Origin of the sequence: Pseudomonas sp. JQ170C, assembly GCF_035581345.1 — a bacterium.
In the GTDB taxonomy this organism is placed as follows: domain Bacteria; phylum Pseudomonadota; class Gammaproteobacteria; order Pseudomonadales; family Pseudomonadaceae; genus Aquipseudomonas.
In genome coordinates, this window is the sequence record NZ_CP141608.1 from 1952501 (window position 1) to 2066941 (window position 114441).

Consider the following 114441-nt stretch of genomic DNA (forward strand, 5'->3'; position numbering starts at 1 on the left):
GTCACACCATGGGAGTGGGTTGCACCAGAAGTAGCTAGTCTAACCTTCGGGAGGACGGTTACCACGGTGTGATTCATGACTGGGGTGAAGTCGTAACAAGGTAGCCGTAGGGGAACCTGCGGCTGGATCACCTCCTTAATCGACAGACATCAGCTGTCTTATAAGCTCCCACACGAATTGCTTGATTCATTGAAGAAGACGATATCGGTAACAGCTCTTAACTGGGTCTGTAGCTCAGTTGGTTAGAGCGCACCCCTGATAAGGGTGAGGTCGGCAGTTCGAATCTGCCCAGACCCACCAGTTTCTTGTTGGGGCCATAGCTCAGCTGGGAGAGCGCCTGCCTTGCACGCAGGAGGTCAGCGGTTCGATCCCGCTTGGCTCCACCACCCCTTGCTACCGTGTCAAAGCTTAGAAATGAATATTCGCCTCGAATATTGATTTCTGAACTTTTTCAGAATCGTTCTTTAAAAATTTGGGTATGTGATAGAAAGATAGACTGAATAGCACTTTCACTGGTGTTGTTCAGGCTAAGGTAAAATTTGTGAGTTTAATCGCGAATTTTCGGCGAATGTCGTCTTCACAGTATAACCAGATTGCTTGGGGTTATATGGTCAAGTGAAGAAGCGCATACGGTGGATGCCTTGGCAGTCAGAGGCGATGAAAGACGTGGTAGCCTGCGATAAGCTTCGGGGAGTCGGCAAACAGACTTTGATCCGGAGATCTCTGAATGGGGGAACCCACTCAGCATAAGCTGAGTATCTTGTACTGAATACATAGGTGCAAGAGGCGAACCAGGGGAACTGAAACATCTAAGTACCCTGAGGAAAAGAAATCAACCGAGATTCCCTTAGTAGTGGCGAGCGAACGGGGACTAGCCCTTAAGTGGCTTTGAGATTAGCGGAACGCTCTGGAAAGTGCGGCCATAGTGGGTGATAGCCCTGTACGCGAAAATCTCTTAGTCATGAAATCGAGTAGGACGGAGCACGAGAAACTTTGTCTGAATATGGGGGGACCATCCTCCAAGGCTAAATACTACTGACTGACCGATAGTGAACCAGTACCGTGAGGGAAAGGCGAAAAGAACCCCGGAGAGGGGAGTGAAATAGAACCTGAAACCGTATGCGTACAAGCAGTGGGAGCCTACTTGTTAGGTGACTGCGTACCTTTTGTATAATGGGTCAGCGACTTATATTCAGTGGCGAGCTTAACCGAATAGGGGAGGCGTAGCGAAAGCGAGTCTTAATAGGGCGCTTAGTCGCTGGGTATAGACCCGAAACCGGGCGATCTATCCATGGGCAGGTTGAAGGTTAGGTAACACTGACTGGAGGACCGAACCGACTACCGTTGAAAAGTTAGCGGATGACCTGTGGATCGGAGTGAAAGGCTAATCAAGCTCGGAGATAGCTGGTTCTCCTCGAAAGCTATTTAGGTAGCGCCTCATGTATCACTGTAGGGGGTAGAGCACTGTTTCGGCTAGGGGGTCATCCCGACTTACCAAACCGATGCAAACTCCGAATACCTACAAGTGCCGAGCATGGGAGACACACGGCGGGTGCTAACGTCCGTCGTGAAAAGGGAAACAACCCAGACCGTCAGCTAAGGTCCCAAAGTCATGGTTAAGTGGGAAACGATGTGGGAAGGCTTAGACAGCTAGGAGGTTGGCTTAGAAGCAGCCACCCTTTAAAGAAAGCGTAATAGCTCACTAGTCGAGTCGGCCTGCGCGGAAGATGTAACGGGGCTCAAACCATGCACCGAAGCTACGGGTATCACTTAGGTGATGCGGTAGAGGAGCGTTCTGTAAGCCTGTGAAGGTGAGTTGAGAAGCTTGCTGGAGGTATCAGAAGTGCGAATGCTGACATGAGTAACGACAATGGGAGTGAAAAACTCCCACGCCGAAAGACCAAGGTTTCCTGCGCAACGTTAATCGACGCAGGGTTAGTCGGTCCCTAAGGCGAGGCTGAAAAGCGTAGTCGATGGAAAACAGGTTAATATTCCTGTACTTCTAGTTATTGCGATGGAGGGACGGAGAAGGCTAGGCCAGCTTGGCGTTGGTTGTCCAAGTTTAAGGTGGTAGGCTGAGATCTTAGGTAAATCCGGGATCTTAAGGCCGAGAGCTGATGACGAGTTGCCTTTAGGCGACGAAGTGGTTGATGCCATGCTTCCAAGAAAAGCTTCTAAGCTTCAGATAACTAGGAACCGTACCCCAAACCGACACAGGTGGTTGGGTAGAGAATACCAAGGCGCTTGAGAGAACTCGGGTGAAGGAACTAGGCAAAATGGCACCGTAACTTCGGGAGAAGGTGCGCCGGTGAGGGTGAAGGACTTGCTCCGTAAGCTCATGCCGGTCGAAGATACCAGGCCGCTGCGACTGTTTATTAAAAACACAGCACTCTGCAAACACGAAAGTGGACGTATAGGGTGTGACGCCTGCCCGGTGCCGGAAGGTTAATTGATGGGGTTAGCTAACGCGAAGCTCTTGATCGAAGCCCCGGTAAACGGCGGCCGTAACTATAACGGTCCTAAGGTAGCGAAATTCCTTGTCGGGTAAGTTCCGACCTGCACGAATGGCGTAACGATGGCGGCGCTGTCTCCACCCGAGACTCAGTGAAATTGAAATCGCTGTGAAGATGCAGTGTATCCGCGGCTAGACGGAAAGACCCCGTGAACCTTTACTATAGCTTTGCACTGGACTTTGAATTTGCTTGTGTAGGATAGGTGGGAGGCTTTGAAGCGTGGACGCCAGTTCGCGTGGAGCCATCCTTGAAATACCACCCTGGCAACTTTGAGGTTCTAACTCAGGTCCGTTATCCGGATCGAGGACAGTGTATGGTGGGTAGTTTGACTGGGGCGGTCTCCTCCTAAAGAGTAACGGAGGAGTACGAAGGTGCGCTCAGACCGGTCGGAAATCGGTCGTAGAGTATAAAGGCAAAAGCGCGCTTGACTGCGAGACAGACACGTCGAGCAGGTACGAAAGTAGGTCTTAGTGATCCGGTGGTTCTGTATGGAAGGGCCATCGCTCAACGGATAAAAGGTACTCCGGGGATAACAGGCTGATACCGCCCAAGAGTTCATATCGACGGCGGTGTTTGGCACCTCGATGTCGGCTCATCACATCCTGGGGCTGAAGCCGGTCCCAAGGGTATGGCTGTTCGCCATTTAAAGTGGTACGCGAGCTGGGTTTAGAACGTCGTGAGACAGTTCGGTCCCTATCTGCCGTGGACGTTTGAGATTTGAGAGGGGCTGCTCCTAGTACGAGAGGACCGGAGTGGACGAACCTCTGGTGTTCCGGTTGTCACGCCAGTGGCATTGCCGGGTAGCTATGTTCGGAAGAGATAACCGCTGAAAGCATCTAAGCGGGAAACTTGCCTCAAGATGAGATCTCACTGGAGCCTTGAGCTCCCTGAAGGGCCGTCGAAGACTACGACGTTGATAGGTTGGGTGTGTAAGCGCTGTGAGGCGTTGAGCTAACCAATACTAATTGCCCGTGAGGCTTGACCATATAACACCCAAGCAATTTGCGTCGAATGACCAGATTGCGGTGTTGTGAAGACGAAACGAACCGAAAGTTTGCGACTCACAAAACATCACATACCCGATTTGCTGGAGCGTCGAACGACGGTCCGGTACACAGAATTTCTTGACGACCATAGAGCATTGGAACCACCTGATCCCATCCCGAACTCAGTAGTGAAACGATGCATCGCCGATGGTAGTGTGGGGTTTCCCCATGTGAGAGTAGGTCATCGTCAAGATTAAATTCCGAAACCCCTATCTGCACACGCAGGTAGGGGTTTTGTCTTTTCTGGCCGAGCAAAAGCCAACAGAATCCAGGCCAAAAAAAACCACCCCGCAGGGTGGTTCTTCACATCCAGCCAATCAGTCGCCGTAGTACTCGCAACCGCTGGTGCAGGTCTCATGGATACGCACCTTCGACAGCTCTGGCAGCAACGGCTTGACCTGATCCCAAATCCACTTGGCAATGACTTCACTGGTCGGATTCTCCAGGCCAGGAATGTCATTCAGGTAGTTGTGGTCCAGCTGCTCGTACAGAGGCTTGAAGATCGCCTTGATCTCGGAGAAGTCACGAATCCAGCCAGTGTGCGGGTCCAGTGGGCCAGTCAGGTGGAGTGCGACTTTGAACGAGTGTCCGTGCAGGCGGCCACATTTGTGCCCTTCAGGAACGTGCGGCAGGCGGTGCGCCGACTCGAAGGTGAACTCTTTGAAAATTTCCACGATCTCTCAACTCTGAAAACCAATGCTGTCGAGCAGTTTACCAGCATGGTCACTGCAGTGGTTGCAGATGCGCGTGCAGCCCGCCGGTTTCTAGCAGCTCGAGTAGCTCGTCGCCCAGGCGCTGGCTTTCGGCCATCGCTTTTTTCCAGTAGCGCTGACGGCCGCCAGCATCGCCCATGAAGCGTTTGAAGTCGCTACGGTCTGGTAGCTTGCCGAAGGGCAGGCTGGCCAGGTACTGAGGCGAAGGCGCCAGCAGCAGGACGTTGCGCAAGCGCTGTGCATCTCCCCGGCGCCACGGCAATGCCTTGTCAAACCAGCCAGGAATGACCCTGTCGGTGAAGTGCGGGTAAAGCACGATGTCGTCACCCAGGTACGGAAGGTCCAGGTGGTAGTCGAGCAAGCCGCCATCGCGATAGGTGCCTTTACCGACGCCTGGTATATCCCGCACACCCTCCATGACCATCGGAATCGAACCGGAGGCCAGCAGCGCATGGCGCAGGTTGGCCACATCCAGCGGCAGGCAGCGTGAAGGAAAGTCCTTCAGCGGATGCAATGGAGGGCCGTTACGGGCGTCGTGCAGGATGATCCGCTCGAAATGCCGGGCCAGTCGCGGACGGCCGATCAGGTTGTCGGCGATCACCGAGGACAACCCCATTCCCAGGCGCGCGCGATGGTCATGGGCAAGCAGCCCGTGGCTTTTCACCACCATGATATTGAGGCGGTAATCGGGGCTTTCGAGGATCTGCGCGTCGCGGCCCTGCAGCAGCTCGTCGAGCATGCGCTGGCAGCTACGGCTGACTTCGGCCTGAGTCACGCCTTTGGCAAAGTCCTGCTCGGTGTACAACTGCCCCAGGCGCTGCAAGGCTTCAGCGGGATTGGGCAAACAGGCACTTGCGAAGCGCCAGGAGCCGATCGACGCACCAATGAGCGCCCGTACACGGGGTGCACTGGGCAACCACTGGCCGAACAATGCCAGATCCAGCCCCTGGATGCCGAGAGCCTTCGGCCCCCCGGCAGCGCCCGGTAGTACGCCGACATCGGCTGCCTGCAACCCGCGTTCACGGATGCGCTGCAAGGCGCTATTGCCTGCCTTCAAGGTCAGGGCCGGATACTTGATATGGATTGCGCTCATACGGGCCTCACTCACGGGAGCCGGCAATTATAAAGAACAGCGGTCCGGTTGTGGGGCGGGGGTGCGCTATCATGTCGCCAGTTATTTTCAGTTTCAATTAAGTTCAGTTGGTTAATCTAGGCCCCGTAGAAACATTTCTGATCTCAACGGAGAGACACCATGAAAACTTTGACTGCCCTGTTCGCCACTGCTGCCCTTGCCCTGAGCGCCAACGTTGCCATGGCCAAGGACGTACAACCTGATGAAGTCGTGAAGCTGGTTCAAGCCAAGACCATCCTGTCGCTGGACGATTTGAAGGCCAAGGCTGTCGCCAAACACCCAGGCGCCACCGTGACCGACTCCGAGCTTGAAGACGAGTACGGCCGCTACATCTACAAGGTCGAGCTGCGCGATGCCCAGAACGTCGAGTGGGATGTCGACATGGATGCCAAGACCGGCGAAATCCTCAAGGACGCCCGGGATAACTAATGACGGTTCGATTGCGAACAGTGCAGGTGGCACTCGCTGCGCTGTTAGCCCTCTGCTCGCTGGCCTCGGCCCGCGACCTTGATCAGGACGAAGCCCTGCGGTTGCGCCAGCAGGGCATCATCCTGCCGCTGGAGCAACTGCTCAATGACGCCCTGGGTCGCTATCCCGGGGCGACGTTGTTGGAGGCGGAGCTGGAAGAAAAGCACGACCGCTATGAGTACGAAGTCGAGCTCTTGACCCCCGAGGGTGTGGTGCGCGAGATCAAACTCGACGCCAGCAATGGAGCCCTGCTCAAAGACGAGGAAGATGACTGATGCGCCTGTTACTGGTCGAGGACAATGTCCCGCTGGCAGATGAACTGATCCAGGGCCTGCAGCGCCAGGGCTACGCAGTCGATTGGCTGGCAGACGGTCGCGACGCTGTCCACCAGGGCAGCAGCGAACCCTATGACTTGATCATTCTCGACCTGGGCTTGCCCGGGTTGTCCGGACTGGAAGTGCTGGCCCAATGGCGTGCATCCGGCCTTGTCACGCCTGTGCTGATCCTCACCGCCCGCAGCTCCTGGGCCGAGCGTATCGAGGGCCTGAAGGCCGGGGCCGATGACTACCTGAGCAAACCCTTCCACCCCGAAGAGCTGCAGTTGCGGGTCCAGTCATTGCTGCGCCGTGCGCGTGGGCTTGCCAATCAGACAACGCTGGAAGCCGCAGGCCTGCAACTGGATGAAGGACGTCAATGCGTGATGCGCGACGGCGTCGACATCCAGCTCACGGCGGCTGAATTTCGCTTGCTGCGCTATTTCATGCTGCACCCGCAACAGATCCTCTCCAAGAGCCATCTCGCCGAACACCTTTATGACGGCGAGACCGAGCGCGACTCCAATGTGCTGGAAGTCCACGTCAACCACTTGCGTCGCAAGCTTGGCCGCAGCGTGATCGAGACCCGTCGTGGTCAGGGTTATCGCTACGCCGGGAGCAGCGAGTGAAGTCGATCCAGGCACGCTTGAGCCTGGGCCTGATCGCGGTGCTGGTGCTGGTGGGGTTGGCCCTTGCCCAGTTGAGCCTGTGGTTGTTCGAGGTCGGTCTGCAACGCTACCTGGAAACCGGCCTGCGCAAGGAAAGCGAGAACCTGCTGGTCGCCCTGGTACGTGGGCAGACCGGCCTTGAGCTGGATGAGCGACGGATCTCCTCGGCCTACAAACGCCCGTTCTCCGGGTATTACTTTCGCATCGACTTCGATGGCGGCAATTGGCGTTCGCGTTCGCTGTGGGACCTGGAGATGCCGACACCGGCCACGACCGGCCTGCATACGGACCTCAAGCTGGGGCCTGAAGATCAACAGCTACTCGTGCTGCGCAGTGACTACCGGCGTTTTGGCCAGTCGATCTCGATCAGCGTCGCCCAGGACTACACCCCGGTGCGCGAGCAGTTCCGGCGCATGCAGCAGATCGGTCTGGGCCTGGGCCTGGTGGCCCTGATATTGGTACTGGTGCTGCAGCGCATTACCGTTACACGCTCATTGCGTCCCCTTGAGCGCGCACGTGAGCAGATTGCCCAGCTGCAGCAGGGCAAACGCTCGCAGCTCGATACCCAGGTGCCCATCGAGCTGGAGCCGTTGGTCGCGCAAATCAACCATCTGCTGGCCCACACGGAAGACAGCCTTCGCCGCTCGCGCAATGCCTTGGGCAACCTGGGCCATGCCTTGAAAACGCCCCTGGCGGTGTTACTCAGCCTGGCCTCCAGCGAGCGCCTGAAAGATTTGCCAGAGGTACGAGCGCAACTGCGTGAACAGCTGGAACAGATTCAGCAGCGATTGAGCCGTGAACTCAATCGCGCCCGTCTGGCCGGCGATGCCTTGCCGGGCGCGCAGTTCGACTGTGATGCCGAGTTGCCCGGGTTGCTCTCCACCTTGGGGATGATCCATGGCGAAGGGCTGGAGTTGAGCCAGCAGGTACCACCCGGGCTGTTACTCCCCTGGGACCGTGAAGACCTGCTCGAACTGCTCGGCAACTTGCTGGACAACGCCTGCAAATGGGCCGACAGCCAGGTGCAACTGAGCATCGAAGAATTGCCGGAGCATTACCGGCTGCTGATTGACGACGACGGCCCCGGTATTCCCGAAGCGGCGCGTGCGCAGGTGTTGGAGCGGGGTACCCGGCTCGATGAGCAGGTCACCGGCCACGGCCTGGGGCTTGGGATCGTTCGCGACATCGTCGAGGCCTGGGGCGGGCGCATGACCCTTGAGCAGAGCCCGCTGGAGGGGCTGCGGGTGTGCATCGAGTTGCCGCGCCGGGCAGGGCGCTGATCCGGGCCCTGCCCACCGCCGGGTCGGTCAGAAGTCCACAGTGCCCGAGAACTTCACCAGGCGTGGCTCGCCCTGGGTCAGATAACCGCCGTTGGCCGAAGCCCAATAGTTCTTGTCGCTGATGTTCTCGACGTTCATGCGCAAGGTGATGTCCTTCTCCTGAACCTTGAAGCGGTAACGAGCACCGGCATCGAAGCGGTTCCAGGTCGGCAGGCTCAGGTTGTTGGCCTGGTCGGCATATTGCCCCCCGGTGCGCAGCATCCGTGCATTGAGCGCCACGCCCTCCAGCCCAGGTACGTCCCAGTCGACACTGGCGTTGAGCTGGAAGGTCGGCACGCCAATGGCGTGGTTGCCGTCGTTGCTGCCGTTCTGGGTTTTCTTCAGCTCCGAGTCCAGGCGCGTACCGCCGGCCAGCAGGCGCAGGCCCGGCAGCGGCTCACCGAAGATGCTCAGTTCGATACCGCGGTTCACCTGCTCGCCATCACGCAGATAGAACCCGGTATTGCTGTCCAGGTAGCCGTCGCTGGGTTTCTCGATGCGGAACACCGCAAGGTTGGCGCCGAAGGTGCCCTGGTCATACTTGACGCCCGCTTCGATCTGCTTGGTGCGTCCCGGCGGGAACGCCTCGCCGCGGTTGATGGCGTTGGCCGAGGCCGTCGGGCCCTTGGACAGGCCTTCGATGCGGTTGGCATACAGCGATACCGATTCGGTCGGCTTGTAGACGATGCCGTACACCGGTGTGGTGATGCCTTTGTCATACAGGGCGCTGCGGCTGCCGTCGTTGGCCGGGTTGGCCACGCCACCGGAGGTGGTGCCGTCGTACAGGTAGTTCTCCACCCGCAACTGTTGGCGGCGCAGCCCAGCGGTCACTAACAGGGTGTCATCGAAAAAGCCCAGGGTGTCGGAGAAAGCAATGCTGCGGTTGCGGGTCTTGCCGGTGACACCCGGATCACCCGGCTCGCCGCCCGTGATGGTCACTGCGGTCGGCTTGGGCAGCGGGGTGGTGTTGTAGATGTTGGTCGGTTGGCCACGATAGAAAACGTAGGCGTTTTCCTGCTGGGTCCAGATGGTCGAGGCCCCCAGGTTCAATTGGTGACTGACCGGCCCGGTTTGCAGCTTGCCATTGAGGCCGCCCATGAACGTGGTGTTGTCTTCATTGTGCGGAATGAATGAGCCGCCCATGGTCGCCGCACCGGTGGCGGCATTGGTCAGGGTCGGGGTGCCGTAGAACCCGGTCTCGCGGGTGTGTTTGACGCCGCCGGCAAGGTAGGCGCTCCAGTTGTCGTTCAGGTCCCAGTCGCCGCGCACCATGCCGAAGATGTCTTCGGTCTCGGTGAAGGTCCAGTCCTGGCCGTAGTTGTGACTGGCGTCGGGCGCGCGCGGAATGTCGGTGAGGCCGGCGCCGAGCTGCACCGAGTTGCGCAGGTGGTTGACGCGCTCTTTCTGGTAACCGAAGTCGGTGGACACGCTGAAGCGATCACCCTGGTAGTCCAGGCCTGCGACGAACAGCTTGCTGCGCTGATCCTGGTCTTCGACTGCAGTCTCGCCTTCGCGCTGGGACAGGTTCAGGCGCGCCCCGAAGCGGTTGTCGGCACCGAAACGCTGGCCGATATCCAGGTGCTCGCCGATGCGGCCATCGGTGGAAATGTCCTGGGTGTAGCGGCGGGTCGGAATGTCGCCGGCACGCTTGGGTTGCAGGTTGACGCTGCCGCCCAGGCCGCCGCCGGTCGGGCTGACACCGTTGATGAAGGCGTTGGGGCCCTTGAACACTTCAACCCGGTCCACCGCATCGGTGGAGATGATCTGGCGCGGCAACACGCCGTACAGGCCGTTGTAGGAAATATCATCGCCACTCAGGGGCAGGCCGCGAATCACGAAGACCTGAGACTGGTTGCCGAAGCCGACGGACTGGCGCACCGACGGGTCGTTGAGCAACACGTCACCCACGTCTTCGGCCTGCTGGTCCTCGATCAGCTTCGAGGTGTAGCTGGTCATGGTGAAGGGGACATCCATATTGTCCTGGTTCCCCAACACACCCATCTGCCCGCCACGGGCAACCTGGCCGCCGGCATACTCCTCGACCGGCGCATTGCGCAGGGGCTTGGTGGCCTGGGCATTGACAGCGGTAGCGTCGAGCTCCAGGGCAGTGTCGGCGCCGTGTGCGGCTACACTGGCGGCGCAGCAAACCGCGAGCAGGGTGGGGCGATAGGGAAATCGTAAAGCCATGGTGAAAGGCCCTGTTAAGTGTGTGGGGCGCCTTCCTGGCTATGCGAATGCTTCGTAGCCGCAAATATTAACAGGTGCATTTGTAAAGCGTTATCATTTAGATACAAAAAATTACCAAGCGCTTCACACCAGGGTCAGGCTCAGCATCACCGGCAAGGTCAATGCAGCAAGCAGGGTCTGCAAGGCAATGATGTTGGCCATCAGCGGGGCGTTACCGCCCATTTGCCGGGCCATGACATAGGAGGACGATGCCGTGGGCAGTGCCTGGAACAGGATGGCGATGATCGCCGCCTGGCCGCTCAGGCCAAGTGCCCGGCATACGCCGAACGTGGTCAAGGGCAGCACCACGAACTTGAACAGCGAGGCCGCCAGCAACGGCCGCTTGCCTAGGCCCTGGGCACTGCTGCCCAGCGCCGCGCCGACACACAGCAAGCCCAGGGGCAGCGCGGCCTGGCCGAGGGCCTTGATGGTCGGTTCAATGCCTGGCGGCAGCCCCAGGCCAGTAACGCGCAAGGCAATCCCGGCGGCGCAGCCAACGATCAGCGGGTTGGTGACGATGGCCTTTGCCACCGCGCTTGCCGAGCTGCGAGTGCCGCTGTATCGGGCGAACACCATCACGCACAGCACGTTCACGGTCGGCACGATGGCCGCATTGGCCACCGCCGCCAGGGCGATACCGCCGCTGCCATAGATGCCGGCGGCCAGGGTCGCACCAATGTAGTTGTTGAAGCGCACGCCGCCTTGAAACACCGAGGTGAAACTGGCGCCGTCCCCGGCCACTGCCCCCTTGCACAGCACCAGCAGCGTCGCGCCGATCACCGTCGAGAGCAACAGCACCGTCACCATGTCGAACACCGGCAGGCCCGCCAGGTCAGCCGTGGCCAGGCCGTGCATGAACAGCGCCGGCAGCAGCACGAAATAGCTCAGGCGTTCGGCCGCGGGCCAGAAGTGCTCACCCAGAAAACCCTGGGCCCGGAGCCAGCGGCCCAAGGCGATGAGCAAGGCAATGGGCACGATGGTGGCGAGGATCAGTTGCAGCATCAGACGGTATCCCTGGCAGTCGATGGTCCCAATCGGGCGTCGACATCAGGCTAGCCTGAAGCAATGAAAGAAAAAAACGCAGAATTCTCAACCAACCGATGAGAAAAACTTCACGGTTGGCCCAGTGCGGTCTTCAACACCGCCGTCAGGTGCCGACGGCGACTGCTGGCGTGTTCTATCAAGCCGACATGCCGTACCCGCTGCGGCTCGCCAAAGGGCAGCACGGTAACGTCCGGCAAGTTCAGCAGGTCTTCATCCGCCAGCGGCACAATGGCCACGCCCAGGCCCATCGAGGCCATGTGCGTGAGGGCTTGCTGGCTGTCCAGCTCCATTTGTTCGCTGACCGGCAATTGCAGCTTGCGCAGTTCCTGCTCGATGATCCGCCCGGCCCAGGCGCGTTTGTCGAAACGCAGGAACGGCTGGGTGGCAAGCAGCTCGCGCAAGCTGATGCCGGCAAACGCGGGGCCGGCAACAGCCCAGAAGCGGTTCTGGTAGAGCGGGGTGAAGTCCAGGTTGGCGGGGTAGGGCGCCACAGGTTCGGTGGTGATGGCTGCATCCAGCTCGCCATCTTCGACACGCCGCGCAAGCTCTGCGGACATCCCCGACAAGACGCTGATGTGCAAGTGCGGATGCTCGGCCTTTATCCGCACCAGCGCCGCCGGCAGACGCCCGGCCAGGGCCGTATGAATGGCGCCGATCTTCAGTCGCCCACTCAGGCCCGGGCCGCTGACCAGGGCGTCGGCCATGTCGTCATAGGCCGCCAGAATCCCTTCGGCTCGCTCCACCACCAGGTGCCCGGCGCCGGTCAGGCTGACCTGACGCCGACTGCGGTCGAACAACGTGACCTGCAGTTCCTCCTCCAGGCTGCGGATGTGCAGGCTGACGGCCGAGGGCGTGAGGCTGAGGATATCGGCGGCGCGGGCAAAGGTGCCGTGGCGGGCAATGGTCACCAGGGTGCGCAGGGCTTTGAGGGACACGCGTGGGCTCCGGTCGGGGGCGATTGAACGTGCATCATCGCGTCGATCAACGCTGATTGAAAGCACCCGCCTTCGGCTGCCCGTACGCCTGGGTGATCCGGTCGATCACCATCGCCAGCGCCACGATCGCCAACCCGGCTTCAACGCCCTTGCCGACATTCAACGTCTGGATCCCCGCCAGCACATCCTCACCCAGCCCCCGTGCGCCGATCATCGAGGCGACCACCACCATCGACAAGGCCATCATCACCGACTGATTGAGCCCGGCCATGATGCTCGGCATGGCCAGCGGCAGCATGACCCGACGCAGCCGCTGCCAGCGCCCGGCGCCGAGCCCCTGGGCGGCCTGGGTCAAGGACGGGTCGATCTGCGACAGACCCAGTTCGGTCAGGCGGATCAGCGGTGGCAGGGCGTAGATGAGGGTGGCGAAGATCGCCGGGACCTTGCCCAGGCCGAACAGCATCAGCACCGGGATCAAGTAGACGAAACTGGGCAGGGTCTGCATGACGTCGAGCACCGGCATCATCAGCCTGCGCGCCAGCGGCCGGCTGGCCAGCAGCACGCCGATGGGGACACCGATGAGGATGCACAGGCCGGTGCTGATCAGTACCAGGGCGCAGGTTTGCAGGAGCTTGTCCCACAGGCCAATCACGCCAATCAGAAACAGCAGGCCAGTCAGGATGAGGGCTCGCAGGATGCTGCGGCTGGCGTGCCAGGTGAGCAGGGCGACGATCAGCAGCAACAGCCACCAGGGCGTGGCGCGCAGGAGGTTTTCCAGGCCCACCAGCAGTTGCAGCAAGCCGTCGGAGACGCTGCGCAGTTGATCGCCGTAGGCCAGCACCAACCAATCCACGAAGCGGTTGACCTGGTCAGCGAAGGATATGTGCAACGATTGCGGAAAGCCTCCACTCACAGGCCCGCCTCGACTTTGCTGGCGACATCGGCAGGCAGCCAGGCTTTCCACACCTCGGGGTGGTCCTTCATGAAGGCAACGGCAGCGTCCTTCGGTGCCTGGCGCTGTTCGCTCATGTGGGCCAGCGCCTTGTTGAGCAGGCCGATGGGCAGGTCGACCTTGGTGAAGAACTCGACCAGGTCCGGGTACTGCTGCTTGAACGCGGCGGAGACACCAATGGACAATTTGGCCGGCAGTGACCGGCTGCCTTTCGGGGCGGGGTTGCTGGCGTCGGTCAGGGTCTTCCAGGCGTGCTCGTCGAAGGGGGGCTCCTCAAGCCGTACCAGCGAGAAGCGGCCCATCAGCGGTGTCGGCGACCAGTAATAGAACAGCACCGGCTTGCCCCGGCGGATCGACGAGGTGATCTCGGCGTCGAGGGCAGCACCGGAGCCGCTGCGAAAGTTCACGTACAGGTCATCGAGGCCATAGGCCTTGAGCTTCTGGCTGTTGACGGTCTCGGAAGTCCAGCCGCTGGGACTGTTGAGGAAGCGGCCTTTTGCCGGGGTTTCCGGGTCGCTGAAAACCTTGGCGTAGCGCTTGAGGTCGGCGACTGACGTGAGGTCCGGGGCCAGCGCCTGGATACCGCGCTTGGCATCGCCCTTGATCACGTATTCGGGGACATACCAGCCTTCATCGGCGTTCTTCACCGTGTCACCGAGGGCGAACACCTGGCCGGCCTGTTCGGCCTTGATCCAGGCCGGGCTGCGGCCGGCCCATTCTTCGCCGATGACCTGGATGTCGTTGCGGGCCAGGGCCACCTCCATGCTGACGGTGCTGCCGGGCAGGGTGTCGGTGGGGTAGTCGTAACCTTTCTCGACGATCAGGCGCAGGATCTGGGTGGTCAGGCTGCCGCTTTCCCAGGTGATGTCACCGAACAGGATGGGCTTGGCGGTGCTGGCGGCATGGCTTGGGCTGATCAGGCCCAGGGTCAGCAGTACGCTGCCCACCAGGGAGATAAGTCGATTCATCGTGCCTCGCTCACAGGGGATTGGAGTCTGGCAAGTGTAGTAGGTGTGTGTAGGAGCGGGCTTGCCCCGCGATGGCGTTCGACCTGACACACCGCCATCGCGGGGCAAGCCCGCTCCTACAGGCGTCAGACGCGGAACTGGTCCATCAGGCCCTGTTGCTGGTTGGCCAGGCTGTTGAGCGACTGGCTCACCCGCGCCGATTCATTGGCCTGCTCGGACAGCGATTCGGTCACATCGCGAATGGTCGCGACGTTGTTGTTGATCTCCTCGGCCACAGCACTTTGCTCCTCGGCGGCGCTGGCGATCTGCAGGTTCATGTCGTTGATCACAGTCACGGCGTCGCCGATCTGCTGCAGGGCGGTCACCGCCTGGCCCACTTGCTCGACACTGCCCTGGGCCTGGCGATGACTGCTGTCCATCGCGCCGACCACGTCGCGGGTGCCCGCTTGCAGTTCTTCGATCACCTGGCGGGTTTCTTCCACCGATTCCTGGGTACGACGGGCCAGGTTGCGTACTTCATCGGCGACCACGGCAAATCCGCGGCCCGCTTCACCGGCGCGAGCCGCTTCGATGGCGGCGTTGAGGGCCAGGAGGTTGGTCTGTTCGGCGATGGAGCGGATCACCTCCAGCACTGAGCCGATTTTTTCGCTGTTCTCGGCCAGGCCTTCGACCTGGCTCATGGCCGTGCTCATGTCGGCGGCCAGGGTGTCGATGCTGGTGGTGGTGCGGTCGATCACAGCCAGGCCCTGGCGGGTGGCCTGGTCAGCATCGCGGGCCGCCTGCGCCGCCTGGGCTGCGCTGCGGGCGACATCCTGGGCGGTGGCGCTCATCTCATGGGAGGCGGTGGCTACCTGGTCGACCTGGCGGTACTGCTGCTCCATGCCGGCGCTGGTCTGGCTGGCAATCGCCGAAGATTGGTCGGCGGTGTCGCGCGCGGCCTGCACCGAGCGTTTGACCTCGGCAATGGTCGGTTGCAGCTTGTCCAGGAAGCGGTTGAACCAGCCCGCCAGTTCGCCCAGTTCGTCGCGCTTGTCGTAGTGCAGGCGACGGGTCAGGTCGCCTTCACCGCTGGCAATGTCTTTGAGCATGGCCGCCACACCGAGGATCGGCCGGGTCACGCCACGGGCCATCAGCCAGATCAGCAGCAGGCCGACGACGGCCGCCAGTCCACCCAGGCCCAGTTCGATCAGCATGCCGCTGGTGTTGCTCTGGTCGAGTTCCTGCTTGAGTGCTTCGGCCGGGCCGGTCAGGGCACTTTCCGGTACATCGAGCAGCACGCCCCAGGCCTTGCCGCCGGGGATCGGCGCAAAGGAAGCCAGCACTTTCAGACGCTGGTCATGGTGGATGCTGTGCAGGGGCGTGCTGTCGGCCAGCAGGCGCACCAGCTCGGCGCCCTTGTCGCGGTCGACCTGGTCGAAGCGCTGGGCCAGTTTGCCGGCATCCGGGCTGTAACCCGCCAACAGGCCCGCCGGGCTCAGGATGCTGACCTGGGTCTGGCCCTGGTACAGGTTGCGGCTGGCCTGTTGGCTCATGGCCTGCAGGCTGTTGAGGTTGATGTCGATGGACAGGGTGGCGACCACCTTGTCGGCGACCATCAGCGGGAACACGATGCTGGTCATCAGCACCTGCTGGCCGTCGATCGCGTAGAAGTAGGGCTCGATCACGCAGGTCTTGCGCGTGGTGCGTGGGCACACCGACCAGAAGTTGGCAGGCTCGCCGCTGGGGCCGATACTGGTATCGGCAAGGTCCTTCTCGGGCAGGGCCATGGAGGTGAGCTGGCCCGGGGTCGGTTGCGACCAGTACAGGGCAAAGCGGCCCTTTTCGTTACTGCCCAGTGCTTCCTGGCCGGCGAACAGCTCGTCCTTGTTGTCCAGGGCATTGGGCTCGAACACCAGTGACAGGCCGAGCAGGTCGGGGTTGGCCTGCAAGGCTGCGCGTACCTGGCGGGTCAAGTCTTCGCGCAGGTCGAAGGCATCGAGAAAGCGCTTCTCGGCCTGTTCGCGCAAGAACAGCACCTGGCGGGAAAAGCCGGCACCGTACTGGTAGGCATCCATGAACTGGCGACGGATGTTCAGGGCCTGGACTTCACCCTGGGACTCGATGCGCCCCTGGGCCGCTTCGGTCAGCATCTGCATGCTGCTGGCCTTCACCAGTTCCGAGCTGTGCTCCATGCGGTACAGCGAAAGGCCCACCAGCAAGGTGACAATGCTGGCCAGGCACAAGCCCGCCAGCAGGGTGATCTTCCACTGAATGGAAAGTTGTCTGAAAGACATGGCGAAGTCCCTTGATCCTGAAAGTCTGAGGCTGCCGAGGTTATCGGCCGCAAATCGGGCTTCTTTATTCAAACGTTCAATTCAATTGCGTCGTTTTCGTTCAACCAGACGACACCTCTCCAGCGCTTGACTTTGACAAGCGCGAGGGGGTGCTTCAGAGTGTGCGCCCTCCATAAAAAATACCCGTCGTTCGGCCACTGCCCCGAGCAGTCTGTCGCCGAATCGGTCGCTTTTTGTCTGGTTTTTAGAGGTCACAGGAATGAATGCAGTAATTGCCGCGGTCGGCATCATGCTGATATTGAGTCTGTCCCGCGTGCATGTGGTGATCGCCCTGATCGTCGGCGCGCTGGCCGGTGGGCTGGTGGGTGGCCTGGGTATCGAAGGCACGCTCAAGGCGTTCAATGGCGGCCTGGGCGGCGGTGCTACGGTGGCGTTGTCCTATGCCTTGCTCGGTGCGTTTGCCGTAGCCATTGCCAAGTCGGGTATTGCTCATGCCCTGGCTGATCGCATTCTGACGATGGTCGACCGTCAGGGCCATGACGCGACCGGCAAGGTCAAATGGTTACTGATCGGCTTGCTGCTGGTGGTGGCGATTTCTTCGCAGAACATCCTGCCGATCCACATTGCCTTTATTCCGCTGTTGGTTCCGCCACTGCTTTATGTGCTGACCAAACTACAGCTGGACCGGCGCCTGATCGCCTGCGTCATGACCTTCGGCCTGATCACCCCGTACATGTTCCTGCCGGTGGGTTTTGGCAACATCTTCCTCAATGAAATCCTGCTGGCCAACGTCAGTCGCAGCGGTGTCGACGTCAGCGGCGTCAACGTTACCCATGCCATGGCGATCCCGGCGGCGGGCATGCTCTTCGGCCTGCTGGTGGCGGTGCTGTTCAGCTACCGGAAAAAGCGCGTCTATGACCTTGAGCGAATCGAGCAAGTCGAGCAGGTGTCGGTGCGTTACAACCCACTGACCTTGCTGGTGGCCGGTGTGGCCATTGCTGCGGCGTTCGTCATTCAGCTGTGGCTGGACTCGATGATCATCGGTGCCATGGCCGGCTTCCTGATTTTCTCGGTGTCGGGGATTGTGCGCTGGAAAGAAACCGATGACCTGTTCACCGAAGGCATGAAGATGATGGCCATGATCGGCTTCATCATGATTGCCGCCTCAGGCTTTGCCGAAGTGATGAAGGCTACCGGTGAGGTCAAGAGCCTGGTCGAGGCGTCGTCTGCGTGGATCAACCACAGCAAGGGCATTGGCGCACTGCTGATGCTGTTGGTGGGCTTGCTGGTGACCATGGGCATCGGCTCGTCGTTTTCCACCGTGCCGATCCTGGCCGCGATCTTCGTGCCGCTGTGCGTGCAGCTGGGTTTTGATCCGGTGGCGACCGTGTGCATCGTCGGTACCGCCGGTGCCCTGGGGGATGCCGGGTCGCCGGCGTCGGACTCGACCCTGGGCCCGACTTCGGGCCTGAACGTCGACGGCCAGCATCACCACATCTGGGACACCGTGGTACCGACCTTCATCCACTACAACTTGCCATTGCTGGCGTTCGGCTGGCTGGCGGCGATGATGCTCTAGGAGAAAAGCGGGGTTGAGCGCAAGGCTCAACCCCGTGATGGCGGTGGCGAGATGCGGTTCAGCACCATGTTGCCCTGCTTGTTACGGGTCAGATAGACCGGCAACACCTTGGGCAGGTTGCCCACCAGGCGGTTGATCTGGGTGGTGTCATAGACGCCGCTGATGCGAATGCTGCCGGTACTCTTGTCGGCCAGCAGCAACGGTTTTTCCAGGTAGCGATTGATCTGCACCAGGGCCTGGTCGAGGCTCAGGTTGTCGAGGATCAACTTGCCACTGCGCCAGGACAGACTGGTGTCCTGGGCGTAGGTCTGACTCACGTGCGGCTCGTAGTCGCCGGCCTGGTAGCTGGCCTGCATGCCTGGGTCCAGGCGGTAGCCGCCCTCGGTACCCTGGCGGTTGCTGTTGACCAGTACCGAGCCTTCCACCAGGGTCACCTTGACCTGATCCTCATACTTCCACACGTTGAACTGGGTGCCTGTTACGCGGGTCTGGCCGTTGGCCGCATGCACGATGAACGGGTGCTGGCTATCGTGCTGGACTTTGAAGAAGGCCTCGCCCTTGATCAGCGTGACCCGGCGTTCACCCTTGTAGTTGGTAAAGCGCAATTCGGTGCCCAGGTTCAGCTCGACCTCGCTGCCATCCTTGAGTACGGCATGGGTGATGGTGTTGGTGCTTTCCAGGTGCTGGTAGCTGTTGGGCAGCCAGCCTTGCTCCCAGCCGATCCAGGCGCCCGCGGGCAGGGCCATCAGGGCAATGGCGGCAGCCGAGGCATAGTGGCGCCAGTTGCTGCGCCGACGGCTGGGGAGGGTGATGACATTGCTTGCCACCGCAGGGCGCGGCAGATGATCGGCGGTGTGCCAGATCTCCAGCATTGCCTGGTATTCCTCGGCGTGCAGGGGGCTTGCGGCCAGCCATTGCTCAAAGGCCTGGTGTTCAGCGGCTGTGCAGTCTTCAGCCTGAAGGCGCAGACACCAATGCGCGGCGGCATCGGTGATGGCATCGTGATCGTCGGCGCTGAGGCGGGTGTGGTTCATCGAGGCTCCCGGTTTTGCCCATTCTAACCTTGCCGCGCAGGTGGCGAGAACCGAGATAATGGCGAATAACTATCACTCAAAGAAAGTAAATACGGAATAATCGCGCAAAAGCAGCGAACTTGTAGCTATATCGCCGTTGGTCGGTGCGATAGCAACGCTATCGCTCCCGACCAGCGGCGCTGATGTTGCTCAGAACTGCTCGGCTGCGTGGGCAAACAATGCCGTGCTGCCAGCCCGGATGCTGGCTTGCAGTGACAAGGTGCGCGGCAGCAGGCGGGCAAAGAAGAACGCCGCACTGGCCCGTTTGGCTTCATAGAACGCCCGGTCCTGCTCCAGATGCTCGCTGGCCACGGCCTCCATGCGCGCCCACATGTAGGCGTAAGCCACGTAGCCGCACACCTGCAGGTACTCCACCGATGCTGCGCCGACTGCGTTCGGGTCCTGGGCGGCCTGCTCGCACAACCACTGACTGAGGCTTTCCAGCTCGGTCACGGCCTTGAGCAAGGGTTCGCGATAGGGCGTCAGGCCTTCACAGAAACTGCGGATCTGGGCAGTGAACTCGGCCAGGGCCTGGCCGCCGTCAGCCACGACCTTGCGCCCCAGCAGGTCCAGGGCCTGGATGCCGTTGGTGCCTTCGTAGATCTGGGCGATACGCACATCGCGGACCAATTGTTCCTGGCCCCACTCGCGAATGTAGCCGTGCCCGCCGAACACCTGCTGGCCGAGCACACAGCTTTCCAGGCCGTTGTCGGTAAAGAAGGCCTTGGCCACCGGTGTCAGCAGCGCCACCTGGCGCTGCGCGGCCTCTCGTTCTTGCGCCGCTTCAGCGTACTTGGCGATATCCAGTTGCTGGCCGACGTAGGTGGCAAACGCGCGACCGCCTTCGGTCAGGGTGCGCATGGTCAGCAGCATGCGGCGCACATCGGCGTGGACGATGATCGGGTCAGCGATCTTCTCCCGTGCCTGCGGTCCGCTGGCGGCGCGGCTTTGCAAGCGGTCCTGGGCATAACGGGCGGCGTTCTGGTACGACGCCTCGGCGCAGCCGATGCCCTGGATGCCGATGGACAGGCGCTCGTAATTCATCATGGTGAACATGGCCGCCAGCCCGCGATTGGGCTCGCCGATCAAGTAGCCGGTGGCGCCATCGAAGTTCATCACGCAGGTGGCCGACGCCTTGATCCCCATCTTGTGTTCCAGCGAGCCACAGTGAGCCGGGTTGCGCTCGCCCAGGCTGCCGTCGGCATTGACCAGGAACTTGGGAGCCAGGAACAGCGAGATGCCCTTGGGCCCGGCCGGGGCGTCCGGCAGTTTGGCCAGCACCAGGTGGATGATGTTCTCGGTCAGGTCCTGCTCGCCGCCGGTGATGAAAATCTTGGTGCCAGTGATCCGGTAGCTGCCATCGGCGTGAGGCTCGGCCCTGGTGCGGATGATGCCCAGGTCGGTGCCGGCATGGGGTTCGGTCAGGCACATGGTGCCGGCCCACTGGCCGCTGTACAACGCTGGCAGGTAGGCGGCCTTGAGTTCATCGCTGGCGTGGGCGTCGAGGGCCAGGCAGGTGCCGGCGCTCAGGGCCGAGTACAGGCTGAAGCTGCAGTTGGCGGCATAGAGCATTTCCTCGAACTGCACCGCGAGCATCTTCGGCATGCCCAGGCCACCGTGGTCCGGATTGCCGGCAAGGCCGACCCAGCCGCCTTCACGGTAGGTCTGCCAGGCCTGGGCAAAGCCATCGGGGGTGCGCACCTGGCCTGCATCGAAGGACACGCCCTGTTCGTCACCGCTGCGGTTGAGCGGGGCGATCAGTTGGCCGGTGATTTTCGCCGCTTCTTCAAGGATGGCATCGGCGGTGTCGGCATCCACCCGTTCGGCCAGGGCCGGCAGGCGTGCCCACAGGGCCGGGCCCTGGAACACTTCGTGGAGCACAAAGCGCATGTCGCGCAGCGGAGCATTGAACTCAGGCATGGGAATCTCGCATCAAAAGGGGGTCAGAGCGCCTTGGCCCAGTCACGTAGCAGGTACTTCTGGATCTTGCCGGTGGAGGTTTTCGGCAACTCGCTGAAGATCACGGTCTTGGGCAACTTGAAGCCCGCCAGGTGCTCGCGGCAGAAGCTGATGATCTCGGTGTCGCGGGTCTGCTCGAAACCGGCCTTGAGGGTGATATAGGCGCAGGGTGTCTCGCCCCACTTTTCGTCCGGACGGGCCACCACGGCGGCCTCGAACACAGCCGGGTGCTTGTAGAGGGTGTCTTCCACCTCGATGGTGGAAATGTTCTCGCCACCGGAAATGATGATGTCCTTGAGCCGGTCCTTGATCTCGACATAACCGTCGGCATGCCACACCGCCAGGTCGCCGGTGTGGAACCAGCCGCCGCGGAAGGCTTCGGCCGTGGCTTCGGGGTTTTTCAGGTAACCCTTCATCACGGTGTTGCCGCGCATGAAGATCTCGCCCAGGGTGTTGCCGTCGCGCTGCACCGGCTCCAGGGTCTGTGGGTCGGCGACCATGAGGCCTTCAAGAGTGGGGTAGCGCACGCCCTGGCGGGATTTGATCCGGGCCCGCTCGGCCAATGGCTGCTCGTCCCACTCGGCGTGCCAGGCACAGACGGTCACCGGGCCATAGACCTCGGTCAGGCCGTACACGTGGGTGACCTTGATGCCCATCTCTTCCACCGCGCCAATCACTTTGGCGGGTGGTGCCGCGCCGGCCACCATGGCATTGACGGGATGGTCGATGGCCGCCTTGGCCGACTCGGGCATGTTGATCAGGGCATTGAGCACGATGGGCGCGCCGCACAGGTGGGTGACCTGGTGTTCGCGGATCAGGGTGAGGATCTTCTGGGGGTCGACCCGGCGCAGGAATACATGGGTGCCGGCCAGGGCGGTAACGGTCCAGGGGTAGCACCAGCCGTTGCAGTGGAACATCGGCAGGGTCCACAGGTACACCGGATGGTTGCCCATGGCCCAAGTCATCTGGTTGCCCAGCGCGTTGAGGTAGGCGCCGCGGTGATGGTAGACCACACCCTTGGGGTTGCCGGTGGTGCCGGAGGTGTAGTTCAGCGAGATGGCCTGCCACTCGTCCTCGGGCCAGTGCCAGGCGAAGTCAGGGTCGCCTTCGGCCAGGAAGGCCTCGTAGTCCAGGTCACTGACGGCCTGGCCCTCGCCGTATTCCGGATCGTCGACATCGACCACCAGCGGCGGGTATTCCATCAGCGCCAGGGCGCCTTCGATCACTTTGTGGAACTCGCGGTCGGTGATCAGCACCTTGGCCTCGCCATGCTCGAGCATGAAGGCAATGGCCTCGGCGTCCAGGCGCACGTTCAGGGCATTGAGCACCGCGCCGATCATCGGCACGCCGAAGTGCGCTTCAAGCATCGCCGGAATATTGGGCAGCATCACCGCGACGGTGTCGCCCTGGTCGATGCCGCGTCCGGCCAGGGCACTGGCCAGGCGACGGGAGCGTTCATAGGTCTGTTGCCAGTTGCGCCGGATGGCGCCGTGAATCACCGCCGGGTAGTGGCCATAGACCGCCGCCGTGCGTTCGATGAAACTCAAGGGGCTCAGGGCCTGGTGATTGACAGGGGCGGGCGCCAGGCCCTGGGAGAAGATCGACATGCAATGTTCCTGTGCAGGGAGTCGGCGCGTGGCGCAGTACAACTCCCGGTGGCTGATTGTTAGCTCTGATCAGGTGTCGTGAAGGGCGGGCCCTTCGCTGTCACGTTTTTTACGTGAAACGCTATGGTACTTGGAAGATAGACTATAGCAATATAGTAGAAGTACCATATACGGCTTCGAGGTTACCCTTTGACTGCTCCCATGACGCCCCCCTTGCTCACCTGCGACCCACAGCCCAGCTTGCTCCTGGACGCCTCTGCAGCCGTGCTGGCGGTCAACCCGGCGCTGCAGGCCATGCTCGGCCCCTGGCCCGAACGTTCGGTGGACTATTGGCTACCGAGCAATTTCCCGGCGCTGGTCACTGCCTGCCTGAGCCAGGCGCGGGCCATCAGTGATGTCGAAGCATCGGTGGCCGGGCGCATCCTGCTCTGGACTTTCATCCCCACCGGCACCGATCAGGTGCTGGCGCGCTGCCGTGATGCCACAGCCGAGCGCCTGGCTGAACGCGAGGCCAGCCAGGCGCGGCGCCTGTATCGGCTGATTACCGAGAACACCACCGACCTGATTTCTCGACACAGCCCCGATGGCTGTTTTCTGGATGCTTCGCCTGCCTCCTACCGTTTGCTCGGGTATTGGCCCGAGGAGCTGCGCGGGGTGCCGGTGCAGTCGCTGTTCCATCAGCAGGACCGCCAGCAATCGCTCGCGCAGGCCGCCCAGGCCCTGGAGCAGGACGGCTACCAGACCATGACCTGCCGGGTGCGTCATCGGGACGGTCGGTACCTGTGGTTCGAGATCGCCAGCCGCGCCATTCGCGAGACCTACACCGGTGCAGTGGTAGAGATCGTCAGCGTCTCGCGGGACATCAGCGTGCGGATCGAGGCCCAGGAAAACCGTCGACGGCTGGCCGAAGTGGTGGAGGCCAATACCGACCTTGTGCTGTTTACCGACCGTGACGGGCGCCTGAGTTACCTCAATGGTTCGGCGCGCCGGGCGCTGGGGTTGCAGGACGTCGATGCGCTGCCGTTGTTGCAGGCCCTGCTGGACCCGGCCCTGCAGCAACGGCTGGACCGCGAAGGCTGGCAATGCGCCGAGCAAGGCGGGGTCTGGCACGCCGAGACGCGGTTGATACCCTGGCAGGGCACTGCGGCGTTTCCCGTGTCGCTGGTGCTGCTGGCCCATCGCGGCACGGGCGGCGAGCGCTACTACTCGTTGGTGGCGCGCGACATGACCGAGCGTGAACTGCGCGAGAGCCAGCAACGGCGCCACCAGGACGAACTGGCCCACAGCGCGCGGTTGGTCACCTTGGGCGAACTGGCCTCGGGGATTGCCCATGAGATCAACCAGCCGTTGGCGGCGGTGGTCAACTATGCCGGTGCCAGCCAGCGTTACCTGCAGGCCCTGGACCGTGATCCGCAGGCCGCGCACCGGGTGTCCCAGGGGTTGCAACGCATCAGTGAGCAGGCCACCCACGCCGCCGAAGTGATCAAGCGCCTGCGTGCCTTTTTGCGCAAGGAGCCTCGGCGCCTGCAGGCCTTGCGCGTGGGCGATGTGGCCACAGAGGCGGTGCGGCTGTGCGACTGGGAGGCCAGCCGCGATCAGGTGAGCATCGTGCTGCAGATCGCCGATTCGCTGGCCTCGGTGTATGCCGATCGGGTGCTGCTCGAACAGGTGTTGCTTAACCTGCTGCGCAACGCCATCGATGCCAACCGCGAGCAGCACTCAGGGCAACCCTCGCGTATCGTGCTCAGCGCAGCACTGGTCGCAGGGCAGGTGCAGATCGACGTGAGTGACCAGGGCCCGGGTGTGGCACCCGACCGCCTGGATGGTATTTTCACCCCCTTCACCACCAGCAAGCCGGAAGGCCTGGGCCTTGGCTTGAGCATGAGCCGCAGTATCATCGAGGGCTTTGGCGGCACCTTGCAGGCGCAGCCGGGCGAGGCGGGCGGGTTGATTTTGAGTTGTCGGCTGTCGGCGGTGGCCGGTTCCGCGATTGAGGATGTGTAATGCAGCAACCGAAAGTCTATGTGGTCGACGACGACCAGGGCATGCTCGACTCCACGGTCTGGCTGCTGGAGTCGGTGGGTATCCAGGCGCTGCCCTTCACCAGCGGCCAGGCGTTTTTGAATGCCTGTGACGGGCACCTGCCCGCTTGCGTGCTGCTGGATGTGCGCATGCCGGGGATGGGCGGGCTGGGTGTTCAGGAAGCCTTGCGCGGGCGCGGCGTCGAGTTGCCGGTGATCTTTCTGAGCGGCCATGCCGATGTACCGATCGTGGTGCGGGCGTTCAAGGCGGGCGCCTGTGACTTCATTGAAAAACCCTACAACGACCAGCTGTTGCTGGATGCGGTCCAGTCTGCGCTCGATCAATCTTCCCAGACCCTTGCCGGCAGCGGGCCGCGTGACCAGGTGCAGGTGCGGATCGACAGCCTGACCCCGCGTGAGCGCGACGTGTTCGTGCCGCTGGTGCAGGGGTTCAGCAACCGGGAAATTGCCGAGCAGCTTGAAATCAGCGTGAAGACCGTCGACCTCTACCGGGCGCGGGTGATGAAACGCATGGAGGCAGAGACATTGCCTGCCTTGGTGGGAATGGCGATTGCCTGTGGAGTGGTGCAGGCATTGAGCTTGCGCTGACGGGAGTAGGAGCGGGCTTGCCCCGCGATCGGCCTTGAACCGTGTGCAGGATTGAAGGCCGATCGCGGGGCAAGCCCGCTCCTACCTCAGGGGCGACGTCCCAGCAGCAAGCCCACCACCAATCCGAATCCCGCCGAAATCGCGACGGTCTGCCACGGGTGACCACCGATGTAGTCCTGGGTGGCATCGACCACCGGCTGGGCCTTGTTGCGCACATTCCCGACCGATTCGCGCGCCTGCTTGAGCTTCAGGCCGATCTGGGCACGCAGCGTGTCGGCGTCTTCGCCCACCAGCTTGGCGCTGTCCTGGAGCAGTTTTTCCGATTCTTCGATCAACGCCTGCAGTTCGCTGAACGCCTGGTCCTTGATTTGCTCAGCTTCGGCTTGCACGGTGTTTTTCCTGGCCATGGACACTTCCTCGTCAGTTGATGGGCATTGAACAGTGGATGCCGCCGGGTGCGGAAAGTTGCAGCGGTTTGTAGGGCTGTGGCGGCTACAGTGTAAGATAGCGCCTATTTTTCAGCGGCAGGACACCCCCTCATGAGTTTCAATCTGGCCAACAAGAGTTTCGCCGAACGGGCGCAGATCGAGGACGAGAAAGCACGTCTGTTCGAGCTCTGGCAGACCAACCTGGGCAAGGCCAAGGGCGAGGCCGCCCGGCTGATTGCCGAAAAGCCCCGGCGCAAGGGCAAGTGGGCCGAATGGGTTCGCGCCGAACTGGACGGCATGTCGCCGCCCGAGTTCGCCAACATGGTGCGCAGTGAAGTCAACAAGCTGATGGCCGCGGCCAAGTAACCGTGCGTTGAGCCGTGGCGAGCCCGCCACGGCGATCTCCCAGGTCTTGCGTGGTGCATCAGGCGAGCGGGCCTGGGCACGGCTGGGCAGGTGGGCAAAGTGGTTTCAGTGGGGCAAATGCACGGCGACGTTGAAAGCCGTTGACGTTATGAACGATACTGTTTCTCATTAACGTCTGACTTCCGTTCCCAAGGCCCATCGAATTCCTCCATGTTGACGTCTCCCGTGTCCGGGCTGCTTGCCAGCTTCCAGGAACATTACGATGACCTGCTGCAGTTCCTGACCCGGCGCATGAGCGACCGTCAGCGTGCGGCCGACGTGGCGCAGGAAACCTACCTCAAACTGGTCAAGATCGAGCAACAGGACCTGCCTGTGCTGCACGCGCGCAGCTTCATTTTCCGCGTGGCCGGGAACCTGGCCATCGATACCCTGCGGCGCGAGCAGCGCCTGGCCGGCAACCTCGATGACAGCGAGGCGGCGCGCGAGGTGCCGTGCCCGGCGCCCGCCCCCGAGGCGGCCCTGCTGGCCCGCGAGCGTCTCGAACAACTGGATGAGGCGCTGCTGCAGTTATCGCCCAATGCCCGTCAGGCGCTGTTGCTCAACCGTGTCGAGGGCCTGACCCAGGCGCAAATCGCACAACAACTGGGCGTTTCCGAGAGCATGGTGGCAAAATACATCGGCCAGGCCCTGCGCCACTGCCGCGACTGGCTCAAACACAACCATGATTGATGCCCTCCCCATGCCTGCACCGCAGCCGATCAGCGATATCTCCGACGATGCCCTCGACTGGCAGGTGTTGCTGCATTCAGGCAACGCCACTGATGCCGACCGTGAGCGTTACCTGCGTTGGCGCACCCTCAGCCCCGGGCATACGCAGGCGGCGCTGGAAGCCGAAGCCTTGTGGGGCGATCTGGGCCAGACCCGGGCAGCCGCTGAGCTGACTGTGCCTGCGCCGCGTCGCCGTCGCTGGGGTTCGGCCCTGGCGGCATCGCTGGTGCTGGCGCTGGTGGGGTATGGCGGCTGGCAGCAGGCACCGGCCTTGCTCGCCGATTACCACACCGCGGTGGGTCAGCAGCAGCGTATTACCCTGGCCGATGGCTCGCATGTGCTGCTCAACAGCGCCAGTGCGTTATCGGTGGATTTCACCGATGGCCAGCGGCGGGTGATGCTCAAGGCGGGTGAGGCGTTGTTTGAGCCTGCCAGTGATCCGCGTCCGTTCGTGGTCGATGCCGGTGGTGAGCCGGTGCAGGGGAGCGGGGCGGTGTTCAGTGTGCGTCGCGACGGCAGCGGTAGCCGGGTTGTGATTGCCCAGGGTGAGGCGCAGGTGGGGGACCGGGTGTTGCAGGCCACCCCGGATGCGCGGGCGCTGACGGCCTGGCAGCGGGGCAAGCTGATTTTCAATGGCAAGCCGTTGCGTGAGGTGCTGGCTGAGCTTGAGCGTTATCAGCATGGGCGCATTGTGTTGTCGGATCAGCAGTTGGGGGCGATGCAGGTCAGTGGGGTGTTCGACCTGGATGATCCGCAAGGGTTGTTGCGTACGCTGGAGCAGCGGTATGCGCTCAAGGTCACCTATCTGCCCTGGCTGGCCGTGGTGTATTGACCGGCTTGTGTAGGAGCGGGCTTGCCCCGCGATGGCCCCTGAGTCGTGCACATCGGGTAGGACCATCACCGGCCTCGCGATGAGGTGTTGGTATGGGTGGTCTTATCCATTGGCCAAGGTGACGCTGATTCACCTTTGCGCCCTTACGGCGCCTTACTTTGGCAGTCGCCCCAAAGTAAGCAAAGGGCTTGCCCCACCAGGGGTTCTGCGCTGCGCTTCGAGTCCCCTCACTGGTTAACGGGGCAGGTGGATCAAAAGCCAGATCAAGATCAAGTGCACAATTCGCTGCGCTCTTGCTGGTCTGCGCTGTCTGTAGGAGCGGGCTTGCCCCGCGATGGCCCCCGAGTCGTGCACATCGGGTAGGACCATCACCGGCCTCGCGATGAGGTGTTGGTGTTGGTGGTCTTATCCATTGGCTAGGGTGACGCTGAATCACCTTTGCGCCCTTACGGCGCCTTACTTTGGCAAACGCCCCAAAGTAAGCAAAGGGCTTGCCCCACCAGGGGCTCTGCGCTTCGCTGCGAGTCCCCTCACTGCGGTGTCGCTACGGGGCATTGCGAGCTACGCGTTGCAAGCAACGCTACGCTTCGCATCTTCGGCATTCGCCGAAGGCGCTGCGCGCTAGCCCCTCCACGACACCTCCGTTCGGCCCTTCTGGTTAACGGGGCAGGTAGATCAAGATCAAAAGCACAATTCGCTGCGCTCTTGCTGGCCAGCGCTGTACTTTTGGGCTGCTGTAGGAGCGGGCTTGCCCCGCGATGGCCCTTGAATCTTGCCGATACGTGCATTCCAGGCAGGGACCCATCGCGGGGCAAGCCCGCTCCTACGGTTGGTTTGAAAATAATTTCACTTTCGTACTGCAAGTTCTTCTTCGCCAAATCGTCGTAGTGAGACTGATCAGTAATTCATTCTCATTTGTACCCTTTGCCTGGAAGAAAACAGTGAAGTCTATCGCCCCCTCCAGTGGCTATTTCAAACACGCGCTGCTGGCCTCCACTGCCGTTGCGGCGTTGCTCGGGCCGGTCTGGGTTCAGGCGGCCGAGGTTGCCAGTGCTGCGCAAAACAGCACCCAGCAAGACCGTGAAGTCACCCTGGAGCTGCCGGCCCAGAACCTCGATCAGGCCCTGACCGCGTTCGCCGATCAGGCCGGTCTGCACTTGTTGTACACCACCTCGGATGTCGCCGGCCTGCACAGCCAGGCCCTCAATGGTCGCTACAGCATCGCCCAGGCCCTGCAGAGTTTGCTGGCCGGCAGCGGCATGAGCTGGCAGTTCAGCGATGCGCGCACGGTGATTCTGCGCAAGGCCCAGGCAACGCCGGCCAGTGTCAGTCTCAAGCCGATCGAAGTCAGTGTCGCTTCGCGTACCAGCACCGCCATCAGCGAAATTCCCGGCACTGTCTGGGTGGTCGATCAGCAGCAGCTCAACGAGCAGATCAACAGTGGGGTGAGCCTCAAGGAAGCCATCGGCAAGCTGGTACCGGGCCTGGACCTGGCGCCGGAAGGGCGTACCAACTACGGCCAGAACATGCGCGGTCGCAATGTGCTGGTGATGATTGACGGGGTCAGCCAGAACAGTTCGCGCGGGCTGTCGCGCCAGTTCGACAGTATCTCGCCGTTCAACGTCGAGCGGGTCGAGGTGCTCTCCGGCGCCAGTGCCATCTACGGCGGCGGCGCCACCGGCGGCATTATCAATATCGTCACCAAAAAGGGCGAGGAAGGCCCGGCGCGCTTTGAAACCCAGCTGGGCGCCAGCAGCGGTTTCAACAACAGCGACGACCTTTCGACCCGTATCGCCCAGTCGGTCAGTGGCGGCAACGAGCGTGTGAATGCGCGCCTGGGTATCTCGGGCGAACAGAATGAAGCCTTCTACGATGGCGCCGGTGACCAGATTTTCATCGACAACACCCAGACCGACCTGCAATACAACCGCACCATCGACGTGCTCGGCAGCCTGGGCCTGAAGTTCAACGACGAGCAAAGCCTCGACTTGCTGGCCCAGTACTACGACTCGGGCAACCACGGCAGCACCGGGATCTATTTTCCCAACTTGAATTACAACGCCCCCTCGGACCTCGAAGATGCCGAGCTGCGCAGCGGCTACTCCACCGACCTGGAGCCGCGCACCAAGCGCCTGCTGCTCAATGCCAACTACCACCACAGCGATGTACTGGGCCAGGATTTCTACTTGCAGGCGTCCTATCGCAAGGAAGACGACAACTTCTACCCGTTCCCGTACTACAACCCCGGCAAACCGGCCGGTTCCAAGGGGGTGTACTTTGCCGCCTCGCAGCAGAACTTTGAAGTCAGCAGCCTCAAGGCCTTGTTCGCCAAGCAGTGGGACACCCTCAAGCTGACCTATGGCGTGGACCTGGACCGCGAGCGTTTCAATGCCGACCAGACCACCTTCGATGCGCTGACTTCATCCGAAAGCGGCGGCCTGGACCTGGACAAGGCCAGCGAGGCCCCGCGCTACCCCAGCTACCGGGTAGACGGCCTGTCGTACTACGCCCAGCTGGACTGGCACGCCACTGACAACCTGACCGTCTCCGGTGGCGCCCGGCGCCAGCAGATGGACGTGGATGTCGGTGATTTCAAGAGCGTGCCCGGCGGCACCAACGACTACCAGGTCAACCTGTTCAACCTGGGCGCCATCTATGACTTCAAGAACGGTCATCAGGTGTGGACCAACTACGGTGAAGGCTTCGACCTGCCAGACCCGGCCAAGTACTACGGCAAGCCCGGCCTGAGTGTCGAAGACAACCCGCTGGCGGGTATCAAGAGCCGTCAGGTCGAGATGGGCTGGCGCTATGCCGACCTGGGCTGGGACGCCCAGGCCGCCGTGTACTACATCTGGTCGGACAAGATCATCACCACCGACATGGCCACCCTGACCATCAACGTCGAGGACCAGAAGAGCCGGGACTTCGGTTTCGAAGGTGCGTTGACCCGTCACTTTGAAAGCGGCTGGGAAGCGGGCAGCACCCTGCACCTGGTGCGCTCCGAGGAAGAAGACCAGGACGGCGACTGGATCAAGCGTGACGCCCGTTACGCCTCGCTGTCCAAGTCCACCGCCTTTGTCGGCTGGAAGCAGGAGGGCCGCAGCGCGCGCCTGCAGGCCAACCATGCGTTCACCCTCGAAGACGATGCCGACCACGAGATCAGTGGCTACACCACCTTCGACCTGCTGGGCAGTCAGGACACCGGCTTCGGTACCTTCAGCGCCGGCATCCAGAACCTGCTCGACAAGCAGTACAGCACCGTCTGGGGCCAGCGCGCGACGCTGTTCTACTCGCCGACCTACGGCCCGGAGTACCTCTATGACTACCAGGGCCGTGGTCGCACCTACACCCTGACCTGGTCGATGGCGTACTGAGTCAGGTGAAGGCAGCCAGCAGGTCGTCACCAAAGGCCTGCTGGGCGTCGCTGGGCACCTGGGCACGGTGGCGGGCGAGTACGAAGGGCACCTGGAAGTCGAGCGCCGGGTCCAGCCCATGTAACAGCCCGCGTTCGACCCAGGGCGCAGCGAAGTGGCAGGGCAGGTAGCCGATATGACGCCCCGACAGGATAAATGCCAGGGCACCCTCGACCTGCTCGGAGCGCGCCGCCCCCCGACCGCCCGTGAGCGGGTCGGGGTTTTCCATGAAGCGGTAGGGGTGCTCGACCGGGTCGGCTTCACGCAATAGCTCAAGGCTTACGTGCGCCTGGCCGGCGAACGGGTGGTGGCTGGCGCAGTACAGGCGCTGGGTTTCCTCGAACAGCGGCGTGTAGTCGAAGGCCGACTGCTTGCCGGAGAAGTAGCCGATGGCCAGGTCCAGGCGCTGCTGCAACAACTGGCGCTCAAGGTCGGCCGGCATGGCGCTGACCAATTCCAGGCGCACGGATTCATCACGCTGACGAAAGCGCTCGATGGCCCGGGCCAGGCGCAGGGTCACGCTGCTGTCCTGGGCTTCGGAAATACCCACCCGGACCTCGCCCAGCAAACGCCCGGCCACGCCGTTGGCCTGGTGGCGGAAGGCTTCGATCTGCACCAGCAACTCCCGCGTGGCCTTGAGCAGCACCTCACCTTTGGCGGTCAGGCGAAAGCCGCCTTTGCCACGGCTGCACAGGCGATAACCCAGCCGCGTTTCCAGGCGGGCCATCTGCTGGCTGATGCTCGGCTGGCTCAGGCCCAGCACGCCCTGGGCGGCACTGAAGCCGCCGGCCTCGACTACAGTGACGAACAGCCGCAGCAGGTGCAGGTCGAGGTCGTGCAGTTGTCCAAGCATCAAGCATTGCTCCTGCTGAATGTCAGGTTAAGTAACTTGCCATTTTAGCAATGTAACCCGGCGTGCATGCTGGCGGCATCCACTGACAAAGGTGCCCGACATGCGTACGACCCTGTGGTTGCTCCCCCTGATACTGGCGCTGCCGGTGCAGGCCGAAGATAAAGTCCTCAACCTCTACAGCTGGGCCGACTACGTGGCGCCAGAGACCTTGCAGCGCTTTGAAAAGGAAACCGGCTACAAGGTGCGCTACGACACCTTCGACACCACCGAAGTGCTGGAAACCAAGCTGCTCACTGGCGGCAGCGGTTATGACGTGGTGGTGCCGTCTTCCAGCCTGCTGGCGCGGGCACTGGCGGCAGGGGCGCTGCAACCGTTGAAGGCACAGTCGATGCCCGGCTACGGCAACCTGGACAAGGACCTTCTGGCCAAGCTGGCCGAAGTGGACCCCGGCAACCAGTACGCTGTGCCGTACACCTGGGGCACCCTGGGCCTGGGCATGAATCTTGAGGCGGTACGCCAGCGGCTTGGCGATGCGCCGCTGGACAGCCTTGACCTGCTGTTCAAGCCCGAATACGCCAGCAAGCTCAAGGACTGCGGGATCGCCATGTCCGACTCGCCCCAGGAGGTGATCGGCGTGGCCCTGCACTACCTGGGCAAAGATCCCTACAGCCGCAACAAGGATGACCTGGCGGCCGCCCAGGCGCTGCTGCAGCAATTGCAGCCCTCGATCAGCTACGTGGCCAACGGCCGGCAGATCAACGACCTGGCCAACGGCAGTGTGTGCCTGGCGCTGACCTACAACGGTGACGCGGCCATGGCCGCCGACCAGGCCCGCCAGGCCGAAAAGCCCTATCAGGTGATCTACCGGATCCCCCGCGAAGGCACGATCATCTGGCAAGACAACCTGGTCATCCCCAAGGACGCGCCGCACCCGGAGGCGGCGCGGGCCTTTATCGCCTTCATGCTGCGCCCCGATTCAGTGGCGCCGCTGACCAACACGCTGTTTTTCGCCAACGCCAACAAGGCGGCCACCGTGCTGGTGGACGAGGCGGTGCGCAGCGACCCGGATATCTACCCCTCGGATGACGTGCGCGCGCGGCTGTTTGCCGACCGCAGCATGAGCCTGGCCGACATGCGCCAGCGCACCCGCCTGTGGACCACCTTCCGTAGCCGCCAATAACAACAGAACCAGGAGCCCGATGATGGATCTCGCCCCGAACAACGACCAGGCCATGACCCGTGACAGCCTGTATGGCACCGTTGCCGAAAACACCTTTGCCGGTATCACCAGTTTTTCCCGGCGCCGTTACAGCCGCGACCTGCGCGGTGTCGATGTGGTGGTCAGCGGCGTGCCGTTCGATACCGCCACCAGCAACCGGCCGGGGGCGCGTTTCGGCCCGCGGGCCATTCGCGCAGCCTCGGTGCAGCAGGCCTGGGCCCGGCATTGGCCGTGGGCGTTCGATCCGTTCGATCACCTGGCGGTGATCGACTATGGCGATTGCAACTTCGACTACGGCAGCCCCCAGACGATACCGGACAGCATCCAGGCCCATGCCGAACACATCCTTGAAGCAGGCTGCGCTCTGCTGACCCTGGGGGGCGACCACTTCATCAGCTATCCGCTGCTCAAGGCCCATGCCCGCAAGCACGGTCCGCTGTCGCTGATCCACTTCGACGCCCACAGCGACACCTGGCCCGACGAAGAAGGCGGTGGGCGGGTCGATCACGGCACCATGTTCTGGCACGCCGCCCGTGAAGGCCTGGTCGACCCTGCGCGTTCGGTACAGATCGGCCTGCGCACCACCAACGACGATACCCAGGGCTTTGCCGTGCTCGATGCACGCCAGGTACACCGGCAAGGTTGCCAGGCGATCATCGAGGCGATCCGCCAGCGGGTGGGCGACAACCCGGTGTACCTGACCTTCGATATCGACTGCCTGGACCCAGCCTATGCACCCGGCACCGGTACGCCGGTGTGCGGCGGGCTGACCACGGTGCAGGCGCTGGAGATTATCGGTGGCCTGCGCGGCATCAACCTGGTGGGCATGGACCTGGTGGAGGTCGCACCGGCCTACGACCACGCCGATATCACCGCCCTGGCGGGTGCGACGCTGGCGATGGAGATGCTGTGTCTGTACGCCGCGCGCCACAAAGTGGACGTGTGAGTCGGAAACAAAATGAATCACGTGTAGGAGAAATCACGGTTCCCTGACGAACCTGGCGCGCCTTAGGCTATCCAATGCTTGGGCGCGTCGATTCGCGCAGGAGGTGAACCCGTGAACAGATCACTGCCGGGCCTGACCGGCCTGTCCCTCAGCCTGTTGTTGCTTGCGCCGGTCCAGGCCGCGCAGGCACCGCTGCAGCTGGCTGCCTCGCCGAACAACCCTTACAACAGCCCGATCATGCGGGCCAACCCCAATAGCCGCCAGGGCAGTGTGCAACCCGCACCGCCGGTGCGTGGCCCGTCGACCCAACCCATTCCGCGCCAGCCGACCCTTGAGAACCGGGGCATCGGTAATGGCCAGGACATGCGCCGCGAGCAGTCCGCGCCGCGCCTGGAACCCACCCGACCGCCCCGCGAGTCGACTCGCACGCCGTGATGCGGCCCCCTCGAAAGGAAACGCTGATGTCTGCACGCACCTGGATACCCACATTGTTGACGGCGGCTCTGTTGCCGTTGTTGGCCCATGCTGCTCCCGAGCGCGATTTCAAGAGCGAGGAGGGCACCGTCAAGGTCAGCACCCTGGCCGAAGGCCTGCACAACCCCTGGGCCCTGGCGTTCCTGCCGGATGGCAAAGGCATGCTGGTGACTGAACGCCCGGGCAACTTGCGCATTGTCAGTGCCGAGGGCAAGGTCGGCGCGCCGCTGGGCGGTGTGCCGGTGGTCTGGGCCCAGGGCCAGGGTGGCTTGCTCGATGTCGTGTTGTCGCCAACGTTCAAGCAGGATCGCCTGGTGTACCTGAGTTTTGCCGAGGCGGGGGAGGACGGTAAGGCGGGCACGGCGGTCGGACGGGGGCGGTTGTCGACCGACATGGCCAAACTTGAAGACTTCAACGTGATCTTCCGCCAGCAACCCAAGCTGTCCACGGGCAACCATTTCGGTTCGCGCCTGGTGTTCGACCGCGACGGCTACCTGTTCATCGCCCTTGGCGAGAACAACCAGCGCCCGACGGCCCAGGACCTGGACAAGCTGCAGGGCAAGCTGGTGCGCATCCTGCCCGACGGCACGGTACCGAAAGACAACCCCTTTGTCGGGCAGAAAAACGTCAGGCCGGAAATCTGGTCGTTCGGCCATCGCAACCAGCAAGGTGCGGCGCTCAACCCCTGGACCGGCGAGTTGTGGACCCACGAGCACGGACCTCGTGGCGGGGATGAAATCAACATCCCCAAACCTGGCAAGAACTATGGTTGGCCCATCGCGACCCACGGCATCAACTACTCGCTGCTGCCCATTCCCGAGGCCAAGGGTGAGCATGTGGATGGCATGGTCGATCCCCATCATGTCTGGGAAAAGTCGCCGGCAATCAGCGGCATGGCCTTTTACGACAACCCCCGTTTCAAGCCCTGGGACCACAATCTGTTCATTGGTTCCCTGCTGAACCAGGAGCTGATCCGCCTGCAGCTTGATGGCGACAAAGTGGTCCACGAAGAGCGCCTGCTGGGTGAACTCGATGCACGCATCCGTGATGTGCGGGTAGGACCGGACGGTTACCTCTACCTGCTCACCGATGCCGAGGATGGCCAACTGCTCAAAGTGGGCCTGGACCTGTAGGAGCGGGCTTGCCCCGCGAGACGATGTGCCTGACCAACCGCAATCGCGGGGCAAGCCCCACTGCGATCAGTCCGGGAAACGCTCTACGTCCGCTGCGCGGCCGATCGCAGCCTCGTACCTCGGCAGCGGCTACATCGCCCGTAGCCGCTGCCGACAGGCTGCGATCGACTGCGTAGCAGTCGCCAATGCGGTGATGAATGGCAGGGTGAAGACAGTTGCTTCCACCAGGTGGTTGACTGTGCCTGCTATGAAAATGTTGGCCAAGACAGTTGCTCCTACCTGAATCAGGAGCTGCCTGCAGCTTGATGGCGACAAAGTGGATGTGCAGGTGAGGCCGGGCGGTTACCTCTACCTGCTCACCGATGCCGAGGATGGCTAACTGCTCAAAGTGGGCCTGGACCTGTAGGAGCGGGCTTGCCCCGCGAGACGATGTGCCTGACCAACCGCAATCGCGGGGCAAGCCCCACTGCGATCAGTCCGGGAAACGCTCTACGTCCGCTGCGCGGCCGATCGCAGCCTCGTACCTCGGCAGCGGCTACATCGCCCGTAGCCGCTGCCGACAGGCTGCGATCGACTGCGTAGCAGTCGCCAATGCGGTGATGAATGGCAGGGTGAAGACAGTTGCTTCCACCAGGTGGTTGACTGTGCCTGCTATGAAAATGTTGGCCAAGACAGTTGCTCCTACCTGAATCAGGAGCTGCCTGCAGCTTGATGGCGACAAAGTGGATGTGCAGGTGAGGCCAGGCGGTTACTTCTATCTGCTCACCGATGCCGAGGATGGCCAACTGCTCAAAGTGCGCCTGGACCTGTAGGAGCGGGCTTGCCCCGCGAGACGATGTGCCTGACCAACCGCAATCGCGGGGCAAGCCCGCTCCTACCTCCTGCGGCTTGCCCGCGATCCGCTTCAGCACCAGAATGGGCCTTTTTCCTACAGGCCCTTTCCATGCCCGGCTCCCCCCTGCGCCTCTACCAACAGGCCATCGACCAGGACGGCTTTGTCAGTGACCCGGCCCAGGCTCAGGCTGCCAGCGCCCTGGACGCGTGCTTCAAGGCCCTGCAGCGTGGTGAAACCCCGCAGGGCGTCTACCTCTGGGGCCCGGTAGGGCGGGGCAAGACCTGGCTGATGGATCAGTTCCATGCCTGCCTGCAGGTACCCGCCCGGCGTCAGCACTTTCACCATTTCATGCGTTGGGTGCACCAGCGCCTGTTCCAGCTCAACGGCACCGCCGACCCCTTGCAGGCGCTGGCCTTGTCCCTGGCCGAAGAGATCCGCGTGCTGTGCTTCGATGAACTGTTCGTCAACGACATCGGTGACGCGATCATTCTCGGGCGCTTGTTCCAGGTGCTGTTCGAGGCCGGTGTGGTGATTGTTGCCACCTCCAACCAACCGCCCGACCAGCTATATGCCGATGGCTTCAACCGCGAGCGTTTCCTGCCGGCCATTACCGCGATCGAGCAACACATGCAGGTGCAGCCGGTCATTGGTGACCAGGACCACCGCCTGCACCCCGGCGCTGCGCAACAGCGCTATTGGGTACGCGAGCCCGGGCAGCCCCAGGCGCTGGGCGATGTGTTCACCCTGCTGCGGGGCGAGCAAGGGTGCACCGATCAGCCTGTGCAGGTGGGTTCCCGGCAGATCCAGGTGGTGCAGCGCGGCGCCACGGTGATCTGGTGCCGCTACGCCGACCTGTGCGAGCAGCCGTTGGCCGCCATGGATTTCATGGCCTTGTGCGATACCTTCAAGGCGATCTTGCTCAGTGATGTGCCCGCCCTGGGCGCCCGCCAGCGTCCGGCGAAAATTGCCCGGGGTACCGAGGACGGCGCCGAGCGGGTGGTCGCTGGCGATCGTGAGTTGCCGCAGTTGTCGATTCACGATGACAGCGTGCGGCGTTTCATTGCGCTGGTCGATGAATGCTACGACCGTCGGGTCGCCCTGTACCTTGAAGCCGAAGTACCGCTCGAAGCGCTCTACACTCAAGGGTATCTGGAGTTCCCGTTCCGGCGAACGCTGAGCCGATTGCGGGAGATGCAACTGCAACGCTTCTGTTGAAGGAGTCGATCATGCAGCCGCTTTCGCTTTCGCATTATCTATTGACCATGGCCTACCAGAACGGCTGGGCAAACCACAGGCTCTACAAGGCCTGCCTGCAATTGAGCCAGGACGAGTTCGTGGCGCAACGCTGCAGTTTCTTCGGGTCGATCAAGGCGACCCTCAACCACATCCTCACGGTGGACTGGTTCTACCTCAACGCCCTGGAATCCGAGCAGCGCGGCGAGGCGCCGGAGCCCGACACCGAACGCTTCTTCGAGCCCCAGGAACCCTTTGCCACCTGTGAAGCCCTGTATGACGAGCAGGCGCAGGCCGACCACCGCCTGATTGCCTATTGCAGCCAGTTGCGCGACGACCAGCTACAGCGCTATGTGAGCATGGTGCGGCCTGATTGGGTCCAGCGCGAACAGCGGTTGCGCCTGCTCTCGCATCTGTTCGAGCACCAGATCCACCATCGCGGGCAGGTCCACGGCATGCTCAGCGACACGTCGGTCAGGCCGCCACAGCTCGACGAGTTCTTCTGCGAGGACGAAGCCCACCTGCGGGCCCAGGACTTCGCCGAGCTGGGCTGGACCGAAGCACAGATCTGGGGGCGCTAGCGCCCCAGCCAACCGAGCAGGGCCTGATGAAAGCGCTCCGGCGCCTCGATCTGCGGCGCATGCCCAAGGCCCGGGAACTCCACCAGCTCGCCTTGGGGTATGAGCTTGCTCACCTCCTTGCCCAAGGTCTTGTAGTGACCGAGCCGGGCCTTGACCTCGGGTGAGGCGATGTCGCTGCCGATGGCGGTGGTATCGGCATCGCCGATCAGCAGCAGGGTCGGCATCTGCAGATCCTTGAATTCATAGACCACCGGCTGGGTGAAGATCATGTCGTAGATCAGCGCCGAGTTCCACGCCACCGCCTTGTGCCCGGGCCCCTGGTTGAGCCCTACCAGCATTTGCACCCAATGCTCGTACTCGGGCTTCCAGCGCCCGGCGTAATAGGTGTTGCGCTCGTAGTTGCGCACCCCTTCGGCATTGAGCTTGAGCTCGCGTTCATGCCATTGATCGACGGTGCGATAGGGCACGCCCAGGGCTTTCCAGTCCTCGAGGCCGATGGGGTTCACCAGCGCCAGGCGTTCGATCTGCCGGGGGTAGAGCAAGGCATAACGGGTGGCGAGCATGCCGCCGGTGGAGTGGCCGAGCAGGCTGGCCTTGCTGACCCCCAATTGCTTGAGCAGGGCGTGGGTGTTGTCGGCCAGTTGCTGGAAGCTGTACTGGTAATGCGCCGGTTTGCTGGAGCTGCAAAAGCCGATCTGGTCCGGGGCGATAACCCGGTAGCCGGCGTCACTCAGGGCCTTGATAGTGGTTTCCCAGGTGGCGGCGCAGAAGTTCTTGCCGTGCATCAGTACCAGGGTCCGGCCGTTGGCCTTGCCGCTGGCGGCAACGTCCATGTAGCCCATCTGCAGGGGCTGGCCCTGGGACTGGAAGTCAAAGTGCTTGAGGGGGTAGGGGTAGCTGAAACCTTCGAGTTGCGCGCCATAGGTCGGGGGCTGGGCGGCGAAGGCGTGGCTGGCGAGCAGGCCGCTCAGGGCCAGGGCGGATAAGCGCAGCATGGGGGCACTCCGTGTTGAGCCGTGGGTTCAGGCTCAGACTGTACCCGCCCGCAAGGATTCAATGTTGCATCCAGCCCAGTGTCACCAGGGCCAGCACCAGGTAGCGACCGGCCTTGGCCACGGTCACCAGCAACAAAAAGCGCCAGAACGGTTCGCGCATGATCCCGGCGATCAGGGTCAACGGGTCACCGATCACCGGCATCCAGCTCAGCAGCAGCGACCACTGCCCATAGCGCTGGTATCGCTGCTGGGCTTTTTCCAGTTGGGCGGGCTTGAACGGAAACCAGCGCCGGTCACGCAGGTGCTCGATGCCGCGGCCCAGCAGCCAGTTGACGATCGAGCCCAGCACATTGCCGGCGGTGGCAATCAGCAGCAGGCTGACCACCGCCTGCGGGTCGCGCACCAACAGGCCCACCAGCACGGCTTCCGATTGCAGCGGCAACAGGGTGGCGGCGCCAAAGGCGCTGAGAAACAGCGCCCATTCACTCAACATTCAGGGCAGATCAGTAGTTGGCGACCACTTCGTCGCGGCCATCCTGGGTCAGGCCAATGACTTCGTAGGCGTCCTTGTGATCGCCCATTTCCATGCCCGGCGAGCCCATGGGCATACCCGGTACGGCCAGGCCCTTGAGGTCGGAGCGCTTGGCCAGCAGCTTGACCTGCTCGGCCGGTACATGGCCTTCGACGAACTTGCCGTCGATCACGCCGGTGTGGCACGAAGCCAGGCGTGGTGCCACGCCCAGGCGCTGCTTGACCGCGCTCATGTTCGGCTCGACATGGTCATTGACGGTAAAGCCGTTGTCGCGCAGGTGGGTGATCCACTCCTTGCAGCAACCGCAGTTGGGGTCGCGGTAGACGTCGATGGTCTGGCCGGCCTGGGCCAGGGTGCTCAGGGCCAGCAGGCCGAAAGCGGCGATTTTCTTGCTCAACATGGTCACTCTCCAAGACTAGAAACGCAGGCGGACACCAGCGACCAGGCGGGTCTGGCCGATGTCGCCATCGTCATCACGGATCTGTTCGGCGGCATTGCCGTAGCTCCGGTTGAAACTCACGCCCAGGTAAGGGGCAAATCCACGGGTGATCTCGTACCGCAGGCGCACGCCGATTTCACTGTCGGCAAGGCCGCTGCCCTGGTCGCGGCTGGCGTCGTTGCGGCCATAGAAATTGGCCTCCAGGGACGGCTCGAGTATCCAGCGATTGGTCAGCAGGATAGCGTAACTGCTCTCCAGACGCAGCGCGGTTTGTTGACGCTCACCCACATAGGCAGTGGCTTCCAGTTCCAGGCCATAGAGCGGCATGCCCTGAATGCCGAATGCCGCCCATGCCTGGCCGCTGGCCGGTTTGAAGTCCTGGCGCACGCCGCCCACCAGTTCCCACCAGGGGCTGATGGCATGTCCCCACAGTGCCTGCAGTTCGGCCTTGTGGGTGACGCCGTTTTCACGCTCGCCTTCGGTGCGCAGCCAGAGCCGGTCGATGTCGCCGCCGATCCAGGCATTGGCGTTCCAGTTCAGCACGTCGCGGCTGTCGTAGTTCTGGTACTCCAGTTGCTCGACGATCACCGCCCAGTTGACCTGCTTGTCATGCACGGTGTGACCGGGCAAGGGCGGGAAGGCGGCGCGACGGTCGGCGTCGGTGATGGGGCGCAGGGGCGTGCGCGGCGTGTCCGGGGCCTGAGCATGATCCATGGCGCCGTGGTCCATCGTGGCGTGGTTCATAGTGCCGTGGCCCATGCTGCCGTGCTCCATCGTGCCGTGGTTCATTGCAGCATGGTCCATCTGCTGGGCACGGCCGTCTTCGCTGGCCAGCAGGGCGAGTACGGCCAGGCTGCCCAGCCATGGGCGATTGAATGGCTTATTCATCGACGCGTACCTCGCGGAACATGCCCATCTCCATGTGGTAGAGCAGGTGGCAGTGATAGGCCCAGCGCCCCAGGGCATCGGCGCTGACCCGGTAACTGCGCCGGCTCCCCGGCGGGATGTCGAGGGTGTGCTTGCGCACCTGGAAGCGGCCGTGCTCGTCCTCAAGGTCACTCCACAAACCGTGCAAGTGGATGGGGTGGGCCATCATGGTGTCGTTGACCAGGGTGATGCGCAGGCGCTCGCCGTAGGTCAGGCGCAGCGGCTCGGCGTCGGAGAACTTGATGCCGTTGAACGACCAGGCGAAGCGTTCCATGTGGCCGGTCAGGTGCAGCTCGATTTCCCGGGACGGCTCGCGGCCGTCGGGGTCGGCAAAGGTGCTCTTGAGGTCGGCGTAGGTCAGTACCCGGCGACCGTTGTTGCGCAGGCCAATGCCCGGGTCGGCGAGGTTGGGCTTGGGACTCATGGTTTGCATGTCGACCAGCGGATTGCCGGTTTCGCTGGCCGGGTGGGCCTGCATGCCGGACATGGCGCCGTGGTCCATACCCTGCATGCCGGCCATCTTGCTGTGGTCCATGCCACCCATGCCTCCCATGCCTCCCATTGCGTCCATACCGCCGTGGCCCATGTCGGCCATGGTCAGGATCGGCCGCGGGTCGGGTGCCGGCACGGGTGCGCTCAATCCGGCGCTGCGGGCCAGGGTGCCGCGGGCATAGCCGGTGCGGTCCATGCTCTGGGCATAGAGGGTGTACGCGGGCAGGTCGCCGACCTGTACCAGCACATCGTAGGTTTCCGCCACGGCGATGCGCAGTTCATCCACCGTCACCGGGTGCACCGGCATGCCATCGGCGGCGATTACCGTCAGCTTCAGCCCCGGGATGCGGAAGTCGAAGTAGCTCATGGCCGAGCCGTTGATCAGGCGCAGGCGCACGGTTTCACCCGGCTGGAACAGGCAGGTGAAGTTGCCGTCCGGGGGCTGGCCATTGAGCAGGTAGGTGTAGGTGGCGGCGCTGATGTCGGCAAGGTCGGTGGGGCTCATGCGCATCTGCGCCCAGCCCTTGCGCTCGGCCACGGTCTTCGACCAGCCGTGCAGCGCCACGTCGTCGATGAAGTCGCCGACGGTGCGCTTGTGGTAGTTGAAGGCGTCGGACTGTTTTTTCAGCGTGGCCATCAGTTCATCGGGCGCCTGGTCGCTCCAGTCGCTGAGCAACAGCACATAGTCGCGCTGGTAGCGATGAGGCTCGGGTGCCTTGGGCTCGATGACGATCGCGCCGTACACCCCGGCCTGTTCCTGCAGGCCGGAATGGCTGTGGTACCAGTAGGTGCCGCTTTGCTGCAGGGTGAACTGGTAGAGGTAGTCGCCACCGGGCTCGATGCCGGCAAAGCTCAGGCCCGGCACGCCGTCCATGTTGGCCGGCAGGATGATGCCGTGCCAATGCAGCGAGGTCGGCTCGGCCAGGCGATTGCGCACGCGCAGGGTCACTGTGTCGCCTTCGCGCCATCGCAGCACCGGGCCTGGCAGGCTGTTGTTGATGGTCAGTGCAGTGCGCGGTCGGCCGGTGATGTTGACCGGCGTCTGGCCAATGAACAGGTCGAAGTCGCGGCCGGCGAGTTCATTGCCCAGCGGGGTGCTGGCGGCAAAGGCGGGCAGGCGCCAGAGGCCAAGGCCGGCCAGGGTACTGGCGGCGGCGAAGCCTTTGACGAAGGTACGGCGGGAGGGATGTCGGAGCATGTCATTGCCAATCCAGTAGCGATGGTGGCTCGACAGTAGTCAGTGGCGACTGTCAGAAAACTGAGACGCAGATTACAGATTTGTCAGTTGCCCTCGCGCGCCTGTAATGACGAAGGCTGTAGGGCGCAGCTTTTCGCCGGCCGCTTCCTGCGTTAGCCTTGAGGGCTCAGCACCATTGGGGGCAAGGAGTATCCATGGACAAGGTCATCGTGATCACCGGCGCCAGCCGCGGCATTGGCGCCGCAACGGCACGCCTGGCGGCCCGTGAGGGGTATCGCATCTGCATCAACTACCTGAGCGACGACGAGGCGGCCCAGCGTGTGCTGGCCGAGGTGCGTGAGCTGGGTGCCGAGGCCATCGTGGTCAAGGCCGACGTGAGTGTCGAAGACGAAATCATCCAGCTGTTCCACCGCGTCGATACCGAGCTGGGCCCTGTGACCGCGCTGGTCAATAACGCCGGGACCATCGGGCAGAAAAGCCGGGTCGAGGAGGTGTCGGAATTCCGCCTGCTCAAGTTGATGAAAACCAACGTGGTCGGGCCGATCCTGTGCGCCAAGCACGCCTTGCAGCGCATGTCGACGCGCCACGGCGGCCAGGGCGGCAGCATCGTCAACGTGTCATCGGTCGCCGCCCGCCTGGGGTCGCCCAACGAGTACGTCGACTACGCCGCCACCAAGGGCGCGCTGGATACCTTTACCGTGGGGCTGGCCAAGGAAGTGGCGGGAGAGGGCGTACGGGTCAATGCAGTGCGCCCAGGCTATATCTTCACCGACTTCCACGCCCTGAGCGGCGACCCGGACCGGGTCAGCAAGCTTGAGCCAGGCATCCCCATGGGCCGTGGCGGCCAGGCCGAGGAAGTGGCCGAGGCGATCATCTGGCTGCTGTCGGACAAGGCGTCCTATTCCACCGGCAGTTTCGTCGATCTGGGCGGCGGGCGCTGATCAGCCGCCCGGGTTCTCGTCCTGCTCAAGGCGCGGCAAGTACAGATGGATGCTGGTGCCCTGGCCCGGCGCGGACTGCACCCGCGCCTGGCCACCGGACTGGCGCACAAACCCATAGACCATCGACAGGCCCAGGCCGGTGCCCTGGCCCACGGGCTTGGTGGTGAAAAACGGATCGAATACCCGCCGCTGCACCTCGGGTGACATGCCCGTGCCGTCGTCGCTGACGCTCAAGCGCAGATAGTGCCCGGGTGTCAGGTCAAGCAGCGCCGCGTCCTGGGTATCGAGCAGCACGTTGCGGGTCTCGATGCTGATGTGCCCGTAGCCCGGCAGTGCATCGCGGGCGTTGAGGCACAGATTGAGCAACGCATTTTCCAGCTGTGGCGGATCAACGAAGGTCTGCCACGGCGGGGTGCTGGTGATGACGTTGATTTCGATCTGCGGGCCGACGCTGCGACGGATCAGCTCTTCCATGCCGACCACCAGCGCGTTTACATCGGTGGGGCGCGGCTCCAGCAACTGGCGTCGGGAAAAGGCCAGCAATCGCTGGATCAACGACGCCGCGCGGTTGGAGGCTTCCTCGGCGGTGCCGAGCAAGCGGTCAACGTCCTGGTGGCGACCTTTGGCCAGCAGGTTGCGCGAGATCTGCAGGGCGCCCAATACACCGGTGAGCAGGTTGTTGAAGTCATGGGCGATGCCGCCGGTGAGCTGGCCTACGGCTTCCATTTTCTGTGACTGGCGCAAGGCTTCTTCGGCCTTGTGCAGTTGATGCTGTTCTTGCTTGAGTTCAGCCACGGCCTGGGCTATCCGTTGCTCCAGGCCTTCATTGAGCCGCTTGAGCGCGCCTTGCGCCCGTATGCGCTCGGTGATGTCCTGGAACAGCACCGCCACTTGACCGCGGCTGGCCGGTTCCATGCGAAATGCACAGATACTCAGGAAGCGTCTGGTGGCGACCAGTTCCTGTTCAAAGCGCACCGGCTCGCCCGTCAGTAACACCGGACGGTAACGCTCGATCCAGTCATCGGCCTCGGCGCCCACCATGCCCCTGAGCGTTTGCCCGACCACATGCTCGATGCCCGCATGTTTGGCATAGGCTGCGTTGGCTTCGATATGGATGTAGTCGCTGAGTGGACCGTGGGGGCCATCGAAGAACTCGATGATGCAGAAGCCTTCGTCCATGGTGTCGAACAAAAACAGATAACGCTGCCGGGCTTCGGCCAGGGCCTGTTCGATCTGTGCCTGGACGCGCTCATGGGCGTTGCGCTGCGCCAACTGGGCCTTGAGTTGCGTGTTTTGCAACTGGAGGGCCTCCAGCTGTTCGCGCAGCGTGTCGAGTTCGCTTGATGGCATACGGGAGTTCCGGCCGGGAGACCTGAAACTGTAGCGCTCCAGGCGGCACTCAACAATGCTGTCGAGGCACGCCTGGCGGTTCAGAACGAACGCACGATCCTGCCCAGGGTCTCCATGGCCTTTTCCGACTGGTCGGTCCAGGGGCTGCCGTAGTTCAGGCGAATGCAATTGCGAAAGCGCTGGGTCGGCGAAAAGATCGGCCCGGGGGCGATGCTGATACCTTGGGCCAGGGCCATCTGGAACAGCTTGAGCGAATCCATCTGCTCGGGCAGTTCCAGCCAGAGGAAATACCCGCCGGCCGGGTGACTGACCCGGGTCTGGGCCGGAAAGTGCCGGGCTATGGCCGCCAGCATGGCGTTCTGCTGCTCCTCCAGGGCGTACCTGAGCCTGCGCAGGTGGCGGTCGTAGCCACCGTGTTGCAGGTAGTCGGCGATCGCGGCCTGGGCGGGCATGGAGGCACACAGCGAGGTCATCAGCTTGAGCCGTTCGATTTTCTGCGCGTAACGCCCGGCCGCCACCCAGCCGATGCGGTAACCCGGTGCCAGGCTCTTGGAGAATGAGCCGCAGTGCATCACCAGGCCGTCCGTGTCGAACGCCTTGGCCGGCTTGGGCGCCTGCTGGGCGTAGTAAAGCTCGGCATACACATCGTCTTCGATCAGCGGCACCTGGTGCTCACGCAGCAGTTCGACCAATTGCTGCTTCTTTTCCTCCGGCATGCTGGCGCCCACCGGGTTCTGGAAGTTGGTCATGCACCACACGGCCTTGACCGGGTGCTTGCTCAAGGTTTGCGCCAACACGCCCAGGTCGATGCCTTCGCGGGGGTGTACGGGAATCTCCACCGCCTTGAGCTTGAGGCGCTCCAGCACTTGCAGGCAGGCATAGAAGGCCGGTGCCTCGATCGCCACCAGGTCACCCGGTTCGGTCACCGCCTGCAGGCACAGGTTCAGCGCTTCCAGTGCACCGTTGGTGATCAGCAGCTCCTCCATGGGCAGCATCAGCCCGCCCACCATGTAGCGCAGGGCGATCTGCCGGCGTAGCTGGGGGTTGCCCGGTGACAGGTCGGTGACCACCATGCGCGGGTCCATCTCGCGGCTGGCACTGGCCATCGAGCGCGCCAGGCGCGGCAACGGGAACAGGTGCGGGCTGGGGAAGGCCGACCCGAAGGGCACGGTTTGCGGGTCCTTGATCGAGTCGAGGATCGAGAACACCAGTTCACTGACATCCACCTCGGTGGACTCGCTGGCCTGCTCGATGATCTGTGGCTCGTTGAACTGACGCGGGGCATGGGCGTTGACGAAGTAGCCTGAACGCGGTCGCGCCCGGATCAGCCCACGGCGCTCCAGCAGGTAATAGGCCTGGAACACCGTCGAGGGGCTGACCCCGTGGGTCTGGCTGGCGTAACGCACCGACGGCACCCGCTGGCCCGGGGCCAGGACCCCGGAGCGAATCAGTTCGGCAATGTCGTCGGCGAATTTCTCGTAGCGTTTCATCATGGCTCAGGACGTTTCAACTGCTGCGAAGTGTATGTGATCAGCGATTCAATGGCGCGACAAAACGGCTGTGGGCGGTGCTGGCAACGCCGGGCTCGTCGGTGTCGACCACTTCAAAACCGATTGTCTGGGAGCTGCTCTGGGCGCGCTCGGCCAGCATCGCTACCGAAACCGGCAACTCGCTCATTTCGCCGGCGTCGAGGGTGAACTCGGTCTTGCCGTGCAACTCGAAGCCCTCGGCATCCACCAGGCGCAGGCGGTAGCGCTGCGGCAGCTGGGTCTTGTTGATGACCTTGAGGGTGTAGATGTTCTCGATCTGGCCCAGGTTGTTCTCGCGGAACAGGCCACGGTCCTTGATGACATCCATCGACACCATCGGCCGTTGCTGCAGGGCAATGACCAGAGCGCCGATCATCACCACCAGGGCGGTGACGTAGCCCAGCAGGCGAGGGCGCAGCCAGTTGGTCTTGCCGCCTTGCAGATTGTGCTCGGACTTGTAGCCGATGAGCCCACGGGCATAGCCCATCTTGTCCATGATCGAGTCACAGGCGTCGATGCAGGCGGCGCAGCCGATGCATTCCATTTGCAGGCCGTCGCGGATGTCGATGCCGGTAGGGCAGACCTGCACGCACATCTGGCAGTCGATGCAGTCGCCCAGGCCCTTGGCCTTGTAGTTGCTGTCTTTCTTGCGCGGGCCACGGGATTCGCCGCGGGCCGGGTCGTAGGCGATGGCCAGGGTGTCTTTGTCGAACATCACACTCTGGAACCGGGCGTAGGGGCACATGTGCATGCACACCGCTTCGCGCAGCCAGCCCGCATTGATGTAGGTGGCGCCGGTGAAGAACAGCACCCAGAACAGGGCGACGCCGCCCAGTTGCAGGGTGAAGAGTTCTTCGGTCAATGGCCGGATCGGGGTGAAGTAGCCGACGAACGTCAGCCCGGTGATCAGGGCGATGGCCAGCCACATTGTGTGCTTGGCCGAGCGCCGGGCCAGTTTGTTCAGGCCCCATGGGGCGGCATCGAGCTTGATGCGCTGGTTACGGTCGCCTTCGGTAACCTTTTCGCACCACATGAACAGCCAGGTCCAGGAGCTTTGCGGGCAGGTGTAGCCGCACCACACACGCCCGGCCAGTACGGTGATGGCGAACAGGCCGAAGGCGCAGATGATCAGCAGCGCCGAGAGGAGGATGAAGTCTTGCGGCCAGAAGGTGGCGCCGAAGATGTGGAATTTGCTTTCCGCCAGGTCCCACAGCACCGCCTGGCGCCCGTTCCAGTTCAACCAGACGGTGCCGAAGAACAGCACATAGAGAAAACCCGCGCCCACCAGGCGCAGGTTACGAAACAAGCCGGTGAAGCTGCGGGTATGGATCTGTCTGTCGCTGCTGGCGGTCTTCTTCTTGGCGGCGGAAGGCTCGGCAATTTCAACGATCTGGACGGGAATTCTATCGCTCATGGTTCGTCGCTCATCAGGCCTCTATCAGGCCAGAGCACTATGGCGTCCCATCTGTTTGCATAACAGGCTCAGGTATTTCGATAAAAACCGTATCAGATTTACCGCCAGAACCCTGCAGGCCTCAGATTACCGAGCCTGGCTCGGTGGTCTTGAGGTGCCTGCGACCATCCACCGCACCCGCTACAGTGAGGGCGTCGGCTTCCGCTTCGGTGATGGGAATGCGCTCACCGGCAAGCTCGGCCACCGACATGCGCAGCTGTTCATCGGTCACCACGGTGACATCGGTGGCGGCACCCTGGATGTGCAGATCGTCGCCGATCAGGGTGCAGCGTTGGTTGGTTTCGTCGATTTCAATGGGCATGCTCGCGTCCTCCGCAGGTGGGGCTTACTTGCTGTGACCCTGGCGGTGGGCGGGTTGCTGTGGGTAACCGATCAGCGGTCGGAGTATTAGTGGCCGGGTTGAGGGTCCACCTTGAAACAGTCCTTTTGCGGAGCACGCCATGGACGCCTGGTGGCATCAAGTCTGGATAACGCTGGTGGCCGAGTTTGCCGACCTCAACGATGCCAAGCAGTTGACCCAGGTCACGGTGCGCATGCTGATGGCGGCGTTGCTCGGCGGCATCCTGGGATTTGAACGTGAGCTCAAGGGCAAGGCCGCCGGGGTGCGTACGCACATGCTGGTGGCGATGGGGGCCGCCTTGTTCGTGCTGGTGCCACGCATGGCCGGGGTCGACGATGCAGCGCTGAGCCGGGTGATTCAGGGGGTGGTCGCAGGCATCGGCTTCCTTGGGGCGGGCACCATTCTTAAAGGGCATCATCAGGCGCTCAGCCACGTCAAAGGGCTGACCACGGCGGCAGGCTTGTGGATGACAGCGGCCATCGGTGTGGCGGCGGGGCTGGGGCGTGAAGCGACAGCGGTCATCAGCACCCTGCTGGCACTGCTGGTGCTGGGCATGATGCCGTGGGTAGTGGACCGTTTCGAGAAGGATGACGAGGAAGACGAAAACGAGGAAGGCAGGAAGCACTGAGGGGAGCCGAAGCTCCCCTCAAAGATTGTTGCGTGCTCTTTTTTTGTTATTGGAGGGCGGTCTATTGTTGTTTTTGGCAACCGTTGCCTCTTGAAACGGGCGATCCCCATCCGGGATCAAGAGCAAACGTATTTTTTTGAGCGCTGATCTACTCTCATCATTGCTGATCCAACCGTGACCATCGCTACCTTGGGGTAGTTTTATTGTTTTGTGTCAGGTTGCGGGGCACGCCCCGGGAAAGCACATCCTCTCCAAAAAAATCTGTTAGCTGCGTCTCTGCCGTGTTGTTCTTGTTATGTCAGAGTCGTTACGTCTTATTTTTATTGGTGTGTCACAGTTTTTATTGTTCTTGTACCAAAGATATAGCAGGTGCCGTGCCAACTTTTTAAAACCTAATAAAATCAATGGTTTAGAGTTTTTGGCAGGAAAGGGGGGCGAGAGAATTTGTCGATTTGTTTCCGTGTTACCCGGTTTTTCGCTGAAAACTGCGGGGGCGGTAACACTCAGACCTCCTGCCTGCTGTTACCGCCGCCTTTCACACCGCGTTACGGGCGCGCGCCACACGCGAGCCGTTGGCCCGACCCAGCACGGTGCTGATGCGCTGGCCGGCGAGGATCAATTGCTCAAGGTCGATGCCGGTCTCTATGCCCAGGCCCTGGAGCATGTACAGCACGTCTTCACTGGCCACGTTGCCACTTGCGCCCTTGGCATAAGGGCAGCCGCCCAGGCCTGCCACCGAGCTGTCGAACACCTGGATACCTTCAAGCAGGCTGGCATAGACGTTGGCCAGGGCCTGGCCGTAGGTGTCGTGGAAGTGTCCGGCCAGTTGCGCGCGAGGCACGTGGGCGGCGACCACCTCGAACAGACGGCGGGTAGCACCCGGGGTACCGGTGCCGATGGTGTCGCCGAGGGACACTTCATAGCAGCCCATCTCGAACAGCTCGCGTGCCACCGGTGACACCTGTTCGGCACTCACCGCGCCTTCATAAGGGCAGCCCAGCACGCACGACACATAACCGCGCACCCGCACGCCGTGCTCGCGGGCGGCGTCCATGATCGGCACGAAGCGCTGCAGGCTTTCGCTGATCGAGCAGTTGATGTTGCGTTGGGAGAAGGCCTCGGAGGCCGCGGCGAACACGGCCACTTCCTTGACCCCGGCCGCCAGGGCATCTTCAAAGCCACGCAGGTTGGGGGCCAGGGCGGCGTAGGTGACGCCAGGCTTTTGCTGGATCTGGGCGAACACCTCGGCGGAGCCGCCCATTTGCGGAACCCACTTGGGAGAAACAAAACTGCCCACTTCTATATAGGAGAGGCCAGCTGCAGTCAGGTCATCGACCAGTCGGACCTTGTCCGCCACGCTGATGGGCTGGGCTTCGTTCTGCAGGCCGTCGCGGGGGCCCACTTCGACCAGGCGAACGTTTGAAGGCAATGACATGGCGCGGTTCCTCAGGGCTCAATGGCTGTTTTTCTGATTGTTCAAGGTGGCGGCCAGCGCTTGTTCGCAGCGCTCTTCGGCGGTGTCCAGTTCCAGCTGCATTTGCTGCACGTCCAGCAGTTGCTGTTCAAGCTGTGCGCGACGCTCGGCGATCTTGGCCAGCATGCTGTGCAGCTGTTTGAGGTTGCCGCTGGTGGGGTCGTAGAGTTCGATCAGCTCGCGGCACTCGGCCAGCGAGAAGCCGATGCGCTTGCCGCGCAGGATCAGTTTGAGGCTGACCTTGTCGCGCGCTGAATACACCCGTTCAAGCCCCCGGCGTTCCGGGCTGAGCAAGCCCTGTTCTTCGTAGAAGCGGATGGCACGGGTGGTGATGTCCAGCTCGCGGGACAGGTCGGAGATGCTGTAGGTCTGGCTGCTCATGGTCAGGCTCGGGAAAAGGGCATGAGCTAACCTAAAGGCAGGTTGACGTATACGTCAAGCAAGGAATCGCGGGGCAAGCCCGCTCCTACTGTTCCGGTAGGAGCGGGCTTGCCCCGCGGCAGCATCTACCCCTGCGCCTTGGCAGCGCGCTCATCCTGCGCCACCACCGCCTGGCACAGCTCGATGATCTGCTCGCGCATCCAGCGGTTGGCCGGGTCCTGGTCGGTGCTTTCGTGCCAGTACAGGTGGGTTTCCAGTGGCGGTACGTCATTGACCGGCAGGCTCAGGTAGTTGAGCTGGTGCCGGCGGGCAAAGCGCTCCGGGACGGTCATGACCATGTCGGTCTGCTGCAGCACCTGGGACGCCATCAAGTAATGCTGGGAACGCAGGGCAATCTTGCGCTGCACGCCCATCTTGCCGAGCGCCAGATCGACATAACCCAGGCCGTTGCGCCGGCTGGAAATGTGGATGTGGGTCAGTCCCAGGTAGTCGTCCAGGCTGAGCTTGTCCTTGGTCATCGGGTGGCCCGGGCGCAAGGCGCACACGTAGCGGTCCTGCATCAGCTTGACGTGACGCACCTGGGGGTCGGTGTTGAGCGGTGCATCGACGGCAAAATCCAGGCGGCCGGCAGCCAGCTCCTTGGTGGTTTCGCGGCGCTTGCACAGGAAGCTTTCAATGATCACCGCCGGTGCCAGGCGACGCAGGCGCTGGAACAGCGGCGGCAGGATCACCGCCTCGATGAGGTCGGTCATGCTGATGCGAAAGGTCTTGTTGGCTTGCAGGGGGTTGAAGATGCGGCTCTCTTGCACCGACACGCGCAGCAGCGAAAGGGCGTTGCGCACCGGGCCGATGATGTTCTGCGCCATGGGCGTAGGCACCATGCCTTGAGCGGTGCGCACGAACAGCGGGTCGTTGAAGGTCTCGCGCAGTCGCGCCAGGGCGTTGGACACCGCCGGCTGGGTGATGCCGACGATCTGTCCGGCGCGGGTCAGGTTGGCTTCGGTGTAAATGGCATCGAAGACGATGAACAGATTCAGGTCGACCTTGCTCAGGTTCATGGGCGCCGCTCTTGTGGGTGTTATGGCTCGATCATATATCGGTTATGAATGTTTATACACGCCGAGAATAGACTAGGTGGATTTTGATCGCTGATCTAGTCTCTTCATCAGATCCCCTTTCCACTGAAGGTACTGCCCCATGGATTTCGCCTATTCACCCAAGGTCCAGGCGTTGCGCGAACGTGTCACGGCGTTCATGGATGCTTATGTCTATCCCGCTGAAGCGGTGTTCGAGCGTCAGGTCGCCGAGGGTGACCGCTGGCAGCCGACCGCGATCATGGAGGAGCTCAAGAACAAGGCCAAGGCCGAAGGCCTGTGGAACCTGTTCTTGCCCGAATCGGCGCTGGGCGCGGGGCTGACCAACCTGGAATACGCCCCCCTGGCCGAGATCATGGGCCGTTCGCTGCTGGGCCCCGAGCCGTTCAACTGCTCGGCGCCCGACACCGGCAACATGGAAGTGCTGGTGCGCTATGGCAACGAGGAGCAGAAGCGGCAGTGGCTGGAGCCGCTGTTGCGTGGCGAGATCCGTTCGGCCTTTGCCATGACCGAGCCGGACGTGGCGTCGTCCGATGCCACCAACATGGCCGCCCGAGCGGTGCGCGATGGCGATGAGTGGGTCATCAATGGGCGCAAGTGGTGGACGTCCGGGGCCTGCGATCCGCGCTGCAAGATCATGATCTTCATGGGCTTGAGCAACCCGGATGGCCCGCGCCACCAGCAACATTCGATGATCCTGGTGCCCACCGATACGCCGGGGGTGAAAATCGTCCGGCCGCTGCCGGTGTTCGGCTACGACGATGCGCCCCATGGTCACGCTGAAGTGCTGTTTGAAAACGTGCGGGTGCCCTACGAGAACGTGTTGCTCGGCGAGGGCCGCGGCTTCGAGATCGCCCAGGGTCGCCTTGGCCCAGGCCGTATCCACCACTGCATGCGTTCGATCGGCATGGCCGAGCGGGCCCTGGAACTGATGTGCAAGCGCTCTGTGGAGCGCACGGCGTTCGGCCGGCCGCTGGCACGCCTGGGGGGTAACGTCGACAAGATCGCCGACTCGCGGATGGAGATCGACATGGCCCGCCTGCTGACCCTCAAGGCGGCGTACATGATGGACACGGTGGGCAACAAGGTGGCCCGCAGCGAGATCGCCCAGATCAAGGTCGTGGCTCCGAACGTGGCCCTGAAAGTGATCGACCGGGCCATCCAGATTCACGGTGGCGCCGGTGTCAGCGCAGATTTCCCGCTGGCCTACATGTATGCCATGCAGCGTACCCTGCGCCTCGCTGACGGCCCGGATGAAGTGCACCGGGCGGCCATCGGCAAGTTCGAGATCGGCAAGTACGTACCCAAGGAAATGCTGCGCAGCGCGCATTGATGGATGACGTAAAAAACTCAGGCCCGCCCATGCGGGCCTGAGTCATTTGTGGTTGCCGGAATTGGCAGGTTGCGCTGGGCGGTCACGGGTTTTGAACAGCGACAGCACTACGCCGCCCGTCAACAGACCGAGGGTCACGCCCAGTGACAGCAGCGCCGGGACCGCTCCGATCAGGCCGTGATAGAAAATCTTGCTGCCGATGAAGATCAGCACCAGGGCCAGGGCATATTTGAGATAGACAAAACGGTGTATCAGCGCCGCCAGGGCGAAATACAGGGCGCGCAAGCCAAGGATCGCGAAGATGTTCGAGGTGTAGACAATGAAGGGGTCCTGGGTGATGGCGAAGATCGCCGGCACGCTGTCGACGGCAAACACCAGGTCGGCCAACTCGATCAGCACCAAGGCCAGGAACAGCGGGGTGGCGAACAGCACGGCCTTGCTCTGCCCGGGAGCCTTGATCCGCACGAAAAAATGCGGGCCATGCACATCATCGGTGACGCGCAGGTGGCTGCGCACGAACTTGAGGACCGGGTTATTGGCCAGGTCCGGGTGGGTTTCTTCGCGGGTGAAGAGCATCTTCACCCCGGTGAACAGCAGAAAGGCCCCGAACACATAGAGGATCCAGGCGAACTCCTGAACCAGCGCACTGCCCACGCCGATCATGATCGCGCGCAGCACCACCACCCCGAGGATCCCCCAGAACAGCACCCGGTGCTGGTACAGGCGGGGGATGGAGAAGTAGCTGAAAATCATCGCCATGACGAAGACGTTGTCCATGGACAACGACTGTTCGACGAGAAAACCGGTGTAGAACTCCAGCGCACGCTGGGCGCCCAGCTCCAGCCAGACCCAGCCACCGAACAGCACCCCGACACTGAAGTAGCCGCTGTAGAGCAGCAGGCTTTCGCGCATCTCAATGGTGTGGGCCTTGCGGTGCAGTACCCCCAGGTCCAGCACCAGCAGCGTCAGGACGATGCCGATGAACGCCAGCCAGAACCAGGCGCTGGTGCCGAGGAAGTCGTTGTCGAGAAATGCCTGCAGAGTCGCCATGCGCCCCTCCTTGATTGTCGTCGCTGCCTTGAGGATTCAAGGCGGCAGTGACTCCGACATGGCGGCTTGGCAGCCGTCAGAGGGGCCCGGCGTCACAGTTAAAAGACTAGACCCGGTGATGGTTGCAGCCCACTCGAGGCTGTAACAAAAGGTTGCCTACACAATTTCAGGAAATTTAGTACACCCAGACTTCCACTCTCCGATTGCGGATTCGACCTTCTTCAACCGTGTTGGTGGCCACTGGCAATTCATCGCCCAGGCCGATGATGTCGCGCAGTTCGGCCCCGGCCTTGACCAGTTCCCGGCGCACCGCCATGGCGCGCAGGCGCGAAAGCAGATCGGCGCGCTGTGGGTCGCGCTTGGCATCGCCGAACCCCACCAGGACGACACGCTGGTTGAGCTTGCCGTGCTGGCGCAGAAACTCGACCACGCGCTGCACATCACGCAGTGCCTTGTTGTCCAGGCTGGCATTGCCCTCTTGAAAGCGGAAATTCACCGACAGGCGCTGGGCGTTGCGTGCCAAGTCCTGGTAGCGCGCAGGCATGCCGGCCGCTGGTGTTACCGGCAGGGCCTGCACCTGTTGGCCGACAAAGCCATTGCCGGTGACGATGGCCTGGCCCTGGGCGCTCTGGGCAAACTCCACCAGCGCCCGGGCCCAGGGGGCGGGGTTTTCTGGCGGCAGGTAGAAGTACAGGCGTCGCGACAGTGGGTAGTCTTCGCTGGCCACCAGCGCCGGGCTTGGCAGCATCGGCCGCGAGGCACCGTCGACAATGGCCAGCACTTTTGCACCATGCACCGACGCCAGGCTGCTGAAGCCGATGGCGTGGCGATCGGACTGCACGGCGTTGCTCAGTTGCTCGCTGGACTCAAAACGCTGGGCGGTGGCGGCCAATGCCTGGTCCCTGGCGTCGAGTACCAGGGCCTTGAAGGTTTCAAAGGTGCCCGAGCGGTCATCCCGGGCATACAGATGAATCGGCCCGTGACCCACGCCCAGGGCGTCCCAGGTGGTAATGCGCCCGGCAAAAATTCCGGCCAGTTGCTCGGTGGTCAGCTGGGGCAATGGATTGCTGGGGTGAACGATCACGGCGACGCCGTCCAGGCCGATGATCTGCTCGCCGGCGGCGCTGCCCAAGTCGCCCAGCGGCTTGAGTGCGTCCCGCTCACTGGCCTTGATCGGGCGTGAGGCGGCAGCCAGGTCTGCCTGGCCGGCCTTGAGCGCGGCGAAGCCGGTACTGGAGCCGTGCGCGGCGATGTCGATGCGCAGGGGCTGGCCGTTGGTGTCCCGGGCATGGACCTGGATTTCGTTGGGCGTCTGGGTTGTGACGATGGATATGTCGCTGGCGCCTTGCGCGGCCAGCAAACCCTGCACCAGTGCCGGCGCCAGCGCCGCGCCGATGGTGTTGGAGCCCTGGATACGCAGCAGGGGTGCCGCGTGGGTAACGAGCGGGAACAGGCACAGCATAATCAGGCTGAGGTGGCGGAACATGCCGGCAGGCACTCGTCAGGCAAAGGATGTGCCGCAGATTAAGACAGTGGGATGACGGTTGGATGACAGCCATGTAGGAGCGGGCTTGCCCCACGATGCGAACTGACTGACTGACGGATCGCTATCGCGGGGCAAGCCCGCTCCTACAAGGAGGGTGCAGGCGTTACGCCAGTTCCAGCCAGATCGGGGCGTGGTCCGAAGGCTTATCCATGCTGCGCAGGTCATAGTCGACGCCCGCCGCCTTGATCCGCGGCACCAGGCCCTGGGACGTGAGGATCAGGTCGATGCGCAGGCCGCGCTTGGGTTCGTCTTCAAAACCGCGGCTACGGTAGTCGAACCAGCTGAAGCGGTCGGCCACTTCCGGGTGCAGGTGGCGGAAGCTGTCGACCAGGCCCCAGTTCTTCAGGCGGGCCATCCATTCGCGCTCTTCGGGCAAGAAACTGCATTTGCCGGTCTTGAGCCAGCGCTTGGCATTGTCGGCGCCGATGCCGATGTCGCAGTCTTCGGGCGAAATGTTCACGTCGCCCATCACCACCAGGGGCTGGTCGTTCTTGAACTGGCTTTCGAGCAGGTCCTGCAGGTCACTGTAGAAGCGCTGCTTGGCCGGGAACTTGGTGGGGTGGTCGCGGCTTTCGCCCTGGGGGAAATAGCCGTTCATGATGGTGATCGGCGTGCCGTCGGCATCGGCGAAGGTGCCCCAGATGAAGCGGCGCTGGGCCTCTTCTTCATCGCTGGCAAAGCCCTTGTGCAGGCTCAGGGGCGCCTGGCGCGAGAGCAGGGCGACACCGTAGTGGCCTTTCTGGCCGTGGAAGTGTACGTGGTAGCCCAGGGCCTGGACGTCGGCCAGCGGGAATTGATCGTCGCTGACCTTGGTTTCCTGCAGGCCGATCACGTCCGGCTGGTGCTTTTCGATCAACGCCGCCAACTGATGGGGCCGGGCGCGCAGGCCATTGATGTTGAACGAGACGATCTTCATGGGAAACACAATCCTGGTAAAACCCAGGATGCTAGCCGACATCGGCGCCTGCGGCCAGCGTGGCGCGTCACCCCGGAGGCTGCTAACGTGGTGCTCGGAGTGAACGTCGGCGCACCGTTCACCTCAAAGGCAATGAATGCCCATTTGCAGAGGTTTCCCAGCATGTCCGAATCGACTGCCGTCCCGGCCCAGATCCGCCTGCTCGATGGCGGCTACAGCCGCGAGGCGCGTTCCCTGCTGTATCACGCCTATCGTCATGAACCGACTTTCAGCTTCCTGTTCGAGGCCCAGCGCCCTGGCTATGACCAGCGCATTCGGGCCACGGTGCGCGAACTGGTCAAACAGCACTTTCTCCAGGATCTGCCGGCACTGGGGTTGCTGGTGGACGAGCGTCTGGTCGGCATTGCCCTGATCGCACCGCCGCAGCGGCGCCTGGGCATCACGGAAAGCTGGGCCTGGCGGATGCGCATGGTGCTCAGCACCGGGTTTCGCTGCACCCGGCGCTACCTGGATTACCAGGCCGCGCTGATGGCCTGCCTGCCGGGCGACACGGTGCACGTGTTGCCGCTGCTGGGCATACACCCGCAGTTCCAGGGCAAGCATTACGGCGAGCAGCTGCTGCAGGCGGTGCATGACTGGTGCGCGGAAGACGAGCATTCCGACGGCGTGGTGCTGGACACCGGCAACCCGCATTACCTGGCGTTCTATCAACGCCAGGGCTATCAGGAGATCGGCGAAATTGCCGTCGGCCCGGTCCGCGAGCACGTGTTCTTCCACCCCAATCCCCAGTCCTCCCGACAAGCCGCGGCATTGCCTGTATAGCAGGCAGGAGAGCCTTGGGCTCCATGCAGGCGCCAAGCTCTGGTAGCATCCGCGCCTATGACGTATTCAGGACGATTCACCTGCGGTTTGATGATATGGATTGCCAGCTTTGCCGTGTACGCACAGAGCGAACTGGTGGTTCGAGTCAAACCTGCCAACAACGAACTCAAGGCCAATGTCGAAGGCTATATCGGCAGCCTTGGTAAACGCGATGAAGAGGCGCTGCTGCGCTTCAGCCGCGGTGCCGTCGAGCAGGCGCGCAAGGCCGCTCAGGCACTGGGCTACTATCAGGCGCAGATCGACAGTGAGGTCAAACCGCCCGCCAAGGCGGACGATCATCCGCAACTGATCTTGAACATCGACCCGGGTGAACCCGTGCACTTGCGCGATGTGACCATCCGCATCGACGGCCCGGCCAGCGAACTCAAGGCCTTTCGTATCCCCAACAGCAAGGCGCTGCGCTCAGGCGAGGTGCTTAACCACGGCCACTACGAAGATGCCAAGCGCCTGATCCAGAACCAGGCCTCGCGCTATGGTTTTTTCAGCGGCCACTTTGTACGCCAGCGCCTGGCGGTCGACCCGATGGCGGGAGTGGCCGATATCGAGCTCATCTACGAAAGCGGTCCGCGCTATCGGTTGGGCAAGGTCAGTTTTGCCGGCGACACACCCTTCGATGAAACCCTCCTGCAACGTATGGTGCCGTTCAAGGCCGATACACCCTACGACTCCGAACTGATCGCTGAACTCAACAATGCCCTGCAATCGAGCGGCTACTTCGAGGGCGTGCGGGTGGACGCAGCACCCACGGCCGCCGTTGACCACAACATTCCGGTCGCCGTTCAGCTGCAAACCCGAAAGCCGCGGACCATGGGCCTGGGCCTGGGGTTCTCGACCGACGTCGGGCCGCGCGGCAAGGCCAACTGGACTCGCCACTGGGTCAACCCGCAAGGCCACAGCTATGGCTGGGAGACCGAACTGTCGGCGCCGCGCCAGAACGTGGGCCTGTTTTACGACATTCCGCTGGACCCGCCCCTGACCGACAAGCTGCGCTTTGCCGGTGGCTACCAGAATGAAGAAATCGCCGGCACCGATACGTTGAGTAAATTGCTCACGGTCGGCCCCGAATGGCACAGCAAGCTGCCCAGCGGCTGGCAGCAGGTGCTGTCGCTCAAGTTCCAGCGCGAGGAGTATCGCCTGGGTGACGACTCGGGATTGAGCACGCTGCTGATGCCCGGCGTGAGCTACTCCTACCTGCGCAGTGACAACCGTATCGATCCGCACAACGGCTATCGCCTGCAGTTCGATGTGCAGGCCGCCAAGGAAGGGCTGGTCTCCGACACCAACCTGCTGCATGCCAACGTGGTGCTCAAGGGCCTGACGACGCTGGGGCAAAACCACCGCTTTCTGGGTCGGGTGCAGTTTGGCGGCAGTGCCACCAGCAACTACCAGAGCTCGATCCCGCCGTCGCTGCGCTTCTTTGCCGGTGGCGACCAAAGTGTGCGCGGCTATGACTATCAGAGCCTGTCGCCGAAAAACTCCGACGGCGATCGCATCGGTGGCCGCTACCTGGTCGCCGGCAGTGCCGAGTACCAGTACGCCGTGGCTGAAAAGTGGCGGGTGGCGACCTTTGTCGACCAGGGTAATTCTTTCAACGATCTGGAATTTCCCAGCCTCAAGACCGGTGTCGGCATCGGTGTGCGCTGGGTGTCTCCGGTAGGGCCGCTGCGTCTGGATCTGGCCCATGCGCTGGATGACGATGGCGGTTTCCGTCTGCACTTCTCCATGGGGCCGGAACTGTGACTCGCGTTATCAAGACTATTCTCCTCGGCCTGCTGGCACTGGTGCTGCTGGCGGTGCTCGCCGTGGGCCTGTTGCTCGGCACCCAGGCCGGCAGCCGCTGGGCACTGGGGATGGTGCCGGGCTTGCAGCTTGAGGCATTTGAAGGGCGCCTGGGCGGCCAGTGGCAAGCGGATCGCGTGGTGTGGGAGCAGGGCGCTGACCGGGTCGAGCTGGTGGCGCCGGTGTTCGCCTGGTCGCCGGCTTGCCTATTGCGCATGACCTTGTGCATCGAGCGCTTGCAGGCCGAGCAGGTCAACCTGGCCTTCGCGCCCGGCGAGCCGACACCCGACAGCGGCCCGCTGCAACTGCCTGCACTGAAGTTGCCGCTGGCCATTGAACTGGGGGAGGTGCGCATCGGCCACCTGCGCCTGGACGGCAATGAGCAATTGAGCCAATTGCAGTTGGCGGCGCACTGGACCCTCGACGGGCTGAAGATCGACAGCCTGCAACTGCAGCGCGACGATCTGCACCTGAACCTTCAGGGGCTGCTCAAGCCGGAGGGCGACTGGCCGTTGCAGGCCCAGGGGCAGCTGCAATTGCCCAAGGTCGATGGCCAGGATTGGCAATTGGCCTTGCAGGTCGAGGGTGACGTGCAGAAAACCCTCACGCTGTCGGCCGACAGCAGCGGTTACCTGAATGCGCGCCTGAGCGGGCAGCTCCAGGCCCTGGCCGAGCATCTGCCGGCTCACGTGCAGATCAAGGCCGATGCCTTCAAGCCCGGCGCCGATCTGCCAGACACCCTGCAATTGAACAACCTCGACCTCAGTGCCAAGGGCGACCTGCAACGCGGTTATCAACTGCTTGGCACCGCCAGCCTGCCGGCCGAGCAAGGCCCGGTGGCGTTGAACCTGCAAGGCAAGGTCGATGCCAAGGGCGCCCGGCTCAGCGCGCTGGACCTCACCGCCAGTGCCGAGCAGCGCCTCAAGCTCACTGCCAGTGCCGATTGGCAGCAGGGCCTGAGCGCCGAGGCCACCGTCGACTGGCTGGATTTCCCCTGGCTGCGGTTGTATCCACTGGAGCAGGCGCCACAAGTGACGTTGCGCCGGTTCAATGGCCAGGTGCAGTACAGCGATGGCACTTATCAGGGCCAATTCAATGGCGACCTCGATGGGCCTGCGGGTGCGTTCAGCCTGAGCAGCCCGTTCAAGGGCGATCTGGGGCAGATTGCCTTGCCCCAACTGGCCCTCACCGCCGGGCAAGGCAAGCTGGCCGGCAGTGTCAGTGTGCAGTTTGCCGATACCCTGGCCTGGGATGCCGCCCTGGAGCTTTCGGCGTTGAACCCGGCCTACTGGCTGGCCGAGCTGCCTGGCACGCTGGCAGGGCCGCTGCGCAGCAAGGGACAGATGAAAAACGGTGAGCTCAGCCTCGATGCCGACCTCGACCTCAAGGGACGACTGCGTGGGCAACCCGCGGTGCTCAAGGCCGTCGCCACGGGGGCCGGCAAGAACTGGACCCTGGGGACACTCGATATCCGCCTGGGCGACAACCACATCAACGGCAGCGGCAGCGTGCAGCAGCGCCTGGCCGGTCAGTTGGACCTCAATCTGCCGCGCCTGGGCCAGCTCTGGCCGCAATTGCAAGGCCAGCTCAAAGGCAAGCTGGACGTTGCCGGCACCCTGGAGGCGCCGCAGGGCACGCTGACCTTGCAGGGCCAGCAACTGGCCCAGGTTGACAATCACGTGCAACGGCTGACGCTTGATGCCCGACTCGACAGCGCCCAGCGGGCAGTGATCGATCTGCAGGCCGGCAGTATTCGTCTGGGTGACACTCAACTGGGCAAGCTCACGGCCAATGGCCGTGGCGATATTCGCCAACAGCAGTTAGCGCTGGCTCTGGACGGGCCGCAGCTCAAGCTCGACCTGGGGCTCGATGGTGTGCTGGACAAGGGTAACTGGCGAGGACGCCTGGCCAGCGGCCAGATTCAGGCGGGCGGTCAGGACTGGCGCTTGCAGGAGCCGGCAAAGCTGCAGCGCTTGGCCAATGGGCAACTGGACTTCGGTGCCCATTGCTGGCGCTCGGGGCAGGCCAGCCTGTGCGGTGAAGACCAGCGCCTGGCCCCGGAGCCGCGCCTGCGGTATCACCTCAAGCAGTTCCCGTTGCAAAGCCTGGCCCAATGGCTGCCCAAGGATTTCGCCTGGCAGGGGCTGCTCAATGCCGACGTCAACCTGGACCTGCCGGCCAGCGGTCCCAAGGGCACCCTGGTGGTGGATGCCAGTGGCGGTACGTTGCGTCTGCGGGAGAAAGGCCAGTGGCTCGACTTCCCTTACCAGACCTTGCGCCTGGAAAGCACCCTGGCGCCACGCCGCATAGACACGCGCCTGGATTTTCGCGGCGAGCGCCTGGGCGAGCTTGCCCTGGTGACACAGCTGGACCCGGTAGCCCGCAATAAGCCACTGAGCGGTAATTTCCGCCTGACTGGCCTGGACCTGGCCATTGCCCGGCCGTTCGCACCGATGGTCGAGCGCCTGGCCGGGCAGTTGAATGGCAATGGCCAGCTATCCGGCACCTTGCTGGCGCCGCAGGTCAACGGCAGCCTGGCCTTGAGTGGGGGAGAAGTCAGTGGCGCGGAACTGCCGATCAGCCTGGAGGATTTGAATGTTCAGGCTTTGATTGCCGGCGAGCAGGTACAGCTCAATGGTGCCTGGAAAAGCGGGGAAGCGGGTGAGGGCAGCTTGCGCGGACAAGTCGGCTGGGGTCAGGCCCTGGCGGTCGATCTGCAGTTGCAGGGGCAGCGCCTGCCCGTCAACGTCGAACCCTATGCCGCGCTGGAGATCGCGCCCAACCTCAAGATCAGCGTGCAGGGCGACAAGCTGGCGGTGACAGGCAAAGTGCTGGTGCCCAAGGGCAAGATCACCGTACGCGAGCTGCCGCCTTCGACGGTCAAGGTCTCCGACGATACCGTGATCGTTGGCCACCAGACCGAAGAGGGCAAGGCGCCCATGGCAGTCGCCATGGACATCGATGTTGAAGTCGGCCAGGACAAGCTGTCGTTCTCGGGCTTTGGCCTGACGGCCAATCTGCTGGGGCATGTGCATATCGGCGACAACCTCGACACCCGCGGCGAACTGAGCCTGGCCGACGGTCGCTATCGCGCCTATGGCCAACGCCTGACCATTCGCCGCGCGCGCCTGCTGTTTGCCGGGCCGATCGACATGCCTTATCTGGATATCGAAGCCATCCGCCAGACCGATGACGTGATCGCCGGTATTCGCCTGAGCGGCAGCGCCGAACAGCCGACCACCCAGGTGTTTTCCGAGCCGGCCATGAGCCAGGAACAGGCGTTGTCTTACCTGGTACTGGGGCGCCCCCTGGGTACCACCGGTGAAGACAACAACATGCTGGCCGAAGCAGCGCTGGGCCTCGGCCTGGCCGGCAGCGCCGGGATCACCGGCAGCCTGGCCTCAAGCCTGGGCATTGACGATTTCCAGCTCGACACCCAGGGCAGCGGTACCAGCACCAGCGTTGTGGCGAGCGGCAATCTGACCGAGCGATTGAGCCTGCGCTACGGGGTGGGGGTGTTCGAGCCGGTCAACACGGTCGCCTTGCGTTACAAGTTGAGCAAGAAGGTCTACCTGGAGGCGGCCAGCGGCCTGGCAAGTTCGCTGGATATTTTCTACAAGCGGGATTTCTGAGGCGGGGCCTAGCGCACGGTCGCCGCTTCGATGAACTCGTTGCTGTCGGCGGTGCCTTGCGCAGGTTCAGGTGCGCGCCGGGGGGCGATCAGGTGGGTGTACTCTTCGATGAGCCGGTTGAGGGCTTCGGGGGGCTCGCAGGCCTGGAACTGCATGCGGATCTGCACTTCGTCAGGGTCTCGCCCCTCACCGCTGCGCTTGCTCTGCCCGCCCAGGGTCACGAAGAAGCGTTCGTGGTTCAGGCCCTGCGCCGCTTCGGCGTTGTCGGTGTTGAGGATCTTGACCGACAGATCGACCTGCATCCGCTCCAGCGCCAGCCCCCGGGGTGACACAAGGGCAATCAGGGGGATTTGCATCCGGTGCTGGTCATCCATGGCCACCTCGACCATTTTCGCCTTCATCGGCGCCCCCAGGGCCTCGGCGTCGTAATCGAAGAATTGGTCGAACAGCTTGATGTACTGCTGGGCGATGAGGGTGTTGGTGGCCGCCGCGGCTTCCTGAAGGCCGCGGGTGATGTCGCACAGGTCGCTGGCGATGATCGGTACATTGTTCGAGGGGCGATCGTCCACGATTTCGCACTCCATAGGCATTGAGCGTAAGCCCCTTGTTGGCCAAGGGGCTGGGTTGATGGCAGTTCCGGCACGGCACGGATGCGTCGACTCAGGCGCTCGGGCGCGCGTTGTTGGCCTGATCGGGCATTGGCAAGGCGTTGTCGGTAGGCAGCTTGTCGAGGTTCCCGGCCTCTGTGTCCGGCAACATGACCGGCTTGGTCGCAGCGTCAGTCAGGAAGTCGATTACCCGCTGCAAGGCCTCCGGTGGTTCCTGGCGTCGGACCTTGGTGTTGAACGCGTAGCGAGCCCGGGTATCGGTCTTGCGCGTCTGGCTGGATTTGTGACTGACCTGGCCCCTTACATTGAGCTTGAACGGTCCCCACCCCAGTGACGCACCAAAGCTTGCCGTACCCGCTGTTTCGCTGGCGCTCTCGGCTTGCTGGCTGATCGTCAGTTCAAAGTCGATGTTGCCTTCTTCAATGACGATGTTGGGGTGGGTCACCGCGGCAATCAGGGGGATCTGCATCTTTTTCGAGACCGTCCCCTGATACACCCCTTGCTCGTCGGTGATGGTCTCGTCGTAGTCGAACTGGATGGAGACGGCCTTGCCCTCCTGGATGCACACACCCATGAGGAAGTCGGCGTAGGACTTGCTGGCCGAGGTCTGGGCCTGAATCATTGCCTGCAAGGGGCCGGAGATCATTCGGTCCAGCGGCAGTGCGTTCAATACCGAGCCGATCAAGCTGTTATCGATGGTGGCCATGGGGCTTTTCCTTGTCGTCGATGCACGTCAGTGTGCGGGTAGGCGTGGGTTGCTCAAGCCGATCAGGTCGAAAGGCCCTGGGGCGCACAAGCTTCCTGGCGGCGGATGTTGCCGATCTGGCGCAGGCTCAATCCGTACTTGTTGGCCAACATGCTGCGTGACAGGCCATCGGCGCTTTCGCGCTGGATCTGTTGATTGCGCAACTGGCGAAGAAAGTGGTCGACCTTGGGGATTTCCAGGGCCATGCCGGCGTAATGCTTGATCAGGGCGTCCAGCGCCTCCGGAGGCAACACCTCGGCCAGGGCGGTGCGCTCACGATGCTTGGGGATGTATTTGGGTCGCCCCCCGTAGGCGCAGGTCAGGTTGTAGGCATGCTCGATACCCAGGCATTGGACGAGCATTTGCAGTGAGTGGGGCAGTTGGTGGACGTCGATGCGTTCCAGGTCCTGTAGCTCCATGATGACTTCCTTCTGGGGAGTGATTGGGCATCACCATGGTTGAACATCCGGACGGGTCGTAACAGGCTGCAAGCACGGCAGGAGGGGTAGGGTTTGTGTATGAGGTTTGTAGGTCTGAGGAGCCGTTTAAATGGGAAAACGACACGCCATTTGCCCGCAGCCGTTGTTCCGCCGTTGGCGCTCGCTGACAGGGGTGGCCAGGTAGGGCAACCCATGAACATCAGCACGGACGCGCCAGCAGCAGGCTGATCTGCCCCAGGTACGGTGCAGGTCGAGTCAGTGCATGGGCGGGCAGGGTGCGCCAGTCGACCAGGACGCAGAGGGCGTTGAGCGTGCGGTCGGCCTGGCTGCCGATCGACTGTGAGCGGAACTCGCGGCGATACAGCACCTGGGTCCGGTTGACGGCGCTGGTTTCGCTCGGATCGCTCAACGTCAGGCTCACCGCTTTGGGGAGCAAGGCCTGGGGCAGGGTGAAGTAGGCGGTCGTCGGCTGGCTGTCGAGGTGTCCGGCCAGGCGCGAGCGCTGCCATAGCTGTTGCCATTGGCTGGCGCCGGCCGAATCGGCCAATTGCCTGCCGAGCGTGTGGCGTTGTTCAGGTGAGAGCGTAGCGGTGGGCACTGCCTGGGCGTTGAGGCAGGCCAGCAGGGCGAAGCTGCTGAGAAGGCGGCAGGTGAGCATGGCGGTCGTCCGTTTGTCCGGGGAGAAGCTCGGGACGCCATGGTTTCAACTGCAAGGTGGCTGCAAAAGGAGGAAATTGTCCGGCTGCGATGTATGATGCGCACGGCCCGACCAGGGCCTTTACCCCGATGTCGCAAGGATTAATCAATGACTCAAGGTCAACGCCTGAAATACTCCATTCTGATCTCCCTGCTGGTGCTGGGGATCATGCTCGGCCTGTCCTACCTGCAGAAACAGGGGACGATCAGTGAGCAAGTGTTCCAGTACATTGCCATTGGCGTGGCCATTGCCGTGGTGGTGGTCAACGGCATCATGCGCCGCAAGGTCAAGCCTTGAGGTGACTTGCGTGGCCGGCGTTCGCCGGCCATTCACTCAGCGTGTGCGGGTGTGCTCGAGAATGTTGCGAGCCTCGGCATTGAGGCTGTAGCACTTGTCGCTGCCCATGCTGATCACGCCTTCGGTACTCAAGCGCTTGAGCACTTCGCGCACACTGAGAAACGACAGCGGGATATCCAGCTGTTCAAGCTGGCTATGCACCCCGCGCACACCGATGCTGCGACCGTTCCTGTCAGCCATGTGCAAGGCATCGATGACTTTGAGGCGGATCAGGCTGGTACGCAGCCCGTACGAGCGCAGCAGCTCGCGAATGTGTTCGTTGCCGTGACGCTCGGTATCGCCGCCGCTCGCGGTGTTGGCCAGGGCTTGCCGAGCCTTGTGCTTGGGTCTGTCGGCGATCACCGACTGCTGCTGGTTGTACATGTGAATACTCCTTTTCGTGGCCAGTCCAGGTCTGTGAAAAATGTTCCCTACACCCTATAAGACGAACGAGCGTGGAAAAACTGCAGTGCCTGGTGAAATAAATTTATCGGGCCACTCAGGTAAAGACGTATCTGAGCGGTCAATCCCGTAAATTTAATGGCTGCACGTCGGTGCAGGAGTATCCGTGAGCCCAGCGGCTGTGGTCCTGTGTAGGAGCGGGCTTGCCCCGCGAGAGGCCGGTACCGCCAGCAAAATGGCTGTTGTCTGAACCATTGATCGCGGGGCAAGCCCGCTCCTACCGGTCCGGTCGCAAGACGGTATCTTCAGGGTCTGCGGTTCCCTGGTTGCTACCGTGGGGAAAGTTCGCTCCCGCTGTGAACCAGTTCTTTGAGTAACAAGCCAAACGCCAGGTCTACCTGCTCCGGGATCGGCAGATAGACCGTGTGCCCATCTCCCGGCGCCACTTCGATTGCCGCCCCCTGGCGATCACGTAACTGATGCAGGTCGAAGTGATAGTTGCCACGCGGCGTCATCAGTTCCAGGTGATCGCCCAGGGCAAAGCGGTTCTTGACCCGTACTTCGGCCAGGCCGTCGACGCGCTCACCGGTCAGTTCGCCGACAAACTGCTGGCGCTCCGACACCGAGTTGCCGCGCTGGTAGTTCTGGTATTCATCATGCACGTGGCGGCGCAGGAAGCCTTCGGTATAGCCGCGTTGGGCCAGGGATTCGAGGTTGAGCATCAGGCTGCGGTCGAACGCACGGCCGGCCACCGCGTCGTCGATGGCCTGGCGATAGGCCTGGGTGGTGCGGGCACAGTAGAAATGCGATTTGGTCCGGCCCTCGATTTTCAGCGAGTGCACGCCCATGCGGGTCAGGCGCTCGACATGCTGGACGGCACGCAAGTCCTTGGCGTTCATGATGTAGGTGCCATGCTCGTCTTCAAACGCCGGCATGTCTTCGTCCGGGCGGTTGCTCTCCTGAAGCAGGAACACCTGGTCGGTCGGTGCGCCCACACCCAGGGTCGGTTGCACTTCACGGACGATATCGCCGCTGGCGTCTTCGGTGGCCGGTGTGGCGCTGTACTTCCAGCGACAGGCATTGGTGCAACTGCCCTGGTTGGCGTCGCGGCGGTTGAGGTAGCCCGACAGCAGGCAACGGCCGGAGTAGGCCATGCACAGGGCGCCATGGACGAACACTTCCAGCTCCATGCCCGGCACGTGCTGGCGGATCTCTTCGATCTCTTCCAGCGACAATTCCCGGGACAGGATCACGCGGGTCAGGCCCTGGCTGCGCCAGAACTCGACGCTGGCCCAGTTCACCGTGTTGGCCTGGACCGACAAGTGGATCGGCATCTGCGGGAAATGCTGGCGCACCAGCATGATCAGGCCCGGGTCGGACATGATCAGGGCGTCGGGGGCCATTTCGATCACCGGTGCCAGGTCCTTGAGGAAGGTCTTGAGCTTGGCGTTGTGCGGGGCGATGTTGACCACCACGTAAAAGCGCTTGCCCTGAGCCTGGGCTTCCTTGATGCCGAGGGCCAGGTTGGCGTGATCGAACTCGTTGTTGCGCACGCGCAAGCTGTAGCGCGGTTGGCCGGCATACACGGCGTCGGCGCCGTAGGCAAAGGCGTAGCGCATGTTCTTCAGGGTGCCGGCAGGGGCGAGCAATTCGGGTTTGGCAAGGAGGGTCATGATTGCGCCGGGGTAAAAGGCGCGGATGCTAACGCTATTGCGGCAAGCGACTATTGATCTGCATCAAGGGCACTTTTACCTGGGCGCTGCGCACTAACGTTGTGAACAGCAATGGAGCGCACATGAACCAAACTGCCCAGCAGCACAAGGCCCTGATCCTATTCCTGGCCCTGGTCACCATCGCCTTTATCTGGATACTGCTGCCGTTCTACGGTGCGGTGTTCTGGGCGGTGATCCTCGGGATTCTGTTTGCGCCGATGCAACGGCGGCTGCTTTTGCGCCTGGGCTGGCGCCGAAACCTGGCCGCAGGCGTGACATTGCTGGTGTGCCTGATGATCGCCATTTTGCCGGTGATCGTGATCAGCACCTTGCTGGTGCAGGAAGGGGCGGCGTTGTACCAGAAGATCGAAAGCGGCCAGTTGGACATCGCCGGCTATCTCGAACGCTTCCAGCAGCTGCTCCCGACCTTTGTCCAGAATGGCCTGGACCGCATGGGCCTGGGTAACTTTGAAGGCATGCGCGACAAAATCGCCAAGGGGGCGATGCAAGGCAGTCAGTTTTTTGCAAGCCAGGCCTTCAGCTTTGGGCAGGGCACCTTCGACTTTTTGATCAGCTTCGGCGTGATGTTGTACCTGCTGTTCTTCTGCCTGCGTGACGGCGCCGAACTTGCGCGTAAAGTGCGCACCGCAGTGCCGTTGGCTGAGCAGCAGAAGCGCCGCCTGCAACTGAAGTTCAACCGCGTGGTACGCGCCACGGTCAAGGGCAACCTGGTGGTGGCCGTGACTCAAGGGGCCCTGGGGGGAATCATCTTCTGGGTTTTGGGTATCCCGAGCCCGTTGGTCTGGGGCGTGCTGATGGCATTTCTGTCGTTGCTACCGGCCGTGGGGGCTGGCATCGTCTGGGCGCCCGTGGCCATCTACTTCCTGGCGACCGGAGCGATGTGGCAAGGGGTGGTGCTGGCCGCCTTCGGCGTGTTCGTGATCGGCCTGGTGGATAACCTCTTGAGGCCGATGCTGGTGGGCAAGGACACGAAAATGCCGGACTACCTGATCCTGATCTCCACCCTGGGTGGCCTGGCCGTGTTCGGCCTCAATGGCTTTGTGATCGGGCCGCTGATCGCCGCGCTGTTCATCTCCAGCTGGGCGATCTTCGTTTCAACCAAGCCGCAGGTGCAGTTGCCCAGTTAGCGGAAGCTGTAGGACACCCCGGCATAGACCCCGAAACCTTCACCCGGCGTTGAGCGGGCAATGTCCTGGCCGCGGTCGTTGTAGCCCGGTGTGACGGTGGCAGCGTAGCGCTTGTTGGTCAGGTTGCGCAGGTCGAGCCAGGTCTGCCAGTCCTGTTTTGGCGAGTTGTAGCCCAGGGTCGCACCGAGCAGGGCGTAGGCGTCGGTAGGGTCGCTGTTGGCGTAGTCGACCTGGACCTTGGAGGCCATCTGGGTGTTCAGGCCAGCGTATAGGCCGCTGGGCAGGTCGAAGCGCAGTTCGGCCTGGTAGTAGTGCATCGGGATGCCCGGCAGGCGGTTGTCGCCAAAGGTATCGTCGTCGCGGTAGTGGAAGTCGCTGAAGGTGTAGGCCTGACGCAGCGACAGCTTGCCCACGCCCCCACGCTCCCACAGCAGGCTGTCCAGGCCGGCTTCCACCCCCTGGTGCACGGTAGGGCTGGCGTTGAACTCGGCGGCCGGAACACCCGGCACGATCTCGACGGCCAGCAGTTCATGACGCACATCCGAGTAGTACCAGGCCAGGTCCCAGCGCCCGATGGCCGCCTCACCCCGGGCACCCAGTTCAAGAGTGGTGGCGGTCTGGTTTTGCATCTCGATGGGCTGGGTCTGCAGGCCATTGACCGCTGGCGAACTCCAGATCAGCGCCCAAGGGTGTGGCGGCTCGACCGAGCGGCTGAGGTTGCCGTAGAGCTGCAGGTCAGGGGTCAGGTCGTAGCGCAGCCCCAGGCGCGGCGCGTAGTCCCAGTCATGCTGGCTGACCTTGCCGCCGTTTTCAGGGTAGGTGACGGCGCTCTCGCGGCGGGTGTAGATCATCGCCAGGCCCGTGCTCAGCCACAGGTCCGGGATCAGCTCCAGCTCGTTGCCCAGGTGCACGACGCTGTCGGAGCCCTGGTAGCTGAAGTCACGGGTACGGGTACCCACCGGCATCTCGGGCTTCGATTGCACCCGCACGAACTCCGATGCGCCGCTGTTGGGCAGGTGCTTGGTGGTGCGCCAGCCGACGGTTGTGTTGCTCTCAAGGCCGAACAGGGTGTCGCGACGGAAGTAGTTCAGGGTGCCGCTGACATCGGTGTAGGCCACCTTCAGGCGGTTGGCGCCTTCGCGCAGGTCCATCGGGTAGTCGTGATAGACCAGCCCCGCTTCCAGGCGCGAATCGTCGTTCAGGTAGAAGGTCGTCTTGTTACCCAGCCAGGTACTGCCCGGTTGCGGGCGGCTGGCGTCGCGACTGAGGTACAGCGGGTTGGCTGCGCGTGGATCATGCTTGATCTGGTCTTTGGTCAGGCGTCCGGCCAGGTCGTTCTCGGTTTCCCGGTAACGCAGGTAGAAGCGGGTTTCCAGGTTCGGGTTGAAGCGGTAGCCGACGTTGGCAGCGATGCCCTTGCTGCTGCCGCTGCTGTGCTCCTGGTAGCCGTCGTACTCGGAATCGGTCAGGGCCACGTAGTAGTCCAGGTCCCCCAGCACCTGGCCCGAGCTGATCTGGCGTTTGGCATAACCCCGGCTGCCCAGCTCGTAGCGCACCTGCAACGGCGCAGCGTCATGGCCGGTATGGGTGACATAGTTGATGGCGCCGCCCAGGGCCAGGGCGCCGCGGTCAAAGCCGTTGGCACCGCGCAGTACTTCGGCGCGGCTCAGCCACAGCGGCTCGAACAGTTCGTACGGGGTACCACCCGGGCCGGTCAGCGGCAAGCCGTCGAACTGGGTGTAGACGCCGGAACCGTGGCTGCCCGGGGCGCGGTTGATGCCCGAGCCACGAATCGAGAGCTTGATGCCGTCGTTACCTGCCGATTGGGCAAATACCCCTGGTTGGTAGGCCAGGACATCCTGATTGCTGGCGACCCGGCCTTGCTCCACGCGCTGCATGTCGATCAGGTTGGTGGCACCAGGCACGTGCCGCAGGCGCTCACGAGCGTCCTGCAGTTCACTTTGTTCCTGTTCCTGGATCAGTACCTGACCGAGTTCGATGCCTTCGCTGGCCTGGGCCGAGGCGGCGCAGGAGATCAGCAAGGCGAGGGAGGAGCGGGGGAGGGTGGGACGCATCGAATGGGGTTCCGGGACTGTGAGCGGGTATCTGACGTCGCAATCATCAGACGAAGCACAGTCGCCGATTTGTGCCAGTACACCAGGTAAAAACAAAACACCCCGCCGAGGCGGGGTGTTTGCTGTTGCATCGCTGATCAACCGATCAGTTGCAGGCCTGCATGTTGGACCATGTCCAGCAGTGGTTGCGGGTACACGCCCAGCACGAAGGCGAGCAGTGCGATAGCCAGCAGCATGACGCCGCCGGTGCGCTGTTCCCAGTTCAGCGGGGCATCGTGACGACGCAGGTTAGGCTCGATCAGGAACAGGGTGACCATGACGCGCAGGTAGTAGAACACGCCGATGGCACTACCGATCACCAGGGCACCGACCAGCCACCACAGCTGCGACTCGACGCCGGTAGCAATGATGTAGAACTTGCCGATGAAGCCTGCGGTCAGCGGGATACCGGCCAGCGACAGCATCATCACGGTCAGTACGGCGGTCAGGTACGGACGGCGCCAGAACAGGCCGCGGTACTCGTACAGCGCATCGGCGTCACGACCGTTGTAGGGCGAGGACATCAGGGTGATCACACCGAAGGCGCCCAGGCTGGTGATCACGTAGGTGACCAGGTAGACACCGATCGCTTCCACGGCCAGGCCCTTGCTCGCCACCAGGGCGATCAACAGGTAACCGAAGTGGGCGATGGACGAGTAACCGAGCAGACGCTTGAGGTTGCTCTGGGTCAGCGCCAGGAGGTTACCGACCAGGATCGAGGCCACGGCGATCACCGACAGCACGGTGGTCAGCACGCCGCTGCTGGCAGCAGGGGAGAGCATGAACAGGCGCACGACTACGGCGAACACGGCAACCTTGCTGGCGGTGGCCAGGAAGGCGGCTACCGGAGCAGGTGCACCTTCGTACACGTCCGGGGTCCAGAGGTGGAACGGTACCAGCGACAGTTTGAACGCCAGGCCGACCAGCATCATGCCCAGACCCAGCTGAGCCAGCAGGCTTGGCATGTTGGTGGCCGCCAGGGCCTTGCCGATGCCATCGAAGCTCAGGCTGCCAGCGTCAGCGTAGAGCAGGGCCATACCGAACAGCAGGAAGGCCGAGCCTGCGGCCGACAGCACCATGTACTTGATGCCGGCTTCGAGCGAACGCTTGTTGAAGAACGCATACGCCACCAGACCGTAGACCGGTACCGAGAGCAGCTCCAGGCCGATGAACAGGCCGGCCAGGTGCTGCGCGCTGACCAGTACCAGGCCACCCAGGGCAGCCATGAGGATCAGCAGGTACAGTTCTTCGCGGTTGCCCGGGTAGCCTTTGCCGCCGTCACCCAGGTAGGCATGGGCGAGGGTCACGCAGGCCAGGGTGGCGATCAGGATCAGCGCCATGTACAGGCAGGCGAACTTGTCGATGGTCAGCAGCGGGGTGACCGCCAGAGGCACGACTTTCAATACCGGGATGATCGACAGCAGGGCCAGGTTCAGGCCCACGGTCGACAGCAGGAAGGTTTGCGAGTGGTTGCGGCGCCAGGCGATCGCCAGCATCACCACGACAACGGTGATGGTGGTGATCAGCAGCGGCGCAAGCGCGATAAAGTGTTGAATCGTCAGGTCCATAGCGCTCTTACCGGGCCGAAGCGAGTTGAGTGAAAGCGGTACCGATCCACTGCTGCACACCGCTCATGGTGGCGGCAGAAGTGTCCAGGAACGGCTGCGGGTAGATGCCCAGCAAGATCAGCAGGCCAGCCAGGCCCAGTACCATGATCATTTCGCGGGTATCCATGCCAGCCAGGACTTCATCGGATTTCGCAGGGCCGAAGTAGGCACGGTGGATCATGATCAGCGAGTAGACCGAACCGAACACCAGGCCGGAAGTGGCGATCACAGTGACCCATGGGGAACTGACGAAGGCACCGATCAGGATCAGGAACTCACCGACGAAGTTACCGGTGCCTGGCAAGCCGAGCGAGGCGGCTGCGAAGAACAGGCTGATGGCCGGCAGGTAGGCGATACGGTGCCACAGGCCACCCATCTGACGCATGTCACGGGTATGCAGGCGCTCGTACAACTGGCCGCTGAGGATAAACAGCGCCGCAGCCGACAGGCCGTGGGCCAGCATCTGGATCACTGCGCCTTGCAGGGCTTGCTGGCTGCCGGAGTAGATACCGATCAGTACGAAGCCCATGTGCGAAACGCTGGAGAAGGCGATCAGACGCTTGATGTCGGTCTGGGCGAAGGCCAGGAACGCACCGTAGAAGATCCCGATCAGACCGAGGGTCATGGCGATCGGCGCAAACTCGGCCGAGGCATTCGGGAACAGCGGCAGGGCGAAACGCAGCAGGCCGTAGGCAGCGGTTTTGAGCAAGATACCGGCCAGGTCGACCGAACCTGCGGTCGGTGCCTGGGCGTGAGCGTCAGGCAGCCAGGAGTGGAACGGTACCACCGGCAGCTTGACCGCGAAGGCGATGAAGAAGCCGAGCATCAGCAGGTATTCGGTGCCCGCCGGCAGGTCGGCCTTGAGCAACTGGGTGTAGTCGAAGGTGATCACACCGGTGTTGCTGTAGTTGACCAGTACCAGGCCCAGGATCGCCACCAACATGATCAGGCCGCTGGCCTGGGTGAAGATGAAGAACTTGGTTGCCGCGTAGATCCGGGTCTTCTTGCCGTCGGAGGAGCTGTGACCCCAGAGCGCGATGAGGAAATACATCGGCACCAGCATCATTTCCCAGAAGAAGAAGAACAGGAACAGGTCCAGGGCCAGGAACACACCGACCACGCCGCCCAGGATCCACATCAGGTTGAGGTGGAAGAAGCCGACGTGACGCTGGATCTCTTTCCAGGAACACAGTACCGAGAGCACACCGAGCAGGCCGGTAAGCAGGATCATCAGCAGCGACAGGCCGTCGAGGGCCAGGTGCAGGCTGATGCCGAAGCGCTCGATCCACAGCACTTTGAATTCGACCGCCCACTCAGGCGCAGCGCCTGGTGCAGGGGCCAGGGTGTAGTCCCCGTTGGCCCACAGCCAGAGGCCGATACCAAGCAGCAGGGACATGGTCAGCAGCGCAATCCAGCGCGGCAGGGTGGCGCCGAAGCGCTCACCCAGCCAGCACAGCAGGCCGCCGATGAAGGGGATCAGGATCAGCCAAGGCAAAATCATGACGGGCTCAATTCCTTTCGCAAAGTCGCAAGGTTCATATCAGACCGCAGCCATAACAACGGCACCGAGCACAAGCACGGCACCTACGGCGATCGAAGCGGTGTACCAGCGCAGCTGACCGGTTTCGGTTTTGCTCATGGCGGCATGACCGCCCTTCGCCATACGCGGAATCAGGCCAATGCTGCGGTCAACCGGATCCTTGCGCAGGATGTGGCTGATCAGCAGGTAAGGTTTGACGAACAGCTTGTCGTAGATCCAGTCGAAGCCCCAGGCGGCGAACCACCAGGCCGAGAGGACGCGGCCGATGCCGCTGTTGGCGATGGCCGTGACCAGGCGACGCTTGCCCAGGAACAGCACCGCGGCCAGCAGGATACCGGCGATGGCGATGGCGCCCGAGGCGATCTCCAGGCTGTGCTTGGCTTCGCCGCCGGCATGGCCGACGCTCTGCGGCAGTACGCCCGCCAGTGGTGGATGAATCCAGGCACCAACGAAGGTCGACAGCACGATCAGCACGCCCAGCGGCAGCCAGTGGGAGATACCGTGGCCAGCATGGGCTTCGGTCTTGGCTTCGCCGTGGAAGGCGATGAAGATCAGGCGGAAGGTGTACAGCGAGGTCATGAACGCACCAACCAGACCGGCGTACAGCAGGCCGTTGTTGCCGCTGGCGAAGGCTTCCCAGAGGATTTCGTCCTTGGAGTAGAAGCCTGCGGTCAGGATCGGCAGGGCAGCCAGGGCGGCACCACCGACGATGAAGCTGGCGTAGGCCAGAGGCAGTTTCTTCCACAGGCCACCCATCTTGAAGATGTTCTGCTCGTGGTGGCAGGCAACGATCACCGCACCGGAAGCAAGGAACAGCAGGGCCTTGAAGAAGGCGTGGGTCATCAGGTGGAAGATCGCGCCGTCCCAGGCGCCAACGCCCAGGGCCAGGAACATGTAGCCGATCTGGCTCATGGTCGAGTAGGCGAGGATACGCTTGATGTCGGTCTGGACCAGGGCGGCAAAGCCGGCCAGCACCAGGGTCACGCCGCCGACCACACCGACCAGGTGCAGCACGTCGGGTGCCAGGGCGAACAGGCCGTGGGTACGGGCGATCAGGTAGACGCCCGCGGTCACCATGGTTGCGGCGTGGATCAGTGCCGAAACCGGGGTAGGGCCCGCCATTGCGTCTGCCAGCCAGGTCTGCAGCGGCAACTGGGCGGATTTACCGACCGCGCCACCGAGCAGCATCAGGGTGGCCAGGACCATCCAGAAGTCGCCTGCCTGGAATTTCTGCGGCGCCAGGACCAGCAGCTCCTGGACGTTCAGAGTGCCCAGTTGCTGGAACAGGATGAACAGGCCGATGGCCATGAACACGTCGCCGATACGGGTGACGATGAAGGCTTTGAGTGCCGCGTTACCGTTGTTGCGGTTGCTGTAGTAGAAACCGATCAACAGGTACGAGCACAGGCCTACGCCTTCCCAACCGAAGTAGATGAACAGCAGGTTGTCGCCCAGGACCAGGAACAACATGCTGGCAATGAACAGGTTGGTGTAGGCGAAGAAGCGCGAGTAGCCAGCTTCACCGCGCATGTACCAGGACGCGAACAGGTGGATCAGGAAACCCACGCCGGTGACCACGCCGAGCATGGTGACCGACAGACCGTCAACGTACAGGGTGAAGTTCGGCGCAAAACCGTCCACCGACATCCACTGCCACAGCAGTTGGCTGTACGCGCCGCCTTCCGGCGGTGCAACGTTGAACTGCCAGATCACGTAGGCGGCCACGGCGGCCGAGAGGCCTACCGAACCGACGCCGATCAGTGCTGAGAGGTTCTCCGAGAACCGTCCACGGGAGAACGACAGCAGCAGGAAGCCGATCAGGGGGAATACGAAAGTCAGAAAGATAAGGTTCATCCGCGCATCTCACTGGCTGCATCGATGTCGAGAGTGTGGAAGCGGCGATACAGCTGCAGCAGGATCGCCAGGCCGATACTGGCCTCGGCGGCTGCCAGGCTGATCACCAGGATGAACATGATCTGTCCATCCGGCTGCGCCCAGCGGCTGCCGGCGACGATGAAGGCCAGAGCAGAGGCGTTCATCATGATTTCCAGGCTCATCAACACGAAAAGAATGTTGCGGCGCACCATCAGGCCAACGAGGCCAAGGCAGAACAGGATGCCGGCGACTGCCAGACCGTGCTCGAGAGGGATAGCTGGCATGTGATTACTCCTTCGCCTCGTTGCGGCCGAGGTGGAAGGCCGTCACCGCTGCGGCGAGCAGCAGCATCGAGGCCAGTTCCACCACCAGCAGGTAGGGACCGTAAAGGCTGATGCCGACGGCCTTGGCGTCGACCGTGGTGTGGCCGATGCTGGCACCGCTTTCGTTGCTGAACAGCACGTACAGCAATTCAAGTAGCAGCAGCGAGGCCAGGACCACGGGGCCCAGCCAGATACCCGGCTTGAGCCAGCCACGTTCCTGGGCGACCGAAGCCGGGCCCAGGTTGAGCATCATCACTACGAAGACGAACAGCACCATGATGGCGCCAGCGTAAGCGATCACTTCCAGGACACCGGCGAACGGGGCGCCAAGGGCGAAGAACGTCATCGCCACGGAGATCAGCGAAATGATCAGGTAGAGCAGGGCGTGCACGGGGTTGGTGTTGGTGATCACCCGAAGGGTGGACACCACAGCGACACCGGATGCGAAATAGAAAGCGAATTCCATCTTTCTTCCTTAAGGGAGCAAGCTCTTCACGTTGATCGGCTCGGCTTCGTTCTGCGCGGCGCCTTTCGGCTTGCCGGCAACAGCCATACCTGCAACACGGTAGAAGTTGTAGTCAGGGTTCTTGCCTGGACCGGAGATCAGCAGATCTTCTTTCTCGTACACCAGATCCTGACGTTTGAACTCGGCCATCTCGAAATCCGGCGTGAGCTGGATTGCGGTGGTCGGGCAGGCTTCCTCGCAGAGGCCGCAGAAAATGCAACGGGAGAAGTTGATGCGGAAGAACTCCGGGTACCAACGACCGTCTTCTGTTTCGGCTTTCTGCAGCGAGATGCAACCGACCGGGCACGCCACGGCACACAGGTTGCACGCTACACAGCGCTCTTCGCCATCCGGGTCGCGGGTCAGGACGATGCGGCCACGGTAGCGTGGCGGCAGGTAGACCGGCTCTTCGGGGTACTGCAGGGTGTCACGTTTGCGAAACCCGTGAGAGAACACCATCACCAGGCTGCGCAGCTGAGTGCCGGTGCCCTTAACGATGTCGCCAATATATTTGAACATGGGTCAAATCCTCACTGGGCCGCAACAGCTGGCGTGTTGAGCAACACGAGCGCAGCGGTCACCAGCAAATTGATCAGGGTCAGCGGCAGGCAGAACTTCCAGCTGAAGTCCATCACCTGGTCATAGCGCGGGCGCGGAATCGAGGCGCGCAGCAGGATGAACAGCATGATGAAGAACGCGGTTTTCAGGGCGAACCACAGGAACGGTACTTGCGGCAGGATGCCGAACGGACCGTGCCAGCCACCGAAGAACAGGGTTACCAGCAGCGCCGAGATCAGGATGATGCCGATGTACTCACCCACGAAGAACATGCCCCATTTCATGCCGGCATATTCAATGTGGTAACCGTCGGCCAGTTCCTGTTCTGCTTCCGGCTGGTCGAAGGGGTGACGGTGAGTCACGGCCACGCCAGCGATGAAGAAGGTGCAGAAGCCAAAGAACTGCGGAATGATGAACCACAGGTTCTGTGCCTGGTAGTCGACGATGTCACGCATGTTGAACGAGCCAACCTGCGCCACGATACCCATCAGCGCCAGGCCCATGAACACTTCGTACGACACGGTCTGGGCCGAGGCCCGCAGGCTGCCGAGCAGGGCGTACTTGTTGTTCGAGGCCCAGCCGGCGAACAGTACGGCGTACACCGACAGACCCGCCATGGCGAAGAAGAACAACAGGCCGATGTTCAGGTCCGCGACACCCCAGGTCGGGGTAATCGGCACGATGGCGAAGGCGATCAGCAAGGCACTCATGGCCACGACCGGCGCCAGGGTGAAGATCATCTTGTCGACGAAGGGCGGGTTCCAGTCTTCCTTGAAGAACATCTTCAGCATGTCGGCTGCGATCTGGAACATACCGAACGGGCCCACACGGTTCGGACCGTAGCGGTCCTGCCACCAGCCCAGCAGGCGCCGCTCGACGAAGCTGAGCAGCGCACCGCAGACCACCACGGCCAGCAAGACCACGACGGCCTTGACGACGGTGATGATCACATCGATCACTTCGGGGGTGAACCAGGTCATTGTGCTGCCTCCTGCAGGCCTTCGACGGATGCACCGAAGATGGCTGGCGGGATACCGGCCAGGCCTTTCGGCAGGGCAACCAGGCCAGCGCCCAGTTCTTCATTGACACGCAGCGGCAGACGCAGGGTCTGGCCAGCCACGTTCAGGCTGAGCATCGCACCGTCGTTGACACCCAGGCGGTCGGCCTCGGACTTGGCCAGCGCGACGTAGGCTTGCGGGATGCGCTCTTGCACCGGCGCGGCGCGCGAGGAATTCTCTTCGCTGCCGAACAGGTGGTAGAACGGCACCGCCTGCCAGGTGCCACGGGCCGGGGAGAACGCGCCCGGAATAGCGGCGAACCAGTTGAGCTTGTCACCCTGGGATTCGATCAGGCGGGTACCTGGGTCGCCTGCACGCAGGTGACCACCGACCTCGTCCTGGAACTTGTTCCAGGCCTGTGGCGAGTTCCAGCCCGGGGACCAGGCGAACGGCACTTGCGAGCGTGGTTCGGCCGAGCCCGAGTAACCTTCCATGGAGAACGCGAAGGCGGTGTCTTTGTCTTGTGGGGTACGCGGTTCGTGCACGCTGATGTTGGCGCGCATGGCGGTACGACCGGAGTAACGCAGCGGCTCACGGGCCAGCTTCATGCCTTTGATGCGGAACGCGGCCGATGGCGCGGCATTGACGATGCCGGTCAGTTGCGGGGCGGCCGAGGCGCAGGCGCTGGTGACGTGGTCCAGTTGAGTCCAGTCCACCGGCTTGTTCAGCAGGGTGGCACGCAGGGCGTGCATCCAGCGCCAGCCTTCGTGAACCAGGATGCTGCTGTCCAGGTAGGTGGGGTCGAACACTTGGAAGAAGCGCTGGGCGCGGCCTTCCTGGCTGACCAGGGTACCGTCGCCTTCGGCGAAGCTGGCCGCCGGCAGCACCAGGTGGGCGCGGTCGGTGGTGGCGGTTTTCTGGTGGTCGGCAACGATGATCACCTTGGCGGCGGCCAGGGCAGCGTCGACCTTGGCGGCCGGTACGCGGCTGTACAGGTCGTTTTCCAGCACGACGATGGCGTCGGCCTTGCCGGAAATCACTGCGTCCAGGGCGGCGTCGATGGACTCGCCACCAAGCATCGCCATGCCCAGGCTGTTGGCCTCAGGGACCACCAGGCTCAGGGAGCCGTTCTTCTCGCGCAGCTTCAGCGCCTTGGCGATGTTGGCAGCAGCTTCGATCAGGGCCTTGGAGCCCAGCGAAGTACCGGCAACCACCAGCGGACGGTTGGCGGCAACCAGGGCGTCGGCGATGCGCTTGGCCAGTTCCAGGGCTTCGGCGTCCAGGCCTTCGACGGCTGGAGCGCTTGGGTCGATGGCATGAGCGACGGCGAAACCGATGCGCGCCAGGTCGTCGGGAGCGGCGTGTACGCACTCTTCGGCGACGTCATCGAGCTTGGTTTCGGCCAGGCTGGCGATGAACAGCGGGTACATGGCGTGCTGGCCGATGTTCTTCACTGCAGCGTCGAGCCAAGGCTGAACGCGCATGGCATCGGCCATGGCCTCGGCCTTGCCCTTGACCGACTGGCGCAGGGCCAGGGCGACGCGGGCGGCGGTCTGGGTCAGGTCTTCGCCGAGGACGAACACGGCGTCGTGGTCTTCCATTTCGCGCAGGGTAGGGACCGGCAGCGGGCTGTCGTTCAGCACCTGCAGGGCCAGGCGCACGCGCTCCAGCTCACCGGCTTCCATACCCGAGTAGAAGTGCTCGGCACCGACCAGCTCGCGCAGGCCATAGTTGCTTTCGAGGCTGGCGCGTGGCGAGCCGATACCGACGATGTTGCGACCGCGCAGCATGTCGGCGGCCTTGTCCAGCGCTGCGTCCAGGCTCAGCTTGGTGCCATCGGCCAGCAGCGGCTGACGTGGGCGGTCGGTGCGGTTGACGTAGCCATAGCCGAAACGGCCACGGTCGCAGAGGAAGTACTGGTTGACCGAGCCGTTGTAGCGGTTCTCGATACGGCGAAGTTCGCCGTAACGCTCACCCGGGCTGATGTTGCAGCCGCTGGAGCAACCGTGGCAGATGCTTGGGGCAAACTGCATGTCCCACTTGCGGTTATAGCGCTCGGAGTGGGTTTTGTCGGTGAACACACCGGTCGGGCAGACCTCGGTGAGGTTACCGGAGAACTCGCTTTCCAGCGCGCCGTCTTCAACGCGACCGAAGTAGACGTTGTCGTGGGCACCGAACACGCCCAGGTCGGTACCGCCGGCGTAGTCCTTGTAGTAGCGCACGCAGCGGTAGCAGGCGATGCAGCGGTTCATCTCGTGGGCGATGAACGGGCCGAGTTCCTGGTTCTGGTGGGTACGCTTGGTGAAGCGGTAGCGGCGCTCGTTGTGGCCGGTCATTACCGTCATGTCTTGCAGGTGGCAGTGACCGCCTTCCTCGCAGACCGGGCAGTCGTGCGGGTGGTTGGTCATCAGCCATTCGACGACGCTGGCACGGAATACCTTGGCTTCTTCGTCTTCGATGGAAATCCAGCTGCCATCGGAGGCAGGGGTCATGCAGGACATGACGATACGACCACGGGTGTCGTTCTCGTCGGTGTACTGCTTGACCGCGCACTGGCGGCAGGCGCCAACGCTACCGAGCGCCGGGTGCCAGCAGAAATAGGGGATGTCGAGGCCTAGCGACAGACACGCCTGTAACAGGTTGTCTGCGCCGTTGACTTCGAGCTCTTTGCCGTCTACGTGGATAGTGGCCATGGTTCAAAGTTCTTCGTTGGCCCGCATGTGCGGGCGTGGCTAATGGAAAACTGTGTGCCTGCAGCCCGCTACAGGCATCCCCGAGCGAGCTGAGCAAGCAGCGGACGGCACGGACCGTCCGCATTTTTATTCGTTATGCGCCGACGACGATTGGCTTCGCCAGGTCCGGGCGCAGGGCAGTGGCTGCAGGAGCAGTCGCAATGCCGGCCTCGAACTCGGGGCGGAAGTACTTGATCGCGCTACCCAGCGGCTCCACAGCACCTGGTGCGTGTGCACAGAAGGTCTTGCCTGGGCCGAGGAAACCGACCAGGCCCAGCAGCGTCTCGATGTCGCCTTGCTGGCCCTGGCCTTGCTCGAGGGCGCGCAGGAGCTTGACGCTCCACGGCAGGCCATCGCGGCACGGGGTGCAGAAGCCGCACGATTCGCGGGCAAAGAACTCTTCCATGTTGCGCAGCAGCGACACCATGTTGATGCTGTCGTCCACGGCCATGGCCAGGCCAGTACCCATACGGGTGCCGACCTTGGCGATGCCACCGGCGTACATTTGCGCATCCAGGTGTTCAGGCAGGAGGAAGCCGGTGCCGGCGCCACCTGGCTGCCAGCACTTGAGCTTGAAGCCATCGCGCATGCCGCCGGCGTAGTCCTCGAACAGCTCGCGGGCAGTCACGCCAAAGGGCAGTTCCCACAGGCCAGGGTTCTTGACCTTGCCGGAGAAGCCCATCAGCTTGGTGCCGTGGTCTTCGGAACCTTCGCGGGCCAGCGACTTGTACCAGTCGATGCCGTTGCCGACGATGGCCGGCACGTTGCACAGGGTCTCGACGTTGTTCACGCACGTCGGCTTGCCCCAGACGCCCACGGCGGCAGGGAAGGGCGGCTTGGAACGAGGATTGGCACGGCGGCCTTCGAGGGAGTTGATCAGTGCGGTTTCTTCACCGCAGATGTAACGACCGGCGCCGGTATGGACGAACAGCTCGAAATCGAAGCCGCTGCCCAGGATGTTCTTGCCCAGCAGGCCGGCGGCCTTGGCTTCTTCAACCGCGCGGTTGAGGTTGCGCGCTGCGGTGGTGTATTCGCCACGCAGGAAGATATAGCCGCGGTATGCCTTGAGCGCACGGGCGCTGATCAGCATGCCTTCGATCAGCAGATGGGGCTGTTGCTCCATCAGCATGCGGTCTTTCCAGGTGTTGGGCTCCATTTCGTCCGCGTTGCACAGCAGGTAGCGGATGTTCATGGATTCGTCTTTGGGCATCAGGCCCCATTTGACGCCGGTGGGGAAGCCCGCACCGCCACGACCCTTGAGGCCGGAATCTTTCACGGTCTGGACGATATCGTCCTGGGACATTTGCGCCAGGGCCTTGCGGGCAGCGGCGTAGCCGTCCTTGGCCTGGTACTCGTCGAGCCAGATCGGCTCGCCGTCGTCACGCAGGCGCCAGGTCAGCGGATGGGTTTCAGCCGAACGGGCGATACGGTTGGCCGGGCCGAAGGAAGTGATGGTCATACGTAACCCTCCAGCAGTTTGGAAACGCCAGCAGGCTGGACGTCGCCAAAGGTGTCGTCGTCGATCATCAGCGCCGGTGCCTTGTCGCAGTTACCCAGGCAGCACACAGGCAGCAGGGTGAAGCGACCATCGGCGGTGGTCTGGCCCAGGCCGATACCCAGCTCGCTCTGGATCTGGCTGACCACGGACTCGTGGCCGCCGATGTAGCAGACCATGCTGTCGCAGACGCGGATGATGTGCCGGCCAACCGGCTGACGGAAGATCTGACTATAGAAGGTAGCCACGCCTTCGACGTCGCTGGCAGGAATGCCGAGCACTTCGCCGATGGCGTAGATGGCACCGTCAGGTACCCAGCCACGTTCCTTCTGGACGATCTTCAGGGCTTCGATGGACGCCGCGCGCGGGTCCTCGTAGTGATGCATCTCGTGCTCGATGGCCGAGCGCTCGGTTTCGCTCAGGGCGAAACGGTCGGTTTGGATAAGCGTGCTGTTCATGCTTAGCGGTCCACGTCAGCCATAACGAAGTCGATACTGCCCAGGTACGCAATGAGGTCCGCGACCATGCTGCCGCGGATCACCGAAGGGATCTGCTGCAGATGCGGGTAGCTCGGAGTACGGATCCGGGTGCGGTAGCTCATGGTGCCGCCGTCGCTCGTCAGGTAGTAACTGTTGATGCCCTTGGTCGCCTCGATCATCTGGAAGGATTCGTTGGCCGGCATGACCGGGCCCCACGAAACCTGCAGGAAGTGAGTGATCAGGGTTTCGATGTGCTGCAGGGTGCGCTCTTTCGGTGGCGGCGTGGTCAGCGGGTGATCCGCCTTGTACGGGCCTTCCGGCATGTTGCGCAGGCACTGGTCGATGATGCGGATACTCTGGCGCATCTCCTCGACACGGACCATGCAGCGATCGTAGGCATCGCCGTTGTGGGCCAGCGGCACTTCGAACTCGAAGTTCTCGTAGCCGGAGTAAGGGCGGGCTTTGCGCAGGTCGAAGTCCAGGCCGGTGGAGCGCAGGCCGGCACCGGTGACGCCCCATTCCAGGGCCTCTTTGGTGTTGTACTGGGCAACGCCGATGGTACGGCCCTTGAGGATGCTGTTCTGCAGGGCAGCCTTGGTGTACTCGTCCAGGCGCTTTGGCAGCCATTCGACGAAGTCCTTGACCAGCTTGTCCCAGCCGCGCGGCAGGTCGTGGGCTACGCCACCGATGCGGTACCAGGCCGGGTGCAGGCGGAAGCCGGTGATGGCTTCGATCACGGTGTAGGCGCGCTGGCGGTCGGTGAAGGTGAAGAACACCGGGGTCATGGCGCCGACGTCCTGGATGTAGGTACCCAGGAACAGCAGGTGGCTGGTGATCCGGAAGAATTCGGCGAGCATGATGCGAATCACGTCGACCTTCTGCGGTACCTGGATGCCGGCCAGCTTCTCGACCGCGAGCACGTACGGCAGGTTGTTCATCACCCCGCCGAGGTAGTCGATACGGTCGGTATAGGGAATGAAGCTGTGCCAGGACTGGCGCTCGGCCATCTTCTCGGCACCACGGTGGTGGTAGCCGATGTCCGGAACGCAGTCGACGATCTCTTCACCGTCCAGCTGCAGCACGATACGGAAGGCACCATGAGCCGATGGGTGGTTCGGACCCAGGTTGAGGAACATGTAGTCCTCGTTGGCGCCGTGGCGCTTCATGCCCCAGGCTTCAGGGTTGAAGCGCGCGGCTTCTTCCTCGAGCTGCTGCTTGGCCAGGGTCAGGCTGTACGGGTCGAATTCGGTGGCGCGGGCAGGGTAGTCCTTGCGCAGCGGGTGACCTTCCCAGGTCGGCGGCATCATGATGCGGGTCAGGTGCGGGTGGCCGGCAAAGTCGATGCCGAACATGTCCCAGACTTCACGCTCGTACCAGTTGGCGTTCGGCCAGATACCGGTGACGGTAGGCAGGTTCAGGTCGCCCTCGCTCAAGGCTACCTTGATCATCACGTCGCTGTTCCGTTCCACCGAGAGCAGGTGGTAGAACACGCTGAAGTCGGCACCTGGCAGGCCACGGCGCTGGGTGCGCAGACGCTCGTCCACACCGTGCAGGTCGTAGAGCATGCTGTACGGCTTGGCGACATTGCGCAGGAAGCTCAGGACTTCCTTGAGTTTGGCGCGGGTAACCCAAAGCACCGGCATGCCGGTGCGGGTTTCCTGGGCGACGAACGCCTCGGGGCCGAATTTGTTGTTCAGTTCGACGACCACATCCTGGTCGTCAGCCTTGTAAGGCGGGATATAAATAGCGGTGTCCGCTGTCATGGTCTCGGTCGCTTTCGGTCAACGTAGAGAATGAAGCCAGGCTGCCTGTCGCGCACGCGCAGGCAACAGATAGCTGGATCAGACTTCGTCGGGGCTGCGCAGGTTGGTGACCTGGATGCGCTGTTCACGGCGTTGCTCTTTCTGCGACGGCATCTCGGCACGGTAAATGCCTTGATCACCGACAACCCAGGAAAGAGGACGACGCTCCTGGCCAATCGACTCCTGCAACAGCATCAGGCCTTGCAGGAAGGCTTCAGGGCGAGGCGGGCAGCCAGGCACATAGACATCCACGGGGAGGAACTTGTCGACCCCCTGAACGACCGAGTAAATGTCGTACATGCCGCCGGAGTTGGCGCACGAACCCATGGAAATGACCCATTTCGGTTCGAGCATCTGCTCGTACAGGCGCTGGATGATCGGCGCCATCTTGATGAAGCAGGTGCCGGCGATGACCATGAAGTCGGCCTGACGCGGCGAGGCCCGGATGACTTCGGCGCCGAAGCGGGCGATGTCGTGGGGCGCCGTGAAGGCCGTGGTCATTTCCACGTAGCAGCAGGAGAGGCCGAAGTTGTACGGCCACAGGGAGTTTTTACGCCCCCAATTGACCGCGCCACTGAGTACATCTTCAAGCTTGCCCATGAAGATGTTCTTGTGGACCTGGTCCTCTAGCAGCGAGTCGGAGACGGTTTCCCGTTCACCGATTGGATACTGCTCGTTAGGCGCATCCGGGTCGATTCTGGTGAGATTGTATTGCATTGCCAAAGCCTCATTGTTTCAGCTTCGCTTGCCGCTTACGACGAGCTTCCGGAGCCCAGTCAAGGGCGCCCACTCGGAATAGGTAGACAAGGCCTGCCAACAGAATTGCTATGAAAACGAGAGCTTCGACGAATCCGGTCCAGCCGCTTTCGCGGACGGACACAGACCATGCAAAGAGAAAGAGGGCTTCGATATCGAAGATCACGAACAGCATCGCGACCAGATAGAATTTGGCTGACAGGCGCAAGCGGGCGCCGCCAGTGGGCAGCATGCCGGACTCGAAGGGTTCGTTCTTGCTGCGGCCCCAGGCCTTGCTACCGAGCAGGGCGGACAGGCCGAGCATGAAGGCACAGAGGCCAACGACACCCAAAAGGAAAATGGCAAAGCCCCAGTTGTGGGCGATGAGTCCTGTCGAATCGGGCATGCTGAAAAATCCTTATACAGAGACCAGTCTCTGCGGTTTGAAAAGAAGTAGAGCAGTGACGATATGTCGCAGCGGAATCTATCGCGCTGATTTTATGGGTAAACCCGGTGCAAGTAAAATTTCTGCAGCAAATTTATTCGTAGCATTAAGAACAAAAATCTTTCGTAACAGCCTGCAGGCCACGTGGCGCGGGCATTGCCCCAGGTTTTGTTAATTATGTTTCTTGCAAAGCGTAATGAACCTGAAACTTCGTAATGATAATTAATATCATTTGTGGGTATAAGATTAGTCCTACTATCGAGGTCAACTACAAAGTTGTGCAACATTGCCATCACCTGCAAGTTTCAGGGCTTGCTGTTCTAACTGATTTTTTCTCGTACTGCTGCGCTCTGGATCAAGGCTTTTGACGATTTCCCGGCAAGCGCCGAGGCGGCGATGGCCCATTGTCCCAGCCAGTAGGCAACGATGATCAGGTAGGGCGCTGCGGAGAACTGGCCGACAAAACGGTCAATGCCGATCAGGCTGTCAGAAAACACAAAGGCGACAGCCCCCAGCGCTGCCAATCCGCCACAGGCCAGTGCGCGCCATAGCATGGCGGTGATGGCCAGGGCGTAGACCGTCACCGGAATCAGCAGCTCGCCCAATCCGTGACTGATCAACACGCCCAGCAATGCCGTGCCGACGATAGTCGAGCCCACCAAGGCCAGGGGTGCCAGGCGGCGCGTTGCGCCCAGGTAGGCGCGCAGGTAGGCCAGGTGGGCGCAGAGAAACGCCGCAAGGCCGAATACGAACAGATCGCCGGGGGCGGCGAGAAGGATGTCGCCCAGCAGCGAGAAGCCCAGGCCAATCATGATCCAGTGCCGGTAGCGACCAGGCTCGGCAGCCCCCAACCACACTAGCAGCGCAATCACCGGAAGGGGTTTGACGGCAAGGCCCAGCAGCGGCGACTGGGTGGCCAGTGCATATATATAGAGGGCAGCGCCGAGCAGCGCCAGGCCGAGCAGGGTGATGGGGCGGGGCATGGCCGATCCTTGGAAATCGTGTGCGCTAAGGATAGCCAATGGAAATTTATAAGAAAGTGCCGAATCGGCCACATCGCCGGGCACTGTAGGGGCATGCTTATCCTGCGATCAGAAAAGACAAAACCCGGAGCCCCATCACAGGCCCCGGGTTTTGCGTTTCACCCGAATCGGTTACCGCTGATCAGTGATCAGTGGAACTGCTCTTCTTCGGTCGAGCCGGTCAGTGCGGTTACCGAAGACTTGCCACCCTGGATCACGGTGGTCATGTCGTCGAAGTAGCCGGTGCCGACTTCCTGCTGGTGCGCCACGAAGGTGTAGCCTTTCGATGCGTCAGCGAACTCTTGCTCTTGCAGTTTCACGTAGGCGGTCATGTCGTTGCGGGCGTAGTCGTGCGCCAGGTTGAACATGCCGTGCCACATGTTGTGGATACCGGCCAGGGTGATGAACTGGTGCTTGTAGCCCATGGCCGACAGTTCGCGCTGGAACTTGGCGATGGTCGCGTCGTCCAGGTTTTTCTTCCAGTTGAAGGAAGGCGAGCAGTTGTAGGACAGGATCTGGTCCGGGTATTCCTTCTTGATTGCTTCGGCGAAGCGACGAGCTTCTTCGAGGTCCGGCTTGGCGGTTTCGCACCAGATCAGGTCGGCGTACGGCGCGTAGGCCAGGCCACGAGCGATGGCTTGATCCAGGCCTGCACGTACTTTGTAGAAGCCTTCCTGGGTACGATCGCCGATCACGAACGGCTGGTCGTACGGGTCGCAGTCACTGGTCAGCAGGTCAGCGGCGTTGGCATCGGTACGGGCCAGGATGATGGTCGGTACGCCAGCAACGTCGGCAGCCAGGCGGGCGGCGGTCAGCTTCTGTACGGCTTCCTGGGTCGGAACCAGTACCTTGCCGCCCATGTGGCCGCATTTTTTCACCGAGGCCAGTTGGTCTTCGAAGTGAACGCCGGCGGCGCCTGCTTCGATCATGTTCTTCATCAGTTCGTAGGCGTTCAGTACGCCGCCGAAACCGGCTTCGGCGTCAGCCACGATCGGTGCGAAGTAGTCGACGTAGCCGTCATCACCTGGGTTCTTGCCGGCTTTCCACTGGATCTGGTCGGCACGACGGAACGAGTTGTTGATGCGCTTGACCACGGTTGGAACCGAGTCCACTGGGTACAGCGACTGGTCGGGGTACATGGACTCGGCCGAGTTGTTGTCGGCAGCCACTTGCCAGCCGGACAGGTAGATAGCCTGGATACCGGCCTTGACCTGTTGTACTGCCTGGCCGCCGGTCAGGGCGCCCATGCAGTTGACGAAATCTTTTTCTGGGCGGAAGGACGGGTGTGCACCCTGGGTGACCAGCTTCCACAGCTTCTCGGCACCCATGCGGGCCAGGGTGTGCTCAGGCTGGACCGAGCCACGCAGACGTACGACATCAGCAGCGGTGTAGGTACGGGTCACGCCTTTCCAGCGCGGGTTTTCGGCCCAGTCTTTTTCGAGGGCTGCAATTTGCTGTTCGCGTGTCAGTGCCATGGAAATAAACCTCGTCGCATCGGTCTTGGGTAAAAAATTCTCGCTCACACAGCGCAGATCAGAAGCCTGGCGTAAGTCATGTTCAGCGAAATGTGCGACGGTCGAACGATGGGGCTCGAAGAGGGGAAGTGAGCAGGCGTTGGCGAGGTTTTCGCTGCAGGGTGGCTCGTGGTTGCCGAACTGCAGTGAACAGTGCTGCCGGGTGCCTTTTGATGCGCTTCCGTCCCTCGGGACAACTTCGTTCCAGTCGCAATCTCGTCAAACTGCCTTGTGGGCTGTACAGACACGGGCCGACTCAGGTGGGTAGGTTAGAGTGCGGCTCGAAGGCCCTTGCCAGGGCCTCTGATTAGCGGGAGCGGGGCCATCATGCCTCTACGGATTGTGGTCGTCAAATGTTTTGTAGTGCTTTTTTATCACCACTACATCTTTCGTCTGATTCGACTCATCAGTCAGTTTCGAGGTCTTTGGTCGAGGCCTTGATTTACCTGGCTTCAGTCCATTGCGTCGACTTTTACCCGCAAAGTCATGTTTTCACCGCGCTGGGTACTGTAACTGAGGGTTGAAGCGCCGCGATCGGCCTGGCTCTGCTGATTGACACCTGCCAAGGTGATCCACTCACCCAGCTTGCCGGTGACGGTTGTGTCGGTACTTTGTACTTTCACTACATCGGGACGTTCCAGGCTCATCCGGTCATTGTTGGTGCTGATGCTCAAGTGAACGGTCTCTCCGGTGACGCTGGCGGTGACGTAGAAGCCCTGGGTGACGTTGCGGTACTGGGTATCGCTTTGAATACGTCCGTAGCCATCCGTGCTGGTGCTGGTGATCGGAATGCTCTGCCCGACCTGGATCAAGGCAGGGCTGCCCTCACTGGCCTGTACCTGCTGCATGCCGCCTTCGCGGTTGGCGGTGCCATAGTGGATGATGCGAGCGTTGCCGCGGTTGTCCTGGAAGTTGCTGTCGTTGTTGTCGACGCTGATCAGCAGGCGGCGTGGGGCGGTATCCAGTTGCACGAGCAGGGTGCGCAGATCGTCGATCTGTTCGGGGCTGGCGTTGACGATCAGTTTGTTTTCAAAGGCGCTGACCGTACCGCTTTTACCGAGGAAGGATTGCGCGGCGGGGAGCAGTTCGGCGCTGGTGCGATGGTTCAGCGGCAGGACTTCGGTGGCGGCCAGCGTACTGAGGCTGAACGTCAGAAGCACAGAGGCAAGAAGAGGGCGTAGCGGCATGTCCATTATCTCCGCAGGTGGAGTGGACATGATGGCAAATTTGCTGTGGTTTTGCTGATCTGATCGCGGGGCAAGCCCACTCCCACAGGCATTGTGGGAGCGGGCTTGCCCCGCGATTGTGCGCTTATACCAGCTCGCGCGACTCGCGAACCATGTCCACGTGCGGAATGCCTGCTTCGAGGAACTCCTCGCTGACCACCTTGAACCCGAGGCGCTCATAGAACGGCGTGGCATGTACCTGGGCGCTGAGCATCTGCTGCTTGAGGTCGCGGTTCTGGGCTTCGACGATCACTGCTTGCATCAGTGCGTCGCCAACCTTCAGGCCGCGCCAGTCCTTGAGGACCGATACCCGGCCGATCTGACCGTCGGCCAGCAGGCGGGCGGTGCCGATGGGGTAGTCGCCTTCAAGGGCCAGGAAGTGCACGGCGGTGTTGTCGTCGGCATCCCATTCCAGCTCAGGGGGTACGCATTGTTCGGCAATGAACACGGCTTCACGAATGCGGCGGATATCAGCGTTGTCTTTGTGCCAATCGGCGAGGCGAACCCGAATCTTATTCATTGGCAAATCCCAGGCTTCCTTGTTTGACCAGTTCGCAGATCAAGGTAATGCCTTGATCGTTTTCAAGCCACTGCTCAAGGTTTTCGATGTGCAACGCATCGGCGGCGCAGATCAGCTTGAGCAGTTCGCGCAGGTCGCCCGGCAGCAGGCGGCTCTGGCCGCTTGCGAACAGTAGCAGATTGTCATCAACTTCCGACCAGGCCAAGCGTGCGCTCGGGTTGCGGATCAGGATTGCGCCCTCGGCCAGGCTCTCGATCAAGTCGACTTCATCCAGCGGTTCGCCACTGACCAGTTCCGGGTAGCGCGGCTCTGTCATGAACTGGCCGAACCAGGTCAGCAGCAGGCGCTCATCACCCATGTGCTCGGTCAGCAGCTTCTTCAGGCGATCGAGCGTGTCGTGCTGGATCTGGTGCGGGTCGCTGACCGGCTGGGCGTCGGCGTCGGTGTAGCGCTCTTCATCCGGCAGGAACTGGCTGAGGAAGTCGGTGAAGTGGGTCAGCACTTCAGCGGCGCCCGGGGCGCGGAAGCCTACCGAGTAGGTCAGGCAGTCGTCTTCGGCAACGCCGAAGTGGGCCAGGCGTGGCGGCAGGTAGAGCATGTCGCCGGGTTCCAGGGTCCACTCGTCGCTCTGCTCGAATTCAGCCAGGATGCGCAGATCGGCGTGCTCCAGCAGTGGGCTGTCGCTGTCGCACATCTGGCCGATTTTCCAGTTGCGCTTGCCTTGGCCCTGCAGCAGGAACACGTCGTAGTTGTCGAAGTGCGGACCCACGCTGCCACCTGGGGCGGCGAAGCTGATCATCACGTCGTCGATACGCCAGCTCGGCAGGAAGCGGAAGTGCTCCAGCAGTTCGTGGACCTCGGGTACGAACTGGTCGACGGCCTGCACCAGCAGGGTCCAGTCGCGCTCGGGCAAGGTGCTGAAGGTGTCTTCCTCGAACGGGCCGCGACGCAGCTCCCAAGGACGCTCGCCGTGTTCAATGACCAGGCGCGATTCGACTTCTTCTTCCAGGGCCAGGCCGGCCAGTTCGTCGGCGTCGATCGGGCTTTCAAAGTCCGGGAAGGCCTGGCGCACCAGCAGAGGTTTCTTCTGCCAGTAGTCGCGCATGAATTCACGGGCTGTGAGGCCGCCCAACAGCTGCAGTGGAGTATCAGGATTCATGTGTAACCTATTGAAAAAAAGTAATTTTCTTTCGGTAATAAAAACGCCCGGCTGAGCCGGGCGTTTACGCGCAGGGCGTAGATCAGATGCGTTTGGCTTGAGCCACAGCGTTACCGATGTAGGAGGCTGGGGTCAGCTTCTTGAGCTCTTCACGGGCTTCGACAGGCATGTCCAGGCCATCGATGAAGGTCAGCAACGCTTCAGGGCTGATGCCTTTGCCACGGGTCAGCTCCTTGAGCTTCTCGTAGGGGTTCTCGATGTCGTAGCGGCGCATGACCGTCTGGATCGGCTCGGCCAGGACTTCCCAGCAGGCGTCCAGGTCTTCGGCGATACGCTGGGTGTTGATTTCCAGCTTGCTGATGCCCTTGAGGCTGGCCTCGTAGGCGATCACGCTGTGGGCGAAACCGACGCCCAGGTTGCGCAGCACGGTGGAGTCGGTCAGGTCACGCTGCCAGCGCGAGATCGGCAGCTTGCTGGCCAGGTGCTGGAACAGCGCGTTGGCGATACCCAGGTTGCCTTCGGAGTTCTCGAAGTCGATCGGGTTGACCTTGTGCGGCATGGTCGAAGAACCGATTTCGCCGGCGATGGTGCGCTGCTTGAAGTAGCCCAGGGAGATGTAGCCCCAGATATCGCGGTCGAAGTCGATCAGGATGGTGTTGAAGCGGGCGATCGCGTCGAACAGCTCGGCGATGTAGTCGTGGGGCTCGATCTGGGTGGTGTAGGGGTTGAACACCAGGCCCAGCTCGTCTTCGATGAAGGCGCGGGCGTTGGCTTCCCAGTCGATCTGCGGGTAGGCCGAGAGGTGGGCGTTGTAGTTGCCCACGGCGCCGTTGATCTTGCCCAGCAGTGGTACAGCGGCAACTTGTGCGATCTGGCGCTCGAGGCGGTAGACGACGTTGGCCAGCTCTTTGCCCAGGGTGGTTGGCGACGCCGGTTGGCCGTGGGTGCGCGACAGCATCGGCACGTCGGCGAAGCGGTGGGCCAGCTCACGGATCGACTGGGCGATCTGGCGCATCAGCGGCAGCAGCACGTCGTCACGGCCCGCGCGCAGCATCAGGGCGTGGGACAGGTTGTTGATGTCTTCACTGGTGCAGGCGAAGTGGATGAATTCACTTACCTTGGCCAGTTCCGGCAGCTTGGCAGCCTGCTCCTTGAGCAGGTACTCGATGGCCTTGACGTCGTGGTTGGTGGTGCGCTCGATTTCCTTGACGCGCTCGGCGTGCTCGAGGGCGAACTCATCGGCCAGGCCATTGAGCAGGGCATTGGCTTCGGCGGAAAACGCTGGAACTTCAGCGATTTGCGGGTGAGCGGCCAGGCGCTGCAACCAGCGAACCTCGACCAGGGCGCGGAAACGGATCAGGCCGTATTCGCTGAAAATAGGGCGCAGGGCCTGGGTTTTGCCGGCGTAGCGGCCGTCAACAGGGGAAACCGCAGTGAGCGAGGAAAGCTGCATGGGGTGTTCTCGGACAGTCAGGCTTTGAAAAGGGCGCATATCATACATGAAAAACGCGCCCGGGTCGGGTGGCTGACAAATGGTCTGCCGGTAAATCGGGTGGATATGTGCTGGCTTTATCGCGGGTCAAGCCCGCTCCTACAGCCGCGTTGCGGTTAGCCGCGCAACATCGGATACAGTTCTTTGAGCAGTTTGCGCCGGCTGATCACCAACTGCCAGCGGTGTCCACCCAGCTGGCGCCACAGGCGTGCGGCGCGAATGCCTGCCAGGAGCAGGGCACGAATCTTCGAGGCATTGCTCGGCTGTTGCAGGTGGCGCATGTCGCCGTGCACCTGGATGCGCTGGCGCAGGGTGCTCAGGGTGTCCTGGTACAGGGCGCCGCTGGAGGCAATGACGTTCTCGTGCACCAGGCCGAAATGCTCGGCCTGGGACTGGATCTGCGGCAGGCGGTTGCCAATGACGTCGAGCATGTCGCCACGCTTGGCCAGCTGGCGTTCAAGGCCCAGCATCGACAGTGCGTAACGCAGTGGCTCGCGCTGCAGGCTGCCCGGGTCGCGCTCAAGGGCGCTGGCCAGGGCGCGGTAGCCGTCGCGCAGGTTCAGGTCGTCGCCGCCGAACACTTCCAGGGTGTTTTGTGGGTCGCGTACCAGCAGGCTGCCGAGCATGCAGCCCAGGTTGGCTTCGCTGGCCTGCCCGGTGCGGGCGATGCGGTCGACCAGCACGGCGGCCTGGAACACCCCGCCCAGGGCGATCAATTGCTCTTGAGTCGAGCTCATCAGTGGGCGCTCCACGGCTCTGCCGTTTCGATCACGCCACCGCCCAGGCAGATTTCGCCATCGTAGAAGACCACCGACTGGCCGGGGGTAACCGCGCGCTGGGGTTCGTCGAAGACGGCGCGGTAGCCGCTTTCGGTGAGTTCCAGGGTGCAGTCCTGATCGCTCTGGCGGTAGCGGACCTTGGCGGTCAGGCGGCGCGGGCTGGACAGGTCGATCGGGTTGACCCAGAAAATTTCCGAGGCAAGCAGGGCGCGGGAAAACAGCCATGGGTGTTCGTTGCCCTGGCCGACCACCAGCACATTGCGGCTGAGGTCTTTCTCCAGCACGTACCACGGCTCGTCGCCGGCGTCTTTCAGGCCGCCGATACCCAGGCCCTGGCGCTGGCCGATGGTGTGGTACATCAGGCCATGATGGCGGCCGATCACTTCACCGTCGGTGGTCTGGATCTCGCCCGGCTGTGCCGGTAGGTACTGCTTGAGGAAGTCGCTGAAGCGACGCTCGCCGATAAAGCAGATGCCGGTGGAGTCTTTTTTCTTGGCCGTGGCCAGGCCGTGTTTTTCGGCGATGGCGCGAACTTCAGGCTTTTCCAGCTCGCCCACCGGGAACAGGGTGCGGGCAATCTGCTCGCCGCCCACGGCGTGCAGGAAGTAGCTCTGGTCTTTGTTCGGGTCCAGGCCCTTGAGCAGCTCGGTGCGCCCGTCAGTATCGCGGCGGCGCACGTAGTGGCCGGTAGCAATCAGGTCGGCGCCCAGCATCAGAGCGTAATCGAGGAAGGCCTTGAACTTGATTTCACGGTTGCACAGGATGTCCGGATTCGGCGTGCGCCCGGCCTTGTATTCGGCCAGGAAGTGCTCGAACACGTTGTCCCAGTACTCGGCGGCAAAGTTGGCGGTGTGCAGCTTGATGCCGATGCGATCGCACACAGCCTGGGCGTCGGCCAGGTCTTCGCGGGCGGTGCAGTATTCGGTGCCGTCATCCTCTTCCCAGTTCTTCATGAACAGGCCTTCCACCTGGTAGCCCTGCTCCATCAGCAGGAGGGCGGAGACGGAAGAGTCCACGCCGCCGGACATGCCGACGATAACGCGCGTCTTTTCGGGTTCGTAAAGGGCTGGACTGGTCATAGGTACCGGCTGTGTATCTGGAAAAAGACGACGATTCTATCAAACTGCGGCCTACAAGGCATCGTCACCGTCAGTCGCGTATCAGTGTCAGGCTGTGCAGTGGCCCTGTCAGGTAGTCATCGATGCAGCGCGGCACCAGCTCGCTGCGCCAGCGTTCGGGGTCTGCCAGCAGTTCGTCGCGGGTCAGCCATACGGCGCGGACGATATCGCTGTCCAGGGCGCGCTGGGGGTGATGCCGGAGGGGGCGGGCGGCGAAGCAGACGCGTTGGTAGGTCACGCCATTGCTGGGGGCGGTGTAGAGGTAGATGCCGACGATACCGGTCGGTTCGACGTCCCAGGCGGTTTCTTCGAGGGTTTCGCGGATGGCGGCCTCGATCAGGCTCTCGTTGGCTTCGAGGTGGCCGGCAGGCTGGTTGAAGACATGTTTGCCGGCCTTGAACTCCTCGACCATGAGGAAGCGGCCCTGGTCTTCGACGATGGTGGCGACGGTGATATGGGGGCGCACGGTCGATTCTCTCCCTTGGTTGTAAGCTTCAAGCTGCAAGCCACAAGTTAAAGCCCGCTTGTTCTTGTGGCTTGCAGCTTGAAGCTTGGAGCTAAAGAAAACCCCGGTGCGTGGCCGGGGTTTCTTTTTACTGCTTCAAGCTGCTTCTCTTACAGTGCGGCAATCGCGCTGTTGAGGGTCTGGCTTGGGCGCATCACTTTGGCGGTCAGCTCGGCATCCGGGTAGTAGTAACCACCGATTTCAGCCGGCTTGCCCTGAACGGCGTTGAGCTCGGCGACGATGGTCGCTTCGTTCTCGGCCAGGGCTTTTGCCAGTGGGGCGAAACGCGCTTGCAGGGCGGTGTCGTCGCTCTGTGCAGCCAGTGCCTGGGCCCAGTACAGGGTCAGGTAGAAGTGGCTGCCGCGGTTGTCGATGCCGCCAACCTTGCGCGCAGGGGACTTGTTGGTGTCCAGGAACTGGCCGGTGGCCTGGTCCAGGGTCGCCGCCAGTACCTTGGCTTTCGGGTTGTCGTAGGCGCTGCCCAGGTGCTCCAGGGAAGCAGCCAGAGCCAGGAACTCGCCCAGCGAATCCCAGCGCAGGAAGTTTTCTTCAACCAGTTGCTGTACGTGCTTGGGTGCAGAGCCGCCAGCGCCGGTCTCGAACAGGCCGCCGTTGTTCATCAGCGGCACGATCGACAGCATCTTGGCGCTGGTGCCCAGTTCCATGATCGGGAACAGGTCGGTCAGGTAGTCGCGCAGCACGTTACCGGTGACGGAGATGGTGTCCTGGCCTGCGCGGATGCGCTGCAGGGAAACCTTCATCGCCTCCACTGGCGCCAGGACGCGGATGTCCAGGCCGGTGGTGTCGTGATCCTTGAGGTACTTCTGGACCTTCTCGATCAGCACGCCGTCGTGGGCGCGCAGCGGGTCGAGCCAGAACAGCGCCGGGGTGTTGCTTGCGCGGGCGCGGTTGACGGCCAGCTTGACCCAGTCCTGGATCGGCGCGTCTTTGGTCTGGCACATGCGGAAGATGTCGCCCGCTTCGACGTCCTGGGCCAGCAGCAGGTTGCCCTTGCCGTCAACCACGCGGATTACGCCCTCGGCCTTGACCTGGAAGGTCTTGTCGTGGGAACCGTACTCTTCGGCTTTCTGCGCCATCAGGCCAACGTTCGGAACGCTGCCCATGGTGGTCGGATCGAAGGCGCCGTGTTGCTTGCAGTCTTCGATGACGGCCTGGTAGATGGTTGCGTAGCAACGATCCGGGATCACGGCCTTGGTGTCTTGCAGTTGGCCTTCGGTGTTCCACATCTTGCCCGAGTCACGGATCATCGCCGGCATCGAAGCGTCGACGATAACGTCGCTCGGTACGTGCAGGTTGGTGATGCCTTTGTCGGAGTTGACCATGGCCAGTGCCGGACGCACGTCGTAGACGGCTTTGATGTCGGCTTCGATCTGCGCTTGCTGTTCAGCTGGCAGGGCCTTGATACGGGCGTACAGGTCGCCGATACCGTTGTTCAGGTTGAAACCGATCTCGGCCAGTACATCGGCGTGCTTGTTCAGCGCGTCCTGATAGTACTCGGCAACGATCTGGCCGAACATGATCGGGTCGGAGACCTTCATCATGGTGGCTTTGAGGTGTACCGACAGCAGTACGCCCTTGGCCTTGGCATCTTCGATTTCGGCGGCGATGAATTTACGCAGCGCCTTGGTGCTCATCACGGCGCAGTCGATGATTTCACCGGCCTTGACGGCGGTTTTTTCTTTCAGAACGGTGGTGTTGCCGTTCTTGTCCAGCAATTCGATGCGCAGGCTGTCATCAGCTTCGATCAGTGCGGCTTTCTCGCTGCCGTAGAAGTCGCCCTGGCTCATGTGGGCCACGTGGGACTTGGAGTCGGCAGCCCAAGTGCCCATTTTGTGCGGGTGCTTGCGAGCGTAGTTCTTGACCGACAGCGGCGCGCGGCGGTCGGAGTTGCCTTCACGCAGGACCGGGTTCACGGCGCTGCCCTTGATGCGGTCGTAGCGAGCCTTGGCTTCTTTCTCGGCATCGGTGCTGGCGGCTTCAGGGTAGTCGGGAACGTTGAAGCCCTTGGCTTGCAGTTCCTTGATCGCGGCCTTGAGCTGCGGTACCGAGGCGCTGATGTTCGGTAGCTTGATGATGTTGGCTTCTGGCGTGGTTGCCAGTTGGCCCAGTTCTGCCAGGTGGTCGGCCACTTGCTTGTCGGCGCCGAGCTGTTCAGGGAAGGCAGAAAGGATGCGGCCGGCCAGAGAGATGTCCCGGGTTTCTACGGCGATGTCGGCGCAAGCGGTGAAGGCTTCGACGATGGGGAGCAGTGAATAGGTGGCGAGGGCGGGGGCTTCGTCGGTGAAGGTGTAGATGATCTTGGATCGGGTGGGCATATTCGGGTTAACTCTCTGTTTTGCTGAGCGTGCGCAGAATCTCGAGGTGCGCAGGGTAGGCGCTTCACTCAGACACATCTATGAGCAGAAGGTCGAGGGTTCTGTGCGGTGATGGTGGATTGCATCAGTCGAGTGTCAAACGGCTGAACTGCGGTAACAGCCCAGTCTTGCAGGGGCCTGCGGGTCTCGTTCCAGACGGTGCGCCCCCAGTGACCCTTTGGTCACCGGCGGAGTATACCAAACCCTTGGTCTTAATCATCAAGATCAACGCGACCGAGCGGCTTTTTTAGACCAAAGATGTAGGTCGGTGCGCCCCATTTCGGGGCATTCGCCCGCATGGTTCCCGTTGCCGTGCAACTGGGTTACGCTCTGGGGATCCAGATGACGTACCACACCAAAAAAAACGGAGTGCAGCATGGGATACCAGAAAATCAAGGTTCCGGCAGTCGGCGACAAAATCACCGTCAACGCAGACCATTCTCTTAATGTTCCTGATAATCCGATCATCCCGTTCATCGAAGGCGACGGCATTGGCGTCGACGTCAGTCCCGTCATGATCAAAGTGGTTGATGCTGCTGTAGAGAAAGCCTATGGGGGCAAGCGCAAGATTTCCTGGATGGAAGTCTATGCCGGCGAGAAAGCCACCCAGGTATACGACCAGGACACCTGGCTGCCCCAGGAAACCCTGGATGCCGTGAAAGATTACGTCGTCTCCATCAAGGGTCCGCTGACCACCCCGGTCGGTGGTGGTATCCGCTCGCTGAACGTTGCCCTGCGCCAGCAGCTGGACCTGTACGTGTGCCTGCGCCCGGTGGTTTGGTTCGATGGTGTGCCAAGTCCGGTGAAAAAGCCTGGCGACGTCGACATGGTGATCTTCCGTGAGAACTCCGAAGACATCTATGCCGGTATCGAGTGGAAGGCCGGCTCGCCCGAGGCGCAGAAGGTCATCAAGTTCCTTAAAGAGGAAATGGGCGTTACCAAGATCCGTTTTGATCAAGACTGCGGTATCGGCATCAAGCCGGTGTCCAAGGAAGGCACCCAGCGCCTGGTGCGCAAGGCCCTGCAGTACGTGGTGGACAACGACCGCAAGTCGCTGACCATCGTGCACAAGGGCAATATCATGAAATTCACCGAGGGTGCCTTCAAGGACTGGGGCTACGAAGTGGCCAAGAACGAATTCGGTGCCGAGCTGCTCGATGGCGGCCCGTGGATGAAGTTCAAGAACCCGAAAACCGGCCGTGAAGTCATCGTCAAGGATGCCATCGCCGACGCCATGCTCCAGCAGATCCTGCTGCGCCCGGCCGAGTACGATGTGATCGCCACCCTCAACCTCAACGGCGACTACCTCTCCGACGCCCTCGCGGCAGAAGTGGGGGGTATCGGTATCGCGCCAGGTGCCAACCTGTCCGATACCGTGGCCATGTTCGAAGCCACTCACGGTACTGCGCCGAAATACGCCGGCAAAGACCAGGTCAATCCGGGGTCGGTGATTCTCTCGGCCGAGATGATGCTGCGTCACCTGGGCTGGACCGAAGCCGCCGACCTGATCATCAAGGGCACCAATGGGGCTATCAAGGCCAAGACCGTGACCTATGACTTCGAGCGCCTGATGGATGGCGCCACGCTGGTCAGCAGCTCCGGTTTTGGTGAGGCGCTTATCAAGCACATGTAATAAAAAGCAGGCAAACAAAAGCCGACCCGCTCGCAGGAACGGGTCGGCTTTTTATTGCGTTCAGCGATCAGGCGCCAATGGTGCTGTCTACTGTGGCGGTGGCGGCTGGCGCGGCGTCGACTTTTCTATTGGCATCCTGGATTTCGATGGCGTGCAGTCCTTTGGGTCCTTGGATAATTTCAAACGTGACGGCCTGGCCGGCTTTCAACGTTTTGTAGCCATCCATTTTGATGGCGGAATAGTGAGCGAAAAGGTCGTCGCTTTTCCCTTCTTCGTTGATGAATCCGTAGCCCTTGGCATTGTTGAACCACTTGACTTTACCGCTTGCCATCCTCATATCCCTCTGCAAAGGACTCCATCACTGGAGTATCATCCACTCCATCCGCATATGAACCTGCGAAAATTCTGGTTGACTGCGCGGATCTTTATCGACCACGGTGGGTTCTTATTGGTTGTAACACCGTTTTGCCGATAGTCAAGGTCGGACGACAGTCGTTCAAACGTCGGCTTTGCGGTCAACCCACAACCTTAACCTGTCGAAATGATGAATTTCTTTCCATGCATGTACATAGCCAGATTCGACTAACATTCAATCAGGATCGCCCGCAATCGCATGAGGACAATGGCTCCGGCCTGGCCGTTCAGGAAGCCAAGCCAGCGCTGCAGGCGCCACCCATGTACAAGGTGGTTTTGTTCAACGATGACTACACACCGATGGATTTCGTCGTCGAAGTGCTCGAGGTGTTTTTTAACCTGAATCGCGAGCTGGCGACCAAGGTCATGCTGGCCGTCCACACAGAAGGACGGGCAGTGTGCGGATTGTTTACCCGCGACATCGCCGAGACCAAGGCCATGCAGGTCAACCAATACGCCAGGGAAAGCCAGCATCCGCTACTCTGTGAAATCGAGAAGGACGGTTAATCGCCGACCACTTGGGTATGAGGTGAAGCTATGTTAAACCGCGAGCTCGAAGTCACCCTCAATCTGGCCTTCAAGGAGGCACGATCGAAGCGTCATGAATTCATGACCGTCGAACACCTGCTGCTGGCATTGCTGGATAATGAGGCCGCTGCCACCGTTTTGCGTGCCTGCGGCGCGAACCTCGACAAACTCAAACACGACCTGCAGGAGTTCATTGACTCCACCACGCCGTTGATCCCCGTACATGACGAGGATCGCGAGACCCAGCCAACCCTGGGCTTCCAGCGTGTATTGCAGCGCGCAGTCTTCCACGTCCAGAGCTCGGGCAAGCGTGAAGTCACCGGTGCCAATGTGCTGGTGGCGATTTTCAGCGAACAGGAAAGCCAGGCGGTGTTTCTGCTCAAGCAGCAGAGCGTCGCTCGAATCGATGTGGTCAATTACATTGCCCATGGCATCTCCAAGGTGCCGGGTCATGGTGAGCACTCCGAAGGCGAGCAGGACATGCAGGATGAGGACGGTGGCGAAACATCGTCGTCGGGCAATCCCCTGGATGCCTATGCCAGCAACCTCAACGAACAAGCCCGTCAAGGCCGCATCGATCCGCTGGTCGGTCGCGAGCTGGAAGTCGAGCGCGTAGCGCAGATCCTTGCGCGTCGGCGCAAGAACAACCCGCTGCTGGTCGGTGAGGCCGGTGTCGGCAAGACCGCCATCGCCGAAGGCCTGGCCAAACGTATCGTCGACGGTCAGGTGCCAGATCTGCTGGCACAGAGCGTGGTGTATTCCCTTGACCTGGGCGCGCTGCTGGCCGGTACCAAATACCGCGGCGACTTCGAGAAGCGCTTCAAGGCGCTGCTCGGTGAGCTGCGCAAGCGCCCTCAGGCGATCCTGTTCATCGACGAGATTCACACCATCATCGGTGCCGGTGCGGCATCTGGCGGTGTGATGGACGCCTCCAACCTGCTCAAGCCATTGCTGTCCTCGGGTGATATCCGCTGCATCGGTTCGACCACCTTCCAGGAATTCCGTGGCATCTTCGAGAAGGACCGGGCCCTGGCGCGGCGTTTCCAGAAGGTCGATGTCAGTGAGCCATCGGTGGAAGACACCGTAGGTATCCTGCGCGGCCTCAAGGGGCGCTTCGAGACCCACCACAATATCGAGTACAGCGACGAGGCCCTGCGCGCAGCCGCCGAGCTTGCGGCGCGCTACATCAGCGATCGGCACATGCCGGACAAGGCCATTGATGTGATCGACGAAGCCGGTGCCTACCAGCGCCTGCAGCCGGTCGAGATGCGCGTCAAGCGTATTGATGTGCCGCAAGTTGAAGATATCGTCGCGAAAATTGCCCGAATCCCGCCAAAACACGTCACCAGTTCCGACAAGGAGCTGCTGCGTAACCTGGAGCGCGACCTGAAACTGACCGTGTTTGGTCAGGATGCGGCGATCGACTCGCTGGCGACTGCCATCAAGTTGTCTCGTGCTGGTCTCAAGTCGCCTGACAAGCCTGTCGGTTCGTTCCTGTTCGCCGGCCCTACCGGTGTCGGTAAGACCGAGGCGGCACGTCAGTTGGCCAAGGCGCTGGGGGTCGAGTTGGTGCGCTTCGACATGTCTGAGTACATGGAGCGTCATACCGTGTCGCGCTTGATTGGTGCCCCTCCAGGCTATGTCGGGTTCGACCAGGGTGGCTTGCTCACTGAGGCGATCACCAAGCAGCCGCACTGTGTGCTGTTGCTCGATGAGATCGAGAAGGCCCACCCTGAAGTCTTCAACCTGCTGCTGCAGGTGATGGACCACGGCACACTGACTGATAACAACGGGCGCAAGGCGGATTTCCGCAACGTGATCGTGATCATGACCACCAACGCCGGTGCTGAAACCGCGGCGCGAGCCTCCATTGGCTTCACGCAGCAGGATCACTCCTCGGATGCGATGGAAGTGATCAAGAAGAGCTTCACGCCAGAGTTCCGCAACCGTCTGGACACCATCATCCAGTTTGGTCGCCTCAGTCACGAGACGATCAAGAGCGTGGTGGACAAGTTCCTCATCGAGCTGCAGGCGCAACTGGAAGACAAGCGCGTTCTGCTGGAAGTAAGCGATGCGGCACGCAGCTGGCTGGCCGCTGGCGGTTATGACGCACAGATGGGGGCGCGGCCGATGGCGCGGCTGATCCAGGACAAGATCAAGCGGCCGCTGGCCGAGGAAATCCTGTTCGGTGAGCTGGCTGAGCATGGCGGCGTGGTACACGTCGACATTCGCGATGGCGAACTGGTGTTCGACTTCGAGACCACGGCTGAGATGGCGTAGCGGTTGACTGATCGCGGGGCAAGCCCGCTCCTACAGAATTTGTAGGGGCGGGCTTGCCCCGCGGTGCTTTCAAGGCAAACAAAAAAGCCCGGCATATAGCCGGGCATTTTTTGTTGGTGCTGCTTATCGGGCGCGGTAGGTGATGCGTCCTTTGCTCAGGTCATAGGGCGTCAGTTCGACGCGGACCTTGTCACCGGTCAGAATACGAATGTAGTTCTTGCGCATTTTTCCAGAGATATGCGCGGTAACGACGTGCCCATTTTCCAACTCCACACGGAACATGGTGTTGGGCAGGGTGTCGACGACAGTGCCTTCCATTTCGAAGCTGTCTTCTTTCGACATGCAGTAAAGCCCTCGGTGTCCAGTTAATGGCCCGGTGCACGACTGCGCCAGGCAAAAAAAGTGGCGTGCATTGTGCCCGAAAAATGGACTTCAAGCCAATGATTTCAGTTCAGGGTTACCCAGCGCTGATTGATCAACAGCTCGATGGGGCGGTACTGGGTCTTGTAGTTCATCTTTTTGCAGTTTTTGATCCAGTAGCCGAGGTAGACGGCGTCCAGCCCCAGGCGCAGGGCTTCGGTGATCTGCCAGAGGATGGCGTAGCGGCCCAGGCTCCTGCGTTCCTCGTCGGGCTCGTAGAAGGTGTAGACCGCCGAGAGGCCATTGGGTAGCAGGTCGGTGACAGCCACGGCGACCAGGCGGCCATGCAGGCGGAATTCGTAGAAGCGCGAAAACGGCAGGTCGCGGACCAGGAACGTAGAGAACTGATCGCGGCTGGGCGGGTACATGTCACCGTCGGCATGCCGTTGCTCGATGTAGCGCCGGTACAGCTCGAAGTACTCTTCCTTGAAGGCCGGGCGCGCGGGGGTGACGGTCAGGTCGGCGTTGCGCTTGAGAATGCGCTTTTGCTGGCGGTTGGGCAAAAAGCGTGCAGACGGAATCCGCGCCGGTACACAGGCGTTGCAGTTCTGGCAATGCGGGCGATACAAGTGGTCGCCACTGCGCCGGAAGCCCATTTCCGACAGGTCTGCGTAGACATTCACGTCCATCGGCTGGCTCGGATCGAGAAACAGCGTGGTGGCTTGTTCGTCTGGCAGGTAGCTGCAGGAATGGGGTTGAGTGGCATAAAACTTCAACCGCGCCAGCTCTGTCATGATCAACCCCTCGGGAGGTGCGTTTGAATTAAGTGTAAGCCAGCTGGAAAAACTCGCCTAGCAAACCCAGCTGGCGCTGTTGGGTTCATCCAGGTAGCGCTGCAAATAGTCGGCAAAAGTCGCGCGGGGGATGGCGCGTGCGCCCAGGCTGTGCAGGTGGTCGGTGGGCATCTGGCAGTCGATCAGCACGAACCCCGCTTGCTGCAGGTGTTCGACCAGGCTCACGAAGCCGACTTTCGAGGCGTTGTCGGCGCGGCTGAACATCGACTCGCCGAAAAACAGCCGGCCCATCGCCAGGCCGTACAAGCCGCCGACCAGCTCGCCGTCCTGGCGCACTTCCACCGAGTGAGCGAAACCCTGCTTGTGCAGCGTGAGGTAGGCCGCCTGCATGCTGTCGGTGATCCAGGTGCCGTCGGCGTAGTCGCGGGGAGCGGCGCAGGCGCGGATCACGGCAGCAAAATCCTGGTCGAAGCTGACCTGGTAGCGACCCTGGCGCATGAGCTTGCGCAAGGAGCGCGACACATGAAGTTCATCGGGGAACAGTACGGTGCGCGGATCGGGTGACCACCAGAGGATCGGCTGGCCATCCTGGTACCAGGGGAAGCAACCATGGCGATAAGCCTGCACCAGGCGCTCGGCGCTCAGGTCGCCGCCAGCGGCGAGCAGGCCATTGGGGTCGCGCAGGGCTTTGTCCAATGGGGGGAAGGTCAGGGTGTCGCGGCTCAACCAGGTCAGCATCGTCGTTCTGTGATGGAGGAGGGGAGGGTGGTCAGGATCGCCTGAAAGCGTATCGCGGGACAAGCCCGCGCCCACCGGCGATGCGCTAAAGCAACTTGCGCCCCCCTTTGTTGTCACACCTGCGTAAAAACACCGCATAAGCCTTTGTCACAAAAGAAAATGCGTGCTCAAATTGCTGTATAGGAAATTGGCCCCCGTTTACGCTTCCTTCTGGCGTGCCGTCATGGCGGTAGGCGGGCAGTAATGTTAAAAGTAGTGGTTTGTTGACTGTTCAATTGGGTCAATCACTGTTGGACGCGCATTAAGCGCAGGAATAGAAGCGTTTTGAAGAAATCCACCGCGACATCGAATCCCTTGCCTGTGCCGCTTTGGCGCCAGCAGCTGCATTATCGCCTCAAGGAAGGTGCGCTGATCGCCATGGGGGCGCTGTGCCTGTACCTGTGGATGGCGTTGCTGACGTATGACCAGGCCGACCCAGGCTTCAGCCACACCAGCAATGTCGAGCAAGTGCAGAACGCCGCCGGCCGTGCCGGTGCCTATTTCGCCGACATCCTGTTCATGGTGCTGGGCTATTTCGCCTATATCTTCCCGCTGCTGCTGGCCATAAAGACCTGGCAGATCTTCCGTGAGCGCCACCAGCCCTGGCAGTGGAGCGGCTGGCTGTTCTCCTGGCGCCTGATCGGCCTGGTGTTCCTGGTGCTCTCGGGCGCGGCGCTGGCGCATATCCATTTTCATTCCGCCGCAAGCCTGCCGGCCTCGGCCGGGGGCGCGCTGGGTGAGAGCCTGGGCGACCTGGCCAAGAATGCCCTGAACGTGCAGGGCAGCACCCTGATGTTCATTGCCCTGTTCCTGTTCGGCCTGACGGTGTTCACCGACCTGTCCTGGTTCAAGGTCATGGACGTTACCGGAAAGATCACCCTCGATCTGTTCGAGCTGTTCCAGGGCGCCGCCAACCGCTGGTGGGCCGCCCGCAACGAACGCAAGCGCCTGGTGGCCAAGCTGCGCGAGGTCGACGACCAGGTGCACGACGTAGTGGCTCCAGTGGTGCCGGATCGACGCGAGCAAGCCAAGGCCAAGGAGCGCATCATCGAGCGCGACCAGGCCTTGAGCAAACACGTTGCCCAGCGTGAGCAACAGCCGGCCCCGGTGATCATGCCGGCCCCGGTCAAGGCGCCAGAACCCAGCAAGCGTGTGCAAAAGGAAAAACAGGCCCCGCTGTTCGTCGACAGCGCTATCGAAGGCACCTTGCCGCCGATCTCAATCCTCGATCCGGCCGAGAAAAAGCAGGTCAATTACTCGCCCGAATCCCTGGCCGGTGTCGGTCATCTGCTGGAAATCAAGCTCAAGGAGTTCGGTGTCGAAGTCTCGGTGGATTCGATTCACCCCGGCCCGGTGATTACCCGTTACGAAATCCAGCCGGCTGCAGGCGTCAAGGTCAGCCGCATCTCCAACCTGGCAAAAGACCTGGCGCGTTCCCTGGCGGTGACCAGTGTGCGTGTGGTCGAGGTCATCCCCGGCAAGACTACCGTCGGTATCGAGATTCCCAACGAGGATCGCCAGATCGTGCGCTTCTCCGAAGTGCTTTCGTCGCCTCAATACGACGAGGCCAAGTCGCCAGTCACCATGGCCCTGGGCCACGATATCGGCGGCAAACCGGTGATTACCGACCTCGCCAAGATGCCGCACCTGCTGGTGGCCGGTACCACCGGCTCCGGTAAGTCGGTGGGCGTGAACGCCATGATCCTGTCGATCCTGTTCAAGTCGGGCCCGGAAGACGCCAAGCTGATCATGATCGACCCGAAAATGCTTGAACTGTCGATCTACGAAGGCATTCCGCACCTGCTCTGTCCGGTAGTCACCGACATGAAGGACGCCGCCAATGCCCTGCGCTGGAGCGTGGCGGAGATGGAGCGCCGCTACAAGCTGATGGCGGCCATGGGCGTGCGTAACCTGGCGGGCTTCAACCGCAAGGTCAAGGATGCCGAAGAGGCGGGCGAGCCGATCTACGACCCGATGTTCAAGCGCGAAAGCATGGATGACACGCCGCCGCTGCTCAAAACCCTGCCGACCATCGTGGTAGTGGTGGACGAGTTCGCCGACATGATGATGATCGTCGGCAAGAAGGTCGAAGAGCTCATTGCCCGTATCGCCCAGAAGGCCCGGGCTGCCGGTATCCACCTGATCCTCGCCACCCAGCGTCCGTCGGTGGACGTGATCACCGGCCTGATCAAGGCCAACATCCCGACCCGTATGGCATTCCAGGTATCGAGCAAGATCGACTCGCGGACCATCATCGACCAGGGCGGTGCGGAACAGTTGCTCGGTCACGGTGACATGCTTTACATGCCGCCAGGCACCAGCTTGCCGATCCGTGTGCATGGCGCCTTCGTTTCCGACGATGAAGTCCACCGCGTGGTCGAGGCCTGGAAGCAACGGGGTGCGCCGGACTACAACGACGATATCCTCAATGGCGTCGAAGAGGCCGGTAGCGGCTTTGAAGGCGGCGGTGGTGGCGGCGACGGCGATGATGCCGAAACCGATGCCCTGTACGATGAAGCCGTGCAGTTTGTGCTCGAAAGCCGTCGTGCCTCCATTTCTGCGGTCCAGCGCAAGTTGAAGATTGGCTACAACCGCGCCGCGCGAATGATCGAGGCCATGGAGATGGCCGGTGTGGTGACCGCCATGAACACCAACGGCTCACGCGAAGTGATTGCCCCAGGGCCGGCCCGCGACTGATGAACCACCCAGCCTGCGGCCTGTAACGGCCGCAGGCCCACTCATATTGCAACGAGGATTTCCATGCGCCTGATTCGCATGATGTTGGTTTCCGCTATTGCCCTGTCCAGCGCCTGCGTGTTTGCCGGTGAGCAGGATGTGGCGCGCTTGACCCAACTGCTGGAAAAATCCAGGACGATCGAAGCCCGTTTCTCCCAGCTGACCCTGGACGCCAGCGGTACCAGCCTGCAGGAGACCGCAGGGCAGATGTCGGTACAGCGTCCCGGCCTGTTCTACTGGCACACCGATGCACCGCAGGAGCAGGTGGTGGTGTCGGACGGCAAGACGGTCACCCTGTGGGACCCGGACCTGGAGCAGGCAACGATCAAGAAGCTCGATCAGCGCCTGACCGAGACGCCAGCGCTGCTGCTGTCCGGTGATGTGTCGAAGATCAGCCAGAGCTTCGACATCACCTCCAAGGAGCAGGGCGACGTGATGGACTTCACGCTCAAGCCGAAAACCAAGGACACCCTGTTCGACTCCCTGCGCCTGTCGTTCCGCAAAGGCCTGGTCAATGATATGCAACTGATCGACAGCGTCGGTCAGCGCACCAATATCCTGTTTACCGGGGTCAAGGCCAACGGGGCGATTCCGGCGAGCACGTTCAAGTTCGAGATCCCGAAAGGCGCCGATGTCATTTCGGAATAAGAGGTAGTAGCAGCGCCCATGGACCTGTTTCGTAGCGATCCCGTAGCCCAGCCTCTGGCCGCGCGCCTGCGCCCGGCCAACCTGGATGAGTACGTCGGCCAGGAGCACCTGCTGGCCCGTGGCAAGCCGCTGCGCGAGGCACTGGAACAGGGTGCGCTGCACTCGATGATCTTCTGGGGCCCGCCGGGTGTCGGCAAAACCACCCTGGCGCGCCTGCTGGCGCAGTTCTGCGATGCCCACTTTGAAACCGTCTCGGCCGTGCTGGCCGGGGTCAAGGAAATCCGCCACGCGGTGGAAATCGCCAAGCAGCAAGCAGGGCAGTACGGACGACGGACCATCCTGTTCGTCGATGAAGTGCACCGCTTCAACAAATCCCAGCAAGATGCCTTCCTGCCCTATGTCGAGGATGGCACGCTGATTTTCATCGGCGCCACCACCGAAAACCCCTCCTTCGAGTTGAACAACGCCTTGCTCTCACGGGCGCGGGTGTACGTGCTCAAAAGCCTCGACGAGGCCGCGCTGCACAAGTTGGTAGGGCGAGCACTGAGCGAGGAGCGTGGCTTGGGCAAGCGCCAGCTGCGCTTGGGCGACGAAGCCTTCAAGATGCTCATGGCGGCCGCCGACGGCGATGGCCGGCGCATGCTCAACCTGCTGGAGAACGCCTCGGACCTGGCCGAAGACGGCAGCGAAATCGGCGTGGAACTGCTGCAGAGCCTGCTGGGCGACAGCCGTCGACGTTTCGACAAGGGCGGCGAAGCTTTCTACGATCAGATCTCGGCGCTGCACAAGTCAGTGCGCGGCTCCAACCCTGACGGCGCGCTGTACTGGTTCGCGCGCATGCTCGATGGCGGCTGCGACCCGCTATACATTGCCCGCCGCGTGGTGCGCATGGCCAGCGAAGACATCGGCAACGCCGACCCCCGCGCCTTGAGCCTGTGCCTGGCGGCCTGGGACGTGCAAGAGCGCCTGGGCAGCCCCGAAGGCGAGCTGGCAGTGGCCCAGGCGATTACCTACCTGGCGTGCGCACCGAAAAGCAATGCTGTGTACATGGGCTTCAAGACGGCCCTGCGCGAGGCGGGCGAGCATGGCTCGCTGGAAGTCCCGCTGCATCTTCGCAATGCACCGACCAAGCTGATGAAGCAACTGGGCTACGGCGACGAATACCGGTATGCCCACGACGAGCCAGATGCCTACGCTGCCGGCGAAGACTACTTTCCCGACAACCTTGAACCGCGCCAGTACTACCAGCCTGTCCCGCGCGGTCTGGAGTTGAAGATCGGCGAAAAGCTCAAGCACCTGGCCGAGCTGGACCGCAAGAGCCCACGGCAGCGGAGAAAACCATGATTGCCATAGTCGCTGCCGTCAGCGCGGGGGGCATTGCTGGCACCTTGCTTCGCTTTGCCACGTCCAATTGGGTCAGCGCCCACTGGCCACGCCACTTCTATCTCGGTACGCTGGCGGTCAATCTGATTGGCTGCCTGTTGATTGGCGTGCTGTACGGGCTGTTCCTGCACCGCCCGCTGGTGCCGGTCGAGTTGCGTGCCGGCTTGATCGTCGGCTTTCTCGGCGGCCTGACTACCTTTTCATCCTTTTCACTGGATACCGTGCGCCTGCTTGAAAGCGGGCAGGCGCCGCTGGCCTTCGGCTATGCTGGGCTCAGCGTAATGGGCGGGCTGCTCGCAACCTGGGCTGGCCTGTCTTTGACCAAATTCTGAACCAACGAGAGAACGATATGCTCGATTCCAAACTGTTACGCGGCCAACTTCAGGAAGTGGCGGACCGCCTGGCCTCCCGTGGCTTCAACCTGGATGTCGCGCGCATCGAAGCACTGGAAGAACGCCGCAAGGTGGTGCAGACCCGCACCGAACAACTGCAGGCCGAGCGTAACGCCCGCTCCAAGTCCATCGGCCAGGCCAAGGCCCGTGGTGAAGACATCGCGCCGCTGATGGCCGACGTCGAGCGCATGGCTGGCGAACTGGCCAGCGGCAAGGTCGAGCTGGATGGCATCCAGGCTGAACTTGACGCCATCGTGCTGGGCATCCCCAACCTGCCGGACGAGAGCGTGCCGGTCGGCGCCGATGAAGATCACAACGTTGAAGTGCGTCGCTGGGGCACCCCGCGCAGCTTCGACTTCGAGATCAAGGACCACGTCGCCCTCGGTGAACTGAGCGGTGGGCTGGACTTCGAGACCGCTGCCAAGCTGTCGGGCGCCCGTTTCGCCCTGCTGCGCGGCCCGATTGCCCGCCTTCACCGCGCCCTGGCGCAGTTCATGATCAACCTGCACACCAGCGAGCACGGCTACGAAGAAGCCTACACCCCGTACCTGGTACAGGCACCGGCGCTGCAAGGCACCGGTCAGTTGCCCAAGTTCGAGGAAGACCTGTTCAAGATCAGCCGTGACGGCGAGGCCGACTTCTACCTGATCCCGACCGCCGAAGTGTCGCTGACCAACATCGTGGCTGGCGAGATCCTCGACGCCAAGCAACTTCCGGTCAAGTTCGTTGCCCACACCCCGTGCTTCCGTAGCGAGGCCGGTGCCTCGGGCCGTGACACCCGCGGCATGATCCGCCAGCACCAGTTCGACAAGGTCGAGATGGTCCAGATCGTTGAGCCAAGCAAATCCATGGAGGCCCTGGAAGGCCTGACTGCCAACGCCGAGCGCGTTCTGCAGGCCCTGGAACTGCCTTACCGTGTACTGGCGCTGTGCACCGGCGACATGGGCTTCAGTGCGGTCAAGACCTATGACCTGGAAGTCTGGGTGCCGAGCCAGGACAAGTACCGCGAAATTTCCTCGTGCTCCAACTGTGGCGACTTCCAGGCCCGCCGCATGCAAGCGCGCTGGCGCAACCCGGAAACCGGCAAGCCTGAGCTGGTGCACACCCTGAACGGTTCGGGCCTGGCGGTCGGTCGTACGCTGGTTGCCGTGCTGGAAAACTACCAGCAGGCCGACGGTTCGATCCGCGTGCCGGACGTTCTCAAGCCTTACATGGGTGGCGTCGAGGTCATCGGTTAAATGGAGTTCCTGCCGCTGTTCCACAAGCTGCGCGGTAGCCGTGTACTGGTTGTCGGCGGAGGCGAGATTGCCTTGCGCAAATCCCGCTTGCTGGCTGATGCCGGTGCTGTGCTTCGCGTGGTCGCGCCTGAAATCGAAGCGCAACTGGCCGAGCTTGCCCGGCACAGCGGTGGTGAAATCCTCGGTCGCGGCTACCAGCCAGCCGACCTGGATGGCTGCCAGCTGATCATCGCCGCTACCGACGATCCTGCGCTCAATGCCCAGGTCTCCGCGGATGCCCACCAGCGCTGCGTGCCGGTGAATGTGGTCGATGCGCCGGCGCTGTGCTCGGTGATCTTCCCGGCGATTGTCGACCGTTCACCGCTGGTGGTGGCAGTGTCCAGCGGCGGCGATGCGCCGGTGCTGGCGCGGCTGATCCGGGCCAAGCTGGAAACCTGGATTCCGGCAGCCTACGGCGAGTTGGCCGGGCTTGGCGCGCGTTTTCGCGATAAGGTCAAGGCACTCTACCCGGACGTCAATCAGCGCCGCGGTTTCTGGGAAGATGTGTTCCAGGGCCCGATCGCCGAGCGACAACTGGCCGGGCAGGGCGCTGAAGCCGAGCGTTTGCTGCAAGCCAAGATCGACGGCGCCAGCTACCAGGCCCCGGGTGAGGTCTACCTGGTGGGGGCGGGCCCCGGTGATCCGGACCTGCTCACCTTCCGCGCCTTGCGCCTGATGCAACAGGCCGACGTGGTGCTCTATGACCGTCTGGTGGCCCCGGCCATTATCGAGTTGTGCCGTCGTGATGCCGAGCGTATCTATGTCGGCAAGCGCCGCGCCGACCACGCTGTGCCACAGGAGCAGATCAACCAGCTGCTGGTTACCCTGGCGCGCCAGGGCAAGCGTGTGTTGCGCCTCAAGGGCGGTGATCCGTTCATCTTCGGCCGGGGTGGCGAAGAAATCGAGGAACTGGCCGAGCAGGGCATCCCGTTCCAGGTGGTGCCGGGAATTACCGCGGCCAGTGGCTGCTCGGCCTATGCCGGGATTCCACTGACGCACCGTGACTACGCCCAGTCAGTGCGCTTTGTCACCGGTCACCTCAAGGACGGTACCAGCAACCTGCCCTGGAACGACCTGGTGGCGCCTGCCCAGACCCTGGTGTTCTACATGGGGCTGGTGGGTTTGCCGACCATTTGCGCCGAGCTGATCCGTCATGGGCGCGCGGCTGATACGCCGGCCGCACTGGTGCAGCAAGGTACTACGCCGAACCAGCGGGTGTTCACTGGCACCTTGGCTGATTTACCTGCGCTGGTAGCGGAGCACGAAGTGCATGCGCCGACGTTGGTGATCGTCGGCGAAGTGGTCCAGTTGCGAGAGAAACTGGCCTGGTTCGAGGGCGCGCAGCCCTGAAAGCATCGCGGGGCAAGCCCGCTCCTGCCGTAGGAGCGGGCTTGCCCCGCGATCATTTCCGCCTCTATTTCTCCCAGATTCCCTTCCCGGGCAACCGCTCCCGATCATGCCCCACCCCAAAATCCTGCAACGGCCCCTTGGGCACGATCCCGTTCGGGTTGATGGTCTTGTGGCTCATGTAGTAGTGCTTCTGGATATGCTCGAAGTTCACCGTCTCGGCCACCCCCGGCCACTGATACAGCTCCCGTAGCCAGTTCGACAGGTTCGGGTAGTCGGTCAGGTGCCGCAAGTTGCACTTGAAGTGCCCGTGATACACCGCATCAAAGCGGATCAGGGTGGTAAACAGCCGCCAGTCAGCCTCGGTCAGGTATTCCCCGGCCAGATAACGCCGCTCGTCCAGCCACGCTTCCAGGCAGTCCAGTTCGGCAAACACCTCATCAAACGCCTGTTCGTACGCCTGCTGTGAGGTGGCAAAGCCTGCGCGGTATACGCCGTTGTTGACTGCCGGGTAGATTCGATCATTGAGCCGGTCGATCTCGGCTTGAAGCGGTTCTGGGTAGAGGTCCAGGGTATTGCTGGTCAGGTCATTGAACGCACGGTTGAAGATGCGAATGATCTCGGCCGACTCGTTGTTGACGATGCGTTGTTCCTGCTTGTCCCACAGTACCGGTACCGTGACCCGGCCGCTGTAGTGCGGGTCGTCACGGGTATAGCGCTGGTGGAGAAAGTCCAGGTTATCGAGTTTATCGCCAGTGGAGCCCTGGCCCTGGTCGAACGTCCAGCCGTTCTCGCCCATCAGCCAGCTGACCACCGATACATCGATCAGGTTTTCCAGGCCCTTGAGCTTGCGAAAGATCAGCGTTCGGTGGGCCCAGGGACAGGCCAGCGACACATACAGGTGATAGCGCCCGGCTTCGGCAGCGGGCAACTGATTGTGGCGCTGCGTGCTTTCGCGCTGGAACGCGCCGTCCTTGCTGCTTTTGTACCACTGGTCATGCCAGCGTCCATCGATCAACAGGCCCATGGGGAACTCCTTGGTGATTCGCTCGAATATAGACCCAGTGTACGGGCCTGGGTTTGAACGAATAGCGCAAAGTCTTCGCCTGTTTGATCGACTGAGTTGATGAATCGCTAGATTAGGCGTTGATCCCAGTAGGCCTGGGCCTGGGCAAAGGCTGCTTCGCGCGACTGGCCTAGGCCGCGCAGGGCCAGCGCCATCGTTGCCACCACCGCCAATTCGCCGTAACTGTCGCGGGATTCGCCGCGCCACACCGCCAGAAGCTGTTCAGGCTCAAGGCTGGCGGGCTTTACGTGGCGCTGGGCGACCCGGGCAGGCCATTCTTCGTCCCAGTCCTCACCGTTGGCGGTGCCGTACAGGTGGCTGCTGGTGTCGGGATTGATCTCGATCTCGCCGCCATCGCCCTTGACCAC

The 114441-nt window shown here is 62.2% G+C and carries 96 protein-coding genes, 2 tRNA genes, 3 rRNA genes and 3 pseudogenes (2 of these 104 only partly in view); 39 read left to right on the forward strand and 65 right to left on the reverse strand.

Translation table 11 applies throughout. The annotated features are described in order from the left end of the window. The 5 genes from U9R80_RS09190 to rrf all read left to right on the forward strand — a co-directional run. Positions 1–138, forward strand: a 16S ribosomal RNA gene (locus tag U9R80_RS09190); it begins 1399 nt to the left of the window's first position. 85 nt (positions 139–223) lie between these two features. Next, positions 224–300, forward strand: a tRNA-Ile gene (locus U9R80_RS09195). A 10-nt stretch (positions 301–310) separates the two neighbouring features. Further along, positions 311–386, forward strand: a tRNA-Ala gene (locus U9R80_RS09200). Between the two features lie 223 nt (positions 387–609). Next, positions 610–3499: ribosomal RNA gene (locus U9R80_RS09205) — 23S ribosomal RNA — on the forward strand. A gap of 137 nt (positions 3500–3636) precedes the next feature. After that, a 5S ribosomal RNA gene (gene rrf, locus U9R80_RS09210) occupies positions 3637–3752 on the forward strand. Together the 16S, 23S and 5S rRNA genes with 2 tRNA genes alongside form the textbook arrangement of a ribosomal RNA operon. A gap of 124 nt (positions 3753–3876) precedes the next feature. On the opposite strand, the gene queD is transcribed toward rrf, so the two are convergent. Together queD and U9R80_RS09220 are read right to left on the reverse strand one after the other, a co-directional pair. Next, entirely contained in the window at positions 3877–4233 is a 357-nt protein-coding gene (gene queD / locus U9R80_RS09215; protein WP_010226613.1) for a 6-carboxytetrahydropterin synthase QueD, read from the reverse strand. Positions 4234–4282: 49 nt separating this feature from the next. After that, a complete protein-coding gene (locus U9R80_RS09220) occupies positions 4283–5365 on the reverse strand; it encodes a patatin-like phospholipase family protein (protein WP_301843138.1) in 1083 nt (360 codons plus the stop codon). A 159-nt stretch (positions 5366–5524) separates the two neighbouring features. Between U9R80_RS09220 and U9R80_RS09225 the strand changes: the two genes are divergently transcribed. Genes U9R80_RS09225 through U9R80_RS09240 form a run of 4 tightly spaced genes read left to right on the forward strand, consistent with a single transcriptional unit; the run spans position 5525 to position 8134 of the window. Next, on the forward strand, positions 5525–5833 hold the full coding sequence (locus U9R80_RS09225; RefSeq protein WP_028944171.1) for a PepSY domain-containing protein: 309 nt from the start codon (positions 5525–5527) through the stop codon (positions 5831–5833). Then, entirely contained in the window at positions 5833–6147 is a 315-nt protein-coding gene (locus U9R80_RS09230; protein WP_301843139.1) for a PepSY domain-containing protein, read from the forward strand. The genes U9R80_RS09225 and U9R80_RS09230 overlap by 1 nt, the downstream gene beginning before the upstream one ends. Next, positions 6147–6815, forward strand: a complete 669-nt coding sequence (locus U9R80_RS09235; RefSeq protein WP_301843140.1) for a response regulator transcription factor — start codon at positions 6147–6149, stop codon at positions 6813–6815. Before U9R80_RS09230 ends, U9R80_RS09235 begins: the two co-directional genes overlap by 1 nt. Next, entirely contained in the window at positions 6812–8134 is a 1323-nt protein-coding gene (locus tag U9R80_RS09240) for a sensor histidine kinase (RefSeq protein ID WP_301843141.1), read from the forward strand. The genes U9R80_RS09235 and U9R80_RS09240 overlap by 4 nt, the downstream gene beginning before the upstream one ends. 27 nt (positions 8135–8161) lie before the next feature. Here the strand turns inward: U9R80_RS09240 and U9R80_RS09245 are convergent, their stop codons facing one another. The 7 genes and pseudogenes from U9R80_RS09245 to U9R80_RS27305 form a co-directional block, all read right to left on the reverse strand. Then, positions 8162–10360 carry a TonB-dependent receptor gene (locus U9R80_RS09245; protein ID WP_301843143.1) on the reverse strand — a complete coding sequence of 733 codons (2199 nt, stop codon included), beginning with the start codon at positions 10358–10360 and terminating at the stop codon, positions 8162–8164. 123 nt (positions 10361–10483) lie between these two features. Further along, the gene (locus tag U9R80_RS09250; protein ID WP_301843146.1) at positions 10484–11401 is read right to left on the reverse strand and encodes an AEC family transporter; all 918 of its coding nucleotides are present in this window, start codon (positions 11399–11401) and stop codon (positions 10484–10486) included. Positions 11402–11511: 110 nt separating this feature from the next. Then, the gene (locus U9R80_RS09255; RefSeq protein WP_301843149.1) at positions 11512–12378 is read right to left on the reverse strand and encodes a LysR family transcriptional regulator; all 867 of its coding nucleotides are present in this window, start codon (positions 12376–12378) and stop codon (positions 11512–11514) included. Between the two features lie 46 nt (positions 12379–12424). Beyond that, positions 12425–13291, reverse strand: a complete 867-nt coding sequence (locus U9R80_RS09260; RefSeq protein ID WP_301843151.1) for an ABC transporter permease — start codon at positions 13289–13291, stop codon at positions 12425–12427. Continuing rightward, positions 13288–14298: an ABC transporter substrate-binding protein gene (locus U9R80_RS09265; protein ID WP_301843153.1), complete on the reverse strand. Its 1011-nt coding sequence runs from the start codon at positions 14296–14298 to the stop codon at positions 13288–13290. Before U9R80_RS09265 ends, U9R80_RS09260 begins: the two co-directional genes overlap by 4 nt. A gap of 125 nt (positions 14299–14423) precedes the next feature. Then, positions 14424–15179: a methyl-accepting chemotaxis protein gene (locus U9R80_RS27300; RefSeq protein ID WP_371919746.1), complete on the reverse strand. Its 756-nt coding sequence runs from the start codon at positions 15177–15179 to the stop codon at positions 14424–14426. Positions 15180–15329: 150 nt separating this feature from the next. After that, positions 15330–16571 (reverse strand): annotated as a pseudogene (locus U9R80_RS27305) (chemotaxis protein); the annotation flags it as partial. A gap of 259 nt (positions 16572–16830) precedes the next feature. On the opposite strand from U9R80_RS27305, the gene U9R80_RS09275 reads away from it, so the two are divergent. Beyond that, positions 16831–18150, forward strand: a complete 1320-nt coding sequence (locus U9R80_RS09275; protein WP_301843156.1) for a Na+/H+ antiporter family protein — start codon at positions 16831–16833, stop codon at positions 18148–18150. 26 nt (positions 18151–18176) lie between these two features. Here the strand turns inward: U9R80_RS09275 and U9R80_RS09280 are convergent, their stop codons facing one another. The 3 genes from U9R80_RS09280 to U9R80_RS09290 form a co-directional block, all read right to left on the reverse strand. Further along, positions 18177–19184 (reverse strand): FecR family protein, encoded by a 1008-nt coding sequence (locus U9R80_RS09280; protein ID WP_301843158.1) that lies wholly within the window; start codon positions 19182–19184, stop codon positions 18177–18179. Positions 19185–19373: 189 nt separating this feature from the next. After that, positions 19374–21143 (reverse strand): acyl-CoA dehydrogenase C-terminal domain-containing protein, encoded by a 1770-nt coding sequence (locus tag U9R80_RS09285; protein WP_301843160.1) that lies wholly within the window; start codon positions 21141–21143, stop codon positions 19374–19376. A 23-nt stretch (positions 21144–21166) separates the two neighbouring features. Next, a complete protein-coding gene (locus U9R80_RS09290) occupies positions 21167–22789 on the reverse strand; it encodes an acyl-CoA synthetase (protein ID WP_301843162.1) in 1623 nt (540 codons plus the stop codon). 201 nt (positions 22790–22990) lie between these two features. Here U9R80_RS09290 and U9R80_RS09295 point away from each other — a divergent pair, with 201 nt between their 5' ends. Both U9R80_RS09295 and U9R80_RS09300 read left to right on the forward strand, forming a co-directional pair. Beyond that, positions 22991–24793 carry a PAS domain-containing sensor histidine kinase gene (locus U9R80_RS09295; RefSeq protein WP_301843164.1) on the forward strand — a complete coding sequence of 601 codons (1803 nt, stop codon included), beginning with the start codon at positions 22991–22993 and terminating at the stop codon, positions 24791–24793. Then, positions 24793–25419 carry a response regulator transcription factor gene (locus U9R80_RS09300; RefSeq protein WP_301843166.1) on the forward strand — a complete coding sequence of 209 codons (627 nt, stop codon included), beginning with the start codon at positions 24793–24795 and terminating at the stop codon, positions 25417–25419. Before U9R80_RS09295 ends, U9R80_RS09300 begins: the two co-directional genes overlap by 1 nt. Before the next feature lie 86 nt (positions 25420–25505). Here U9R80_RS09300 and U9R80_RS09305 read toward each other — a convergent pair whose 3' ends face one another. Then, a complete protein-coding gene (locus U9R80_RS09305; protein ID WP_301843167.1) occupies positions 25506–25826 on the reverse strand; it encodes a DUF883 family protein in 321 nt (106 codons plus the stop codon). 132 nt (positions 25827–25958) lie between these two features. Here U9R80_RS09305 and U9R80_RS09310 point away from each other — a divergent pair, with 132 nt between their 5' ends. The 4 genes and pseudogenes from U9R80_RS09310 (at position 25959) to U9R80_RS09325 (ending at position 31187) form a co-directional block, all read left to right on the forward strand. After that, a complete protein-coding gene (locus U9R80_RS09310; RefSeq protein ID WP_128326314.1) occupies positions 25959–26213 on the forward strand; it encodes a hypothetical protein in 255 nt (84 codons plus the stop codon). A 210-nt stretch (positions 26214–26423) separates the two neighbouring features. Next, positions 26424–26930, forward strand: a pseudogene (locus U9R80_RS09315) (RNA polymerase sigma factor); the annotation flags it as partial. Positions 26931–26934: 4 nt separating this feature from the next. Beyond that, a complete protein-coding gene (locus tag U9R80_RS09320) occupies positions 26935–27813 on the forward strand; it encodes a FecR family protein (RefSeq protein WP_301843170.1) in 879 nt (292 codons plus the stop codon). Between the two features lie 941 nt (positions 27814–28754). Next, the gene (locus U9R80_RS09325; RefSeq protein WP_301843172.1) at positions 28755–31187 is read left to right on the forward strand and encodes a TonB-dependent siderophore receptor; all 2433 of its coding nucleotides are present in this window, start codon (positions 28755–28757) and stop codon (positions 31185–31187) included. Position 31188: 1 nt separating this feature from the next. Here the strand turns inward: U9R80_RS09325 and U9R80_RS09330 are convergent, their stop codons facing one another. Then, positions 31189–32079: a LysR family transcriptional regulator gene (locus tag U9R80_RS09330; RefSeq protein ID WP_301843174.1), complete on the reverse strand. Its 891-nt coding sequence runs from the start codon at positions 32077–32079 to the stop codon at positions 31189–31191. 100 nt (positions 32080–32179) lie between these two features. Between U9R80_RS09330 and U9R80_RS09335 the strand changes: the two genes are divergently transcribed. From U9R80_RS09335 to U9R80_RS09360, 6 genes are all read left to right on the forward strand, one after another. Continuing rightward, positions 32180–33259 carry an extracellular solute-binding protein gene (locus tag U9R80_RS09335; RefSeq protein WP_301843176.1) on the forward strand — a complete coding sequence of 360 codons (1080 nt, stop codon included), beginning with the start codon at positions 32180–32182 and terminating at the stop codon, positions 33257–33259. Positions 33260–33281: 22 nt separating this feature from the next. Then, positions 33282–34244, forward strand: coding sequence for an agmatinase (speB, locus tag U9R80_RS09340; protein ID WP_301843178.1), 963 nt, complete (start codon positions 33282–33284; stop codon positions 34242–34244). 111 nt (positions 34245–34355) lie between these two features. Next, complete coding sequence (locus U9R80_RS09345; RefSeq protein ID WP_301843180.1) at positions 34356–34679, forward strand: hypothetical protein; 324 nt, start codon at positions 34356–34358, stop codon at positions 34677–34679. A gap of 26 nt (positions 34680–34705) precedes the next feature. Next, the gene (locus tag U9R80_RS09350) at positions 34706–35851 is read left to right on the forward strand and encodes a PQQ-dependent sugar dehydrogenase (protein ID WP_301843181.1); all 1146 of its coding nucleotides are present in this window, start codon (positions 34706–34708) and stop codon (positions 35849–35851) included. A 943-nt stretch (positions 35852–36794) separates the two neighbouring features. Continuing rightward, entirely contained in the window at positions 36795–37901 is a 1107-nt protein-coding gene (gene zapE, locus U9R80_RS09355; RefSeq protein WP_301841604.1) for a cell division protein ZapE, read from the forward strand. An 11-nt stretch (positions 37902–37912) separates the two neighbouring features. Next, positions 37913–38500, forward strand: a complete 588-nt coding sequence (locus U9R80_RS09360) for a DinB family protein (RefSeq protein WP_301841603.1) — start codon at positions 37913–37915, stop codon at positions 38498–38500. Here the strand turns inward: U9R80_RS09360 and U9R80_RS09365 are convergent. From U9R80_RS09365 to U9R80_RS09385, 5 genes are read right to left on the reverse strand one after another with little or no spacing between them, the layout of a single operon-like run. Continuing rightward, complete coding sequence (locus tag U9R80_RS09365; RefSeq protein WP_301841601.1) at positions 38497–39495, reverse strand: alpha/beta fold hydrolase; 999 nt, start codon at positions 39493–39495, stop codon at positions 38497–38499. The genes U9R80_RS09360 and U9R80_RS09365 overlap by 4 nt on opposite strands. A gap of 58 nt (positions 39496–39553) precedes the next feature. Next, a complete protein-coding gene (locus U9R80_RS09370) occupies positions 39554–39988 on the reverse strand; it encodes a YqaA family protein (RefSeq protein WP_301841600.1) in 435 nt (144 codons plus the stop codon). A 10-nt stretch (positions 39989–39998) separates the two neighbouring features. Further along, positions 39999–40427: a DUF411 domain-containing protein gene (locus U9R80_RS09375; protein ID WP_301841599.1), complete on the reverse strand. Its 429-nt coding sequence runs from the start codon at positions 40425–40427 to the stop codon at positions 39999–40001. A 15-nt stretch (positions 40428–40442) separates the two neighbouring features. Next, positions 40443–41354, reverse strand: a complete 912-nt coding sequence (locus tag U9R80_RS09380) for a copper resistance protein B (protein ID WP_301841598.1) — start codon at positions 41352–41354, stop codon at positions 40443–40445. Beyond that, positions 41347–43083, reverse strand: a complete 1737-nt coding sequence (locus tag U9R80_RS09385; protein WP_301841596.1) for a copper resistance system multicopper oxidase — start codon at positions 43081–43083, stop codon at positions 41347–41349. The genes U9R80_RS09380 and U9R80_RS09385 overlap by 8 nt, the downstream gene beginning before the upstream one ends. Before the next feature lie 194 nt (positions 43084–43277). Here U9R80_RS09385 and U9R80_RS09390 point away from each other — a divergent pair, with 194 nt between their 5' ends. Beyond that, on the forward strand, positions 43278–44024 hold the full coding sequence (locus U9R80_RS09390) for an SDR family oxidoreductase (RefSeq protein ID WP_301841594.1): 747 nt from the start codon (positions 43278–43280) through the stop codon (positions 44022–44024). Positions 44025–44054: 30 nt separating this feature from the next. Here the strand turns inward: U9R80_RS09390 and U9R80_RS09395 are convergent. From U9R80_RS09395 to U9R80_RS09410, 4 genes and pseudogenes are all read right to left on the reverse strand, one after another. Further along, a pseudogene (locus U9R80_RS09395) lies at positions 44055–45203 on the reverse strand (ATP-binding protein); the annotation flags it as partial. A 251-nt stretch (positions 45204–45454) separates the two neighbouring features. Then, on the reverse strand, positions 45455–46864 hold the full coding sequence (gene mapR / locus U9R80_RS09400; protein ID WP_301841610.1) for a GntR family transcriptional regulator MpaR: 1410 nt from the start codon (positions 46862–46864) through the stop codon (positions 45455–45457). Positions 46865–46904: 40 nt separating this feature from the next. Next, the gene (gene ccoG / locus U9R80_RS09405; RefSeq protein ID WP_301841593.1) at positions 46905–48317 is read right to left on the reverse strand and encodes a cytochrome c oxidase accessory protein CcoG; all 1413 of its coding nucleotides are present in this window, start codon (positions 48315–48317) and stop codon (positions 46905–46907) included. A 121-nt stretch (positions 48318–48438) separates the two neighbouring features. After that, on the reverse strand, positions 48439–48678 hold the full coding sequence (locus U9R80_RS09410; RefSeq protein ID WP_301841591.1) for a DUF3203 family protein: 240 nt from the start codon (positions 48676–48678) through the stop codon (positions 48439–48441). Positions 48679–48817: 139 nt separating this feature from the next. Here U9R80_RS09410 and U9R80_RS09415 point away from each other — a divergent pair, with 139 nt between their 5' ends. Further along, complete coding sequence (locus tag U9R80_RS09415; RefSeq protein ID WP_301841589.1) at positions 48818–49345, forward strand: MgtC/SapB family protein; 528 nt, start codon at positions 48818–48820, stop codon at positions 49343–49345. A gap of 535 nt (positions 49346–49880) precedes the next feature. Here U9R80_RS09415 and U9R80_RS09420 read toward each other — a convergent pair. The 3 genes from U9R80_RS09420 to U9R80_RS09430 all read right to left on the reverse strand — a co-directional run bounded on the left by U9R80_RS09420 (position 49881) and on the right by U9R80_RS09430 (position 52258). Beyond that, positions 49881–50780, reverse strand: coding sequence for a hydroxymethylglutaryl-CoA lyase (locus U9R80_RS09420; RefSeq protein ID WP_301841586.1), 900 nt, complete (start codon positions 50778–50780; stop codon positions 49881–49883). An 18-nt stretch (positions 50781–50798) separates the two neighbouring features. Beyond that, on the reverse strand, positions 50799–51200 hold the full coding sequence (locus U9R80_RS09425; protein ID WP_301841584.1) for a MerR family transcriptional regulator: 402 nt from the start codon (positions 51198–51200) through the stop codon (positions 50799–50801). Positions 51201–51325: 125 nt separating this feature from the next. Then, positions 51326–52258: a LysR family transcriptional regulator gene (locus U9R80_RS09430; RefSeq protein WP_301841582.1), complete on the reverse strand. Its 933-nt coding sequence runs from the start codon at positions 52256–52258 to the stop codon at positions 51326–51328. A gap of 139 nt (positions 52259–52397) precedes the next feature. Here U9R80_RS09430 and U9R80_RS09435 point away from each other — a divergent pair, with 139 nt between their 5' ends. After that, complete coding sequence (locus tag U9R80_RS09435) at positions 52398–53627, forward strand: acyl-CoA dehydrogenase (RefSeq protein WP_301841580.1); 1230 nt, start codon at positions 52398–52400, stop codon at positions 53625–53627. Between the two features lie 42 nt (positions 53628–53669). Here the strand turns inward: U9R80_RS09435 and U9R80_RS09440 are convergent, their stop codons facing one another. The 3 genes from U9R80_RS09440 to xthA all read right to left on the reverse strand — a co-directional run bounded on the left by U9R80_RS09440 (position 53670) and on the right by xthA (position 57139). Next, positions 53670–54677 (reverse strand): TerC family protein, encoded by a 1008-nt coding sequence (locus U9R80_RS09440; RefSeq protein WP_301841578.1) that lies wholly within the window; start codon positions 54675–54677, stop codon positions 53670–53672. A 175-nt stretch (positions 54678–54852) separates the two neighbouring features. After that, positions 54853–56163: a phosphate ABC transporter substrate-binding/OmpA family protein gene (locus U9R80_RS09445; RefSeq protein ID WP_301841576.1), complete on the reverse strand. Its 1311-nt coding sequence runs from the start codon at positions 56161–56163 to the stop codon at positions 54853–54855. A gap of 163 nt (positions 56164–56326) precedes the next feature. Further along, positions 56327–57139 (reverse strand): exodeoxyribonuclease III, encoded by an 813-nt coding sequence (gene xthA / locus U9R80_RS09450; protein WP_301841574.1) that lies wholly within the window; start codon positions 57137–57139, stop codon positions 56327–56329. A gap of 162 nt (positions 57140–57301) precedes the next feature. Here xthA and U9R80_RS09455 point away from each other — a divergent pair, with 162 nt between their 5' ends. The 3 genes from U9R80_RS09455 to U9R80_RS09465 are packed head-to-tail and all read left to right on the forward strand — an operon-like array spanning position 57302 to position 63432. Then, on the forward strand, positions 57302–57961 hold the full coding sequence (locus tag U9R80_RS09455; RefSeq protein WP_301841573.1) for a GNAT family N-acetyltransferase: 660 nt from the start codon (positions 57302–57304) through the stop codon (positions 57959–57961). Between the two features lie 57 nt (positions 57962–58018). Then, positions 58019–59761 (forward strand): autotransporter assembly complex protein TamA, encoded by a 1743-nt coding sequence (locus U9R80_RS09460; RefSeq protein ID WP_301841571.1) that lies wholly within the window; start codon positions 58019–58021, stop codon positions 59759–59761. Further along, entirely contained in the window at positions 59758–63432 is a 3675-nt protein-coding gene (locus tag U9R80_RS09465) for a translocation/assembly module TamB domain-containing protein (protein WP_301841569.1), read from the forward strand. The genes U9R80_RS09460 and U9R80_RS09465 overlap by 4 nt, the downstream gene beginning before the upstream one ends. Positions 63433–63440: 8 nt before the next feature. Here the strand turns inward: U9R80_RS09465 and U9R80_RS09470 are convergent, their stop codons facing one another. From U9R80_RS09470 to U9R80_RS09485, 4 genes are all read right to left on the reverse strand, one after another. Continuing rightward, entirely contained in the window at positions 63441–63971 is a 531-nt protein-coding gene (locus U9R80_RS09470) for a DUF2589 domain-containing protein (RefSeq protein ID WP_324805209.1), read from the reverse strand. Between the two features lie 121 nt (positions 63972–64092). Next, complete coding sequence (locus U9R80_RS09475) at positions 64093–64746, reverse strand: DUF2589 domain-containing protein (RefSeq protein WP_301841568.1); 654 nt, start codon at positions 64744–64746, stop codon at positions 64093–64095. A gap of 62 nt (positions 64747–64808) precedes the next feature. Continuing rightward, positions 64809–65204, reverse strand: a complete 396-nt coding sequence (locus U9R80_RS09480; RefSeq protein ID WP_301841566.1) for a Mor transcription activator family protein — start codon at positions 65202–65204, stop codon at positions 64809–64811. 220 nt (positions 65205–65424) lie between these two features. Beyond that, entirely contained in the window at positions 65425–65883 is a 459-nt protein-coding gene (locus U9R80_RS09485; RefSeq protein WP_301841564.1) for a hypothetical protein, read from the reverse strand. Between the two features lie 147 nt (positions 65884–66030). On the opposite strand from U9R80_RS09485, the gene U9R80_RS09490 reads away from it, so the two are divergent. Beyond that, entirely contained in the window at positions 66031–66219 is a 189-nt protein-coding gene (locus tag U9R80_RS09490; RefSeq protein ID WP_028944224.1) for a hypothetical protein, read from the forward strand. A 36-nt stretch (positions 66220–66255) separates the two neighbouring features. On the opposite strand, the gene U9R80_RS09495 is transcribed toward U9R80_RS09490, so the two are convergent. Next, on the reverse strand, positions 66256–66642 hold the full coding sequence (locus U9R80_RS09495; RefSeq protein ID WP_301841561.1) for a fe2+ zn2+ uptake regulation protein: 387 nt from the start codon (positions 66640–66642) through the stop codon (positions 66256–66258). A gap of 347 nt (positions 66643–66989) precedes the next feature. Continuing rightward, positions 66990–68336: a prephenate-dependent tRNA uridine(34) hydroxylase TrhP gene (gene trhP / locus U9R80_RS09500; RefSeq protein WP_442964968.1), complete on the reverse strand. Its 1347-nt coding sequence runs from the start codon at positions 68334–68336 to the stop codon at positions 66990–66992. Positions 68337–68455: 119 nt separating this feature from the next. Between trhP and U9R80_RS09505 the strand changes: the two genes are divergently transcribed. Further along, positions 68456–69520, forward strand: a complete 1065-nt coding sequence (locus tag U9R80_RS09505; RefSeq protein WP_301841555.1) for an AI-2E family transporter — start codon at positions 68456–68458, stop codon at positions 69518–69520. On the opposite strand, the gene U9R80_RS09510 is transcribed toward U9R80_RS09505, so the two are convergent. From U9R80_RS09510 to U9R80_RS09625, 24 genes are all read right to left on the reverse strand, one after another. Then, entirely contained in the window at positions 69517–71595 is a 2079-nt protein-coding gene (locus U9R80_RS09510; protein WP_301841552.1) for a TonB-dependent receptor family protein, read from the reverse strand. The genes U9R80_RS09505 and U9R80_RS09510 overlap by 4 nt on opposite strands. A gap of 137 nt (positions 71596–71732) precedes the next feature. Next, a complete protein-coding gene (nuoN, locus tag U9R80_RS09515) occupies positions 71733–73202 on the reverse strand; it encodes an NADH-quinone oxidoreductase subunit NuoN (RefSeq protein ID WP_301841550.1) in 1470 nt (489 codons plus the stop codon). 7 nt (positions 73203–73209) lie between these two features. Beyond that, entirely contained in the window at positions 73210–74742 is a 1533-nt protein-coding gene (gene nuoM, locus U9R80_RS09520; RefSeq protein WP_028944230.1) for an NADH-quinone oxidoreductase subunit M, read from the reverse strand. A gap of 39 nt (positions 74743–74781) precedes the next feature. After that, positions 74782–76635 (reverse strand): NADH-quinone oxidoreductase subunit L, encoded by a 1854-nt coding sequence (nuoL, locus tag U9R80_RS09525; RefSeq protein ID WP_028944231.1) that lies wholly within the window; start codon positions 76633–76635, stop codon positions 74782–74784. After that, the gene (gene nuoK / locus U9R80_RS09530) at positions 76632–76940 is read right to left on the reverse strand and encodes an NADH-quinone oxidoreductase subunit NuoK (RefSeq protein ID WP_028944232.1); all 309 of its coding nucleotides are present in this window, start codon (positions 76938–76940) and stop codon (positions 76632–76634) included. Before nuoK ends, nuoL begins: the two co-directional genes overlap by 4 nt. A 4-nt stretch (positions 76941–76944) precedes the next feature. Beyond that, positions 76945–77445, reverse strand: a complete 501-nt coding sequence (nuoJ, locus tag U9R80_RS09535; protein ID WP_028944233.1) for an NADH-quinone oxidoreductase subunit J — start codon at positions 77443–77445, stop codon at positions 76945–76947. Between the two features lie 9 nt (positions 77446–77454). After that, positions 77455–78003, reverse strand: coding sequence for an NADH-quinone oxidoreductase subunit NuoI (nuoI, locus tag U9R80_RS09540; protein ID WP_009400993.1), 549 nt, complete (start codon positions 78001–78003; stop codon positions 77455–77457). 11 nt (positions 78004–78014) lie between these two features. Then, the gene (gene nuoH / locus U9R80_RS09545; protein WP_274118311.1) at positions 78015–79022 is read right to left on the reverse strand and encodes an NADH-quinone oxidoreductase subunit NuoH; all 1008 of its coding nucleotides are present in this window, start codon (positions 79020–79022) and stop codon (positions 78015–78017) included. Beyond that, positions 79019–81733, reverse strand: a complete 2715-nt coding sequence (gene nuoG / locus U9R80_RS09550) for an NADH-quinone oxidoreductase subunit NuoG (RefSeq protein ID WP_301841537.1) — start codon at positions 81731–81733, stop codon at positions 79019–79021. Before nuoG ends, nuoH begins: the two co-directional genes overlap by 4 nt. Positions 81734–81866: 133 nt before the next feature. Further along, the gene (nuoF, locus tag U9R80_RS09555; RefSeq protein ID WP_301841535.1) at positions 81867–83231 is read right to left on the reverse strand and encodes an NADH-quinone oxidoreductase subunit NuoF; all 1365 of its coding nucleotides are present in this window, start codon (positions 83229–83231) and stop codon (positions 81867–81869) included. Then, positions 83228–83725, reverse strand: a complete 498-nt coding sequence (gene nuoE, locus U9R80_RS09560; protein ID WP_012313767.1) for an NADH-quinone oxidoreductase subunit NuoE — start codon at positions 83723–83725, stop codon at positions 83228–83230. Before nuoE ends, nuoF begins: the two co-directional genes overlap by 4 nt. 2 nt (positions 83726–83727) lie before the next feature. Beyond that, the gene (gene nuoC / locus U9R80_RS09565) at positions 83728–85509 is read right to left on the reverse strand and encodes an NADH-quinone oxidoreductase subunit C/D (RefSeq protein WP_301841532.1); all 1782 of its coding nucleotides are present in this window, start codon (positions 85507–85509) and stop codon (positions 83728–83730) included. Between the two features lie 78 nt (positions 85510–85587). Further along, on the reverse strand, positions 85588–86265 hold the full coding sequence (locus tag U9R80_RS09570; RefSeq protein ID WP_010220398.1) for an NADH-quinone oxidoreductase subunit B: 678 nt from the start codon (positions 86263–86265) through the stop codon (positions 85588–85590). A 10-nt stretch (positions 86266–86275) separates the two neighbouring features. Next, a complete protein-coding gene (locus tag U9R80_RS09575; protein WP_028944238.1) occupies positions 86276–86689 on the reverse strand; it encodes an NADH-quinone oxidoreductase subunit A in 414 nt (137 codons plus the stop codon). Between the two features lie 359 nt (positions 86690–87048). Next, entirely contained in the window at positions 87049–87711 is a 663-nt protein-coding gene (locus U9R80_RS09580) for a lysoplasmalogenase (RefSeq protein ID WP_301841525.1), read from the reverse strand. A 188-nt stretch (positions 87712–87899) separates the two neighbouring features. Then, on the reverse strand, positions 87900–89225 hold the full coding sequence (aceA, locus tag U9R80_RS09585) for an isocitrate lyase (RefSeq protein ID WP_301841523.1): 1326 nt from the start codon (positions 89223–89225) through the stop codon (positions 87900–87902). Positions 89226–89716: 491 nt separating this feature from the next. Continuing rightward, a complete protein-coding gene (locus tag U9R80_RS09590) occupies positions 89717–90451 on the reverse strand; it encodes a secretin N-terminal domain-containing protein (protein WP_301841522.1) in 735 nt (244 codons plus the stop codon). A 124-nt stretch (positions 90452–90575) separates the two neighbouring features. Further along, positions 90576–91010, reverse strand: a complete 435-nt coding sequence (locus tag U9R80_RS09595; protein WP_028944242.1) for a GNAT family N-acetyltransferase — start codon at positions 91008–91010, stop codon at positions 90576–90578. Then, entirely contained in the window at positions 91003–92169 is a 1167-nt protein-coding gene (locus tag U9R80_RS09600) for a ribosomal protein uL16 3-hydroxylase (protein ID WP_301841520.1), read from the reverse strand. Before U9R80_RS09600 ends, U9R80_RS09595 begins: the two co-directional genes overlap by 8 nt. A gap of 82 nt (positions 92170–92251) precedes the next feature. Then, a complete protein-coding gene (gene purB, locus U9R80_RS09605; protein ID WP_301841519.1) occupies positions 92252–93622 on the reverse strand; it encodes an adenylosuccinate lyase in 1371 nt (456 codons plus the stop codon). Positions 93623–93777: 155 nt separating this feature from the next. Continuing rightward, on the reverse strand, positions 93778–94398 hold the full coding sequence (hflD, locus tag U9R80_RS09610) for a high frequency lysogenization protein HflD (protein ID WP_301841518.1): 621 nt from the start codon (positions 94396–94398) through the stop codon (positions 93778–93780). Then, positions 94398–95519 carry a tRNA 2-thiouridine(34) synthase MnmA gene (mnmA, locus tag U9R80_RS09615; protein WP_301841517.1) on the reverse strand — a complete coding sequence of 374 codons (1122 nt, stop codon included), beginning with the start codon at positions 95517–95519 and terminating at the stop codon, positions 94398–94400. The genes hflD and mnmA overlap by 1 nt, the downstream gene beginning before the upstream one ends. A gap of 70 nt (positions 95520–95589) precedes the next feature. Continuing rightward, positions 95590–95970: an NUDIX hydrolase gene (locus tag U9R80_RS09620; protein WP_324805210.1), complete on the reverse strand. Its 381-nt coding sequence runs from the start codon at positions 95968–95970 to the stop codon at positions 95590–95592. A gap of 203 nt (positions 95971–96173) precedes the next feature. Beyond that, positions 96174–98399 (reverse strand): NADP-dependent isocitrate dehydrogenase, encoded by a 2226-nt coding sequence (locus U9R80_RS09625; protein ID WP_301841515.1) that lies wholly within the window; start codon positions 98397–98399, stop codon positions 96174–96176. 415 nt (positions 98400–98814) lie between these two features. Between U9R80_RS09625 and icd the strand changes: the two genes are divergently transcribed. After that, positions 98815–100071: an NADP-dependent isocitrate dehydrogenase gene (icd, locus tag U9R80_RS09630; protein WP_028944249.1), complete on the forward strand. Its 1257-nt coding sequence runs from the start codon at positions 98815–98817 to the stop codon at positions 100069–100071. A 67-nt stretch (positions 100072–100138) separates the two neighbouring features. On the opposite strand, the gene cspD is transcribed toward icd, so the two are convergent. Next, positions 100139–100402: a cold shock domain-containing protein CspD gene (gene cspD / locus U9R80_RS09635; protein ID WP_301841512.1), complete on the reverse strand. Its 264-nt coding sequence runs from the start codon at positions 100400–100402 to the stop codon at positions 100139–100141. A 227-nt stretch (positions 100403–100629) separates the two neighbouring features. On the opposite strand from cspD, the gene clpS reads away from it, so the two are divergent. After that, complete coding sequence (gene clpS / locus U9R80_RS09640) at positions 100630–100992, forward strand: ATP-dependent Clp protease adapter ClpS (protein WP_301841510.1); 363 nt, start codon at positions 100630–100632, stop codon at positions 100990–100992. Between the two features lie 30 nt (positions 100993–101022). Beyond that, a complete protein-coding gene (clpA, locus tag U9R80_RS09645) occupies positions 101023–103293 on the forward strand; it encodes an ATP-dependent Clp protease ATP-binding subunit ClpA (protein ID WP_301841509.1) in 2271 nt (756 codons plus the stop codon). Positions 103294–103416: 123 nt separating this feature from the next. On the opposite strand, the gene infA is transcribed toward clpA, so the two are convergent. From infA to aat, 3 genes are all read right to left on the reverse strand, one after another. Next, a complete protein-coding gene (infA, locus tag U9R80_RS09650; protein WP_002553999.1) occupies positions 103417–103635 on the reverse strand; it encodes a translation initiation factor IF-1 in 219 nt (72 codons plus the stop codon). 104 nt (positions 103636–103739) lie between these two features. Then, a complete protein-coding gene (locus U9R80_RS09655) occupies positions 103740–104447 on the reverse strand; it encodes an arginyltransferase (RefSeq protein ID WP_301841508.1) in 708 nt (235 codons plus the stop codon). 57 nt (positions 104448–104504) lie between these two features. Continuing rightward, the gene (gene aat, locus U9R80_RS09660) at positions 104505–105185 is read right to left on the reverse strand and encodes a leucyl/phenylalanyl-tRNA--protein transferase (protein WP_301841507.1); all 681 of its coding nucleotides are present in this window, start codon (positions 105183–105185) and stop codon (positions 104505–104507) included. 300 nt (positions 105186–105485) lie between these two features. On the opposite strand from aat, the gene ftsK reads away from it, so the two are divergent. The 6 genes from ftsK (at position 105486) to cysG (ending at position 113010) form a co-directional block, all read left to right on the forward strand. Beyond that, a complete protein-coding gene (gene ftsK, locus U9R80_RS09665; RefSeq protein ID WP_301841608.1) occupies positions 105486–107921 on the forward strand; it encodes a DNA translocase FtsK in 2436 nt (811 codons plus the stop codon). A 63-nt stretch (positions 107922–107984) separates the two neighbouring features. Then, positions 107985–108608: an outer membrane lipoprotein chaperone LolA gene (gene lolA, locus U9R80_RS09670; protein WP_301841505.1), complete on the forward strand. Its 624-nt coding sequence runs from the start codon at positions 107985–107987 to the stop codon at positions 108606–108608. An 18-nt stretch (positions 108609–108626) separates the two neighbouring features. Then, the gene (locus tag U9R80_RS09675; protein WP_301841504.1) at positions 108627–109952 is read left to right on the forward strand and encodes a replication-associated recombination protein A; all 1326 of its coding nucleotides are present in this window, start codon (positions 108627–108629) and stop codon (positions 109950–109952) included. After that, positions 109949–110323, forward strand: a complete 375-nt coding sequence (gene crcB / locus U9R80_RS09680) for a fluoride efflux transporter CrcB (RefSeq protein WP_301841503.1) — start codon at positions 109949–109951, stop codon at positions 110321–110323. The genes U9R80_RS09675 and crcB overlap by 4 nt, the downstream gene beginning before the upstream one ends. A gap of 17 nt (positions 110324–110340) precedes the next feature. Continuing rightward, positions 110341–111621 carry a serine--tRNA ligase gene (gene serS, locus U9R80_RS09685; RefSeq protein ID WP_301841502.1) on the forward strand — a complete coding sequence of 427 codons (1281 nt, stop codon included), beginning with the start codon at positions 110341–110343 and terminating at the stop codon, positions 111619–111621. After that, positions 111622–113010 (forward strand): siroheme synthase CysG, encoded by a 1389-nt coding sequence (gene cysG / locus U9R80_RS09690; protein ID WP_301841500.1) that lies wholly within the window; start codon positions 111622–111624, stop codon positions 113008–113010. It begins immediately after the preceding gene. Between the two features lie 64 nt (positions 113011–113074). Here the strand turns inward: cysG and U9R80_RS09695 are convergent, their stop codons facing one another. Continuing rightward, positions 113075–114034, reverse strand: coding sequence for a glutathione S-transferase family protein (locus U9R80_RS09695; RefSeq protein WP_301841498.1), 960 nt, complete (start codon positions 114032–114034; stop codon positions 113075–113077). Positions 114035–114141: 107 nt separating this feature from the next. Further along, a protein-coding gene (locus U9R80_RS09700) for a glycosyl transferase family protein (RefSeq protein WP_301841497.1) crosses the window boundary here: on the reverse strand, positions 114142–114441 show its end. It continues 696 nt past the right edge of the window; only the last 300 of its 996 coding nucleotides appear in the window; the start codon falls outside the window, past its right edge; the stop codon is at positions 114142–114144.

Coding starts and splice junctions, on each gene's coding strand:
- U9R80_RS09225 (WP_028944171.1), top strand. CDS start 5,525: ATGAAAACTTTGACTGCCCTGTTCGCCACTGCTGCCCTTGCCCTGAGC.
- serS (WP_301841502.1), top strand. CDS start 110,341: ATGCTCGATTCCAAACTGTTACGCGGCCAACTTCAGGAAGTGGCGGAC.
- U9R80_RS09625 (WP_301841515.1), bottom strand. CDS start 98,399: ATGCCCACCCGATCCAAGATCATCTACACCTTCACCGACGAAGCCCCC.
- U9R80_RS09440 (WP_301841578.1), bottom strand. CDS start 54,677: ATGGCGACTCTGCAGGCATTTCTCGACAACGACTTCCTCGGCACCAGC.
- U9R80_RS09570 (WP_010220398.1), bottom strand. CDS start 86,265: ATGCAATACAATCTCACCAGAATCGACCCGGATGCGCCTAACGAGCAG.
- U9R80_RS09310 (WP_128326314.1), top strand. CDS start 25,959: ATGAGTTTCAATCTGGCCAACAAGAGTTTCGCCGAACGGGCGCAGATC.
- nuoF (WP_301841535.1), bottom strand. CDS start 83,231: ATGACCATCACTTCCTTCGGCCCGGCCAACCGTATCGCCCGTTCGGCT.
- U9R80_RS09410 (WP_301841591.1), bottom strand. CDS start 48,678: ATGCCCATTGAAATCGACGAAACCAACCAACGCTGCACCCTGATCGGC.
- U9R80_RS09415 (WP_301841589.1), top strand. CDS start 48,818: ATGGACGCCTGGTGGCATCAAGTCTGGATAACGCTGGTGGCCGAGTTT.
- cspD (WP_301841512.1), bottom strand. CDS start 100,402: ATGGCAAGCGGTAAAGTCAAGTGGTTCAACAATGCCAAGGGCTACGGA.
- aat (WP_301841507.1), bottom strand. CDS start 105,185: ATGCTGACCTGGTTGAGCCGCGACACCCTGACCTTCCCCCCATTGGAC.
- U9R80_RS09425 (WP_301841584.1), bottom strand. CDS start 51,200: ATGAGCAGCCAGACCTACAGCATCTCCGACCTGTCCCGCGAGCTGGAC.
- U9R80_RS09370 (WP_301841600.1), bottom strand. CDS start 39,988: ATGTTGAGTGAATGGGCGCTGTTTCTCAGCGCCTTTGGCGCCGCCACC.
- purB (WP_301841519.1), bottom strand. CDS start 93,622: ATGCAGCTTTCCTCGCTCACTGCGGTTTCCCCTGTTGACGGCCGCTAC.
- nuoE (WP_012313767.1), bottom strand. CDS start 83,725: ATGAACAGCACGCTTATCCAAACCGACCGTTTCGCCCTGAGCGAAACC.
- U9R80_RS09495 (WP_301841561.1), bottom strand. CDS start 66,642: ATGTACAACCAGCAGCAGTCGGTGATCGCCGACAGACCCAAGCACAAG.
- U9R80_RS09350 (WP_301843181.1), top strand. CDS start 34,706: ATGTCTGCACGCACCTGGATACCCACATTGTTGACGGCGGCTCTGTTG.
- cysG (WP_301841500.1), top strand. CDS start 111,622: ATGGAGTTCCTGCCGCTGTTCCACAAGCTGCGCGGTAGCCGTGTACTG.
- U9R80_RS09510 (WP_301841552.1), bottom strand. CDS start 71,595: ATGCGTCCCACCCTCCCCCGCTCCTCCCTCGCCTTGCTGATCTCCTGC.
- nuoI (WP_009400993.1), bottom strand. CDS start 78,003: ATGTTCAAATATATTGGCGACATCGTTAAGGGCACCGGCACTCAGCTG.
- U9R80_RS09435 (WP_301841580.1), top strand. CDS start 52,398: ATGGATTTCGCCTATTCACCCAAGGTCCAGGCGTTGCGCGAACGTGTC.
- U9R80_RS09620 (WP_324805210.1), bottom strand. CDS start 95,970: ATGGTCGAGGAGTTCAAGGCCGGCAAACATGTCTTCAACCAGCCTGCC.
- U9R80_RS09245 (WP_301843143.1), bottom strand. CDS start 10,360: ATGGCTTTACGATTTCCCTATCGCCCCACCCTGCTCGCGGTTTGCTGC.
- clpS (WP_301841510.1), top strand. CDS start 100,630: ATGCATGTACATAGCCAGATTCGACTAACATTCAATCAGGATCGCCCG.
- zapE (WP_301841604.1), top strand. CDS start 36,795: ATGCCCGGCTCCCCCCTGCGCCTCTACCAACAGGCCATCGACCAGGAC.
- xthA (WP_301841574.1), bottom strand. CDS start 57,139: ATGAAGATCGTCTCGTTCAACATCAATGGCCTGCGCGCCCGGCCCCAT.
- U9R80_RS09300 (WP_301843166.1), top strand. CDS start 24,793: ATGCAGCAACCGAAAGTCTATGTGGTCGACGACGACCAGGGCATGCTC.
- U9R80_RS09235 (WP_301843140.1), top strand. CDS start 6,147: ATGCGCCTGTTACTGGTCGAGGACAATGTCCCGCTGGCAGATGAACTG.
- U9R80_RS09285 (WP_301843160.1), bottom strand. CDS start 21,143: ATGCCTGAGTTCAATGCTCCGCTGCGCGACATGCGCTTTGTGCTCCAC.
- U9R80_RS09230 (WP_301843139.1), top strand. CDS start 5,833: ATGACGGTTCGATTGCGAACAGTGCAGGTGGCACTCGCTGCGCTGTTA.
- aceA (WP_301841523.1), bottom strand. CDS start 89,225: ATGGCACTGACACGCGAACAGCAAATTGCAGCCCTCGAAAAAGACTGG.
- U9R80_RS09375 (WP_301841599.1), bottom strand. CDS start 40,427: ATGTTGAGCAAGAAAATCGCCGCTTTCGGCCTGCTGGCCCTGAGCACC.
- mapR (WP_301841610.1), bottom strand. CDS start 46,864: ATGAAACGCTACGAGAAATTCGCCGACGACATTGCCGAACTGATTCGC.
- icd (WP_028944249.1), top strand. CDS start 98,815: ATGGGATACCAGAAAATCAAGGTTCCGGCAGTCGGCGACAAAATCACC.
- U9R80_RS09280 (WP_301843158.1), bottom strand. CDS start 19,184: ATGAACCACACCCGCCTCAGCGCCGACGATCACGATGCCATCACCGAT.
- U9R80_RS09455 (WP_301841573.1), top strand. CDS start 57,302: ATGTCCGAATCGACTGCCGTCCCGGCCCAGATCCGCCTGCTCGATGGC.
- U9R80_RS09360 (WP_301841603.1), top strand. CDS start 37,913: ATGCAGCCGCTTTCGCTTTCGCATTATCTATTGACCATGGCCTACCAG.
- U9R80_RS09265 (WP_301843153.1), bottom strand. CDS start 14,298: ATGAATCGACTTATCTCCCTGGTGGGCAGCGTACTGCTGACCCTGGGC.
- hflD (WP_301841518.1), bottom strand. CDS start 94,398: ATGAGCTCGACTCAAGAGCAATTGATCGCCCTGGGCGGGGTGTTCCAG.
- speB (WP_301843178.1), top strand. CDS start 33,282: ATGGATCTCGCCCCGAACAACGACCAGGCCATGACCCGTGACAGCCTG.
- nuoL (WP_028944231.1), bottom strand. CDS start 76,635: ATGAACCTTATCTTTCTGACTTTCGTATTCCCCCTGATCGGCTTCCTG.
- U9R80_RS09320 (WP_301843170.1), top strand. CDS start 26,935: ATGATTGATGCCCTCCCCATGCCTGCACCGCAGCCGATCAGCGATATC.
- U9R80_RS09250 (WP_301843146.1), bottom strand. CDS start 11,401: ATGCTGCAACTGATCCTCGCCACCATCGTGCCCATTGCCTTGCTCATC.
- U9R80_RS09595 (WP_028944242.1), bottom strand. CDS start 91,010: ATGAATAAGATTCGGGTTCGCCTCGCCGATTGGCACAAAGACAACGCT.
- U9R80_RS09490 (WP_028944224.1), top strand. CDS start 66,031: ATGACTCAAGGTCAACGCCTGAAATACTCCATTCTGATCTCCCTGCTG.
- U9R80_RS09590 (WP_301841522.1), bottom strand. CDS start 90,451: ATGCCGCTACGCCCTCTTCTTGCCTCTGTGCTTCTGACGTTCAGCCTC.
- U9R80_RS09220 (WP_301843138.1), bottom strand. CDS start 5,365: ATGAGCGCAATCCATATCAAGTATCCGGCCCTGACCTTGAAGGCAGGC.
- U9R80_RS09295 (WP_301843164.1), top strand. CDS start 22,991: ATGACGCCCCCCTTGCTCACCTGCGACCCACAGCCCAGCTTGCTCCTG.
- U9R80_RS09655 (WP_301841508.1), bottom strand. CDS start 104,447: ATGACAGAGCTGGCGCGGTTGAAGTTTTATGCCACTCAACCCCATTCC.
- U9R80_RS09460 (WP_301841571.1), top strand. CDS start 58,019: ATGACGTATTCAGGACGATTCACCTGCGGTTTGATGATATGGATTGCC.
- mnmA (WP_301841517.1), bottom strand. CDS start 95,519: ATGACCAGTCCAGCCCTTTACGAACCCGAAAAGACGCGCGTTATCGTC.
- U9R80_RS09390 (WP_301841594.1), top strand. CDS start 43,278: ATGGACAAGGTCATCGTGATCACCGGCGCCAGCCGCGGCATTGGCGCC.
- U9R80_RS09480 (WP_301841566.1), bottom strand. CDS start 65,204: ATGGAGCTACAGGACCTGGAACGCATCGACGTCCACCAACTGCCCCAC.
- U9R80_RS27300 (WP_371919746.1), bottom strand. CDS start 15,179: ATGGAGCAGCAGTACCGCCAGGTCGACCAGGTAGCCACCGCCTCCCAT.
- U9R80_RS09330 (WP_301843174.1), bottom strand. CDS start 32,079: ATGCTTGGACAACTGCACGACCTCGACCTGCACCTGCTGCGGCTGTTC.
- infA (WP_002553999.1), bottom strand. CDS start 103,635: ATGTCGAAAGAAGACAGCTTCGAAATGGAAGGCACTGTCGTCGACACC.
- U9R80_RS09430 (WP_301841582.1), bottom strand. CDS start 52,258: ATGAACCTGAGCAAGGTCGACCTGAATCTGTTCATCGTCTTCGATGCC.
- U9R80_RS09445 (WP_301841576.1), bottom strand. CDS start 56,163: ATGTTCCGCCACCTCAGCCTGATTATGCTGTGCCTGTTCCCGCTCGTT.
- nuoN (WP_301841550.1), bottom strand. CDS start 73,202: ATGGACCTGACGATTCAACACTTTATCGCGCTTGCGCCGCTGCTGATC.
- U9R80_RS09505 (WP_301841555.1), top strand. CDS start 68,456: ATGAACCAAACTGCCCAGCAGCACAAGGCCCTGATCCTATTCCTGGCC.
- U9R80_RS09335 (WP_301843176.1), top strand. CDS start 32,180: ATGCGTACGACCCTGTGGTTGCTCCCCCTGATACTGGCGCTGCCGGTG.
- nuoG (WP_301841537.1), bottom strand. CDS start 81,733: ATGGCCACTATCCACGTAGACGGCAAAGAGCTCGAAGTCAACGGCGCA.
- U9R80_RS09420 (WP_301841586.1), bottom strand. CDS start 50,780: ATGTCATTGCCTTCAAACGTTCGCCTGGTCGAAGTGGGCCCCCGCGAC.
- U9R80_RS09600 (WP_301841520.1), bottom strand. CDS start 92,169: ATGAATCCTGATACTCCACTGCAGCTGTTGGGCGGCCTCACAGCCCGT.
- U9R80_RS09305 (WP_301843167.1), bottom strand. CDS start 25,826: ATGGCCAGGAAAAACACCGTGCAAGCCGAAGCTGAGCAAATCAAGGAC.
- U9R80_RS09580 (WP_301841525.1), bottom strand. CDS start 87,711: ATGCCCCGCCCCATCACCCTGCTCGGCCTGGCGCTGCTCGGCGCTGCC.
- nuoJ (WP_028944233.1), bottom strand. CDS start 77,445: ATGGAATTCGCTTTCTATTTCGCATCCGGTGTCGCTGTGGTGTCCACC.
- nuoC (WP_301841532.1), bottom strand. CDS start 85,509: ATGACAGCGGACACCGCTATTTATATCCCGCCTTACAAGGCTGACGAC.
- nuoK (WP_028944232.1), bottom strand. CDS start 76,940: ATGCCAGCTATCCCTCTCGAGCACGGTCTGGCAGTCGCCGGCATCCTG.
- U9R80_RS09695 (WP_301841498.1), bottom strand. CDS start 114,034: ATGGGCCTGTTGATCGATGGACGCTGGCATGACCAGTGGTACAAAAGC.
- nuoH (WP_274118311.1), bottom strand. CDS start 79,022: ATGACCTGGTTCACCCCCGAAGTGATCGATGTGATCATCACCGTCGTC.
- U9R80_RS09290 (WP_301843162.1), bottom strand. CDS start 22,789: ATGTCGATCTTCTCCCAGGGCCTGGCGCCCGCCCCTGTCAATCACCAG.
- crcB (WP_301841503.1), top strand. CDS start 109,949: ATGATTGCCATAGTCGCTGCCGTCAGCGCGGGGGGCATTGCTGGCACC.
- lolA (WP_301841505.1), top strand. CDS start 107,985: ATGCGCCTGATTCGCATGATGTTGGTTTCCGCTATTGCCCTGTCCAGC.
- U9R80_RS09575 (WP_028944238.1), bottom strand. CDS start 86,689: ATGCCCGATTCGACAGGACTCATCGCCCACAACTGGGGCTTTGCCATT.
- clpA (WP_301841509.1), top strand. CDS start 101,023: ATGTTAAACCGCGAGCTCGAAGTCACCCTCAATCTGGCCTTCAAGGAG.
- U9R80_RS09365 (WP_301841601.1), bottom strand. CDS start 39,495: ATGCTGCGCTTATCCGCCCTGGCCCTGAGCGGCCTGCTCGCCAGCCAC.
- U9R80_RS09275 (WP_301843156.1), top strand. CDS start 16,831: ATGAATGCAGTAATTGCCGCGGTCGGCATCATGCTGATATTGAGTCTG.
- U9R80_RS09380 (WP_301841598.1), bottom strand. CDS start 41,354: ATGAATAAGCCATTCAATCGCCCATGGCTGGGCAGCCTGGCCGTACTC.
- U9R80_RS09675 (WP_301841504.1), top strand. CDS start 108,627: ATGGACCTGTTTCGTAGCGATCCCGTAGCCCAGCCTCTGGCCGCGCGC.
- ccoG (WP_301841593.1), bottom strand. CDS start 48,317: ATGAGCGATAGAATTCCCGTCCAGATCGTTGAAATTGCCGAGCCTTCC.
- U9R80_RS09385 (WP_301841596.1), bottom strand. CDS start 43,083: ATGCTCCGACATCCCTCCCGCCGTACCTTCGTCAAAGGCTTCGCCGCC.
- U9R80_RS09475 (WP_301841568.1), bottom strand. CDS start 64,746: ATGGCCACCATCGATAACAGCTTGATCGGCTCGGTATTGAACGCACTG.
- U9R80_RS09485 (WP_301841564.1), bottom strand. CDS start 65,883: ATGCTCACCTGCCGCCTTCTCAGCAGCTTCGCCCTGCTGGCCTGCCTC.
- nuoM (WP_028944230.1), bottom strand. CDS start 74,742: ATGATTTTGCCTTGGCTGATCCTGATCCCCTTCATCGGCGGCCTGCTG.